A 114751-nucleotide genomic window follows, 5' to 3' on the forward strand; every position below is an offset into this window, starting at 1 on the left:
ATCCGCTCCGGCGCGCTCGACATCCTGGTCATCGACTCCGTGGCCGCCCTGGTGCCGCGCGCGGAGATCGAGGGCGAGATGGGCGACAGCCACGTCGGCCTGCAGGCCCGGCTGATGAGCCAGGCGCTGCGCAAGATCACCGGCGCGCTCAGCAACTCGGGCACGACCGCGATCTTCATCAACCAGCTGCGCGAGAAGGTCGGCGTCATGTTCGGCTCGCCGGAGACGACGACCGGTGGCAAGGCGCTGAAGTTCTACGCCTCCGTCCGGCTGGACGTCCGGCGGATCGAGACCCTCAAGGACGGCGGCGAGCCGGTCGGCAACCGCACCCGGGTCAAGGTCGTGAAGAACAAGGTCGCCCCGCCGTTCAAGCAGGCCGAGTTCGACATCCTGTACGGCAAGGGCGTCAGCCGCGAGGGCTCGCTGATCGACATGGGTGTCGAGCAGGGCATCCTGCGCAAGTCGGGTGCTTGGTACACCTACGAGGGCGACCAGCTGGGGCAGGGCAAGGAGAACGCCCGCAAGTTCCTGCTGGAGAACCCGGACGTGGCCAACGAGATCGAGAAGCGCATCAAGGAGAAGCTGGGCATCGGGCCCAAGCTCGACGCCGAGGAGACGACCGCCCCGGCGCCGGTCGACTTCTGATGTCGGGGCGGTCGGAGTGGCCCGACGACTGGGTGGTCACTCCGGCCCGGCCCCCGGACGTCCTGGCGGGCTGGGACGACACCGAACCACCCCGTGCGGGGGGAGGGGAAGGACAGACAAGGGACAAGCGGACAGAAAACGAGCAGGCAGGACGACAGGACCAGGCCCCGTGGGAAAGCCCGCAGCCCGGGCGACCGGACCACGCCTCCGGGAAAGGGGCGGGGCCCGCCGCTGAACCGGTCGAGTTCGCGCGGTGGGATGAGGAGCCCGAGCCCGAGCCCGAGCGGCACGCCACGGTCGCAGAGCGGGACGATCCTGTCGGGCGGGACGATCCTGTCGGGCGGGGCGAGCCTGCCGAGCGGGATGAGGCTGCTGGGTGGGGCGACATCGCGGGGCCCGCTGAGCCTGTGGGGTCCGCCGAGAAGGTCGGCCGGGGCGAGCCTGTGGGGGCTGGTCAGCCTGGCGGGTTCGACCCGCCGGTGGGGTCCGGCGAGGCCGCCGGGCCGGGCGAAACTGCGGGGCACGCCGATCCTGTGAGGTCCGGCGAGGCTGTGCTGCGCGGTGAGGTTGTGCGGCGCGGCGAGATCGCTGGGCGCGCTGCTGCGGGGCACGTCGAGTCGGCAGGGCGTGATGAAACTGCAGGGCTCGGTGAGGCTGGGCGGCTCGGTGAGGCTGCGGGGAGCGGTGAGGCGGACCAGCGGGACGCTTCAGCGCGTGGGCGGCGGGGGCTCGGTCGGGCGGGTGGTCGTCGGTCGGGTTCGGTGTGGGCTGGTGCGGCGGAAGCGGATGCTGTCGCGGATGCTCAGGCGTGGCTTGAGTCGGTTCGCGGGCGTGGGGGCGTGGGGGCCGGGTCTGCCGGTGCGCGTGAGGTGGGGGAGGCGCGGGAGGAGAGGTCGCGCGCGTCTCGGGCGGTCGACCGGGAAGAGGCTGGGGTGGCTCCGGCGTCCGGCGAGGACCCTTCCCGCGCGGCTCGGGCAGAAGGCGCGGGTGGGGCGCTGGGACGTCAGGGCGGGGCCGTGAGGACTCCGGCCGGGCGGGCCGAGGTGGAGTCCGGGCCGGGCGCCGCGGGTGGGCAGAGTGCTGGAGATGGGCTGGATGCGGGGGCTGGACGCGCTGCCGGGGTTAGCCGGGGCGAAGGGGAAAGCACGGCTCGGCAAGGTGCGAGGAAAGCGGGGGCTCGGCGGGGCGAGGGGGAAGCCAGGCCTGGGCGGGGTGCAGGGGAAACCGGGGGCCGTCAGCGTGACGGGGAAACCGGAGGCGGTCAGCGTGACGGGGAAACCGGAGGCCGTCAGGGTGAGGGGGAAACCGCGGGCCGTCGGGGTGAGGGGGAAACCGCGGGCGGTCGGGGTGAGGGGGGAATCGGGGGCTGGCGGGGTGAGGGGGAAGGGCGTCAGGGGCGTCGGCGGCGGGGGGAGGACGTCGACCCTGCTGCCAAGGCCAAGGACATCTGCTACCGGCTGCTGACCATGCGTCCCCACACCCGGACGGAGTTGGCGCAGGCGTTGCGGAAGCGGGAGATTCCCGATGACGTCGCCGAGAGTGTGTTGGGCAAGTTCGATGCCGCCGGGTTGATCGACGACGCCGCGTTCGCCGAGATGTGGGTGCGGTCGCGGCATGAGCATCAGGGGTTGGGGCGGCGGGCGCTCGCTGTGGAGCTCAAGCGGCGGGGGGTCGACAGTTCGGTGGTGGCCGACGCCGTGGGGGCGGTGGATGACGAGGCCGAAGAGGAGCGGGCCGCGGCGCTGGTGCGTAAGCGGTTGCGGGCCATGTCCGGTGTGGACGAGCAGGCCAAGATCCGGCGGCTCGTCGGCATGCTCGCGCGCAAGGGGTACGGGCAGGGACTGGCCTATCGGGTGGTTCGCGCCGAACTCGGGGCCGAGGGGCTCGACGAGCTCGGCGAGTGATCACGACCACACCTCATTTCCCCAGGATAACGGGGGTTTGTGAGTGATATCACAGGCCTATTAGGCACCTTCGTAGTGGTTCGGTGACGCTGCGGCGCGCACCCTGTGGTACTTGTCACACCTGGCATCGGCACGGCAGAGTCGGCGGCGAGGGGATGTCGGGCCCGGGAGCTACCCGGGCGCGGCGGCCACGAACCGACCGGCTTACGGAGGTGCGGACATGTCGAGCACGGAGTACACCGAGCTGCAGCGGACGATAGGTCAGCTGCGGCAATGCGTCGGCGCGCTACGCGCGCGGTACGGCGATGTCCCGGCCGTGCGCCGGATCGCCAACGACATCGATCGACTCGACATCGATGCGGGCGAGCTGGTGCAGCCCGCCCACACCCCGGCTCCGCGTCAGGCGGAGGACGTCGTGGTGGTGCCGGACACGCCCTACGACCCGGCGCTCTGGCAGGGCGCCGACGACGAGGGCGTCGGGGGCTACCAGCGATAGCTCCCCTCCCCCCACCACTGACACGACGAGGACGCGCATGAAGTCAGGCGTCGGCGCCCCCACCAGGGCCCGCATCCCGGATAAGACCCTGCGGACGGACCGGTGGTGGTTGCCACCGCTGCTGACCAACCTGGGCTTGGCGGCCTTCGTCGTCTACGCGACCATCCGGTCGTTCTGGGGTTCGGCGTACTGGGTGCCCGAGCACGGCTACCTGACGCCCTTCTACTCGCCGTGCCTCAGCGAGTCCTGCCTGCCGGGATCCAGCCACTTCGGCACTCCGCTCCCGGAGCTGCCCGGCTGGATCCCGCTGGGCTTCCTGGCTCTGCCGTTCCTGCTCGGCTTCCGCCTGACCTGCTACTACTACCGCAAGGCCTACTACCGGTCGGTCTGGCAGTCGCCCACCGCGTGCGCCGTGGCCGAGCCGCACGACCGGTACACCGGCGAGACGCGGTTCCCGCTGATCATCCAGAACGCCCACCGCTACTTCTTCTACGTCGCGTTCCTCATCTCGATCATCAACACCTACGACGCGATCCTGGCGCTGACCCACGGCCTCGGGCTCGGCGGGATCATCCTGCTGGTGAACGTGACGCTCCTGTGGGCGTACACGCTGTCCTGCCACTCGTGCAGGCACATCGCGGGCGGGCGGCTCAAGCACTTCTCCAAGCACCCGGTGCGCTACCGCCTGTGGACGCTGATCTCCAAGCTCAACGTCCGCCACATGCAGCTGGCCTGGACGACGCTCGCCACCCTCGTCATCACCGACCTCTACGTGATGCTCGTGGCCAGCGGCGTGATCAGCGACCTGCGCATCATCTCCTGACGCCCACCCCACCAGATAGAGGGAAAACAACAGCATGACCGAGGTCGAGCGGCACCCGTACGACGTTGTAGTGATCGGTGCCGGTGGAGCGGGACTGCGAGCGGTGATCGAGGCCCGCGAGCGCGGCCTGCGCGTCGCGGTGGTGTGCAAGTCGCTGTTCGGCAAGGCGCACACGGTGATGGCCGAGGGCGGGTGCGCCGCGTCGATGGGCAACGCGAACGCCAACGACAACTGGCAGGTGCACTTCCGCGACACCATGCGCGGCGGCAAGTTCCTCAACAACTGGCGCATGGCCGAACTGCACGCCAAGGAGGCCCCGGACCGAGTCTGGGAGCTGGAGACCTACGGCGCCCTGTTCGACCGCACCCCCGACGGCCGGATCAGCCAGCGCAACTTCGGCGGGCACACCTACCCCCGCCTCGCCCACGTCGGCGACCGCACGGGCCTTGAGCTGATCCGCACGATGCAGCAGAAGATCGTGTCGCTGCAGCAGGAGGACCACGCCGAGTTCGGCGACTACGAGCACCGGATCAAGGTCTTCGCCGAGTGCACCGTCACCGAGCTGATCAAGGACGGCGACCGGATCGCGGGCGCGTTCGGCTACTGGCGCGAGTCCGGCCGGTTCGTGCTGTTCGAGGCGCCCGCGGTGGTGCTGGCGACCGGCGGCATCGGCAAGAGCTTCAAGGTCACGTCGAACTCCTGGGAGTACACCGGCGACGGCCACGCGCTGGCCCTGCGCGCGGGCGCGACGCTGATCAACATGGAGTTCGTCCAGTTCCACCCCACCGGCATGGTCTGGCCGCCCAGCGTGAAGGGCATCCTGGTCACCGAGGGCGTGCGCGGCGACGGCGGGGTGCTCAAGAACTCCGAGGGCAAGCGCTTCATGTTCGAGTACATCCCGGACGTCTTCAAGGGACAGTACGCGGACGCGCCCGAGGAGGCCGACCGCTGGTACACCGACCAGGAGAACAACCGCCGCACCCCCGACCTGCTGCCCCGCGACGAGGTCGCGCGCGCGATCAACTCCGAGGTGAAGGCGGGCCGCGGCTCACCGCACGGCGGGGTGTTCCTCGACATCGCCAGCAGGCTGCCCGCCGAGGAGATCAAGCGCAGGCTGCCGTCGATGTACCACCAGTTCAAGGAGCTGGCCGACGTCGACATCACCGCGGAGCCGATGGAGGTCGGCCCGACCTGCCACTACGTGATGGGCGGCATCGAGGTCGACCCGGACACCGCGGCGGCGAGCGTGCCCGGCCTGTTCGCCGCGGGCGAGTGCTCCGGCGGCATGCACGGCTCCAACCGCCTCGGCGGCAACTCGCTGTCGGACCTGCTGGTCTTCGGCAGGCGCGCGGGCCTGGGCGCGGCGGACTACGTCCAGTCGCTGTCCGACCGGCCCAGCGTCGCCCAGTCCGATGTGGACGCCGCAGCGCTGTCGGCGCTGGCGCCGTTCAACCCCACCGACACCGCGGAGAACCCCTACACGCTGCACAACGAGCTGCAGCAGGCGATGAACGACCTGGTCGGCATCATCCGCAAGGCCGAGGAGATCGAGCAGGCCATCGACAAGCTCCAGGCGCTGCGCGTCCGGATCAACGAGGTCACCGTCGAGGGGCACCGCCAGTTCAACCCCGGCTGGCACCTGGCCCTCGACCTGCGCAACATGCTGCTGGTCAGCGAGTGCGTCGCCCGCGCCGCGCTGCTGCGCACCGAGAGCCGGGGCGGGCACACCCGCGACGACTTCCCGCAGATGGACTCGCAGTGGCGCAACACGCTGCTGGTCTGCTCGGCCAGCGGCGACGGCCTGGTGCCCGAGGTCAGGGTGGAGCCCAAGGAGCAGGAGCCGATGCGGCAGGACCTGCTGGAGCTGTTCGAGCTGCCGGAGCTGGAGAAGTACTACACCGACGCCGAGCTGGCGGCGCACCCGGGAAGGACGTCCTGACGTGGCCTACACCGCGAAGTTCAAGGTCTGGCGCGGGGACGCGGAGTCCGGGGGGCTGCACGACTTCGACGTCGAGGTGAACGAGGGCGAGGTCGTCCTCGACATCATCCACCGGCTGCAGGCCACCCAGGCCCCCGACCTGGCCGTCCGCTGGAACTGCAAGGCGGGCAAGTGCGGCTCGTGCTCGGCGGAGATCAACGGCAGGCCGAGGCTGCTCTGCATGACGCGCATGTCGACGTTCACCGAGGACGAGGTCGTCACCGTCACCCCGATGCGCACGTTCCCGGTCATCCGGGACCTGGTGACGGACGTGTCGTTCAACTACACCAAGGCGCGGGAGATCCCGTCGTTCACGCCGCCGAAGGACCTGCAGCCGGGCGAGTACCGGATGCAGCAGGTGGACGTCGAGCGCTCGCAGGAGTTCCGCAAGTGCATCGAGTGCTTCCTGTGCCAGAACACCTGCCACGTGGTGCGCGACCACGAGGAGAACAAGGAGGCCTTCGCGGGCCCCCGCTACCTCATGCGCATCGCCGAGCTGGAGATGCACCCCCTGGACACCGCCGACCGCGTGCGGCCCGCCCAGGACGAGCACGGGCTGGGCTTCTGCAACATCACCAAGTGCTGCACCGAGGTCTGCCCCGAGCACATCAAGATCACCGACAACGCGCTCATCCCCATGAAGGAGCGCGTCGCCGACCGCAAGTACGACCCGATCGTGTGGTTGGGCAACAAGCTGTTCCGGCGCTAGCCGCGACGAAAAGGGGCCCCGGTCACCACGACCGGGGCCCCTTCGCGTTGCGGCTCAGACCGCCTCGACCTGCTTCTCCAGCCGGTCGTCGTGCTCGACGTGCTTCTCGCTGCGGCGCTCGCGCCTGCCCAGGTAGTTGGCGAGCCAGGTGAGCAGCAGGCACATCGCGATGTAGAGCGCGGCCACCACGATGGTGAGCGGGATCAGCGGCCTGCCGAACTCGGCGATGCCGCCGAGGTAGCGGGCGTAGTCCAGCAACTCCTTGTAGGTGATGAGGAAGCCGAGCGCCGTGTCCTTGAGCAGGACGACCATCTGGCTGACGATCACCGGCAGCATCGCCCGCAGCGCCTGCGGCAGCAGGATCAGGTTCATCACCTGGGTCTTGCGCATGCCGATCGCGTAGGCCGCCTCGCTCTGGCCGCGGGGCAGCGACAGCACGCCAGCGCGGAAGATCTCGGCGAAGACCGCGCCGTTGTAGAGCATCAGGCCGAGCACCACCGAGTAGAACGGGCTGCCCAGGCTGAAGCCGTAGTGGAACACGAAGATCAGGATGACCAGCGGGACCGCGCGGAAGAACTCCACGATCGCTGCCGCCGGGACCCGCAGGATCGCGTGGTCGGAGAGCCTGCCAGCGGCGAGGATCGCGCCGAAGGCCAGGGCGAGGACCGCGCCCGCCGCGAACGCCCGCAGCGTGTTGACGAGCGCGTCGACCAGGGCGACCTGGACGTACTCGTACTGGATCCACTCCCACCGGCGGGCGTCGAACTGGCCGGAGTCGGCGAAGCGCCAGATGACGAAGCCCAGCAGCGCCGCGATGGCGATGACGCCGACGGCGGCGTAGATCCGGTGGCGGATCCGCGCCTTGGGGCCGGGGAAGTCGAACAGGGCCGTGTTGACGCTCACCGGGCCACGCTCCACCGCTTCTCGAGTGCCCGCTGCAGCAGCGTCAGCGGGATGACCAGGATGACGAAGATGAACGCGACCCAGAGCAGCCCGACCAGCACGCTCTCACCGCGCTCGGACAGGTAGTCGCGGATGGCGCCCGCCTCGACCACGGAGAAGCCCGCGGCGACCGTGGTGTTCTTCAGCAGCGCGATCATGGTGCTGATCATCGGCGGGACGACGGAGCGGGCGGCCTGGGGGAGCACGACGCTGCCCAGGGTCTGCCCGAAGGTGAGGCCGACCGCGCGGGCGGCCTCCATCTGGCCGGGGGACACCGTGTTGATGCCGGACCGGATGACCTCGCACACGAACGCCGCGGTGTAGAGCGACAGGGCGATCACCGCGCCGACGAACGGGGTGTAGTCGTCCTGGCTGATGATCTTCAGCAGCGGGAACGCGAAGACGAAGAAGAAGAACACCAGCGTCAACGGCGTGTTGCGGACGATGGTGACGTACGCCGTGCCCGCGGCGCGGAACACCGGGACCGGGCTGACCCGCAGCATCGCCAGAACGGTGCCGAGGACCAGCGACGCGGCGGCGGAGAAGACGAACAGGAGCAGCGTGTTGCGGAAGCCGCGCACGAAGATGTCGGTGTTGTCCAGCAATACGTCCATCGGACTCCCCGGTCCAGATAACGGACCGGCGCCCGCGTGGGAGGCGGGCGCCGGTCAGCGGGTGATCAGTAGCGGTCGAGCGTGGGCTTCTCGGCCGTCGCGCCGGACTTGCCGAGGGTGGCGTCGTAGATCGACTGCCAGGTGCCGTCGTCAAGGGCGGTCTGCAGGATGTCGTTGACCTTGTCGCGCAGGGCCTTGTCGTCCTTGGGCAGGCCGATGCCGTAGGGCTCCTCGGAGAAGGTCTTGCCGATCACCTTGAACTTGTCGGGCTCCTGGGCGGCGTAGCCCTTCAGGATGGCGTCGTCGGTGGTGACGGCGTCCACCTGGCCCTGGTCGAGCTGGGTGACGCACTGCGAGTAGGTCTGCAGCTCGACGATGTTGCCCGCCTCGGTCAGGCCCTGGTCGCGCACCCGCTGGATCGGGGTGGAGCCGGTCACCGAGCACACCTTCTTGCCCTTGAGGGTCTCCGGGCCGGTGATCGAGGTGTCGTCCTTGCGGACCAGCAGGTCCTGGCCTGCGACGAAGTACGGACCGGCGAAGGAGATCTGCTCCTTGCGCTTGTCGTTGATCGTGTAGGTGCCGACGTAGTAGTCCACGTCGCCGTTGATGATCGCCTGCTCGCGACCGGCCGACGGGATGGCCTTGTACTCGATCTTGGTGGCGTCGAAGCCGAGCTTGGCCGCCACCAGGCGGGCGATCTCGATGTCGAAGCCGGAGAACTCGCCGGTCGTCGGGTCCTTGTAGCCCAGACCCGGCTGGTCCTCCTTGACCCCGACCACGACCTTGCCGCGCGCCTTGATCTTGTCGAAGGTGGGCGAGCCCTCGACGGTGACGTCGGAGGCGGCCTCCTGGGTGGGGGCCTGACCGCCGCCGGTCGGGCTGCCCTCCTTGCCGCACCCGGTGAGGGCGAGGGCGCTGACGAGCAGACCCGCCGCCAGGCTACGAAGCTTCATCGATCTCCACTCCTGATTCGTTCGGGCGTGGAGCTCCACGCCGCAATGACACCTCAGTGGGTCAGGATCTTGCCAAGGAAGTCCTTCGCCCGCCCGGACTTGGGCGCGCTGAAGAACGAGTCGGGGGTGCTGTCCTCGACGACCTCGCCGTCGGCCATGAAGATCACCCGATCGGCTGCCTGCCGGGCGAAGCCCATCTCGTGGGTGACCACGAGCATGGTCATGCCCTCCTTGGCCAGGGTGGTCATGACGTCGAGCACCTCCTGGACCATCTCCGGGTCCAGGGCCGAGGTCGGCTCGTCGAACAGCATCACCTTCGGGCGCATCGCCAGCGCCCTGGCGATCGCCGCCCGCTGCTGCTGGCCGCCGGAGAGCTGGGCCGGGTACTTCTGCGCCTGGTTGGCGATGCCGACCCGCTCCAGCAGCTCGAGCGCCGTCTTGCGCGCCTCGGCCGCGGGCTGCTTGCGCACCTTGATCGGGCCGAGGGTGACGTTGTCCAGGATGGTCTTGTGGGCGAAGAGGTTGAAGCTCTGGAAGACCATGCCGACCTCGGCGCGCAGCCGGGCCAGCTCCTTGCCCTCGGCGGGCAGCGGCCTGCCGTCGACCTCGATCGTCCCGGAGTTGATCGGTTCCAGCCGGTTGATGGCGCGGCAGAGGGTGGACTTGCCGGAGCCGGAGGGGCCCAGCACGACGACCACCTGGCCCTTCGGCACCTCCAGGGTGATGTCCTTGAGGACGTGCAGTGGGCCGAAGAACTTGTCCACCGACTCCATCCGGATCATGGGCGGAGCGGCGTTCGAGCCGGTCATGCGGGATCCTCCACGAACGCGTGTCGACGGTGAGCTGGCCGGGTTTCGCCGAAACCTACTCCGGCACCGGCCCAAGTCCACCAGGCTTGAGCAACACTTAGGGTCTCAACTCTGTCACACCCGAGTACGGAGGGACACGCGTTGCGAGTGCTGCTCGTGGAGGACGACGACCGGGTGGCCGACGCGCTGATGCCCGCCCTGGTCCGCCGGGGTCTGGCGGTGCGCAGGCTGGCCTCCGGCGCCGGGGTGCTCGACACCGTCGGCGAGGTCGACGTCGTGCTGCTCGACCTGGGCCTGCCCGATGTGGACGGGGTCGTCCTGTGTCGACAGATCCGGGCGGCCAGCGACGTGGCGGTGATCGTGGTGTCGGCGCGCGGCGAGGTCGACGACCGCATCCTGGGGCTGCGCGCGGGCGCGGACGACTACCTGGTCAAGCCCTACGACGTGGACGAGCTGGTGGCGCGCGTGCACGCGGTGCGCAGGCGCAAGGCCCCGGCCGCGGTGGGCGCAACCGGCACTGCCGAACTCGACGGCGTGCACATCGACTTCGACCGCCATGAGGTCACTGTGGACGGTGCGGCCGTGGCCCTGTCGCGCAAGGAGTTCCAGGTCTTCGGCCTCATCGTCGCCGCGGACGGCGCGGTGTGCTCGCGCGAGCACATCCTGGAGGAGGTGTGGGGCCGCGCGGGCGCGGCGGAGAACCGCACGCTCGATGTCCACGTGGCGAACCTGCGCACCAAGCTGGGCCGTCCCGCGCTGATCGAGACGGTGCGGGGGGTGGGCTACCGGCTGGCGCGCAAACCCGACCGCGCGGAGTGAGGCATCCTTGACTTCTGGACGGACGGGGGTGGGATGCGTACCCGGTTGCTCGGCATGGTCTGGTTCCTCGTCGCGCTGGTCGTGTTCGGGCTGGGCGTGCCGCTCGCGCTGTCCGTGGCGGGCACCGAGCAGCGCAACATGTTCCTGGACCGGTTGACCGACATCAACCACTACGCCTCCATGGCCCAGCGCCCGCTGATCGAGAGCCAGCCCGCCGTGATGCGCGACGAGCTGCGGCGCTACCACGAGCTGTACGGCATCGACATCGTCGTGGTCGACCGCGACTCGCGGGCGCAGGTCGGCTCCGGCCGGTTCGGCCAGAACGAGATCGACCTCGACGACCCGCTGGTGCAGACCCAGCTCAACGAGGCGCTGGCCGGGCGCAGGCCGCAGTCGGGGTCGCTGCTGATGCCCTGGGACGACAGCCCGATGGTCATGGTCGCCCCGGTCCTGGTCGACGCCGACGTGCGCGGGGCCGTGGTCAGCGTGTCGCCGACCGACCGCGTCCGGACCAGGGTCCTGTGGTGGTGGCTGCTCATCGGCGCGGGCGGGGTGGCCGCGTTCGCGCTGGCCCTGCTGGTCGCGGTGCCGGTCATCCAGTGGATCCTGCGGCCGGTGCGCAGGCTGGACGAGGCAACCGGCGCGCTGGTCGGGTCCGTGGTCGGCGGGCGCGACGTCGAGCCGGTCGGCAGCGCGCACGGGCCGCCGGAGCTGCGCCAGCTCGGCCGCTCGTTCGACCAGATGGCCGCCAGCGTCGCCGACACCCTCGCCGCCCAGCGCGCGTTCGTCGCCGACGCCTCCCACCAGCTGCGCAACCCGCTGACCGCGCTCAAGCTGCGGCTGGCGAACCTCGAGGGCCACGTCGACGAGGCCGCCGAGGTGCACAGGGTGGCCGCGGCCGCCGAGGCCGACCGGCTCAAGCGCATCCTCGACGAGCTGCTGGCCATGGCCCGCGCCGAGGGGGCGGGCGGCGACCTGGTGCCCGTCGACGTCGACCAGGTCGTGGCCGAGCGGGTCGCCGACTGGGACGTGGTGGCCACCGCGCGCGGCATCGACCTCGACATCGAGGGCCTCGCGGGCGACGTCGTCGTGCTGGCCCCCGCCCGCGGCGTCGACGGGATCCTCGACGCGCTGCTGGACAACGCGCTGAAGTTCACCCCGTCCGGTGAGCGCGTGCGGGTGACGGTCGCGAGCACCGACAACCGGGTCGAGCTGGCCGTGCGCGACCACGGCCCGGGGCTGCGCCCCGACGAGCTGGACCGGGCGACCGACCGGTTCTGGCGCAGCCACGCCCACCAGAACGTGCCCGGGTCCGGCCTCGGCCTGGCGATCGTGAGCCGGATCGTGGCCAAGGCGGGCGGCGAGCTGCGGCTGGACCTGCCCGACGGCGGCGGGCTGCGGGTGACGGTGGTGCTGCCCGCGCGGCCGGTCTAGATCTTCTGCTCGCGGTAGTAGCGGACCGCGCCCGGGTGCAGCGGGACCGGGTCGGTCTCGATCGCGGAGTGGATGTCGATCGCCGTCGCCGCCTTGTTGGCCCGCACCAGCGCGGGCTGGGCCTCGAACAGGGTCTCCACCAGCGCCATGGCCAGGTCGGCAGGCATCGCGTCGGTGGTCAGCAGGTAGTTCGGCACCGAGAGGGTGTTCACCGCGGGGCCGGCGAGGTGATAGGTCGACGCCGGGATGAGCTCGGCGTTGTAGACCGGGTAGCGGTTGATCAGGTTGGGCAGGATGTCGGTCATGTCGATCAGGCGGATGCGCCTGATCGCCGACAGGTCCTCGATGAGGTCGGTCGGCAGGCCGCCGGACCAGAAGAACGCGTCGATGTCGCCCGCGTTGAACGCGTCGATGGAGGCGGCGAGACCCAGGTCGCGGGTCTTCAGCCCGCCGGTCAGCCCGGCCACCTCCAGCACGCGGCGGGCCATGACCGCGACCCCGGACTCCGGCGCCCCGATCGAGACCCGCCTGCCCGCGAGGTCGGCCACCGCCTCGATGGGGTCCTCGTCGCGGACGACCAGGTGCAGGTAGTCGTTGTAGAGGCGGGCCAGGGCCATCGGCCTGCGCGGGCCGGGACGGCGCTCGGCGGCCACGTCGGCGGCGCTGAATGCGATGTCGACCTCGCCGCCGACCAGCTTGTTCAGGTTGTCCGGCGAGCCGCGGGTCTGCAGGACCTCCGGCCGGGCCATGCCCAGCCGGGCGCGGCAGGCGTCGGCCAGCGGGGCCGACAGCGCGTGGTAGACACCGCCGTCGAAGCCCGCGGCGATGCGCAGGCGGACGCCCTCGAACCCGGTGTCGCACGCGGTCAGCAGCGCGAGCGCCACCAACACCACGCACAGCCGAACCCGGGTCATCGGCCGATCGTGCCAGACGCGGGTGGCTCTGGGGGCCCGGTCCGCCTGCGCGTACCCTCAATCACCGAGATGCGCACCTATGAAGTCCGCACCTTCGGGTGTCAGATGAACGTCCACGACTCCGAGCGGCTCTCCGGGCTGCTGGAGGACGCCGGATACGTGGCGGCCGGTCCCGGCCAGGCCGCGGACGTCGTCGTGTTCAACACCTGCGCCGTGCGCGAGAACGCCGACAACAAGCTGTACGGCAACCTCGGGCACCTGGCGCCGGTGAAGAACGCCAACCCGGGGATGCAGATCGCCGTCGGCGGCTGCCTGGCGCAGAAGGACCGCGGCGAGATCGTCCGCAGGGCCCCCTGGGTCGACGTCGTGTTCGGCACGCACAACATCGGCTCGCTGCCGGTGCTGCTGGAGCGCGCCCGGCACAACCGCCGCGCCGAGGTGGAGATCCTGGAGTCGCTGGAGACCTTCCCCTCCACGCTGCCCGCCCGCCGCGACTCGGCGTACGCGGGGTGGGTGTCCATCTCCGTGGGCTGCAACAACACCTGCACGTTCTGCATCGTCCCGTCGCTGCGCGGGCGGGAGAAGGACCGCCGCCCCGGCGACGTGCTGGCCGAGGTCAAGGCGCTGGCGGCCGAGGGCGTGCTGGAGGTGACGCTGCTCGGGCAGAACGTCAACTCCTACGGCGTGGAGTTCGGCGACCGCTACGCCTTCGGCAAGCTGCTGCGCGCGTGCGGGGACATCGACGGCCTGGAGCGGGTCCGGTTCACCTCCCCGCACCCGAAGGACTTCACCGACGACGTCATCGCCGCGATGGCCGAGACCCCGACCGTGTGCCACCAGCTGCACATGCCGCTGCAGTCGGGCTCCGACGACGTCCTGCGCCGCATGCGCCGCTCGTACCGGTCCACGCGCTACCTGTCGATCCTCGACAAGGTCCGCGAGGCCATGCCGGACGCGGCGATCACCACCGACATCATCGTGGGCTTCCCCGGCGAGACCGACGCGGACTTCGAGGCGACGCTGGACGTCGTGCGGCAGGCGCGCTTCTCCGGGGCGTTCACCTTCCAGTACTCCAAGCGGCCGGGCACGCCCGCGGCCGAACTGCCCGACCAGCTGCCCAAGCAGGTCGTCCAGGAGCGCTACGAGCGGCTGGTCGAGCTGCAGGACTCCATCTCCTGGGAGCTGAACAAGCAGGTCGTGGGCAAGACGGTGGAGCTACTGGTCGCCACCGGTGAGGGCCGCAAGGACGCCGACACCCGGCGCATGAGCGGCCGCGCCCGCGACAACCGGCTCGTGCACTTCACCCCGGCGGAGGGCGTGCGGCCCGGCGACATCGTCGAGGCGGTCGTCACCTACGCCGCTCCGCACCACCTGGTCGCCGACGGGCCGCTGGTCTCGCACCGACGCACGCGCGCGGGCGACAACCACGAGGCCGGTCTGCGGCCGAAGACCAACGGCGTCGGGCTGGGCCTGCCCGGCTTCGGCGCGCCGCCGCCCGCACCGGCCGAGACGGGGTGCGCTGTCCGATGAGCACCGACGAACCGATGGACTCCACCGACCAGGCGCTGCGCGCGGAGGTCGACGAGGTCGAGCGGCGGGCGTCGCGCCGGGTCGAGCTGGGCGGTCGGGCCGTCGTGCTGGCGGTCGGCGTGTTCGCCCTGATGATCGGCTACATCCTGCCGTGGATGGGCACGGCGGCGGGCTGGGAGGTGCTGCTGGGCGCAGGCGACGCCGCGGGCAAGGCGGGCATGGTGCCTCGGCTGTTCGCCGCGACGTCGCTGGTCTTCGGCGTGGTCGCCTCCGCGCTCGCGCTGATCACCCGGCTGTGGGCGCTGACCTGGGTGTGCGCGCTCGGCGGCTGGTTCGCCTCCGTCGACGGGATGCTGGCGATCTGGACGCGGCAGTCGTCGGCCGGGCTGGACTCGCCCGGGCCGGGCATCGGCCTGGTCATCAGCGAGATCGCCGTCGTCGTGGTCGCCACGCTGTGGTTCAAGACGGCGTGGTCGCGGCCGCTACAGGCCTGACCACCACTCCTGGCTGAGGGTGCCCTCGGCGACGAACTCGGCCGGGCCGGTGAGCGTGGCCGTGCCGTCGGCGATCGCCACCCGCACCGTTCCGCCGGGGATGTGGACGGTCACCTCGCCGTCGGAGCGTCCGGCCGCGCGCAGGGCGGCGGCCGCGGCGGCGACGGTCCCGGTGCCGCAGGAGCGGGTCTCGCCGACGCCGCGCTCGTGCACCCGCATGCGGATCTCGGCGTCGCCCGCCGGGACGATGAACTCGATGTTCACCCCGTTCGGGAAGACCGCGCTGTCGAACCCGGGCTGGGTGGTGAGGTCGAGGCCGTCGAGGTCGTCGGTGACGCACGCCAGGTGCGGGTTGCCGACGTCGACGCCGATGCCGGTCATGGTCCTGCCGTCGACCGTGGCGGTGGAGGTGCCCATGATGCGCACCGGGCCCATGTCGACGGTGACGCCGCCGTCGGGGTGGACCGTCGCCGTGCGCAGGCCCGCCCGCGTGCCGACGGGGAACTCGGGGCCGTCGACCAGGTCGTGCTCGGCCAGGTGGCGGGCGAAGACGCGCACGCCGTTGCCGCACATCTCGGCGATGGACCCGTCGGCGTTGCGGTAGTCCATGAACCACACGTCGCCGTCGATGCCCTCGGGGGCGTCCGGGACGGCCTTGGTCCGCACGACCCGCAGCACCCCGTCCGCGCCGAGGCCCCGCCTGCGGTCGCAGAGCGCGCGCACCCGGCTCTCGGTCAGGTCGAGGTCGCCGTCGGGGTCGGGCAGCAGCACGAAGTCGTTCTGGGTGCCGTGGCCCTTGCGGAACGGGATGGCCATGCCATCAGCCTACGACCGCCAGCGCGGCCTCGAGCAGGTCGGGGCGCGCGGCGTCGAGCCAGACGACGCGCTTGTCCCTGCGGAACCAGGAGCGCTGCCTGCGGACGAACCGGCGGGTGGCGCGCGCGGTCTCCTCGGCGGCCCCTGCAAAGTCCCCGGTGTCGAGCGCGGCGAGGACCTGCTGGTAGCCGAGCGCGCGGGAGGCGGTGCGGCCCTCGCGCAGGCCGTGGGCCTCCAGCGCGCGCACCTCGTCGACCAGGCCCGCGGCGAACATCCGCTCCACCCGGGTGTCGACCCGGGCGTCCAGTTCCTCGGGGTCGCGGTCGATGCCGATGAGCACGGCGCCGTAGCGGGGCGGGCCGGGGCGCGGCATGGTCGCGGAGAACGGGCGGCCGGTGAGCTCGATGACCTCCAGCGCGCGCACGATCCGCCTGCCGTTGCTGGGCAGGATCGCCCCGGCGGCGACGGGGTCGAGCCGGGCGAGGCGCTCGTGCAGGACGGCGGCGCCCACCTGGGTCAGCTCGGCCTCCAGCCGGGTCCGCAGCTCCGGGTCGGTGCCGGGGAAGTCGAGGTCGTCGAGCACGGCCTGGACGTACAGCCCGGAGCCGCCGACCAGGATCGGGGTGCGGCCGCGCTCGCGGATGTCCTCGATCGCGGCGCGGGCGTGGCGCTGGTAGGCGGCCACGGACGCGGTCTCGCGGACGTCGAGGACGTCGAGCTGGTGGTGCGGGACGCCGCGGCGCTCGGCGGGGGTGATCTTCGCGGTGCCGATGTCCATCCCGCGGTAGAGCTGCATGGCGTCGGCGTTGACCACCTCGCCGTCGAGGCGTTCGGCGAGCGCGACGCCGAGGTCGGACTTGCCGGTGGCGGTCGGGCCGACCACGGCGATCACGCGGGCTCCCAGATCGCCAGGTGGTAGGCGACGCCGAAGGGGGTGAGCGTGGTCGATCGGGTGGCCTGCCACGCGCGGCCGTCGGCGTCCACCGCGCCCGCGAGGACCTGCCAGGGCGCGCGCCCCACCGCGCCCAGTTCGGCGGCCAGGGCGGGGTCGAGCGCGCGCAGGGCGGCGGTGTCGACGGTGGCGAGGGCGTGCGCCACCCGCTCGTCGAACTCGCCCGCCCGGTCGTCGGGCTTGCCGACGGCGCGCTCGCCGTGGCGGTGGGACCCGTCGCCCAGCACCAGCAGCGCGCCCGATCCGTCCGCGAGGGCGCGGCCCAGCTCGGCGCAGGAACCCGGGTCGAGATCGGGGTCGACGAGGCGCAGGTCGACGGTCTCGGCCCCGGCCCGCTCGCGCAGCCAGCCCGCGATCAGGGCGGGCAGCGGCCAGAAGGCGTCGGGGGCGCCGTCGCCGTCGCCGAGGGTCACGCGGACGTCGACGCCGTAGCCGCGGAACGTGCCCACGCCGGTGGCCGGCGCCTGGCCCACGCCGACGACGGTCCAGCGGGGCGACGCGGCGGCCAGCTCGCGCGCCACGTCGAGGCAGGCGGCGCGGACCGCGTCGGCGTCGCGGTCGCCGCCGCCGACCAGTTCGGGCACCAGCAGCGGCGGATGCGGCAGGACCGCGACGCGCGAGATCACGGCCAGAGGGTACGTCCGCCGCACATTCTCGGCGTTCCCACCCCACACGGCGCGGAGTTTGCGGCACCATGGCTACGAGTGCGGCCCTCGGGATACCCAGGTGGCAGTTGACCTGTTTGAATGCGCGCAGGTACATCGGCCCGAAAAGGTCGTACGCACAGTGCTGGGCCCCGCGCGAGCGGGGCGCCCGCGACAGCCGCGGGCACGCAGGCGGGAGGAGCCGGCCACATGACCGACGAGCAGGACAACGCCCAGGCCGTGACGGAGCGCGGTCAGACCACCGTCGCCGACCCGGTGGCGCCCACGGAGGCCCAGGCGCCCGCCAGCCCGGCCGCCGTCGTCGCGGCGACCGCGGACCCCGCCCCCGCACCGGCCGACGACCCCACCCCCGCGTCGCAGCCCGCCCCTGCGGCCGCCGAGCAGCCCGCCGAGCCCGTGCCCGCGCCGGACGTGGTGGCCGCCGTCGCGCACCCGCCAGCGGCGCCGACCCCCGGCGACGAGGTCCCGCCCGTGGCCGCCGCGTCCGACGACCCCGGCAAGTGGGGTCGGGTCGACGACGAGGGCACCGTCTACGTCCGCACCGCCGAGGGCGAGCGCGTGGTCGGCTCGTGGCAGGCGGGCGAGCCCGCCGAGGGCCTGGCCCACTTCGCCCGCCGCTTCGACGACATCCGCACCGAGGTCGAACTGCTCGGCGCCCGGCTGGCGTCCGGGTCCGGCGACCCGAAGCAGGCGGCCACCTCCGCCCGCCACCTCAAGGACAGCCTCGCCGAGGCGCACGTCGTCGGCGACCTCGTCGGGCTCGCGGCGCGCATCGACTACCTGATCGCGCGCGCGGGCGTGGCCGTCGAGCACGCCAAGGCCGCGCGGGACGCCGCCCGAGGCCAGGCCGTGGCCCGCAAGCAGGAGCTGGTGGCCGAGGCCGAGCAGATCGCCGAGGAGTCCACGCAGTGGAAGGCCGCTGGCGACCGGCTGCGCGCGATCCTGGACGAGTGGAAGACGATCAAGGGCGTCGACCGCAAGACCGACGAGCAGCTCTGGCGCCGCTTCGCCAAGGCCCGCGACACCTTCAGCCGCCGCCGCGGCTCGCACTTCGCCGACCTGGACCGGCAGCGCTCCACGGCCAAGGCCCGCAAGCAGGAGCTGGTCGAGGAGGCCGAGGCCCTGTCGGAGTCCGACGACTGGGGCCCGACCGCGGGCCGGTTCAAGGACCTGATGCTGGAGTGGAAGGCCGCGGGCCGCGCACCGAAGGACGCCGACGACGCGCTGTGGCAGCGGTTCCGGGCCGCCCAGGACCGGTTCTTCGCCCGCCGCTCCGCGGTGTTCGACGAGCGCGACGCCGAGTTCGCCGAGAACGCCAAGCGCAAGGAGGAGCTGCTCGCCGAGGCCGAGAAGATCAACCCGCAGGGCGATCTGGAGGCGGCGCGCGCGCAACTGCACCGCATCCAGGAGCGCTGGGAGGAGATCGGCAAGGTCCCGCGCGAGCGCATCCGCGAGCTGGAGGGCAGGCTCCGCGCCGTCGAGGAGAAGGTCCGCACCGCCGCCGACGCGCAGTGGCGGCGGACCGACCCGGAGGCCGAGGCCAGGGCCGCGCAGTTCCGCGAGCGGGTCGAGCAGTTCGAGGCCCAGGCGGCCAAGGCCCGCGCCGCGGGCGACAAGCGCCGCGCCGAGCAGGCCGAGGCGCAGGCCGCCCAGTGGCGGGAGTGGCTGGCCGCCGCCGAGCAGGCCGTCGCCACCCGCTGAGCACGCCGCCGTGGGCCGCCCCGACCGGGGCGGCCCACGGCCGTGTCAGCCGACGGTCTCGGTCCGGTGCTCCTCCGGCAGGTCGCGCAGCCCGCGCAGCGGCGACAGGAGCACCCACAGCGAGGCCAGGCCGCACCCGGACGCGGCCACCCACAGCGTCGGGCGCAGGCCGATCAGCTCGCCCAGCACGCCGCCGAGGAGGCCGCCCAGGGGCAGCGAGCCCCAGACGAGGAAGCGGACGCTGGCGTTCATCCGGCCCAGCAGGTGGTCCGGGCAGATCGTCTGGCGGAAGCTGACCTGGGCGACGTTGTAGACCACCACGCACACCGAGACGACGACGGTGCCCGCCACGGCGACCACCAGCGGCCAGCCCGGGGCGGCCATGGGCAGCAGCAGGCCGAACGGGGCGCTGACGACCTGGACGACCCAGATGGCCCTGGCCTGCCCGATCGCCCGGTTGACGCGGGCGGCCACGAGCGCCCCCACGATGCCGCCGACCCCCGCCAGGCCCACCACCAGGCCGACCGCGCCCTCGGTCAGGCCGACCTGGGTGACCAGGAACAGGATCAGCACCGCGTTCTGGACCCCGCCGAACAGGTTCCACGTCGCCGTGCAGCTGACCATCGGCCGCAGGTAGCGGTTGCGGACGACGAACCGCAGGCCCTCCATCACCTCGGCCCGCAGGTCCCGCCGCGCCGGTCGGGCCGGTTCGGGCTCGACCGTGCGGATCCGGCTCAGGAACAGCGCCGAGGCGAGGTAGCCCAAACCCGTGGTCAGCAGCGCCACCGCGGTGCCGACCAGCTGGGCCAGCCCGCCGCCCAGCGCCGGGCCGGTCGTGAACGCGACGGAGTGGCTGGCCTGCAGCTTGGCGTTGCCCTCGACCAGGTGCTGCCTGCCCACCAGCGACGGCAGGTAGGACTGGTAGCCGACGTCGAAGAACACCGTGCACGTGCCCACCAGCAGCGCGACGACCACCAGCTGGGTGAACGTGAGCGCGTCCATCCACCAGGCGAGCGGCACCGTGGCCAGCAGGGCGGCCCTGGCGAGGTCCATCCGGATCATCAGCGGCCTGCGCCGCACCCGGTCCACCCACGCCCCGGCGGGCAGCCCCAGCAGCAGGAACGCGGCGTGCTCCGCGGCCGTCAGCAGGCCCATCTGGAACGCCGACGCGTTGAGCAGGCCGACGGCCAGCAGGGGGAGCACGACGAGGCCCACGTGCGTGCCGACCTGGGCGATCGTGTCACCCGCCCAGAGACGGCGGAAGTCGGCGTGGTGACGCAGGGTGCTGGCCATGGGCAGCATGATGGCGGCAGTGATTGGAATGTGTCAATCACTTTGCCCCGTCGCCGTAGAGTGGGTGGCTGTGAGCGAAGAGAACCCCGCCCGCACGCCCGCGACGCCGGTCGACGTGGCCGTGCTCGGCTCGGCCGTGCGGCTGCGGATCATCCGGATGACCCACCAGCGCCCGCTGACCAACCGGGAGATCGCCACCCAGCTCGACCGCGATCCGGCGACCACGCTCCACCACGTGCGCAAACTCGTCGACGCCGGATTCCTCGAAGCGCTGCCCGTGCGGCGCGGCAACCGGGGGGCGCGGGAAATCCCCTACCGCTCGACCGGGCGTTCCTGGCGGATCGACAACCCGGGCCGGGGCAACCGCGAGGTGGCCGAGGCGATGCTGCAGGCGTACCTGGCCGAGGTCGGCGAGGCCGACTTCGCCGAGTTGCTGCAGTCCCGCCTGGTCGTGCAGGTCGACGAGGCGGGTCGGGAGGAGCTGATGCGGCGCATCCAGGACGTGCTCGACGACTTCGCGGCACGCCCCCTGGAGCCCGGTCAGCCCCGCACGGGCATCTACGTGTCGTTCTACCCGGGGGAATAATTCAGTCCCATTAGGCGTCATCACGTGCGACTATGGAAACAACGCCGGAACAGACCGGCACCGACCGCGAAGGACGTGTTCACCTAGTGACAGAGGAATTCATTCAGCCAGACGACGGTGACTTCCGCAATGGTGGCTTTCCCCACGGTCCGGCTGACCTCTCCCTCGGTGAACTCGAACTGGAGGAGCGGTCGTCGCTGCGGCGCGTCGCCGGGCTGTCCACCGAACTCGAGGACATCACCGAGGTCGAGTACCGCCAGCTCCGCCTGGAGCGGGTCGTGCTCGTCGGGGTGTGGACCGAGGGGTCGGCGCTGGCGTCCGAGGCGTCGCTGGCCGAGCTGGCCCGCCTGGCCGAGACCGCGGGCTCGCAGGTCCTCGAGGGCCTCGTGCAGCGGCGCGACAAGCCGGACCCGGCCACCTACATCGGCTCGGGCAAGGTCCGCGAACTCGGCGACATCGTCGCCGCGACCGGCGCGGACACGGTGATCTGCGACGGTGAGCTCTCGCCGTCCCAGCTGCAGCAGCTGGAGGCCCGGCTCAAGGTCAAGGTCATCGACCGCACCGCGCTGATCCTGGACATCTTCGCCCAGCACGCCCGGTCCAAGGAGGGCAAGACCCAGGTCGAGCTCGCCCAGCTGCAGTACCTGCTGCCCAGGCTGCGCGGCTGGGGCCAGACGCTGTCCCGGCAGGCCGGTGGCCGCGCAGGCGGCGCTGGCGGCGGTGTGGGTCTGCGCGGTCCCGGTGAGACCAAGCTGGAGACCGACCGCAGGCGCATCCACGCCCGCATCGCCAAGCTCCGCCGCGAGATCAAGGGCATGGGCACGGTCCGGGCCACCAAGCGCGGGCGCCGCGTGGCCAACGAGGTGCCCAGCGTGGCCATCGCCGGCTACACCAACGCGGGCAAGTCCAGCCTGCTCAACGCGCTGACCGGCGCGGGTGTGCTGGTGGAGGACGCGCTGTTCGCCACCCTCGACGCGACCACCCGGCGCGCCGAGACCCCGGACGGGCGCACCTACACGCTGACCGACACCGTCGGCTTCGTGCGGCACCTGCCGCACCAGCTGGTGGAGGCGTTCCGCACCACGCTGGACGAGGTGGCCGACGCCGACCTCGTGCTGCACGTGGTCGACGGCTCCGACCCGATGCCGGAGTGGCAGATCAACGCGGTGCGCGAGGTGCTCGGCGAGATCGGGCAGAAGCACGACACGCCGATGCCGCCCGAGCTGGTGGTGGTCAACAAGACCGACGCCGCGGGCGACCTGGCCATCGCCCGGCTGCGGCACCTGATCCCGGACGCGGTGTTCGTCTCCGCGCACACCGGGGCGGGCGTCGACGAGCTGCGCGAGCGGCTCGCGGAGCTGCTGCCCCGGCCGAACCGTGAGCTGGACGTGCTCGTCCCGTACGAGCGCGGCGAGCTGGTGGCCCGCATCCACCGCGAGGGCGAGGTGCTCTCCACCGAGCACACCGAGGTCGGCACGCACGTGCGGGCCCGGGTCCGGCCCGACCTCGCGGGCGTGCTGGCGGCCTTCGTCGTGGACCGCTCGATCGCCTGACCCGCCTGACGACCTGTCGGCCCCGGAGAACCTCCGGGGCCGACGGCGTTTCCCCGCTACCGTGGTGTGGACACGGGGAGGTGGCGGTGCGGGTTGTGTTGACCCTGGCACTCATGGGGGCGCTGTCGGTGCTGGGCGCTCCCGGCGCGGCCGCGCAGGAGGACCAGTGCGCGCTCACGGACGATCGGCTGGCCGAGGTGTCCGGTGTGGCCGCTGACGGCGAGCACTGGTACGTCGTCAACGACGGCGGCCGCGCGTCCACCGTCTACGTCCTCGACCGCGACTGCACGGTCGTGGACGTCATCACCGGGCCGACGGACCCCTACGACGTCGAGGACCTCGCGCGGGCCGCCGACGGCACGCTGTGGCTCTCCGACACCGGCGACAACGACAAGGACCGCAAGACCGTCGCCCTGATCTCCCTGACCCCGGGCGGCAAGTCGACGGTGCACCGGTTGACCTATCCGGACGGTCCGAAGGACTCCGAGGCGCTGCTGCTCTCCCGCGACGGCGTGCCCCACCTGGTGACCAAGAACCCGTTCGGCACCGCCGACATCTACCGGCCCGCCAAGAAGCTGACCAGCCCGGGTCCGACGGCGCTGGAGCACGTCGGCTCGCTCACCCTGCGCCCGACCGACACCCAGGGCGGCCCGGTGCCCGCGTCCGTGGGCTCGGTGCTGGTGACCGGGGGAGCGGTGAGTCCGGACGGGACGGTCGTCGCGCTGCGCACCTACACGGACGCCTACCTCTACGCCGCCCCCGACGGGGACATCCTCGCCGCGCTGAAGCGCGAGCCGGTCCGCGTGCCGCTGCCGAACGAGCCGCAGGGCGAGGCCATCGCCATCGAGCCGGACGGCACGCTGGTGTCGATGTCGGAAGGCGAGGGCAGCACCGTGCGGACCGTGTCCGGGGTGACCGTCACGGCCGAGGAGGCGCCGCCCACGACCGAGGCGACGCCTGAGCCGGAACCGGGGCAGACCGCCGCGCCCGTGGTCGAGGACGACGGTCTGGCCACGATCCCCGCGATCGGCGTCACCACCGTCGCGGTCGGGGCCCTGCTGCTGTTCATGCACCGCAGGGCCACCCGCAAGCGCGCCTAGAGCCGCCGCAGCACCGCCACGACCTTGCCCAGGATCGTCGCCTCGTCGCCCGGGATGGGCTCGTAGGCGTCGTTCTGCGGCAGCAGCCAGGCGTGCCCGTCGCGGCGCTTGAAGGTCTTCACCGTCGCCTCGCCGTCGATCATGGCGGCGACGATGTCGCCGTTGTCGGCGTTGGGCTGCTGGCGCACGACGACCCAGTCGTCGTTGGCGATGGCGGCGTCGATCATCGAGTCGCCCGCGACCTTGAGCATGAACAGCGAGCCCTCGCCGACCAGCTCCTTGGGCAGCGGGAAGACGTCCTCGATGGCCTGCTCGGCCAGGATCGGGCCACCGGCGGCGATGCGGCCCAGCACCGGCACGTAGGCCGGACGCGGGCCGCTGTCGGGCTCGGCGGGCTCGTCGCCGCGCAGCTGGGCGGGCGTGGCGTCGGCGGGCAGGACGCCGATCGCGCGCGGGCGGTTCGGGTCGCGGCGCAGGTAGCCCTTCTCCTCCAGCGCGCGCAGCTGGTAGGCCACCGACGAGGTGGACGTCAGCCCGACGGCCTCGCCTATCTCGCGCACGCTGGGCGGGTAGCCGAAGCGCTGGACCCATGACCGGATGACCTCGAGCACCTGGCGCTGGCGAAGCGGGAGTTCAGCGCTTTCCGAATCCGGCTCGGGGAACTTGCGCACCGTGCCGCGCACCGCGGGCTTGCGCTTCGGGGTGTCTGCGGGGGTGCGTCCGTTCGTGCCTGCCACTGCGCTGTCCTCCAGGTTGTGCCGGGACCGCCCCGGCGATCATGTCCTGTGTCGACGGTAGTCCTATGACCTGCGGAGATCAAACACCTGTTCGAGCGACACGCCGGTCAGGTCTGGAAATCCTCGGCCCTGAGGTGGTACACATTCGCACGGACGTTCGATCGAACGGGAGTTCGAGGAGGTTGCCATGGCGGCGACGCTGACCACCGAGTCCTCGACGCGGCACCTGGTTCCCGCGCGCGGGGCGGGCCGGGGCAGGCTGCGGCCGCCGACCAGGCGGCGCCCGGTCGACGCGCCGCACGTCGTCGCGGCGGCCGACTGCGCCCCGCGCCGCTCATCGATGCCGGTCACGGTCCTGGTGGCGGCGGCGGCCGCGGTCGCGGCGCTGGTGTACGGCTTCGGCGCGTACGCCGGTTCGCTGGCCGAGGCGACGGTGCCCGCCACGACGACGACGGTCTACGTCGCGCCCGGTGAGACTCTGTCGGACATCGCCCGGCGGAGCGCGCCGGGCAGCGACGTGGCCGCCGTGGTGGACCGCATCCGCGAGCTCAACGGCCTCGCCGACGCCGCCGTCGTCCCCGGTCAGCCGCTCACCGTGCCCGCCGCGCGCGGCTAGACTGTTAGCTGAATCACAAGCCCGGTCGATCCGGGCATCCCGGGCGCGCTCCGGCCTCGGTCGCCGTCGAGCCGCCTCGGGCGATCATGCTCGTCAGGGCATACTCACGCCGCCGCGCGCGTTGTTCCCATAGCACGTTCTTCCGTTGTGCTTCGCCCGAACGAGTGACGTTGTGTGGTCACCCAGTTGCTTGATCTCCGCCGCGGGTATTTGCGCTGGTGGCGGGCCCCGTCGCGGCCGCGACACGCCGGACACGCCTCGAGTTGCCAACATCTGCCCCTCAGGCATAGGTTCAACCCCAACATCTTGGGGTTACACCGCTGTAGTTTGTCCACAGGTTGGGGTCGGTTATCCACCTCGCCCCCGGGTGTTGTCCACAGATTGATCACCAAGCGTGGTCGCCGGACTGGGCCGACCGAGTGGCGAGGAGGAGTCGGATATGCGGTGTCCGTTCTGCAGGCACCCGGACTCCCGGGTCGTCGACTCGCGCGAGGTCGACGAGGGCCAGGTCATCCGCAGGCGGCGGTCGTGCGCGGCGTGCAGCCGCCGGTTCACCACCGTCGAGGAGGCGGTGCTGGCCGTGGTGAAGCGGTCGGGCGTCACCGAGCCGTTCAGCCGGGAGAAGGTCGTGCGCGGCGTGCGCAGGGCCTGTCAGGGCAGGCCGGTGGACGAGGACCAGCTGCAGCAGCTGGCCCAGCGCGTGGAGGAGACCATCCGCGCGACCGGACCGGCCGAGGTGCCCAGCCACGAGGTGGGGCTGGCCATCCTCGGGCCGCTGCGCGAACTGGACGAGGTGGCCTACCTGCGGTTCGCCTCGGTCTACAGGAGCTTTTCCTCAGTCGAGGACTTCGAGAAGGAGATCGCCGACCTCCGCGCCGTGATGGCGCGGGAGGCGGCGCGCGGTGATGGCGAATAAGCGTCTACGGCCCCAGCGCGGGGCACACAAGCAGACCAGGCCGCATCGGACGGGGAGCCCGGACGTGGCCACAGTTCACGAGGGAGTTGTCATGACCGAGACCGTGGGGACGCCTGCGGACACAGCACGGCCGGGGCTGCGCGTGCGGCGGGTCTACACGACCGAGGGGGTGCACCCCTACGACGAGGTGACCTGGGAGCACCGCGACGTCGTCATGACCAACTGGCGCGACGGCTCGGTCAACTTCGAGCAGCGCGGTGTCGAGTTCCCCGACTTCTGGTCGGTCAACGCGACCAACATCGTCACCAGCAAGTACTTCCGCGGCGCCGTGGGCACCCCGGTCCGCGAGCACTCGCTGCGCCAGCTCATCGACCGCGTGGTGAAGTCCTACACCGAGGCGGGCGTCAAGCACGGCTACTTCGCCACCGACACCGACGCCGAGGTCTTCGAGCACGAGCTGACCTGGATGCTGCTGCACCAGGTCTTCAGCTTCAACTCCCCGGTCTGGTTCAACGTCGGCACCAGCTCCCCGCAGCAGGTCTCGGCCTGCTTCATCCTGGCCGTCGACGACACGATGGACTCGATCCTCAACTGGTACAAGGAAGAGGGTCTGATCTTCAAGGGCGGCTCGGGCGCGGGCCTGAACCTCTCCCGCATCCGCTCGTCCAAGGAGCTGCTGTCCTCCGGCGGCACCGCGTCCGGCCCGGTGTCGTTCATGCGCGGCGCCGACGCGTCCGCGGGCACCATCAAGTCCGGCGGGGCGACCCGCCGCGCGGCGAAGATGGTCGTGCTCGACGTCGACCACCCCGACGTCGAGGAGTTCATCGAGACCAAGGCGCGCGAGGAGGAGAAGATCCGCGTCCTGCGCGACGCGGGCTTCGACATGGACCTCGGCGGGTCCGACATCACCTCCGTGCAGTACCAGAACGCGAACAACTCCGTGCGCGTGTCGGACGAGTTCATGCACGCGGTGGAGTCCTCGGGCCGGTTCGGGCTGCGGTCGCGGACCACCGGCGAGGTCATCGAGCACGTCGACGCCAAGGGTCTGTTCGGCAAGCTGGCCAAGGCCGCGTGGGAGTGCGCCGACCCGGGCATCCAGTACGACGACACGATCAACGACTGGCACACCTGCCCGGAGTCCGGCCGGATCACCGCGTCGAACCCGTGCAGCGAGTACATGCACCTGGACAACTCCAGCTGCAACCTGGCGTCGCTGAACCTGATGAAGTTCCTCGCCGACGACGGCTCGTTCGACGCCGAGACCTTCGTCAAGGCCGTCGAGCTGGTCATCACCGCGATGGACATCTCCATCTGCTTCGCCGACTTCCCGACCGAGCCGATCGCCGAGACCACGCGCCGGTTCCGCCAGCTGGGCATCGGCTACGCCAACATCGGCGCGCTGCTGATGGCGACCGGCCACGCCTACGACTCCGACGGCGGCCGCGCGCTGGCCGCGGCGATCACCTCGCTGATGACGGGCGCCGCCTACCGGCGCTCCGCCGAGCTCGCCGGGGTCGTCGGCCCGTACGAGGGCTACGCCCGCAACGCCGAGGGCCACCAGCGGGTCATGCGCAAGCACGCCGCGGCCAACGACCTCGTGCGGACCTACCACAAGAACGACGCCGCGGTGCACCGCGTGGCGACGCGCGAGTGGCAGACCGCGCTGGAGGTGGGCGCGCGCAACGGCTGGCGCAACGCCCAGGCCAGCGTGCTCGCCCCGACCGGCACCATCGGCCTGATGATGGACTGCGACACCACCGGCATCGAGCCCGACCTGGCGCTGGTCAAGTTCAAGAAGCTGGTCGGCGGCGGCTCCATGCAGATCGTCAACCAGACCGTGCCGCGCGCGCTGACCTCGCTGGGCTACCAGGGCGAGCAGGTCGAGGCGATCGTGGAGTACATCGCCGAGCACGGCCACGTCGTCGACGCGCCGGGCCTGCGCCCGGAGCACTACGAGGTCTTCGACTGCGCCATGGGCGAGCGCTCCATCGCGCCGATGGGCCACGTCCGGATGATGGCCGCGGTGCAGCCGTTCATCTCCGGCGCGATCTCCAAGACGGTCAACATGCCGGAGACGGCGACCGTGGAGGAGGTCGAGGAGATCTACTTCCAGGGCTGGAAGCTGGGCCTCAAGGCGCTGGCGATCTACCGCGACAACTGCAAGGTGGGCCAGCCGCTGTCGGCGGGCAAGGGCGCCAAGGGCGCGGCCGAGCCGGAGAAGGTCGTCGAGTACCGCCCGGTGCGCAAGCGCCTGCCGAAGAAGCGCCCGTCGCAGACGGTGTCGTTCACCGTCGGCGGCGCGGAGGGCTACCTGCACGCGGGCTCCTACCCCGACGACGGCCTCGGCGAGATCTTCGTCAAGCTGGGCAAGCAGGGCTCCACCCTGGCAGGCGTGATGGACGCGTTCTCCATGTCGATCTCGGTCGGCCTGCAGTACGGCATCCCGCTGGAGTTCTACGTCTCGAAGTTCCAGAACCTGCGCTTCGAGCCAGCGGGCATGACCGACGACCCGGACGTGCGCATCGCCACCAGCGTCCTGGACTACCTGTTCCGCCGCCTGGCGCTGGACTACCTGCCCTACGACAAGCGCGCCCAGCTCGGCATCTTCACCGCCGACGAGCGCGCCGCGCAGGTGGCCAACGACTACAGCGGACAGTCCGATGTGGACCTGGAGGGCCTGCGCACCTCGGTCGACGCGACCCCGCGCGCGGCCATCGAGCCCGCAGAGGAGACCCACGAGGCGCACAGCTCGACGGAACTGCTGGAACTGCACCTGGGCAAGGCGGCCGACGCCCCCCTGTGCATGACCTGCGGCACCAAGATGCGCCCCGCGGGCTCCTGCTACGTCTGCGAGGGCTGCGGCTCGACCTCGGGCTGCAGCTAGCCGTCGCGAAGAGGGGGAGTCCGCTGGTCGGGCTCCCCCTTTCTCGTGCGCTCGTCGTCCTCGGGACCTAGTAGGATTCCCCGATCGGGCCTGGGGGTGAGGGATGAGTGATCCGGGCGGGTGGCGGCCGATCGCGCCCGTGCAGGTGGTCCAGGCGGGGCCGGAGCGGCGCAACTCGCCGTTCGCGTTGGTGGCGATCTTCGCCATGGTGCTCGTCGGGGTGCTGCTCATCGCGGTGGTCGGGCGGGCCAGCTCGGGAGGGTTCACCACCCTCGTCCACGGGTACGCGACCTCGGTCGACGCGGAGGTCGTGCCCAAGGAGGGGCAGGCGCAGGCGACGCTCGACACGCTCGCGCGCAATCCGCTGATGCGCCCCGGCTCGCCGTTGGCGCAGGTCGCGTGCGACCTCCCCGAGCTCAGGACGGACTCGGCCGGGCTGGAGGTGTACTACCGCCAGGCCATCGGCTGCCTCGACCAGGCCTGGGCCAAGCCGCTGGAGGCGGCAGGCAAGCCCGTCCGCTCGCCCGAGCTGACCGTGGCGGACAACCCCCGCGGCGAGTGCGGGTTCGCGCCCGACGAGGACGAGGCGGTCGCCTTCTACTGCGCCGGCGACGAGGTCATCTCCATGCCGCGCGCCCGGCTGCTCGACGACGCCGCCGACGACGCGGGCCTGCACCTGGCCGTCCTCGCCCACGAGTACGGCCACCACGTGCAGGCGCTCGCGGGCATCCTCGGCACCGCCGAGCGGCGGGAGCGGGCCGCGGAGGAGCAGGAGGAGCTGGAGCTGTCCCGCCGGGTCGAGCTGCAGGCCAACTGCTTCGCCGGGCTGTTCCTCGCCGCCGCCCGGGATCGCGGGGACATCGACGCCGACACCGCCGAGGCCGCCGTGGCCGGGTTCGCCTACGTCGAGGACTCCGACAGCCACGGCAGCGCCAACAACCAGCTGCTCTGGGCGAAGGCGGGCTATGCGGGCGAGTCCACCGCCGACTGCGACACCTGGTCGGCGTCGCCGTCCAGCGTCGCCTGACGCCAGCGGGTCAGCACCGCGTCCACCGTCTCCCGGATGCGCTCGCGCGCGACCGCGCGCGGCACTCCCGCCATGAGCATCGCGTCGTAGTCGGTCTCCTCGTGCCGGATGGCGGCGACGACGGCCAGCGTGACGGCGTGCTCGTCCAGCGCCTGCCCCGCCGCCGAGCGGCCGACCCGGCCGCTGCTGCGCACGCTCGCGTGCTCGGCGATCGCCTGGGCGCGGGCCGCGGCCAGTCCGGGGAACAGCTCCGCGATCCGGTCGGCGAAGGCCGCGGTGAACGCGAGGTCCTGCAGCTCGCGGCGGGCGCGGTCGCGGACGCGCCTGCGCTCGCGGGCGTCCTCGTCGGCCAGGCACTGCTCCTCGGCGGTCTCCAGCGCGGCCCGTTCGACCAGGGTGCCGCACCTGATGAAGCGTTTGCGCGGCTTGTGCCAGGTCATGACCACCGCGGCGAGCCCGCTGGCCGCGCGCGCCCGCCGGGTCAGCGCCGCGTCCCCGGACGGCAGGAACACGAGGTGGTCCATGTCCGCGCAGGCCAGGCAGACCGGCAGGTCGTCCTCGACGAAGTGGAAGTCGCCGGTCTCCCGGCAGAGCGAGCAGTGCCAGCGCTTGTCCGGCCGCAGCGCGACCGGGTCCGGCACCGCCTTCGCCTTGGCCTCGATGCGGGCGCGCCGGGCGGGGGAGAGGTCGGGGTCGGTCCAGTGCGTGCGGAACGGGCGGTCGTCGTCGCCGAAGCGCAGGGGGCGCGCGTCCAGCGTGGCGGCGACGTAGTCCACTTCGGACGAGTGGAGCCCGCGCGCCGACGCCCACTCGCGCAACAGGCCCACCGCCTCCGCGAGCCGTTCGGGCGGCACGGCGGCGACGGCGTCCAGCCGGGGCACGCGGCCCTGCCGCCACGACTCCACCGTCCGCGCCGACAGCCATCCCAGCCCGGTCAGCACGTCGATGGGCGCGACGGTTCCCTTGCGGCGCACCAGTTCCTCGGCGATGACGCGCACCCGCGTCGACAGTGCCGTCACGCTTCCTCCGCGAACGCCCGGTACGCGGGGCGCAGGTACTCCGTCAGCGGCCTGCCCCGCAGCAGCACCGGCAGCGGGTCAAGCCGGTCGAGCACGGCCCCCGGCGCGCCCGGGGCGGGCGGCGCGGGCGCGGGCGGCACCGGGCCCGCTGCCCAGAACGCGGCCGGGTCGTCCGGCAGCGGGTCGGGACCCGGTTCGGGGGCCACCGCGGGTCCGCCGCGACGGGCGCGCAGGCTGTCGAGCAGGTCCTGGCGGGACCGCCCGCGCCAGGCCAGGATCTCGAACGGGTCGGTGTCGAACGACTCGGCGAGCAGGTAGCAGGTCGCCGCGAGGTGCTTGCACGGCACCTCCCAGTCCGGGCACGAGCATTCCATGGAGAACTCGGCGAAGGAGTTCGGGAACAGCCGCAGCCCGATGCCCTCGAACACCTCCTCGATCCCGGTCGGCATCTCGCCCGCGAGCAGCTTGGCCAGGTACAGCGCCCGCCCCGCAAGCGCTTGCTCCACCTGCGCCCACTGGTCGGCGGTGAAGGCCTTGACCCCGATCTTGACCCGGTACGGCGCCGGTCGCGAGCCCTGCACGGTGGCGACGACGATGCTCGGCGACAGCGACATGCTCACGACCTGCCCCTGCCGGGCGTAGCGCTTGCCGCGCTCCAGCCTGCCGCCGAGGCCGAGCTCCTCCAGCACCTCGATGAACCGCCGCGACCACCACGTGCGCGCGATGTCGCCGCGCGTGCTGCGCGCGCGCAGGCCGTTCTCGACCTTGATCGTGCGGGTGGGCGCGTCGCGCCACCACTCGTCCTCACTCAATGACGGCCTCCGCGGACAGCGAGACGACCTCGCGCAGCTCCTCGGTCGACAGCTCCGTCAGCCAGTCCTCACCGGTGCCGACGGCGAGCCGCGCGAGCGCCTTCTTGCGCTCGATCATCGCGTCGATCTTCTCCTCCAGCGTGCCGATGCACATCAGCTTGCGCACCTGGACGTCGCGGCGCTGGCCGATGCGGAAGGCCCGGTCGGTGGCCTGGTCCTCCACTGCCGGGTTCCACCACCGGTCCAGGTGGATGACGTGGTTGGCGGCGGTCAGCGTCAGGCCGGTGCCGCCCGCCTTGAGCGACAGCAGGAAGATCGAGGGCCCGTCGCCGGACTGGAACCGCTCGACCATGGCGTCCCGCCGCGCTTTGGCGACACCGCCGTGCAGGAACAGCACCTCGGTGTCGAACCGCGCGGCCAGGTGCGGCACCAGCATCCCGCCGAACGCGGCGAACTGGGTGAACACCAGCGCCTTGTCGCCGTCGGCGATGACCTCCTCCAGCGTCTCCTCCAGCCGGGCGAGCTTGCCGGAGCGACCGGCGATGCGCGAGCCGTCGCCGAGGTACTGGGCCGGGTGGTTGCACACCTGCTTGAGCCGGGTGATCGTCGACAGCACCAGGCCCTTGCGCTGCACGCCTTCGGACTCGTCCACTTTGAGCAGCATGTCGTCGACGACGGCCTGGTAGAGCGAGGCCTGCTCGGCGGTGAGGTTGCACAGCTGCTTCATCTCGACCTTGTCGGGCAGGTCGCTGATGATCGTCGGGTCGGTCTTGACGCGGCGCAGCACGAACGGTCCGGTGACCCGCCGCAGCCGCGTGGCGGCGTCCTCGTCGTGGTAGCGCTCGATCGGCACGGCGAAGCGCGCCCGGAACCGGTGCACGGACCCGAGCAGGCCGGGGTTGGCGAAGTCCATGATGGACCACAGCTCCGCCAGCCGGTTCTCCACCGGCGTCCCGGTCAGCGCGATCCGGTGGCGGGCCGGGATCGACCGCGCGGCGCGGGACTGCCGGGAGGCGCTGTTCTTGATGTTCTGCGCCTCGTCCAGCACCACGCGGTCCCACTCGCGCTCGGCGAACCGGGCGCTGTCGCGGGCGAGCAGGTTGTAGGTGGTGATCACCAGGTCGGCGTCGACCTCGTCGAGCCTGCCCCGGCTGCTGCCGTGGTGGACGTGCACGCGCAGGTCGGGGGCGAACTTGGCGGCCTCCCGCTGCCAGTTGCCGACCAGCGACATCGGGCAGACCAGCAGCGTCGGCGGGCGCTCGGCGTCGGCGCGGGCCAGCGCCTCCAGCGCCAGCAGCTGCACCGTCTTGCCCAGGCCCATGTCGTCGGCGAGGCACGCGCCCATGCCCAGCCGGTCGAGGAAGGCCATCCAGGCCAGGCCGCGCTCCTGGTACGGCCGCAGGTCCGCGCCGAACCCGGCGGGCGCCTTCACCGGTTCGAGCCGGGCCTCCATGCGGCCGTTGAGCAGGTCGGCGAGCCAGCCGTCGCCGTCGATGCCGACCACGGGCGCGGGCAGCAGCGGGTCGTCGGGCGGCAGCGCGGCCAGCGCCATGATGTTGCCCGCGCTCGTGCTGCCCTCCGCCGAGCGCCGGATGAACTCCAGACCGGCGGCGAGCCTGCGCTGGTCGAGGTGCACCCACCGGCCGCGCACCCGCACCAGGGGCACCTTCGCGTCGGCCAGCGCCTTCAGCTCGGCCGCGGTGAGCGTGGACTCGCCGACGGCCATGTCCCAGCGGTACTGGACCAGCTCGTCGCGGCCCATCCCGCTCTTGCCGGAGACCACGCCCGGCGTGCCCGGGCTGGTGGTGGTCAGCTTGAGCCCGACCTCGGCGGCCGCGGTCTGCCACCACGACGGCAGCAGGACGCCGAACCCGGCCTGGTCCAGCTCGCCCGCGCGGGTGAGGAACGCGTGCGCGCCCGCGGTGTCGAGCGCGAGGCCGGTCGGGTGCGTGTCGTGCAGGGCGTCGTCGATCTCCGGGATGATCCGGCCCGCCCGCCCCAGCTCGGCCAGCAGCAGGTCGGCGGGCTGGGCGACCCAGCGGCGCAGCACGTTCGGCCCGCCGTTCCAGACCTGGCTGGCGGGCACCAGCACGCTGGGGTCGTCGGCGGCCTGGAGCAGGAACTCCACGGCCCAGGTCTCGTCGTCGCCGTCGGGGGAGTGCAGTCGGAAGCACGCGCGCACCGGGCCGTCGTGCGCGGCGCTCGCCCGCCACGTGGTGAGCGCGCTAGCCAGCCGTTCGGTCGGCAGGGCGGGCGTGCCCATGGTCGGGTCGCCGGACAGGCCCGAGAGCAGCGCGTGCGTGACGGCGGCCGCCTGGTCGCCGACCAGGCCGCCGGGCGCGAGGTCGAGATCGCCGATGCGCTGTCGGGCGATCGCGTCGACCAGGGTGTCCAGGACCGAGCTGAGCACGGTGCCCGCGGGCAGGCCGTCGCCGCCGACCTGCTGCGCGCGCAGCGCGGGCGGCATGGCCTCGCGCAGCCGGGCCAGTCGCGCGGAGTCCGCCCCGGTGGGCGCGGGCCGCCACCGGGCATGGCCGGACGACGTCACCGCGGGCAGCACCCGGCCCCGGCCGACCAGGTCCTCGGCGAACTCCCGCAGCGCGGCCAGGTAGCGCGCGCTCGCGCCGAGGCGGACGTCGTCGGGCTCGGGCACGGCGGCCGTGGTGGCCAGCCCGCCGACCAGCCACGGCCGCAGCCGCACGGCGCCGCGCTGCGCGGCCGCCGTCGCCAGCGGGTCGCGCACCAGCTCCGGCGAGGGCAGCGGGGCCGACGGGTGCGACGGCAGCAGCGCCCGCACCGTCAGCTCCGTCCCCTCGACGCCCAGGCGCTCGGCGAGTTCGGCGCCCGGGACCGCGAACGGGTGCTCGACGGCGCCCCGCGCGGCCTTGCCCGGTCGGCGATCGGGCCGCGCGGAGTCCTCGGCCCAGAGCACGACCTGGCCGTCGGCCGTGCCGAGGCAGTGCAACGCCAACACGCCGGTGACTGTACCCAGCGGCTACGACAACGAACGCAGCAGGAACTCCCAAGCCAGGGCGGACATGAAGGCGCGCTGCGCGTTGTCGGCCGCGGCGCCGTGGCCGCCCTCGATGTTCTCGTAGTACATCGGCGCGTGCCCCTGCTCGCGCATGCGCGCGGCCATCTTGCGGGCGTGCCCGGGGTGCACCCGGTCGTCGCGGGTCGAGGTGACGAACAGCACCGGCGGGTACTCGCGTCCACTTTGGACCAAGTGGTACGGCGAGTACTCCCGCAGGTACGACCAGTCGGCCGGGTCGTCGGGGTCGCCCCACTCGGCCATCCAGGACGCGCCCGCGAGCAGCACGTGGTAGCGGCTCATGTCGAGCAGCGGCACCTGGCACACGACCGCGCCGAACAGCTCCGGGTAGCGGGTCAGCATGACGCCCGCGAGCAGACCGCCGTTGCTGCCGCCCTGCATCGCCAGCCTGCCCGGCGGCGTCACGCCGCGGGCGACCAGGTCGCGGGCCACCGACGCGAAGTCCTCGTAGGCGCGCATCCGGTTCTCCCGCAGTGCGGCGCGGTGCCAGTCGGGCCCGTACTCGCCGCCGCCGCGGATGTTGGCCACCACGTAGGTCCCGCCGCGCGCGAGCCACGCGCGGCCCATGGCCGCGTTGTAGCCGGGGGTCAGCGAGACCTCGAAGCCGCCGTAGCCGTAGAGCAGGGTCGGGCCGGGGGTGCCGTCGGACACCACGAAGTAGGGGACCTTCGTGCCGTCGTCGGAGGTGGCGAAGTGCTGCTCGACGGTGAGGCCGTCGGTGTCGAACAGCGCGGGGGCCTGCTTGACGACCTCGGCGGTCCCGCCGACCGTGCCGTGGATCAGCGTGGTCGGCTGCAGGTAGCCGCTGGAGTCGAGGAAGTACTCGTCGTCGGCGTCCGGGTCGGTGTCGATGATGTGCGCCGAGCCGACCTCGGGCGCGCCGGGCAGCTCCGCGCGCGTCCACTCGCCCGGCGTCAGCACCTCGAGCCGGGTCTTGACGTCGCGCAGCTCGGTGAGGATCAGGTGGTTCCTCGTCCACGACCAGCCCTGCAGCGACGTGTGCGCGTCCGGCTCGAAGACGACCGCGATCTCGCGCCCGCCCGCCAGGAAGGCGTCGAAGTCGGTGGCCAGCAGCGAGCCCGCGGGGTAGGTGGTGTCGCCGACCGTCCACGCCGTGCGCGGGTGGATCAGCAGCCACTCCCGGTGCACCGACGTCGACGCGTCGTCCGGCACCTCGATGCGCACGAGGTCGCCGTTGGGCTTGAGCAGGAACTCCTCGCTGGTGAAGAAGTCCGGGGAGCGGCCGACGAAGTCGCGCACGAAACCGGGGGTGTGGTCGCGGTAGGCGAAGGCGCTGACGTCCTCCGGCTTGCCCTCGAACACCACCTCGGCCTCCTCGACCGGGGTCCCGCGCCGCCAGCGCTTCATGACCCGGGCGTAGCCGGAGGTGGTCAGCGAGCCCTCGCCGAAGTCGGTGCCGACGTAGACGTGGTCGGCGTCGATCCAGCCGATGCGGGTCTTGGCCTCGGGGAGGACGAAGCCGTCGGTGACGAACTCGCGGGTGCGCAGGTCGAACTCGCGGACGACGGTGGCGTCCGCGCCGCCGCGGGAGAGCTCCACCAGGGCCAGGTGGTAGTCCGGGCGCAGCACGCTCGCGCCCTTCCACACCCAGTTCTCGCCCTCGGCCGCGCCGAGCGCGTCCACGTCGAGCAGCACCTCCCATTCCGGGGAGTCGGTGCGGAAGGACTCCGGGGTCGTGCGCCGCCAGACGCCGCGCGGGTTCTCCGCGTCCTGCCAGAAGTTGTAGAGGTACTCGCCGCGCCTGCGCGGGTACGGGATGCGGTCGTCGGCGTCGAGCACCTCCCGGATCTCCCGCTCGATCGCGGCGAACCGCGCGCCGTCGGTGAGCGCGGCCGTGGTCTCGGCGTTGCGCTCCCGGACCCAGGCGAGGGCGTCGGTGTCGGTCACACCCTCCAGCCAGAGGTAGGGGTCGTCCGTGTTCGTCATGCCCGCCAGTCTGCCATCGGCGCGCTGACCAGCGCGGCGGTAGCGTGACCGGCGTGCACATCGGTTTCGCCGCGCCCGTGTCGGGCTCCTGGGCCACCCCGGACAACATCGACCGCGTCGCCGTGCGGTCGGAGGAACTGGGCTACCACTCGCTGTGGACGTTCCAGCGCCTGCTCTCCCCGCCCGACGGGAACTGGGGACCGATGTACCGCAGCGTGCTCGACCCGGTGTCCGTGCTCGCCTACCTCGCCGCGCGGACCTCGCGCGTGCGCCTCGGCGTCGCGGTGGTGAACCTGCCGTTCTTCGCCCCGCCGCTGCTGGCCAAGCAGCTCGGGACCCTCGACGTGCTCAGCGGCGGCCGCCTCGACGCCGGCCTGGGCATCGGGTGGGCCGAGGAGGAGTACATCGCCGTCGGCGCCGACCGGCGGGCCCGGGGCAGGCGCGCCGAGGAGTACCTGCCCCTGCTGCGCCGCTTCTGGACCGACCCGGTCGTCGAGCACTCCGGCGAGTTCTACACGGTGCCGCCGACCAGCATGGACCCGCGCCCGGTGCAGCCCGGCGGCCCGCCGGTCCTGCTCGGCGGCACGGCCGAGGCCGCGCTGCGCCGCGCGGGCCGGATGGCCGACGGCTGGGTGAGCAGCAGCCGCGCCGACCTCGCCGAGATCGGCGCGTCGATCGAGGTCGTGCGCGCGGCCGCCGCCGACGCGGGCCGCGACCCGGCCGCCCTGCGCATGGTGTGCCGGGGCGTCGTCGTGGTGGGGGAGCGGCGCAAGCCGCTGACCGGCTCGCTCGAGCAGATCCGCGCCGACCTGGGCGACCTCGCCGCGCAGGGGGTCACCGAGGTGTTCGTCGACCTCAACTTCGACCCGTCGATCGGCTCCCCGGACGCCGACCCCGCCGAGTCGATGCGCCGCGCCGAGGACGTCATGGCGGCGCTGGCCCCCTGATCCACTCGATCGGCCTAGAAACCCGGTCGCGCCCGCGACGACTCCCCTGGGGAATCCCCAGGGAGGTCGTGGATGCGCCGCGCAGTGGTGTTGTTGGTGTTCGGGATCGCGGCGTCCGCCGTCGTCGGGCCGTCGGCCTCCGCCGCGCCCCCGCCCGCCCGGTTCGCGGGCGCGGTGGACCACCCCACGGGCAGCAACCCGTTCCGCGTGGCCCTCGGCGACCTCGACGGCGACGGCGACCTGGACACCGTCACTGCCGACGCCAGCGCGGGCACGGTGTCCGTGCTGGTCACCACCGGGTCCGGGGCCGCGCCCGCGGTGTCGTACCCGGCGGGGCGGAGCCTGTCGGACGTCGCCGTCGCCGACGTGACCGGGGACGGCAGGCCGGACGTGCTGGCCACCGACAACGTCGCTGGCGTGGTCGCCGTCCTGCGCGGCAACGGCGACGGGACGCTCGGCGCCCCGCGCGGGTTCGCCAGCGGCCCGATCCCGCAGGGCATGGCGGTGGGCGACGTCACCGGGGACGGCCGCGCCGACGTGGTCACCGCCAACGTCGGCGCCCCGACCGTCTCGGTCATGGCGGGCCGCGGCGACGGCACCTTCGCCGCGCCCGTCCACCACGCCGTCGCGGGCACGTCGTTCGGGGTGGTGATCGCCCGGCTGGACGGCGACCAGGTCCCGGACCTGGCCGTGGCCAACGTCGGCGTGAACAGCGTGTCGGTGCTGCGCGGGGTCGGCGGTGGCGGGTTCGCCCCGCACACCGCCGTGGCGGCGGGCGCGCAGCCGTTCGCCGTGGCGGCCGCCGACCTCGACGCCGACGGGCGGACGGACCTGGTGACGGCGGACGCCGCCGGGGCCACCGCCTCGGTGCTGCGCGGTCGCGGCGACGGCACCTTCGCCGCGCGCGTGGCCTACCCGGTGGGCCAGTCGCCGCGCGGGGTCGCCGTCGCCGACCTCAACGGCGACGGTCGGCCCGACCTGGCCGTCGCCAACGCGGTGTCCGGCTCGGTCTCGGTGCTCCTGGGCGTCGGCGACGGCACCCTCGCCGCCCGGTCGGACCTGCCCGCGGGGCCGGGCGCCCAGGGCGTCCGGGCTGCGGACCTCACCGGGGACGGGGTGGCCGACATCGTGGCCGCCAACTCCTTCGGCAACCATGTCTCGATCCTGCGCAACACCACCGAGATCCGCGCCGACCTGCGGGTCGGCCTGACCGCGAGCGGCGTCACGTTCACCCTGTCGGCCACCGCCGATGGCGCGTTCACCGCGGCCCGGTTGCGGCTGACCTACCCGTCGTTCCTGCGCTCCCCGGTGGCCCCGGACTGCGTCGTCGACACCAGGGCCAGGACCGTGACCTGCGACATCGGCGCGCTGACCAGCGGCGCGACGGCCACCCGCACCGTCCGGCTCTCGGCCGCCTTCCTGGCGTCCGGCACCGGCGACGTGGTCCTGACCAGGGTCAGTTCGACGCCGGGGGACGTCAACCCGGCCAACGACACCGCCGCGGTCACCTGCCGGGCGGTGCTCGGCGGGGTGAGCTGCTAGTCCCGCCAGCCCCGCAGGTCGACGCCCTTGGCGACGTCCACCCGCACCGCGAGATCGAGGTCCGCGCTGGCGCCGGGGGCCAGGTCCAGACGCCAGGTCACGCGGCCGAGCTCGTCGCGCTCGGCCGGTTCCGGGCGCAGCGTCACGTCGCGGACGACCACCGACTCGTGGCGCGAGACCGGGACCTGGTCGACCACCGCGACGCGGGCCTGGCGCGGGCTGTGGTTGGTCACCGTCGTGCGGTACGCGGCCTCCAGCCTGCGGGTCCCACCGAGCACGGCCTTGCCCGTGGAGCGGCGCACCAGCTCGCGCTCGACCCGGACCCGGTCGTCCACGCCCAGGGCCAGCTCCAGCTCCTCGCCCGGCGCCCAGGCGTCGAGCCGGGTGGCGCCGACGTACTCGGCGTCGTGGAACAGCGCGGCCCGACCCGGGCGCAGCGTGTGCTCGCTGGTGTTGACCGCCGTCGCCCGCAGGTAGACCTCCGGCCCCTGGACCGGCGCGGTCACGTGGTCGACCCGGGCGTCCAGCTCGAGCGCGGCCACGGTGGCCCGGTGGGCCGAGCCGTCGGCGGGCACGGCGACCGGACGGCGCGGGCGGTAGGTGTTCGCCGTGACGCCGTGTTCCACGGCGGCGGTCTCGGCCGCGACCGCGGCGGGGGCGGGCATCGCCATCGCCGCGCCGTACCCGCCCCGCATCTTCGGGCCCGCCGCGGCGGGCATCGGCACGACGGGGCTGAGCACGTCGAGGAACCAGGGGGACAGCTCGGGCACGGAGACCCCCGCGGTCGGGCGGGCGGTGGACAGCGCCAGCTCGCACTCCGGCCAGTCTTCCCCGGTGTGCTGCGTGACCAGGGCGAACCAGGCCAGCGTCAGCCGGTCGCCGGTGAGCCGCACGTCGTAGCGGGACTCCCAGTTCGCGCCGTCGACGACGTAGGACACCTCCAGGTCGACGTCGCCGTCGCCGGACAGGTCGACCGCGACCGCCATCAGGTCCGGGTCGGACGAGCGCTGGGCCAGCAGCCGCTGCACCTCGTCCCGCTCCTCCAGCACCCGCTCGCGGGCCGTGGCCAGCTCGCGGCGCTCGCCGAGCACCCTGGCCAGCTCGCCCGCCAGCCCCTCGCCCGCGGCGGCCACCCTGGCCGCGTCCGCCTCGCCGCGGGCCACGGCCTGCGCCAGGGCCGTCGCCGACCGGCGCGCGACGCCCGCCAGCAGGTCGGCGCGGGTGCCGAGCACGGTGTCGGTGTCGGCGATCTCGGCCAGCGCGGCGTCCAGCGCGTCGGCCCGCTCCCGCAGGTCCGGCGCGGTGGTGGGGCGCGCGTGCGGCTCGGGCGCGACGTCCACGCCCAGCACGGTCGCCGCGCCCGTGCCCGCGACCCGCACCGAGTCGGGGTGCAGCAGCGTGGGCAGGCCGGTGACCAGCACGCGGGCGTCCCCGCCCGGCAGGCTCACCCGGCCGCGCCTGGTCACCCTGGCCTGTCCGGGGTAGACGGTCACGGCCACGATGGGGGCGTCGAGTCGGATCACGCGCACGAGGCTACCCCGTTCCGGGTGGTCCTCAGTGGACCATCCGGTCGGACCCTTGACAGTGACCGTCGCCGAACGTGAGGGTGCAGATCGTTCCTGTCGTACCCTGCCGACTTGGAGACCGATATGAGACGCGCGCGATCCGCCGTCATCGCCGCACTGGTCTGCCTGCCCCTGGTGCCCGCCACCGCGCACGCGGACCCGCCCGCCCCCGTCTTCGTCGACGGGCAGGCACAGCCCGTGTTCAGCCCGACCGACGTCGTCCGCGAGTCGCTGTGGGTGACCGCGCCCGTGGACAGCGACCGCGACGGGCACGACGACAAGGTCTACGTCGAGGTCGTCCGCCCGCGCGCGACCGAGGCCGGTATGAAGGTGCCGGTCGTCTACCAGGCCAGTCCCTACTACTCCGGCGGCAACGACGTCCCCAACCACAACGTCGACGTCGAGCTGTACGTGCCGGGCAAGCCGCGTCCGCACGCCGGTCGCGGCGAGATCGTCTCGGCCGTCGGGCCGAGCCCGGCGATCACGTGGCGCTACGAGCAGTACTTCACCGCGCGCGGGTTCGCCGTGGTGTACGCCGAGTCGCTGGGCACCGGCAAGTCCACCGGGTGTCCCACGACGGGTGGCCGCAACGAGACCATCGGCGCGCGCTCCGTCGTGGACTGGCTCAACGGCCGCGCGGAAGGGGCGGACGCGAGCGGCGCCGCCGTCTCCGCCGAATGGAGCACGGGCAAGGTCGGCATGATGGGCGTGTCGTACAACGGCACCCTGCCCAACGCCGTCGCCTCCACGGGCGTGGAGGGGCTGGAGACGATCGTGCCCATCGCGGCCATCTCCAACTGGTACGACTACTACCGCTCCGACGGCGCCGTCGTCGCCGCGGGCGGCTTCCAGGGCGAGGACGCGGACGTGCTCGCCGAGTACGTCTACACGCGGGAGGACCGCGACGTCTGCCGTCCGGTCATCGAGGAGCTGCTGGCCGAGCAGGACCGCGTGACCGGCGACTACAGCCACTTCTGGGACGAGCGCAACTACCTCAACGACGTGCACAAGGTCGAGGCGTCCGTCCTGGCCGTGCACGGGCTTAACGACTGGAACGTGAAGACGCGCCAGGTCGTGCAGTGGTACGAGCTGCTCAAGCGCCACGGCGTCGAGCACCGCATCTGGCTGCACCAGTTCGGCCACTCCGACCCGTACAACGTCAACCGCGACGCGTGGCTGGTACTGCTGAACCGGTGGATGTCGCACTACCTGTACGACGTCGACAACGGCGTGGAGAGGGAGAACAAGTCCACGATCCAGCGCGAGGACCGCACGTGGGCCGAGGAGGCCGAGTGGCCCGCGCCGGGGACGCGTCCGGTGACCGTGCACCCAATCGCGGGCGGCGACACCACCGGCGGGCTGGCGGTGCGCAAGGGCAAGGGTCGCGAGACGGTGGTCGACGACGCGACCAAGCGCGCCGAGGACCTCGCCGCCGCGGCGACGTCCCCGCACCGGCTGTCCTACGCGACCGGGGCGCTGGCCACCGACCTGCGGATCAGCGGGACCGTCCGGGCGGACCTGCGGCTGTCGTTCAGCCGCCCGGCGGCGAACGTGACCGCGCTGCTGGTCGACCGGGCGCCCGACGGCTCGGTCAAGGTCGTCACGCGCGGCTGGGCCGACCCGCAGAACCGGCACTCGGAATGGCGGACGTCGCCGGTCAAGCCCGGCCACGCTTACAACATCCGGGTGAACTTCATGCCCGACGACTACGTCTTCCGCGCCGGACACAGCCTCGGCGTCGTTGTCCTGTCCAGCGACCACGACTACACGCTGCGGCCCAGGCCAGGCGCGGAATTCACCGTCGACCTCGGGCGCAGCGCCGTCACGCTGCCGGTCGTCGGCGGCCGCTCGGCGCTGCACGACGCCCTCGGTTAACCCACTGTTGGAAATCTGCCCACCGTCGGATTGCTTGGAAGGTCTTCCACAAACCGGGTCCTCCGTGGTCGGATCGGCTGTCTTCGCGAGTTATCGGAGGTGGCTGATGAGCAGACTGTTATCCATCGCGGGCGCCGTCGTCCTGACGGCGGCGTTCCTCCTCACCGGGGCGAACGTCGCCGCGGCGGCGCCCGCGTTCCAGTTGCCCTTCCCCTGCGGGCAGGTGTGGTCCGGGCAGACCCGGACCAACCACAGCCCCGCCAACGCCATCGATTTCAACCGCACCAACGACGACGGCGACCCGGTCGTGGCCAGCGCGGGCGGGCGGGTGAGCCGGGTGGAGAACACCGGGGCCACCAGCTACGGCCGCTGGATCGAGATCGACCACGGCAACGGCTGGCGCAGCAGGTATGCCCACCTGTCCAGCCAGCGCGTCTCGGTCGGCCAGTCGGTCACCCGCGGTCAGACGATCGGCAACGTCGGCTCGACCGGCGGGTCGAGCGGCCCCCACCTGCACTTCGAGCAGCGGCTCAACGGCGTGGCGCAGAAGATCGTCTTCAACGGCGTGCAGGCGTACTACTGGGGGACGAAGAACTACACGAGCCAGAACTGTTCCGGCGGCGGCAACCCGTACACGCCCGAAGAGGTCTGCGGCAGCGGCTACTCGGTGATCGATTCGGCCGCGCTGGGGACGGCGGGGCGCGTGTACCTGTTGTACAAGTCGGGCTACAACTGCGTGGCCACGATCAAGCACGTGTCGGTCGGATCGCCCTCGCCGGTGTCGGCCTTCCTCGAGGTGCAGGGCGGGACGCGGACGACGGATTCCGGCTCGTTCTCCTACTACGCGGGGCCGGTGGTCAAGTCGGCCGCCAGCAAGTGCGTGAAGTGGGGCGGCTCGGTGGGGTCGGCGTCCTACGCCAGTCCGTTCGAGCACTGCGGCTGAACAGGATACGGATCGGCCCGGTGCGCCGGGCCGATCCATCCACAGGGGACGGTTATCCACAGGCGGCCGGGTTCCCCTGACGCGCTTGGGGTTCGGGCGGCCACAGTGGAAGCATGACGACAGCACTCGACCCGACCCTTCCCCTCGACGACGGCGGCGAGTTGGTGGCCGCGATCCCGCACCTGCTGGGCTTCCACCCCACCGACTCCCTCGTCCTGATCACCATGGTCGACGCCGGTATCGGCGCGATACTGCGCATCGACCTGCCACCGCAGCGCTATCGCGCTCAAGTCGCCGACCACCTGGCGGCCCTGTCCGCGTCCCACGGCGCGGAACGCGCGGTGGCCGTGGTGGTGGGCGGCTCCGGCAGCCCACCGGACCTGCTGCCCCACCGCCCCCTGGTCAGCGAACTCCGCCGCGCCTTCCGCAAGGTGGAGATCCCGGTCGACCACATCGTCTGGGTCCCGGAGATCGAACGCGGCCTGCAGTGGTGCTGCTACAACCACCGCAGCTGCGCGGGCACGGTCCCCGACCCCGACACCTCCGCCCTGGGCGTCGGCATGCTCGTCCGCGGCGCGGTGAAGTACGCCAGCCGGGAGGCCCTGGCGGCCACCCTCACCCCGGATCCCCCGGAAGTCCTGGAACGCCGCGAACTCCTGATCGACGCACGATCAGGCTCCCTCCCGGACAAGTCCGTAGTGGACAAAGCCCTGGACGTCTTCGAGATCGAGCCGGACGAGGACCCCATCGCCCACTACGACGACATCGTCCTCGACATGTACCACGTCCACGCCCCACCGGCGACCGACCTTCCCCAACTGGACGAGGACACACTGGTAGACCTCGCAACGGCCCTGTACGACACCGAAACCCGCGGCCACTGCCAACTGATCGCCGTAACCCCCCGCGCCGCAGCAGGCGAACGCCTGTGGACCTACCTGACCCGCGCCCTCCCCGCCCCCGACCGAGCCGAACCCGCATGCCTCCTCGCGGTCTCGGCCTACCTCCGCGGCAACGGCTCCCTAGCCCGAGTCGCCTTGGACGTGGCCCTGCAAGCCTGCCCCGGCCACACCCTCGCAGGCCTCCTCACAGCGGCTTTGGACGGAGCCATGACCCCACTGGAACTACGCAACATCCTCTTGAAGGCAGGTGATACCTAGGAAACGCGCGACCACCCAGGCGAGGCGCAAGGCCAAACGCCAGCCGCCGCCAAGGCCAACCGCAACCGGCCGCCCACCCAGGCCCATTCACCAGGGCCCGCCCACCCGGGGCCCGAGCAACCCGGCTCGCCGAACCCGGCTCGCCGAACCCGGGCAACCCAACCTTGGACAGCCCACACCCGGTTTGCCGAACCCGGGTCCGCTGGACTTGGACGTGGGGATCACGTCGTCTTTGGTCGAGGTCAGCCACACCCGGTCTGCCGGACCCGGTTTGCCGGACTCGGTTTGCCGGACTCGGTTTGCCGGACCTGGTCTGCCGGACCTGGTTTGCCGGACTCGGTCTGCCGGACTCGGTCTGCCGGACCTGGTCTGCCGGACCCGGTTTGCCGGACTCGGTCTGCCGGGCCTGGTCTGCTCGACGGTCTGCCGGACTCAGGCTGTCGAAACCCGAGCTGCCGGACCCGGCCCGGCCAAACCCGGGCAGTCCAACCTTGCCGCCCGACCAGGGCAGCGGGGCCTGGGTCGGCCCAGCCTCGACCATGCCAGCCTCGGTCCACTTAGGCACGATCCGGTTCGGCCTTGCGGGTTGAATTTGTTGGTTCGTCCGCGCGGGCTAGGACCTGTCGGTTGTTCCCGGAGCGACCGGTCGGCTCGTCGCACCCCGTTGCAGCCAGTGCGGAGTGTGGTGGTCGCTGGCTTCACCGTCGGTGGCACCTCGGGCGTCGGTCGCTGTGGCCGTTGCTCGGCTGTGCGGATCGGCGGGTTTCCTTCGCCTGCGCCACCATCAGGGCATCACCCCGGCAGGCCCGCTCGGCCACGCGAGTGGCTAGGCCAGGTGGGCCTGGGTGAACTCCCACGCGTCGGTGATGATTTGGGGGAGGGCGGTGCGTTCGGGTTTCCAGCCTAGGTGGGTGGTTGCGGCGGCTGAGGAGGCCACCAGCACTGCTGGGTCGCCGGGCCTGCGGGGGGCAAACTCGGTCGGGATCGGGTGGCCGGTGATCTCGCGGCAGGTCTGGACGACCTCGCGGTTGGAGAAGCCGGTGCCGCTGCCGAGGTTGAAGATGCGGTGGCTGCCCGTCTCGGCGTGCTCCAGGGCGAGTTGGTGGGCGTCGGCGAGGTCCACCACGTGGATGTAGTCGCGCACGCAGGTGCCGTCGGCGGTGGGGTAGTCGTCGCCGTAGATCGACAACTTCTCCCGCTTGCCGGAGGCGACCTGCAGCACGATCGGGATGAGGTGGGTCTCGGTGGTGTGGCGCTCGCCGTAGCGGCCGTACGCGCCCGCGACGTTGAAGTAGCGCAGGCTGACCGCGGCCAGGCCGTGGGCGGCGGCGTAGGAGGTGATCGCGTGGTCGATCGCCAGCTTCGTGGCGCCGTAGGTGTTCGTGGGGCGGGTCGGGGCGGTCTCGGGGATCGGGACCGCGTCCGGCTCGCCGTAGGTGGCGGCCGTGGAGGAGAAGACGAGCCGTGGGGTGCCCGCCGCCCGCATGGCGTCCAGCAACTTCAGGGAGGTGACCACGTTGCCCGACCAGTACTTGGCCGGGTCCTGCATCGACTCGCCGACGAGGGATTTGGCGGCGAAGTGCAGCACGCCGTCGAAGCCCTCGGCGAGCAGTGACGGGGCCGCGTCGCCGATGTCGGCGCGCACGAACCGGGCGCCGTCGGGGACCGCGTCCTCGTGGCCGGTCGACAGGTCGTCGACCACCACGACCTCGTGGCCCGCCTCGACCAGGCGCGCGGCGCAGACGCTGCCGACGTATCCGGCGCCGCCGGTCACGAGCAACTTCACGGTGGGTCTCGCCTTCCTAGTAGTCGCGGCCCGCGCCAGCGGCGGGGGCCGCGGTGAACAAGCGGGGCTCGGTCAGCGACCGCCTCGCGTACGCCGTCCGCACGGCCGCGCGCACGTCCGCGACCCGGTCCGCGTGGACGAGCGCGATGGCCGAGCCGCCGAAGCCGCCGCCGGTCATCCTCGCACCGAGGGCGCCCGCCTCAAGCGCCGCGTCCACCGCGACGTCCAGCTCCAGGCAGGACACGCGGTAGTCGTCGCGGAGGCTGGTGTGCGACGCGGTCAGGTGCGGGCCGATCCGCCCGAGCCCGCCCGCGCGCAGCAGGGCGACGGTGTCCAGCACGCGCTGGTTCTCGGTGATCACGTGCCGTGCCTGGGGGACCAGGTCGTCGGGCAGGCGGTCGAGGTCGGCCAGGGTCGCGTCGCGCAGGGCGGGGACGCCCAGCGCGGCGGCGGCGCGTTCGCAGGCGGCGCGGCGCTCGCCGTAGGCGGAGTCGGCCAGGGAGTGCTTGGCCCGGGTGTCGACCACGAGCACCGCCAGACCGGCCGCGGCGGCGTCGAAGGGCACCTGCTCGCCCGCGCCGGAGCGCACGTCGAGGAACAGCGCGTGCCCGGCGACGCAGCGCAGCGACGCGGTCTGGTCGAGCAGGCCGGTCGGCGCGCCGACGAAGTCGTTCTCCGAGCGCTGCACCCAGCGGGCGACCTCGTCCAGGGTGGGGCCGTCGTGGGCGCCGGGGGCGCGGTCGGCCATGCCGAGCAGCGCCAGCGCGACCGCGCACTGCAGGGCGTGCGAGGAGGACAGGCCCGCACCGGTCGGCACGTCGCCCGCGATCACCAGGTCCGCGCCGCCGAGGACGCCCTCGCCGCGCAGCGACCAGGCGACGCCGCTGGGGAACGCGGCCCACCCGCTCACCCGGCCCGGTTCGAGGTCGGCCACGGCGACCGGCTCGGCGGCGCGGGGCACGCCGTCATCGCCGACCGTGGTGACGGCGAGCACGCCGTCGGCGCGCGGGGCGGCCGCGACGGCGCAGCGGAACGGCAGCGCGAACGGCAGGACGTAGCCGTCGTTGTAGTCGGTGTGCTCGCCGATGAGGTTCACCCGCCCGGGCGCGGACCACACCCCGTGCGGGTCGCGGCCGTGGCGGTGGCGGAACGCGGTGGCAGCGCGGTCTGCCTGGGTGGCGCTGACGCCATCCAGGTCGGCGGCGCGACTCACCTCGGCAGCGCCAGCACGGCGTGCAGGACGGCGGGGGAGAAGCTGCCGCCCACACCCACGTCGCCGGTGACCTCGATGCTGGTCGTGTCGCCCCGGGTCGCGCCGACGCTGACCGTGTGGCCCGGGATGATGCCCGCGCGCTTGAGGTCGGACATCAGCTCGGAGTCGGGCTGGATGTGCTCGGCGATGCGGCGCACCTCGACCCGGCCGCCGCCGCGGCGGGCGACCTCGTCGATGCGCATGAGGCCCGCCTCCACCGGCGGGGCGGGGTCGCCCTCGCCCAGCTCGTCGAGGCCGGGGATCGGGTTGCCGTACGGGGACGTGGTGGGGTGGCCGAGCAGCTTGACCAGCTTGCGCTCGACGGCCTCGCTCATCACGTGCTCCCAGCGGCACGCCTCGGCGTGGACCTGCTCCCACTCCAGGCCGATCACGTCGACCAGCAGGCGCTCGGCGAGGCGGTGCTTGCGCATGACCGCGATGGCGAGGGACCGGCCGTGGTCGGTGAGCTCCAGGTGCCGGTCACCGGCGACGATGACCAGGCCGTCACGCTCCATGCGGCCCACCGTCTGGCTGACCGTCGGGCCGCTCTGGCCCAGGCGTTCGGCGATGCGGGCACGCAGGGGGACGACGCCCTCCTCTTCCAGCTCGTAGATGGTCCGGAGGTACATCTCGGTGGTGTCGATGAGCTCGTTCACGGCCGCGTTCCCCTTCGTCCCCTTACATCTTAATCGTTGACAGAACCGACCCGGCCCCGGCTCGGGCAGGATGGTGCGCGTGAGCGCACCCCTGGTGACCCCGGCCGAACTCGTGTCCCTGCTGGACGGTCCACTGGCACCCGTCCTGCTCGATGTGCGCTGGCGGCTGGGCGGGCCGCCCGGTCGCCCGGAGTACCTGGCTGGCCACCTGCCCGGGGCGGCCTACCTCGATCTGGACACCGAACTGGCCGCCCCGCCCGGGCCCGGCGGCCGCCACCCGCTGCCCGAGCCCGCGGTGCTCGAACGCGCGCTGCGGGCCGCGGGCGTGCGCGCTGACCACCCGGTCGTCGTCTACGACACCGACAATGCCATGGCGGCGGCCCGCGCGTGGTGGCTGCTGCGCTGGGCGGGCCACGACCGGGTCGCCGTCCTCGACGGCGGCTACGCGGCGTGGACCGCCGCCGGACTCCCCGGCAGCGTGGGCGAGGAGAGCCCGGAGCCCGGCGACCTGACCGTCCGCCCCGGCGGCATGCCCGTGCTCGACGCCGACGAGGCCGCCGCGCTGGCCCGCGACGGCGTCCTGCTGGACGCCCGCGCCCCCGAGCGCTACCGGGGCGACGTCGAGCCGATCGATCCGCGCGCGGGCCACATCCCGGGCGCGCTCAACGCGCCCTTCACCGCGAACACCGACGCGGACGGCCGCTGGCGCCCGCCCGCCGAACTGGCCGAGCGGTACACCGCGCTGGGAGTGACAGCGGGCACGCCCGTCGGGGCGTACTGCGGCTCCGGGGTCTCGGCCGCGTCGGTCGTCCTGGCCCTGGAGGCGGCGGGAATCACCAGCCCGACGGCGCCTGCCGCGCTCTACGCGGGCTCCTGGTCGCACTGGTGCGTCGACCCCGACCGCCCGGTCGCCACCGGGTCCGAGCCGTAGCGACGGACACGGACTAGAGCCGCGAAGGCTCCAGCGCGGCGAGCAGTCGCGCGCGGGCGGCCGCCTCGTCGGCGTCGCGCGCCGGGTGCCACGGGCAGGCGATGTCGACGGCGACCACGCGGCCGGTGTCCAGCACCCGCCGCACCGCGCGCACGACCCGGTCGCCGGACGGCCCGCCGGGGGCCGGGAACTTCATGCCGGTCAGCTCGTCGGCGTCGACCACGTCGAGGTCCACGTGCAGCACGAGCGGGCCGTCCGGGAGCACGTCCTGGGCGACGTCGTCGACCTCGACGCGGGTGACGCCGCCCGTGCGCAGGAAGTCCGCCTCGGCGGGGTCGAGGTCGCGGGCGTCGACCAGGAGCGCGCGCTCCTCGGCCAGCGGCAGCAGGCCCAGCGGCGCGGTGACCGCTTCGGCGCCCATGGCCAGGCGCAGGGCCATGCCGCCGAGGTAGCCCGAGGTCGAGCTGCTCATCGTGTGCAGGTCGCCGTGCGCGTCGAACCAGACGACCGCGGGGTCCAGCCCGGCGCGCTGCGTGCCCGCGAGGGTGCCGAGCGCGACCAGGCAGTCGCCGGAGACGACGGTCGGGACGCCGCCGGAGCCGATGCGCCCGGCCACCGTGTCCGCCACCGCGGAGTGCAGCGCGACCAGCCGGGGCCAGAGTTCGCCGTCGGGCAGGTCCGGCGCGACCGTCTCGCCGGTGACGGGGAGGCTGTCGGCGGGCAGGCGTTCGTCGTGGTGGAACGGCACGATGATCGGGGTCACGAGGCCAGCGTAGGAGCCGATCGCCGGTCAGGGCCTATGGTTTTCCCATGGGTGACCGCGCCGCCGTTGTCTGGGACTCCGCTCTGCTCGGCTACGACCTGGGCGGCGATCACCCGTTCAACCCCATCCGCCTGGAACTCACCATGCGGCTGGCGCGCTCCCTCGGCCTGCTGGACGACGTCATCACGCTGGCGCCCGAGCCCGCCGACGACCCGGACCTGGCCCGCGCGCACGACATGTCCTACGTCGACGCCGTCCGCCAGGCCCCCACCGTCGGGTGGGACGTCGGGCACGGGCTCGGCACCCCCGACAACCCGGTGTTCGACCGGATGCACGCCGCGTCCGCGCTCGTCGTCGGCGGGACGCTGCTCGCCGCGCGGGTGATCGCCGAGGGGACCGCCGACCGCGCCGTCAGCATCGCGGGCGGCCTCCACCACGCCATGCGCGACCACGCGGCCGGGTTCTGCGTCTACAACGACTGCTCCGTCGCCATCTCCTGGTTGCTGGACAACGGCTTCGAGCGCATCGCCTACATCGATGTCGACGTGCACCACGGCGACGGCGTGCAGGCCGCCTTCTACGACGACCCGCGCGTGCTCACCGTGTCCCTGCACCAGCACCCGGCGACGCTGTGGCCGGGCACCGGCTCGGTGACCGAGCTGGGCGCGGGCGCCGCGCAGGGGACGTCGGTCAACATCCCGCTGCCGCCGGGCACCCGGGACCCGGCCTGGCAGCGGGCCTTCCACGCCGTCGTGCCGTCCCTGCTCGGCGCGTTCCGGCCGCAGGTGCTGGTCACCCAGTGCGGAGTGGACACCCACGCCGAGGACCCGCTGGCGGACCTGTCGCTGTCCGTCGACGGCCACCGCGCCACCTACCTGGCGCTGCGCGACCTCGCCGAGCGGTACGCGGGCGGCAAGTGGCTGGCCACCGGCGGCGGGGGCTACCAGCTGCTGCGCGTCGTCCCCCGGTCGTGGACCCATCTGGTCGCCGCCGTCCTCGACCGCGACGTCGACCCCAGCACGCGCGTGCCCACGGAGTGGCTGACCACAGTGCGCAAGGTCGCCCCGCGCGCTGACCTCCCGCTCACCATGTCCGACGGCGCCGACGCGACCTTCGACGCGTGGAGCGGGGGCATGAGCGACCCGGTGGACGCGGTGATCCGCGACGTCCGGCACGCGATCTTCCCCCTGCACGGCCTCGACCCGGACGACCCGCGCGACTGAGGAGGTGCCCGTGGACCCGTTCGACTACCCGCGCCGCTGGGAAGCCGATGTGGTGCTGTCCGACGGCGGCACCGTGCACCTGCGCCCCATCGTGCCCACCGACGCCGACGCGCTGCGCGCCTTCCACGGGCGGCTCTCCGAGCGCACCCGCTACTTCCGCTACTTCGGCCCGTACCCGCGCATCCCCGACAAGGACCTGCGCCGCTTCAGCACGGTCGACCACCACGACCGGGTCGCGTTCATCGCCCTGCTCGGCGACGACATCATCGCCGTCGGCCGCTACGAGCGGCTCAACGGCCAGGACTCCGCCGAGGTCGCCTTCGTCGTCGAGGACGCCCACCAGGGCCGGGGGCTCGGCTCGATCCTGCTGGAGCACCTCGCCGCCGCGGCGCGCGAGCGCGGGCTGGCCAAGTTCGAGGCCGAGGTGCTGGCCGAGAACGCCCAGATGGTGCGGGTGTTCCGGGACGCGGGCTACCAGGTCAGCCGGGAGTTCGACGAGGGCGTGCTGCACCTGGAGTTCGCCATCGACCCGACCGAGGCCGCCGTCGCCGTGGCCAGGGCGCGCGAGCAGGCCGCGGAGGCGCGCAGCGTCCACAACCTGCTGCACCCGAGGTCGGTCGCGGTGATCGGCGCGTCGACCGACCCGACCAAGATCGGGTACGCGGTGTTCTCCAACCTGCTGGCCGCCGACTTCGCCGGTCCGGTGTTCCCGGTCAACGCCGAGCACCCGTCCGTGCGCGGTGTGCGGGCCTATCCGTCGGTGCTCGACATCCCCGACCCGGTTGACCTCGCCGTCGTCGCCATCCCGGCGTCGGGGGTGGACGAGGTGCTGGACGCCTGCCTGGCCAAGGGCGTGACGAACCTCGTCGTGGTGACGTCGGGTTTCGGCGAGACCGGCCCGGACGGACGCGGCGCCGAGCGCAGGATGGTGGGGGCGGCCCGCGCGCACGGCATGCGCGTGGTCGGCCCGAACGCCCTCGGCGTGGTCAACCTCGACCCGACCGTCCGTCTCAACGCGACACTCGCGCCCACGCTGCCCGGCCCCGGCCGCACCGGCTTCTTCTGCCAGTCCGGCGCGCTGGGCACCGCGATCCTCGCCGACGCCGCCGCGCGCGGGCTGGGGCTGTCGACCTTCGTCAGCGCGGGCAACCGGGCCGACGTGTCCGGCAACGACCTGCTGCAGTACTGGGAGACCGACGCCAACACCGACGTCGTGCTGCTGTACCTGGAGTCCTTCGGCAACCCGCGCAAGTTCGCCCGGCTGGCCCGGCGGCTCGGGCGGCGCAAGCCGATCGTGGCGGTCAAGTCCGGCCGCAACACCGTGCTGCCCGCGCTGGCCGCGACCGGCGTCGCGGTGGACGAGGCGAGCGTGCAGGCGCTGTTCGAGCAGGCGGGCGTCATCCGGGTCGAGTCGATCGCGCAGCTGTTCGACACCGCCCTGCTGCTGGCCCACCAGCCGCTTCCCGCAGGCGAGCGGGTGGCGGTCGTCGGCAACTCCTCGGCCATCGGCGTGCTGGCCGCCGACGCCGCGCTCGCCCAGGGGCTGACCCTGGCCGACGACCCGGTCGACGTCGGCGCGCAGGCCGGGCCGGACGTCTTCGCCGACGCCGTCGCCCGCACGCTGCGCCGCCCGGACGTCGACGCGCTGGTCGTGGTCTTCGTGCCGCCGCTGACGATCCCCGGCACTGCCTACGCCCGCGCGCTGCGCGAGGCCGCGGCCGAGGTCGAGGAGACCAAGCCGATCGTGTCGACGTTCCTGGCCGCCGAGGGCATCCCGGCGTCGCTGGCCGTGCCCGGCCCGGACGGCGCGCCCGGCAAGGGCTCCATCCCGAGCTATCCCAGCCCGGAGCGGGCCGTGCTGGCGCTGGCCCGGGCGACGAACTACGCGCGCTGGCGCTCGACGCCGCGCGGCCACCTCGTGCGGCCCGAGGGCCTCGACCAGCCCGCGGCGGCGTCCATCGTCACCGCGGCCCTGTCGGCGTCGGACGGCGCGGAGGTGGAGCTGGCCGACGCCCAGGTGATCGCCCTGCTGGCGGCGTACGGCATCCCGGTCATGCCGTTCCGGGTCGTCGCCGACGCCTCCTCGGCCGTCGCCGCGGCGGCCGCGCTGGGGCTTCCGGTGGTGATGAAGACGGCGAGCAGGCAGTTCCGCAGGCGCAGCGACCTCGTCGGCGTCCGGCTCGACCTGACCACAGAGGACGGCATCCGCAACGCGTACGCCGAACTCCGGCAGGTGTCCGGTGTGGACGAGGTGTACGTGCAGCGCATGGCCCCCAAGGGGATCTCCTGCACCATCGGGCTGCAGGACGACCCGTCGTTCGGCACGCTGGTGTCCTTCGGCCTCGCCGGTCTCATCAGCGACCTGCTCGGCGACCGCGCCTACCGCGCCCTCCCGCTCACCGACACCGACGCCGAGGCCATCGTCCGCGCGCCCAAGGCAGCCCCGCTGCTGGCGGGCTACGGCGGCGGGGAGCCCGCCGACCTGGCCGCCCTGTCCGACCTCGTGCTGCGGGTGGCCGCGCTGGCCGAGGACGTCCCCGAGGTCCGCGAGCTCGCCCTCGAGCCGGTGCTGGCCTCCTCGGCAGGCGCGTTCGTGACCGGGGGCCGGGTCACCGTCGGCCCGCCGCCGTCCCGGCACGACACCGGTCCCCGCAGGTTGCGCGCCCCCGGCGAGTAGGCCCTGGCCTGCTGACTTCGCTAGTTGTAGTCTGAGGTGCCCGACCGCGACCCCCGGGAGTCCTCAGTGGACGTGGAGATCATCGGCAGGGTGCTCAGCACCCTGCCCGTCGGCGACGACCACCCCTACCGCAGCGGGCCGTGGCGGCCGCAGACGGTCGAGCGCGCGGCCGTCGACCTGCCGGTCGTCGGCGAGATCCCGGCCGACCTCGACGGCGTCTACCTGCGCAACACCGAGAACCCCGTGCACCCGGCCATCAGCGACTACCACCCGTTCGACGGGGACGCGATGGTCCATCTGGTCGGCTTCCGGGACGGCAAGGCGTTCTACCGCAACCGCTTCGTGCGCACCGACGGGTTCCGCGCCGAGCAGGAGGCCGGGCGCTCGCTGTGGGCGGGCGTCGCCGAGAGGCCGGAGGTGGCCTTGCGCCCGGACGGGTGGGGCGCGCGCGGGCGGATGAAGGACGCGTCCAGCACCGACATCGTCGTGCACGCCGGGGTGGCGCTGACCAGCTTCTACCAGTGCGGCGAGCTCTACCGGCTCGACCCGCTCACCCTCGACGACCTCGGCAAGTCCACTTGGCACGGTGACTTCCCGGCCCGCGGCGTGTCCGCGCACCCCAAGGTCATCCCCGACACCGGCGAGATGTTGTTCTTCAGCTACGGCAAGGACGAGCCCTACCTGCACTACGGCGTCATCGACGCCGACGACCGGCTCGTGCACCACACCCCGGTCGAGCTGCCCGGCCCGCGCCTGCCGCACGACATGGCCTACACCGAGAACTACGCCATCCTCAACGACTGCCCGCTGTTCTGGGACCCGCAGGCCCTGGCCGCGGGCCGCCACGTCGCCCGCTTCCACCCGGACCTGCCCCTGCGCCTGGGCGTCGTCCCGCGCCGGGGCACGCGGGTGCGCTGGTTCGAGGCCGCGCCGACCTACGTCCTGCACTGGGTCAACGCCTACGAGGAGGGCGACGAGATCGTCCTGGACGGGTTCTTCCAGGGCGACCCGGAGGCCCGGGGCGGCACTTTCCCCGGCGACCGGCGCTATGCCCGCGTGTTCCGCATGTTGTCGCTGGATGGGATGCAGACCCGGCTGCACCGGTGGCGGCTGAACCTCGCCACCGGCACAGTGAGGGAAGAACGGCTCAGCGAGTCGATCACCGAGTTCGGTATGATCAACCCCGGCTGCGCGGGTCGGTCGTACCGCTACGCCTACGCCTCGACCGGCGCGCCCGGCTGGTTCCTGTTCGACGGCCTGGTCCGCCACGACGTGCGCACCGGCGCCGAGGACCGGTACCGCTACGGCCCTGGGGTGTTCGGCAGCGAGACGGCCGTCGCGCCTCGGGTCGGGGCCAGCGACGAGGACGACGGATACCTGATCACGATGACCACGGACATGACGGCCGACCGCTCGGAATGCCTGGTGTTCGACGCCGCGCGCGTCGGCGACGGCCCGATCGCCAGGGTGGCGCTGCCCGAGCGCGTCAGCAGCGGCACGCACAGCACGTGGGCGGCGGGGGCGACGCTGCCCGGGTGGCGCGCCACGGACGACCCGCTAGGGGCGTCATGATCCATCCGCCGGATGAGCCGACCCGGCTGGGCGCCGGTGGCGACAACGCCATCGCGTGGGCCATCGGCGTCACCGCGGACGAATGGACGCTGCTGATCCTGCGCTACGCCCTCACCGACGGCCTCACCCGGTTCCACCAGTGGCAGGAGCTGCTGCCGATCTCGACCGCCGTGCTCACCGCGCGGCTGCGCCGCATCTGCGAGGTCGGGATCTTCGACATGGTCCCCTACGCCGACAAGCCGCTGCGCCACGAGTACCGGCTCACCCCGCGCGGGATGTCGCTGTGGCCGATGATGGCCACGATCTGCGCCTGGGAGGGCGGCTGGGCGCACGGGCAGGCCGAGCCCGTCCCGGTCATGGTCCACCACCGCTGCGGGCGCGCCTTCGACCCGCTGATGGCCTGCTCGACCTGCGGGGAGACCGTCGAGCCGCGCGAGGTCACCGGCGAGTTCGGCCCCAGCGGGTCGTGGCCGAGGTCCGCGCCCAACACCACCCTGCGGCGGCGCTCCAGCGGCTCGTCGACCCTGGGCCCCGGGTTCTTCCCGCACACCCGCGTGCTCGTCGGCAACCGCTGGTCCGCGGCGATGATGGGCGCTGCCTACCTCGGCGCGCACCGGTTCTCCGAGTTCCAGCGGCGCCTGGGCGCGCCCGCCACCGTCATCGCCGACCGCCTGCGCCGGTTCCAGGCCATCGGCGTGCTGCGGACGGTCGACGGCGAGAACCGGCCCGACCGCTCGGAGTACCGGCTCACCGACAAGGGGCGCGCGTTCTTCCCGGTCGTGATGACGGCGATCGAGTGGGGCCAGCGCTGGTTCATCGCCCCGGAGGGGCCCGCGGTGATCTTCCGCCACCGCGGCTCGGAGCACCCGTTCTCGGTGCTGCTGCGCTGCTCGGAGTGCGGGGGAGTGCTCGCTGGCCGGGAGATCTCGGTCGTCCCGCGCGCCGCCGTGCAACCCCGGCACGGTGCCATTCCGTCCTGAGTCCATGACCCGACGTATCGGCATCCTCGTCGGGACCGCCCTGCTCGCGTTGGCGACGGCCTGCGCAGAACCGCAGTCCGCGCCGGAGCAGGCGCCGGTCCCACCCGCCCAGTCAGCGCCCGCGGACGACCCGGCCGACCAGTCCGGCCGCATCCCGCCTGCGGGCTCGACACCGGTCCCGGACGCGCAGCTGGAGACCGCGGCGCTGCCCGAGGGGTACCCGGTCGAGGTGTGGACCGCCGACGGCGGCGCCACGCTCGGCCTCGGCGCCCAGGAGGGCGGCTGCGGCAAGGCCAGCGCGGAGGTGACGGAGCAGACCGCGGAGAAGGTGGCGGTCACCATCGTCGAGACCACGCCCGCGAAGGCCGAGGTCTGCACGATGGACATCCGGTATGTGACGGTGACCGCCGAGCTCAAGGAGCCGCTGGGCGAGCGCGAGGTCGTCATCACCACCGAGCAGCGCAAGTCCTAGTCCCCCGTTGACCCGTGCCCCTGGTCGGACTGCCCCGCCGACCAGGGGCACCGCCTTGTCCGGGGTCCGAAAACTGAGGATTCGTCCCGACCTGCAACGCGCCGCGGTCCGACTACCGTCCTCTGGTTATGAAGCGTTCCCTTATCCCCGCTGTCCTGCTGGTCCTGCTGACCGCGACCGCGTGCGGCGAGCGGCAGGCGGGCGGCACCCCGGAGATCCCGGTGGGCGAGGGCTCGCCGTCGCTCACGATGCCGACCAAGCCCACGCCCACGGTCGCCCCGCCCAGCGGCTCCGCCGACCCGACGCGCCCGGCGCTCACCAGCGGCCCGTCCGGCGTCGTGGCGCCTCCCGGCTACACCGTCCTCCCGCCTGACCAGGTGGAGAACAAGACGACGCCCTCCGACCTCCACGAGGACGACCGCGTCTGGGTGTCCGAGGACGGCCGCACGCTGCAGCTGTTCGCGGTCGCGCCGACCCCGTGCACGCCCATGGAGGCGAAGGTCGTCTCGACCGACGGCGCCAAGGTGACGCTGGCCCTCGGTCCGATGGCCCAGCCGCAGGGCGGGCCCGAGGGTCAGGCGTGCGCCCAGGTGGTCACGCCGGTGCCCGTCGCGGTGTCCCTCGCGGACGCGCTGGGGGACCGCGTGGTTGTCCTGACGACCGGTTCGTGAAACGTGACCCTGGTCACCGCACTGGTGACCGGGTCGCCCCGTGAAGTGTCCGTCCCGCCGATCTCCCCGCCCCCGTCGACTCCGGCCGAGCCGAAGTCAGCGGGGGCGGACTTATGCCAGGTCAGTGCGGTGAAACGCCTTCGCGTCTCCTGGCGGACGATCTCCCGCCGATGCTTAACGCACGCTGAGTAACCGATCTTCACCCGGTCGCGCGCTGTGACCTGCGCAAATTGAGCCAGGTCACAGATTGTTTGCCTTATCGATTGCGCATGGTTAGCGTCTCGACGTTCGTCACGGTTCGGTCACGAGCGTGTGGCATGTCGGTTCCCCCGCCGCGTGTCGCCTGGGATCCCCCGCCCGGAGCCCGTCCGGACCTCCCCGAGACGGAAGGCACTCCCCAATGCCCATCGAGGGCCATAGCCAGAACGCCCCCGTGCAGCGCACGGAGGGCAAACACCGCAAGAAGTCCACGTTCCCCAAGGGCCACTTGGCGGCCACGGCCGTCGCGGCGGGCCTCGCCGTCGCAGTCGGGACCCCGCTGCTGTCCGCTCCGGCGGCCTCGCAGCCCGACTCGACAGTCAGCGAAGTCCTCCGCATGGCCTTCACGACCGAGCCCGCCGCGGCAGAGGTCCGCTCGTACCCCCAGCGCGTCCAGACGGCCGCCGCCGAGCTGGCCCAGGTGAAGCGGGCCGAGGCGGCCCGCGAGCGCCAGCGCAAGGCGCTGGCGGCCGAGAAGGAGCGCATCGCCGAGGCCAAGCGCAAGAAGGCCGAGGAGGCCAAGGCGCGCGAGGCCGCGGAGCGCAAGAAGGTCGCCGAGCGCAAGAAGGCGGCCGAGCGGAAGAAGGCAGCGACCACGGCCAAGGCGCGCGCGTGGGTCAAGCCCACCGTCGGCCGGTTCACCTCCGGCTTCGGCGCCCGCTGGGGCACCACCCACTACGGCGTCGACATCGCCAACAGCATCGGCACGCCGATCCGGTCCGCCGCGGCGGGCAGGGTCATCGACGCGGGCCCGGCCAGCGGCTTCGGCCTGTGGGTGCGCGTCCAGCACAACGACGGCACCGTGACCGTGTACGGCCACGTGAACGAGATCCTGGTCAGCAACGGCGCGAAGGTCGCCGCGGGCCAGCAGATCGCCACCATGGGCAACCGCGGCCAGTCGACCGGTCCGCACCTGCACTTCGAGGTGTGGGCGGACGGCAGCCGCAAGATCAACCCGGTTCCGTGGATGGCCGCCCGCGGGGCGCCGCTCACGTAAGCACCGACGGACAAGGGCCCGCTCACCCGGTGAGCGGGCCCTTTCCCGTCAGCGCTTGAAGGAGATCTGCAGGGTCGGCTGGGCGGTCCCGGCGAAGAAGTCGTTGCCCTTGTCGTCGACCACGACGAACGCGGGGAAGTCCTCGACCTCGATCCGCCAGACGGCCTCCATGCCCAGCTCCGCGTACTCCAGGACGTCGACCTTCTTGATGCAGTCCTGCGCCAGCCGGGCCGCGGGGCCGCCGATGGAGCCCAGGTAGAACCCGCCGTGCCGCTGGCAGGAGTCGGTGACCTGCTTCGAGCGGTTGCCCTTGGCGAGCATCACCATCGAGCCGCCCGCGGCCTGGAACTGCTCGACGTAGGAGTCCATGCGGCCCGCGGTGGTGGGCCCGAACGAGCCGGAGGCGTAGCCGTCGGGGGTCTTGGCCGGGCCCGCGTAGTAGACCGGGTGGTCGCGCAGGTACTGCGGCATCGGCTCGCCCGCGTCCAGCCGCTCCTTGATCTTGGCGTGCGCGATGTCGCGCGCCACCACCAGCGGCCCGGACAGCGACAGCCGCGTCTTGACCGGCAGCCGCGACAGCGTCGCCCGGATCTCGTCCATGGGGCGGGTGAGGTCGATGCGCACGACCTCGTCGGACAGGTCCTCGCCCTGGACGTCGGGCAGGAAGCGGGCCGGGTCGCGCTCGAGCTGCTCGAGGAAGACGCCGTCCGGGGTGATCCTGGCCTTGGCCTGCCGGTCGGCCGAGCAGCTCACCGCGATCCCGACCGGGCAGGACGCGCCGTGCCGGGGCAGGCGGATGACGCGCACGTCGTGGCAGAAGTACTTGCCGCCGAACTGCGCGCCGATGCCGAACTCGCGGGTCATCGCCAGCACCTGCTGCTCCAGGTCGAGGTCCCGGAAGCCGTGGCCGAGCGCGGAGCCCTCGGTCGGCAGGGTGTCGAGGTAGCGGGCGGAGGCCAGCTTGGCCACCTTCAGGTTCTGCTCGGCGGATAGGCCGCCGACCACGATCGCCAGGTGGTAGGGCGGGCACGCGGCAGTGCCGAGGCCGCGCAGCTTCTCGTCGAGGAAGGCGGCGAGGCGCTTCGGGTTCAGGACGGCCTTCGTCTCCTGGTAGAGGAAGGTCTTGTTGGCGGACCCACCGCCCTTGGCCATGAAGAGGAACTCGTAGACGGGGTCGGTGCCCGGCTTGGTGTGGATGTCGATCTGCGCTGGCAGGTTCGTCCCGGTGTTCTTCTCGTCCCAGAAGGTGACGGGCGCCATCTGCGAGTAGCGGAGGTTGAGCTCCTGGTAGGCCTCGAACACGCCCTGCGCGATCGCCTGCTCGTCGCCGCCCCCGGTGAGGACGCTCTCGGTCCGCTTGCCCATGACGATCGCGGTCCCGGTGTCCTGGCACATGGGCAGCACGCCGCCTGCGGCGATGCAGGCGTTGCGGAGCAGGTCCATCGCTACGAACCGGTCGTTCCCGCTGGCCTCGGGGTCGTCGACGATGGCGCGCAGCTGGGCGAGGTGGGAGGTGCGGAGCAGGTGCTGGATGTCCTTGATCGCCTCTTTGGCGAGGGCGGTGAGCGCTGCGGGCTCGATCTCGAGGAATCGCCGACCCGCCGCCTCGACCACCCTGACCCCGTCCGGGCTGACCAACCGGTACTCGGTGGCGGTGTCCGGGCCGAGGGGGAGGACGTCGGTGTAGTCGAAACTCGTCGTGGTGGTCACGGTGCAGCGGCTCCCTTGCGCGCGTCCGGGGAATGCCCCTGAACGTACCGCCTACGGCAGGCGGGGAAGACGCCGTCTCCCTGTGATTCCCGACCCCGGACGGTTCCCGTCCGCTGCCGTGGAACGGCCGGGCGAATCGGACCCCGGAAAGTCGGAAGGCCGGGGCGGCCCCCGGCCGCCCCGACCTCCCGCCGCAGCGAGGCCGAGCCCGCAGGCCCTCCTCGCGAAGTCGATTGGTAGACAGTGCCGGTGATGGCGGTCACATGTCAACGCGTCTATATGAGTGACGTAGCTGAGCGGGGGGAGGTTGCCTCGGGGGACGGAATTTCTTCCCTGGCGGCGGTCTGACGTTGGTGCTGAGGGGTGGGGCCAGCCTCGCGCCCTGTCGGGGTGCTCCGGACTGGCTCGGATTGGTCACCTCGGGGTCGGGGCGTGTCGCTTCGCCCCTGCACTCTCTGCTTACCCGGAGTCATTTTATAGTTGCCCTGCGTGAGTTGGGTGCACAGAGGTCGGGGCCGGTCGTGCTCGACCGGCCCCGAGTGTCATGTGACGCGCTTCGCGAGTTGATTTGTGGGTCCGATGGGGTGGACCCGCATTCGCGGGGCCCCTAAGCGAAGCGTCGCGGGCGCGGAGAAGCGGCGGAGCGGGCAAGCCGTCCGCGCCCGAGCGAGGGTAGCGACGCTTCGCTCCCCACGAATGCGGGTCCACCCCATCGGACAGGGGCGTCGCGCGTGTTGCGGTTCGTGGGTGGTTGCGCTGCTTCAAACCCGGATTGGGTGCGGTGTTGTCTAGCCCAATCTTGGGTGTGGTTGCTCTGCGCTCGGCACTCGGCGGGTCGGTGTTGTCTGGCTAGCTGGCGTAGGCGCGGAGTTTTTCGGCTCGCTCGCCCTGGCGCAGCTTGCTCATGACCTCGCGCTCGATCTGGCGGACTCGTTCGCGGGAGAGGCCGAAGCGCTTGCCGATTTGGTCGAGGGTGCGGGGTTGGCCGTCGTCGAGGCCGTAGCGGAGGCGGATGACGGACTGCTCGCGGTCGTCGAGGGTGCCCAGGACGCGGCGCATGTCCTCCTGGAGGAGGCCGGAGATCACGACGGTCTCGGCGTCGGTGGCCTCGCCGTCCTCGATGAAGTCGCCGAGGGGGGCGTCCTCCTCGGTGCCGACGGGCATGTCCAGGCTCACCGGGTCGCGGGCGTGGTCGAGGAGGTCGGCGACCTTCTCCGGGGCGATGCCCGCCTCACGCGCCAGTTCCTCCGTCGTCGCGTCGCGGCCGAGCTGCTGGTGCAGGTCGCGCTTGATGCGCGCCAGCTTGTTCACCTGCTCGACGAGGTGGACGGGGAGGCGGATGGTGCGGCCCTGGTCGGCCATGCCCCTGGTGATGGCCTGGCGGATCCACCACGTGGCGTACGTGGAGAACTTGAACCCCTTGGTGTAGTCGAACTTCTCCACCGCGCGGATCAGGCCGAGGTTGCCCTCCTGGATCAGGTCCAGCAGCGGCATGCCGCGGCCGGTGTAGCGCTTGGCCAGCGACACCACCAGCCGCAGGTTGGCCTCCAGCAGGTGGTTCTTCGCCCGGTGGCCGTCGCGGACCAGGGCGCGCAGCTCGCCGCGGCGGTCGTCCGCGAGCTCCGGGGCGGTGTCGAGCATGTGCTGCGCGAAGACCCCCGCCTCGATGCGCTTGGCCAGCTCGACCTCCTCCTCGGCACTGAGCAGCGCGGTCCGGCCGATCCCGTTCAGGTAGACGCGGACCAGGTCGGCTGCCGGGCCCTGCGCGTCCAGGTCCGCCGCCTCGTAGGCCACTTCCGGCTCGCGCTGGTGCGGGATCGTCATGGTGCTCCTCCCCCTGTCGCGGTGGTTCTGTCTCTCCCAACGTGCGCGGGTGGCATTTCGTTCCCGCCCACACTGTGATGACGGTCCCCGTGACCTGGGGGTTGTTCAGCTTTAACTGAGGTTTCGCTGAGAAATCCGCGACCGTCCACCCGGGACAGGGGAAACCGGTCAAACCTCCACGATGACCGTGAAGGGACCGTCGTTGACGCTCTCCACGGACATCATCGCGCCGAACCGGCCGGTCTCCACCCGCGCGCCCCGGGAGCGCAGCTCGGCGACGACCGCGTCCACCAACGGCTCGGCCTGCTCGGGCCGGGCGGCCTCCGTCCAGGACGGCCTGCGGCCCTTCCGGGTCGCGCCGTAGAGGGTGAACTGGCTGACGACCAACAGCGGCGCGCCGATGCTGGCGCACGACTCCTCGTCCCGCAGGACGCGCAGCTCGTGCAGTTTGCGGGCCATGGTCTCGACCTTGTCCGGCCCATCATCGACATGCACGCCCAGCAATACGAGCAGCCCCGGCTCATCGATGCGGCCCACGACCGACCCGTCGACGACAACAGATGCCCGGGTCACCCGGGCGGCAACGGCCCTCACCGGGGCATGATCACACGCGGGCGACCAGGTGGAAGTAACGGGCGGTCAGCACGTACGGCTGACGCGTGGACAGCGCCAGCTCCAGCTCCTCCACCTCGGCGGTCAGCTCCTCCGCGGGGAGGTACCCGGCGACGCAGCTCACGCCGTAGTGGGCGATGACGTCGGCGCCCACGGCCGCCAGGTCCGCCCGGACGTCGTCGGCGGTGCACGCGTCCGCGTCGACCTCGGCCAGCGCGCGGGCGATGTCGTGGCGCTTGAGCGCGGCGTAGAGGGGCGCGGCCGCCGGGTTGGGGGCGAGCACGGAGAGCAACCCGCCCTCACGCACCGGAGCGGCCAGCGCCCGCAGCAGGGCCATGCGGTCGTCGGCGAAGTGCACGAGGTTGTGGCAGAGGGCGACGTCGAAGTCGTGCTCACCGAACAGCTCGGGGGCGTCCTCGGCGGCGGCCTGGACGATGTGCACGCGGTCGGACACGCCCTGTTCCTCGGCGCGGGCCTTCGCCGAGCACAGCATCGCGCCCGCCGGGTCGAGCACGGTGACCTCGTGGCCCGCCAGCGCCAGCCGGACCGCCTCGCTGCCGCCGCCACCGGCCACGTCGAGGACCCGCTGCGGGCCGGACACGTGCCGCAGCAGGTTGGCCTCGGTCACCCGGTGGCGCAACCGGCCAGCCGGGGTGTCCGGGCGCGGGGGCAGCGCCCGCGGTCGGGTCTCGACCATGTCGAGCGTCATTCCTCGTTTCTACCGGTGCCCCTGGATTTCCCCATACATCTCTACCCGGATGGCCCAACTGCCATGCCGAGGTGGCACCATTGACGCGGAGGTGGTGTCGTGAAGACTCCGGACAGGGACGACACCGCGGTACTGATCACCGAGGCCGAGCCCTCGTACGAGGACCAGTTCGCCGCGCGCAAGCGCAAATACATGGTCATGATGTCGCTGCGCGTGCCCTGCCTGATCCTGGCGGGCGTGTTCCACGAGACGTGGTGGTTGGCGCTGGGCTTCGTCGCCCTGTCCATCCCGCTGCCGTGGGTCGCGGTGCTCATCGCCAACGACCGGCCGCCGCGCAAGGCCGAGACGGTCAACCGCTACCGGCGCGAGGCCAAGGCGCTGGAGAGCGGGCCCCGGCAGGTCATCGACGGCTGAGCCGGGCGACCGGCTGCGCGCCGACCCGGCTCACCGCCGCCGCGCCCGCAGCGACACCGGCGGCCAGGGCCGCCCTCGGGCCGGCCCCGCCCAACCATGCCGTGAGCACCCCGGCGTCGAACGCGTCGCCAGCCCCGGTCGAGTCGACGCAGTCCGCGGCGACGGCGGGCACGCGCACGCTCCCGGACGCGTCCAGCCAGCTCGCCCCGCCGCTGCCCGCCGTGGCGGCGACCGCGCGGACGGACTTCAGCACGTCCGCGCCCAGCACCGCCATCTCGTCGGCGTTGGGCAGCAGCAGGTCGACCCCGCGCACCCACTCCAGGAACGTCGCCGCGTCCTCGATCAAGGCCGCGGCCTGCGGGTCCACGGACGTGGTCAGGCCCGCGGCCCGAGCGGCGGCCAAGGCGTGCAGTCCGGCCTCCCGCGAGGACTCGTCGAGCAGCACATAGCCGGACAGGTGCAGGTGGGCCGCCCCGGACAGCACATCGGGGGACAAATCGGACGGCCGCAGCCGGGCGTTGGCGCCCCGGTCGGGCAGCATGCTGCGCTGCCCGTCGCCGTCGACCAGGACGACGACGCAGCCGGTGCTCGCGTCCGGGTCCTCGGTGAACGCGCACCGCACGCCCAACGCGGTCAGGTCGGCCCGGACCTGCCCGGCCGCCGCGTCCGCGCCGACCCGCGACACCAGGGTCACCTCGGCGCCCAGGTGGGCCAGCCACGCCGCGGTGTTCGCGCCCGCGCCGCCCGCGGTGAGCGCGATCGACGCGCGGGTGTCGTGGCCGTGGCGCACCTCGCCGTCCGGCCGGGCCACGATGTCCAGAGCGGTGTCGCCCACCACCACGACGCGCATCCGTCTCCCTCGATCGAAATGGGCTGCGCGGCGCGCCGCCATGCGGTAGAAAGCTACCCGGCCCGCGAGTCGGGCCCGTTCCCGCTGTGGTCATCCCCTTCCAGGCATGCCGAGGAGGCGTTTCGCTGTGCCGCGCGCGTCGTGGGCCCTGATCACCGCGGGCTTCCGCCGATACGCCACCTACCGGCAGGCGACCTTCGCGGGCACGTTCACCAACATCGTGTTCGGCTTCCTGCGCTGCTACATCATGCTCTCCGTCGCCGCGAGCGCTGGCGGGCTGCTGCGCGGCTACGACAGCGCCCAACTCGTCACCTATGTCTGGCTCGGCCAGGGGATGCTCGCCGTGGTCAACATGTGGGTCCCGCTCGACATCGCCGAACGCGTGCGCACCGGGGACGTGGTGACCGACCTTTTCCGCCCGATCAATCCACTGTGGACGTACTTGTGGACCGACATCGGGCGCGCCGGGTTCGCGATGCTGACCCGGTTCACCGTCCCGATCGCGGCGGGCCTGGTGTTCTTCGAGATGCACCTGCCCCGGAATCCGCTCACCTATGCCCTGGTCGTGCTCTCCATCGTCGCCGCGGCGGTGGTCGGGTTCGGGGGCCGGTACCTGATCGGCCTGACCGCCTTCTGGCTGCTCGACACCCGGGGCGCGGTCGCGGCGTGGGGCATGCTGTCCACGGTGGGCAGCGGCCTGTACTTCCCGCTGACCGTCCTGCCCGAGTGGCTGCGCGTCGTGCTCTGGGTCGGCACGCCGTTCCCGTCGCTGCTGCAGGCCACCGCCGACATCGCCGTCGGCCGCGGCGACCCCCTGCTCATCCTGGCGGGCCAGGTCTTCTGGGCCGTGGTCCTGCTGGCGCTGTGCGGGGCCGTGCAGCGGCGCGCGACGCGGAAGCTGGTGGTGCAGGGTGGCTGACCTCGGCGTCTACCTCCACATCGTGCGGGCGCAGATCCGCAGCCAGACGCAGTACCGGATGTCCTTCGCGATCGACCTGACCGCGAGCACGCTGATCAGCGCGCTCGACATCGCCACGGTGTTCGTCCTGTTCTCGGTGAGCGGCGGGCTCGGCGGCTTCGGCGGCCCGGCCGTGCTGCTCATCGCCGGGCTCTCCGCGCTCGCGTTCGCCATCGCCGACGCCGTGTTCGGCAACGCCGAGCGGCTGCGCGAGCTGGTCCGCTCCGGCGGGTTCGACGCGCTCCTGCTGCGCCCGCTGTCCGCGCTGGCCCAGCTCCTGGCGGTCAACTTCGCGCCCCGCCGCGTCGGGCGGGTCGTGCAGGGCATGGTCGTCTACGGCCTCGGCCTCGCCGTGGCCGACATCGACTGGAACCCCGCCCGGGTCCTGCTCGCCGTGGTCACGCCGCTGACCGGGGCGGTCATGTTCGGCTGCCTGTTCATCATCGGCGCGACGGTCGCGTTCTGGTGGGTGGAGTCCGGCGAGGTCGCCAACGCCTTCACCTACGGCGGCCGCGACTTCACCTCCTACCCGCTCACGATGTACGGCGGCGGCTTCTTCGGCCGCTTCTTCGCCTTCGGCATCGGGTTCGCCTTCGTGGCGTACCTGCCCGCACTGGCCCTGCTGGACCGGCCCGACCCGATGGGCGTGCCCGACTGGCTGCGCTGGTGCTCCCCGCTCACCGCCATGATCGCCGTCCTCGCCGCCACCGCGCTGTGGCGGGTCGGCATCCGCCACTACCGGAGCACCGGATCGTGATCATCGAAGCAACGGGCCTGCGCAAGGACTTCACCGTGCGCCGCAAGGTCGGCCGATTCCGCCGCGAGAAGCACGTCGTGTCCGCTGTGGACGGAGTCGACCTGGCGATCGGGCGCGGCGAGATCCTCGGCTACATCGGACCCAACGGCGCGGGCAAGTCGACAACGCTCAAGATGCTGACCGGCGTGCTCACCCCGAGCGCGGGCCGGGCGCGGGTGTGCGGGCTGGAGCCGGTCGCCCAGCGGGTCACCCTGGCCCGGCGCATCGGCGTGGTGTTCGGGCAGCGCTCGCAGCTGTGGTGGGACCTGCCGCTGGCCGAGTCGTTCAGCCTGCTGCGCCACATCTACAAGGTCCCCGCCGCCGACCACGCCGCCCGCCTCAAGCGGTGCACGGCGCTGCTGGGGCTCGACGAGTTCGCCCAGACCCCGGTCCGCCAGCTCTCCCTCGGCCAGCGCATGCGCGGCGAGCTGACCGCCGCCCTGCTGCACGGTCCCGAGGTGCTGTTCCTCGACGAGCCCACGATCGGCCTGGACGTGCTCAGCAAGCAGGCCGTGCGCGAGTTCCTCGCCGAGGTCCACGCGGCAGGCGAGGCCACCATCGTGCTCACCACGCACGACCTCGCCGACATCGAGAAGCTGTGCAGGCGGCTGGTGGTGATCGACCACGGCCGCGTCGTGCACGACGGCTCCCTGGACGAGCTGCACGCCCGCTACGGCTCCCGCCGCGAGATCGTCGCCGACCTCGACGCTGCCTGGCCCGGCCTGACGCTGCCGGGCGCGCAGGTCACCGCCGTGGAGAACGACGGGCGCCGGGTCCGGCTCGCCCTCGACGGCGCGACGGCGGGCGAGGTCGTCGCCGCGCTCGCCCAGGCCGTGCCGCTGCGGGACCTGTCGGTGCAGGAGCCGGAGATCGAGGACGTGATCGCCCGCCTCTACCGCCGGGACTGAGCGACCGCGACCTCGGCGGCGACCCGCGTGTTGGCGGCGACCAGCTCGATGTTGGCCGTCAGGCTCACGCCGCCGCTGGCGGTGTGGAAGTGCTCCAGCAGCACGGGGGTGACGTCCTTGCCGCGCACACCGCGCTCGCGCAGCAGCGCCATGCCGTCGGTCAGCAGGCGGTGGTGCAGGTCGGTGTCCATCTCGAACTCGGCGGGCACCGGGTTGACCAGCAGGACCCCGCTCGACCCGGTCTCGCCGTGCGCGGCGATGACCGCGGCGGCCTCCTCGGGCGTGTCGACCCGCCACGGCACGCCGAAGGCGGACTCGCGCCGGTAGAAGGCGGGGAAGTGGTCGGTGCGGTAGCCCAGGACGGGCACCGAGCGGGTCTCCAGCACCTCGACGGTCGCGGCGATGTCCAGGACGGACTTCACCCCGGAGCAGACGACCGTGACCGGCGTGGCGGCGAGGACGTCGAGGTCGGCGGAGATGTCCCAGGCCTGCTCGCCGGGCATCGCCAGGTGCACGCCGCCGAGCCCGCCGGTGGCGAACATGCCGATCCCGGCCCGGTGCGCCAGCGCCGCCGTGCTGGCCACGGTGGTCGCGCCGTCCCGCCGCATGGCGAACGCGGGGCCGAGGTCGCGCAGGGACAGCTTCAGCATGTCCGACTCGCACACCCGGGCCAGCTCGTCCGCCGACAGCCCGACCCGGGCCGTGCCGTCCAGCACGGCGATGGTCGCCGGGACCGCGCCCGCCGCCCGGACGGTCTCCTCGAGGCGGACCCCCACCTCGTGGTTGCGGCCAGCGGGCAGGCCGTGGGCCAGCAGCGTGCTCTCCAGGGCGACCACGGGCGTGCCGTCGGCCACCGCGGCGGCGACCTCGGCGGAAAGTTCGATGCTCACGACGGGTCATCATGGGTGATGGCCGGGGGTCGGTGCATCCCGGGTTGAGGCATCATTGAGGGGTGAGCGCACCCACCCAGACCCTCCCCGAGGTCGACACCCGTCCGGAGGGCACCGACAGCACGGGCGATGACACGCCGAAGATGTTCCACTACGTCCGCAAGGACAAGGTCGTGGAAAGCGCGGTCATGGGGACCATGGTCGTGGCGCTGTGCGGTGAGGTCTTCCCGGTCACCAAGTCCCCGAAGCCCGGCTCGCCGGTCTGCCCGGAGTGCAAGAAGATCTACGAGCGGATGAAGCCGTAGGAACCCGCCTGCTGACGCCCGGGCCGCCACGGCCCGGGTCGGTGGCCCGCGGCTGAGCCCCGGTCCGGCTCGACCACTGCGGCACCGATGCGGTGCGGCGGGACTGGAACCGGCGGGTGATTGTGTGCGGTTCGGACCAGCCCGACGACCCGCGTCCTTCCCCTCCCGGTCGGGGGCGGTCCCGGGAGCGTGACCGGCTCAGTCCGAGTCGTGGTGCCTGTGGCTTGGGGCGGGGCCGCTCCAGTCTTGTCCAGGTGGTTGCCTGCGCGGTGCGCCCTGCCTGTAGGGCGGGTTCGGCGGGACGGGGCCGCGGTCCCAGCCCGTCGGCTGGGGCGGCTGGGCACTCGCGTGGGGTGGCTGGGGCGTGCGGTTCGGGGCCGGAGTGGGCGAGCGGTCCGCAGTGGCGGGCGGCGTGCCGTTGGGGGGCGTGGCGTCCGCACGCGTGGCGTTGGGGGGCGTGGCGGTCGGAGGTGGGGTGTTCGAGGGTGTGGCAGTCGGAGGTGCGGCGTTGGGGGGCGTGGCAGTCGGGGGTGCGGTGTTGAGGGGTGTGGCACTCGGGAGTGCGGTGTTCGGGGGTGTGGCGGTCGCAGGTGCGGCGTTCGGGGGTGGGCTGTCGGGTTGCCAGGCCTTGCCCTTCTCCTCCTCGCGCCTGCGCTCGTTGGCCCGTTCCATCTCCAGGCGGCGCCACTTGCGGCGTTGGCGCTTGGTCATCTTCGCGGGCCACATGTCCTGGATCGCGGCGTTGAAGTACGCGCCGAGGGTGATGGCCAGGCCGATGAAGAAGGCGAACAGCAGGAACGCGATCGGGGTCGCCAGCGCGCCGTAGGTGTAGCCGGTGGTGGTGATCCAGCCGATGTAGAGGCGCAGGCCGATGCTCGACGCCAGGAACACCACCATCGCCAGCGCCGCCCCCGGCAGGCCGCGGTGCCACGGCAGCTTCCGGGGCAGCGCCAGCTTGTACAGCGTCGCCAGCGCCAGCACGAGGATCACGCCGATCGCGGGGTAGTAGGCGATGTCCAGCCAGGTGGCGATCGTCGGTTGCCAGGACGCCGGGAACAGGTTGGGCAGGATGTCCGGGCCCAGCGCCAGCACCGGCAGGCCGATGATCAGCAGCACCAGGCTGGCCATGTAGAGCAACAGCGCGAACACGCGCTGCCACACATCGCCACGGACCCCGTTCTGGCCGTGCGCGACCGTGATCGCGTCGACGAACGACGACATCGCCGACGAGCCCGCCCACAGCGATATGAGGAATCCCACGGAGACGATCTCGCCGCGCCCGACGGTCAGGATGTCCGAGACCGTAGGCTGGATGATCTGGGTCACGACGCTCTCGCTGAACGCCGTCCGCGAGATCTCGATGATGTCGGCCTCGACGGCGCGCGTGACGTCCTGGCCGAGCCAGTCGGCGACGAAGCCGAGCATGCCCAGCAGCCCGAGCAGCAGCGGCGGGAGCGAGAGGACCTGCCAGAACGCCGCCTCAGCCGCCTCGGAGAACAGGTTGCCGTGCCATGCCTTGGACAGCGTGTGCCGCAGGAGGCCGCGACGCCGCGCGACCTGCATCGGGATGGCTGCCTGAGTGGTCATCTCGGTGACAAGCATGTCCCATCCGCGGCCGTTCGGCCCGACTACCGGGCAAACTCCGGTCCGCGTGTCCGCCCCGGCCCGGGTAGTCTCTCGGGTGCCCTCGTCGGACTCCGCTGAGGGCGTTGTCGTGTCCGGGGGGTCTGGGCACAACCGGAGAGGAGCGGCGTGACCCGGGCAGAAGCGGAACCGGACACCACGGCGGCCCCGGCCGCCCGTCCGCTGCGCGACTGGCAGCGGCGCGCGCTGACCAAGTACCTCACCCGCAGGCCGAAGGACTTCCTCGCCGTGGCGACGCCCGGCGCGGGCAAGACGGTGTTCGGCCTGCGCATCGCCGCCGAGCTGCTGGCCGACCGGACGGTCGAGCGGGTCGTGATCGTGGCCCCGACCGAGCACCTCAAGCACCAGTGGGCCGAGTCCGCCGCGCTGGCGGGCATCGCGATCGACTCGAACTTCACCAACTCCATGGGCGCGACCTCCCGCGACTTCCGCGGCGTCGCCGTCACCTACGCCCAGGTCGCGGCGCACCCGTCGCTGCACAGGGTGCGCACCGAGCAGTTCAAGACCCTGGTGATCCTCGACGAGATCCACCACGGCGGCGACGCCAAGAGCTGGGGCGAGGCCGTCCGCGAGGCGTTCACCCCCGCCGTGCGGCGCCTGGCCCTGACCGGCACGCCGTTCCGCAGCGACGACTCGCCGATCCCGTTCGTCGAGTACGAGCCCGACGGCGCGGGGTTCATGCGCAGCCGCGCCGACCACACCTACGGCTACGCCGACGCGCTGCGCGACGGCGTCGTCCGGCCGGTGATCTTCCTGGCCTACTCCGGCGAGGCGTCCTGGCGCACGAGCGCGGGCGAGGAGTTCACCGCGCGGCTCGGCGAGCCGATGACGGCGGAGCAGACCGCCCGCGCGTGGCGCACGGCGCTGGACCCGGCGGGGGAGTGGATCCCGTCGGTGCTCGGCGCCGCCGACGTCCGGCTGTCCCAGGTCCGGCAGAACGTGCCGGACGCAGGCGGGCTGGTGATCGCGTCCGACCAGGAGTCCGCCAGGGCGTACGCCAAGATCCTCGCCTCGATCACCGGGGAGGACCCGACGCTGGTCCTCTCCGACGACCCGAAGGCCTCCGGCCGCATCGCGGAGTTCTCCGCGTCGACGTCGCGCTGGCTGGTCGCGGTCCGGATGGTCTCCGAGGGCGTCGACGTCCCGCGCCTGTCGGTCGGCGTGTACGCGACCTCGGCGTCGACGCCGCTGTTCTTCGCCCAGGCCATCGGCCGCTACGTGCGGGCGCGGCGGCCGGGGGAGACCGCGAGCGTGTTCCTGCCGTCGGTGCCGGTGCTGCTGGACCTCGCCAGCCAGCTGGAGGCCGAGCGCGACCACGTCCTCGGCAAGCCCCACCGCGAGAACGACGGCTGGGAGGACAACCTCCTCGCCGACGCCAACCGCACCAAGGACGAGCCGGGCGAGGAGGAGAAGGCGTTCACCGCCCTCGGCGCCTCCGCCGAGCTCGACCAGGTGATCTACGACGGCTCGTCGTTCGGCACGGCAGCGTTCTCCGGCTCCGACGAGGAGCAGGAGTACCTGGGCCTGCCCGGGCTGCTGGAGCCCGACCAGGTGCGCGCGCTGCTGCGCAAGCGGCAGGAGGACCAGGTGGCCGCCCGGTCCCAGGCCGCGGCGTCGGCCCCGGCCGCGCCGCCCCCGCCGCCGCGCCCGCAGAACGTCGCCGAACGCCTTGCCGCCCTGCGCAAGGAGCTGAACGCGTTGGTCGGCATGGCCCACCACCGCACCGGCAAGTCCCACGGCGCCCTGCACAACGAACTCCGCCGCATCTGCGGCGGCCCGCCCACCGCGATGGCGACGGTGGAGCAGCTGGAGGAGCGCATCGCGACCCTGCGGTCCTGGTGATGTGACCGCCCGCTCGCGGTACCCCGGCCTCGACCCGCGCATAAGACGGTGCCCAGGAAGATCCCGGCCTGGTGGTCAACTCTGCGTAGCCAGGCCGTCGCCGATGCGCTACAGATGATCCTGGAATGTCGAGAGCGTTGCCAAACCGTGTCCGACGGAAGGCGTCTGAATCGAGTCAGTGTGGTTTGCCGCACGCACCTCGGCGGCATATGTTGTGCCGCACAACATTTCACCCGACGGTCGCCCGGGCCCGGCGGCACACGCGGGATCAGTGTGGAAGGGACAGCGATGCGCAGCAAGACTCTGGCGCTGGTGGCGGCGGGACTCGGGGTGTCCCTCGCCATGACGGCCTGCGGGGCCAACCAGGCGAACACGACCGATCCGGGGCAGTCCACGACGCAGGCGCCGGGCGGCGGGGAGGGTGTCAAGGTCGGCGTCATCCTGCCGGAGACCGCGTCCTCCGCGCGCTGGGAGGGCTTCGACAAGCCGATGATCGAGGCCGCCATGGCGGCCGAGGGCCTCGACGCGGACGTGCAGAACGCGCAGGGCGACGTGCAGAAGTTCACCACGCTCGCCGACAGCATGATCAGCCAGGGCGTGAAGGTCCTGGTCATCGCCTCGATCAACAGCGAGGTGGGCGCCTCCGTCGCGGCGAAGGCGAAGGCGCGGGGCATCCCGACCATCGACTACGACCGGCTCAACCTCGGCGGCTCGTCGGACTACTACGTCTCCTTCGACAACGTGAAGGTCGGCGAGCTGCAGGGCAAGGGCCTCTCCGAGGCGCTCAAGGACAAGAAGGGCGCCGAGGTCATCATGATCGAGGGCGCCCCGACCGACAACAACGCGACCCTGTTCACCCAGGGGCAGAAGAACATCCTGCAGCCGCTGTACGACTCCGGCGCCCTCAAGCTCGTCCGCGAGCAGGCCATCGACGGCTGGGACAACCAGAAGGGCGGCGTCACCTTCGAGCAGATCCTGACCGCCAACGGCGGCAAGGTCGACGGCGTCGTCGCCGCCAACGACGGGCTCGCGGGCGCGGTCATCAACGTCCTGCGCAAGAACGGCCTCAACGGCAAGGTCCCGGTCACCGGCCAGGACGCCACCCCGGACGGCCTGATGGCCATCCTGCGCGGCGACCAGCACATGACCGTCTTCAAGCCGATCAAGCTGGAGGCCGAGCACACCGCCAAGCTCGCCGCCGCGCTGGCCAAGGGCGACACCGCCGCCGCCGACGCGATCGCCAAGCAGACCAGCGACGACCCGGTGGGCAAGCGCCCGGTCAAGTCCGTGCTGCTCGACCCGATCCTGATCACCAAGGAGAACGTCAAGCAGGTCGTCGACGAGGGCTACGTCCCCGCCGCCGACATCTGCGGCGGCGACCTCAAGCAGGTCTGCACCGAGCTGGGCATCAGCTAGTCCGACGGCCGTCCCCCGGCGCGGAGCCGGGGGACGGCCCCCAGGGAGATCCGGGCAATGAGCGAACCCATCCTTGAGATCACCGGGCTCAACAAGAGCTTCGGGCCCGTCCACGTGCTGCACGACGTGGACTTCACCGTCCGCGCGGGCGAGGTCACCGCGCTCGTCGGCGACAACGGCGCTGGCAAGTCCACTTTGGTCAAGTGCATCGCGGGCATCCACCCGATCGACGGCGGCGAGGTCCGGTTCAACGGCCAGGTCGCGCACATCCACGGCCCCCGCGACGCCGCGGAGCTGGGCATCGAGGTCGTCTACCAGGACCTCGCGCTGGCCGACAACCTCGACATCGTGCAGAACATGTTCCTCGGCCGCGAGCGCGGCGGGGCGTGGCTGCTCGACGAGGCCGACATGGAGCGCGCGGCGCGCGAGACGCTCGCCTCGCTGTCGGTGCGCACCGTCAAGTCCGTCCGCACGCCCGTCTCCGCGCTGTCCGGCGGACAGCGCCAGACGGTCGCCATCGCCAAGGCCGTCCTCTGGGACAGCAAGGTCGTGCTGCTCGACGAGCCCACCGCCGCGCTCGGCGTCGCGCAGACCCGGCAGGTGCTCGACCTCGTGCGCAGGCTGGCCGAGCAGGGCCTCGGAGTGGTCCTGATCAGCCACAACATGGCCGACGTCTTCGAGGTCGCCGACCGCATCGCCACCCTCTACCTCGGCCGCATGGTCGCCGAGGTGCCGACCAGGGACGTCACCCACGCCCAGGTCGTCGAGCTGATCACCGCGGGCCGGTCCGGGGAGCTGGGCCTGGCCCGCCCCGAGACCGCGACCGTCTGAGCCGGAGCCACCCATGACAGACACCCCCGTCGCCGCGAAGAAGGAGAGCGCCATCTCCGACTTCGGCATCGACACCACCAAGCAGTCCACCGCCGAGGCCGTGCGCGACTACGCCGCCCGGCTGCGCGGCGGCGACCTCGGCTCCCTGCCCGCCGTGCTCGGCCTGGTCGCCCTGGTGCTCGTGTTCGCGCTGCTGTCGGACTACTTCCTCACCCTTGACAACGTCGCCAACCTGCTCGCCCAGGGCGCAGGCAAGATGATCATCGCCATGGGGCTGGTGTTCGTCCTGCTGCTCGGCGAGATCGACCTCTCGGCGGGCACCGCGTCCGGCGTGTGCGCCGCGGTGATGGCCATGCACTACGTCCGCTCGGGCAACCTGCTCGGCGGCATGGGCAACACGGTCTTCTACGTCTTCGTCGGCGGCCTGATCGTGGCCATCGCGCTCGCCGTGCTCATGCGGATCTGGGCGGGCGCCGGGTTCGCCGCCGTCGCGGTCGTCATCGCCGCGATCGGCGCGCCGCCGAACCCGTGGATCGAGATGCTGCTGGCCCTGTCGGTCGGCGCGGCCATCGGCGTGATCACCGGGTTCCTGGTGTCCAAGATCGGCATGCCGTCGTTCGTGGTGACGCTGGCGCTGTTCATCACGTGGCAGGGCGTGATCCTGCAGTTCATCGGCGAGGGCGGCGTGTTCGGCATCGGCACGCAGCCGACGCTGTTCGCCGTGGCCAACGGCAACCTCCCGGTGTGGGGGAGCTGGCTGCTGTTCGTCGTCGCCGCGGGCGGGTACGCCGCCGTCGTGCTCGGCGAGCACTTCGTGCGGTCCAACCGCGGCCTGGTCACCCCGCCGACGCCGGTCGTGGCCGCCAAGGTCGGCGCGGTCGCGGTGATCGGCGCGCTGTCGACCTGGGCGCTGTGCCTCAACCGCTCGCCCAACGACGCCGTGGTCATCGAGGGCGTGCCGTACGTCGTCCCGATCATCCTCGCGCTGCTGGTCATCGGCACCTATGTGCTCAACCGCACGCGCTACGGCCGCCACATCTACGCCGTGGGCGGCAACGCCGAGGCCGCCCGGCGCGCGGGCATCAATGTGAGCAAGATCCGGGCCAGCGTCTTCGTGGTCGCGTCGTCGGCGGCGGCGATCGGTGCGATCGTGTACTCGTCCAAGGTCGGCTCGGTCGACCCGCAGGCAGGCGGGCTCAACACGCTGCTGTTCGCCGTCGGCGCCGCGGTCATCGGCGGCACGTCGCTGTTCGGCGGGCGCGGCAAGGTGTTCCACGCCGTGGTCGGCGGTCTGGTCCTGGCGACCGTGGAGAACGGACTCGGCCTGTTGGAGCAACCGGCCGCGGTGGTCAACATCGTGACCGGCCTCGTACTGTTGCTCGCGGCGACCGTGGACGCGCTTTCCCGCAGGCGGGCGGCGGTGGCGAGCAGGTAGCAGGAGGAGACGGACGTGACCAGCACACCGACGGCGGGCGCGCGACCCGACGAGGTGCGCAGGCACAACCGCACGGCGCTGCTGCGCCGCCTGCACATCGAGGGGCCGACCACCCGGGCCGCGCTGGCCACCGAGCTCGGCCTCAACCGCAGCACGATCAAGGCCCTGGTCGACGGGCTCGCCGAGACCGGCGTCGTGGAGGAGCGGGTCCCCAGGGCCCGCTCCGGCGCGGGCAGGCCGTCGCTGCTGGTGCTGCCGCAGCCGCTGGCCGCGGTGGTGCTGGCCGTGGACATCCGGGTCGAGCAGGTCGCCATGGCCCTGGTCGGGCTCGGCGGGGAGATGCTCGGCCGCAACAGCTGGAACCTGCGCGGCAAGGCCCGCGAGCCCGACGAGGTGATCACCCACATCATCGAGTCGATGCGGGTGCTGGCCGACGAGCTGGGCGTGCGCACGATCGCCGCGGGCGTTTCCGTGCCCGGCGTCGTGCGCCGCTCCGACGGGTTCGTGCACGAGGCGCCGAACCTGCAGTGGACCGGGGTGCCGCTGGGCGACCGCCTCGGCGCCGCGCTGGGCATCCCGATCCGGGTGGGCAACGACGCCGAGATCGCCGCGCTGGCCGAGCACCTGCGCGGGGTGGCGCGGGGCTCGCTGGACGCGGTGTACGTCTCGGCGGACATCGGCGTCGGCGGCGGCGTGATCTCCGACGGCGCGACGCTCAGCGGCACCGCGGGCTACGTCGGCGAGCTGGGTCACATGGTGGTCAACCCGACCGGGCGGCACTGCTACTGCGGCAGCCGCGGCTGCTGGGAGACCGAGGTCGGCGAGGTCGCGCTCTGCCGGGCGCTGGACCTGCCGGAGGGCTCGCCGCGCGGCGCCGTGGTGGCCGAGCTGCGGGCGCTGTCGGCCGCGCCCGCCGAGGCCGAGCGCAAGCTGGCCGAGTTCAGCGAGTGGCTGGTGCTGGGGCTGGTCAACGTCGTCAACGCGTTCAGCCCCGAACTGGTCGTGCTGGGCGATCTCTTCACGTCGCTGCCGGTGCCGCTGGTCAAGCGGGTCGGCGACGAGGTCGGGCGGCGCAGCCTGGTGAGCAGGGCGATCGGCGGGACGCGCATCCTCGCCTCCACCATGGGCGCCGACTGCAAGCTGATCGGCGCTGCCGAGCTGGCCTTCGAGGCGGTGCTGGGCGCCGTGTGATCAGCGGAGGGTCAGCGGCTCCGTGGAGACTGGCTTCGTCGCTGGGTCGGGGTTGCCGGGGGCTCGGCCCCCGGGAGATGAAGAGGCCGACCCAGGCTCGCGCTTTCCGCGAGCATGGGCCGGCCGGTGGACGTAAGGAGAGGTTCAGCCCTCGAGCTGTGCCGACATCTCGCGCAGGCGGTCCTCGTGAGCGCGCGCGTGGTGGTTGCAGAACAGCAGCTCGCCCCCGGAGGGGAGAACGGCGCGGACCTTCGCGGCGGCGCCACACCGGTCGCAGCGGTCGGCAGCGGTCAGCTCGGGGCGGGTGAGCGTCGTGGTCGTCATCGGAGTTCTCCCTCCGTCCCGGCGCCGGGTGGCTCCGGCGCCCATCGGTGCGGACACGGTTGCCGCCGTGCTCGCACTTCCTACTCTTACAGACGCACGGGCGGATGGCAGTGTTCCCAATGCCTGGACATGACCACGTCACGGTTCCTTAACGCACTCTCAAACACGCGTGAATGCCCAGGTCCAGGCAAAACTACGGACCGCTACCAAGATCCCGGCACGCTGGCGTCGGCTCGTGTTCACCACGGGCGAACGGTGGCGGAGCACACAGGAGCCGCGCGATTCACCCGGATGTCTGCTTGCTCATTCCCGGGTCGTCGACCCCACGCGCTTGAGCGCCGTCACCAAGGGTGCCGCCACGGTCACCGCGCCGAACCCCCAGACCGCCGCGGTGACCAGATCCCAGACGCTGCCCCACACCGTGCCGACGTACAGCGCGGACAGACCGCCCCACAAGGCCACCAGCCCGACGACCACCGCCACCGCGGCGTCCCGGAGGGCCAGCCGGTCCGCCTTGCCCGCCAGGGCGACGACGAACCGCCGCACCCGGTCGACCACGCCGCTGCCGACGCCCAGGGCGGGCGCGTCCGTCGCGATCCCCACCTCGGGTCGCACGCCCTCGGCGTCCGGCCGCAGCCGGTCGGCCAGCGTGACGGCGGTGGCCAGCTGGTCGCGCAGGCCGGTGACCTCGGCCGGGCGGGTCAGCCGGGCCAGCCCGGCGCGCAGCACCCGGAACTGCAGGTGCGCGGCCTCCACGTGCCACTGGGCCGTGCCGGGAGCGGCGTTGTCGATGGCCGCCCACAGGCTGTCCAGCTCCTCGGCGACCCGCACGAGCGCGTCCGCGTGCTCGGCGTCGGTGATGTGCTCGGCGAGCTCGGCGGGGTCGAGATCGGCCGGGGGAGCGGCGAGGCGGTCGAGCCGCGCGCGCATGCCGGGCGCCCGGCGGTCCAGGACGTCGCGGTTCGCGGCCAGGGTGGCCAGACCGTCCCGATAGGCCTGGTGCCGCTCGACGATCGACGTCAGCCGGGCGATCTCGGTGTCGACGGCCGCCAGCCGCGCCGTGGCGAAGCCGTCCGGCCAGGGGAGCCAGAACAGCAGGTACCGGCGCACCTTCCCGCCGGGTCGGATGTTCCGCAGCCGGGTGTCGATGTCCACCTTGGCCGAACCGACGACGGTGTTCGCGATGCCCTCTTCTGGCGGGATGATCCGCTCGACCTCCCTGCGCCGCTGACTGATCGGGCGCCGGTCGGCGATCCAGGTCTGCGCGCCGAGGGCCACGAGCGTCCCGCCGAGCAGCAGCGCGACGGCGAGCAGGACCGGCGCCGACCGCTTCACGGTGACCTCGACCGCCGACTCGCCCAGGTCGAGGGTGCCGGTGTACTCCCCGGAGCCCAGCGACGGCCCGGCGGCCTCGATGTCGGACATGGCGAGGCTGTACGCGCCGTCGACGCACGTGGCGGTCAGCCTGGCGGTGTTGTCGCCGGAGACGAGCGTGGCGGTCGCGGTCTCGTCGGCGCAGGTGGCGGGGATCCGGCCGGGCAGCGTGTCGCCCTCCAGGCCCGTCCAGCGCGTCCAGTCGGTCGACCAGGCCGTCACGGCCGTCTCCTCGCCGCCGACGGTGATGGCGCGGCGCGCGATCGCGGTGTCGGTCCGCACCACCAGCCACCCGGTGGCCCCGTCGGCCAGCGTGTCGCGCGCGGTGAGGGAGACCCGGATCGACCCGGCGGCCGGGATCGCCGTCGGCGCGCCGACGTCGATCTTGACCGCGGTCTGCTTGTCGGACATCGCGCCCGCCTCGACGGTCACCGCGACGTCCCGGAGGCTGTTGTTCACGACCTCCACCGCGACGGGCTCCGTCGAGACGAGGACGGGCTCGTCGCCGCCCACGATGGCGATCTCCACCTCCTGCGCGGCCGCGGGCGCGGCGAGCAGGAACAGGACCGCGGCGATCACGACCACGCGCGCCATGGCGACCTCCAAGCCAGTCGCCTGGATCATCGCGCGGCGCTCCGACGGCGCTACGGCCCGTGGCGAACACGAAGGGCCGCCCACAACCGTGGGCGGCCCTTCGTCGTGGTCCTAGTCCTATTCGAGGTAGTCGCGCAGGACCTGCGAGCGCGACGGGTGGCGCAGCTTGGACATCGTCTTCGACTCGATCTGGCGGATGCGCTCCCGCGTCACGCCGTAGACCTGGCCGATCTCGTCCAGGGTGCGCGGCTGGCCGTCGGTGAGGCCGAAGCGCAGGCGGACGACGCCCGCCTCGCGCTCGGACAGCGTCGCCAGCACCGACTGGAGCTGGTCCTGCAGCAGCGTGAACGACACCGCGTCCACCGCGACGACGGCCTCGGAGTCCTCGATGAAGTCGCCGAGCTGGCTGTCGCCCTCGTCGCCGATGGTCTGGTCGAGGGAAATGGGCTCCCGGGCGTACTGCTGGATCTCCAGCACCTTCTCCGGGGTGATGTCCATTTCCTTGGCCAGCTCCTCCGGGGTGGGCTCGCGCCCGAGGTCCTGGAGCAGCTCGCGCTGGATGCGGCCGAGCTTGTTGATGACCTCGACCATGTGCACCGGGATGCGGATGGTGCGGGCCTGGTCGGCCATCGCGCGGGTGATCGCCTGGCGGATCCACCACGTGGCGTACGTGGAGAACTTGTAGCCCTTGGTGTAGTCGAACTTCTCCACCGCGCGGATCAGGCCGAGGTTGCCCTCCTGGATCAGGTCCAGGAACGCCATGCCGCGGCCGGTGTAGCGCTTGGCCAGCGACACCACGAGCCGCAGGTTGGCCTCGAGCAGGTGGTTCTTGGCGCGCTCGCCGTCGCGGATGATCCACCGCAGGTCGCGGCGCATCTGCGGCTGGAGCTTCTCGTTCTCGTCCTCGGCCTTGCGCACGCGCTCGGCGGCGTAGAGCCCGGCCTCGATGCGCTTGGCCAGCTCCACCTCCTCCTCCGCGTTCAGCAGCGCGACCTTGCCGATCTGCTTGAGGTAGGCGCGGACGGAGTCGGCCGAGGCGGTGAGCTCGGCGTCCTTGCGGGCCTGCCGCAGCGCCTCGGACTCCTCCTCGTCCCAGACGAAGTCGCCGTCCTTCTCGGGCTTGTCGTCTTCCTTGACCTCGACGGCGTCGACGGTCTCGTCGACCGGGTCGACCTCGACCTCCTCGAGGTCGGACAGGTCGGGGTTGTCCAGGTCCTCGGGCTCTTCGCCGTCGGGCCCGTCGACGGCCTTCTTGGGGCCTGCCTTCGCGCCCGCTTTGGGCGCGGCGGCCTTCTTGGGCGCCCGGGGCTTGGCGGCCTTCTTCGCCGTCGTCTTGGTCCCAGCGGCGTCCTGCAGCTCCTCGTCCGAAGCCGGTGCGCCCTTGGTCGTCTTGGCGGTGCTCGCCGACGCCGTGGAGCGTCGGGTTGCGGTTCGTGCGGCTGCCACGTACGCCCTTTCAGAACGGTCCATCACGGCAGTTCCCACGCGGATACGCCTGATCAAGCGTGGTCACTGCCGGAGTTCGGGGAGAGCCCTGCGGGAGGGCCGTGTTCCATTGTAGCGACCGGTCCGCGTCCCCGGACTCAACCGTGGTGGTTGCGTCGGGCGGACACCGCGCTTTTCGTGCGTGATCGTGCTCAGTCGCGGCCCGGTCCCCCCGGGTTCGGCAGGCCGGGCGCTGCGTCCGCCAGCGGCCCGGCCGCGCCCGTCACCCCTCCCGTTCGGCTGCCGCCGTCGCGGCGCCCACGATCCCGGCCGTGTTGCGCAGTTCGGCGGCGACGACCTTGGTGCGCACGTCGAGCATCGGCACCCACTTGTCGGCCTTCTTGCTGACCCCGCCGCCGACGATGATCAGGTCCGGCCAGATCAGGTCCTCGAGGGCGTTGATGTAGCGGGACACCCGAGGGGCCCACTGCTCCCAGGTGAGCTCCTCCTCGTCCTTCACCGAGGCGGCCGCCCTGGTCTCGGCGTCGTGGCCGTCGACCTCCAGGTGGCCGAACTCGGTGTTCGGGACCAACCTGCCGTCGAGGAACAGCGCGGTGCCGATCCCGGTGCCGAAGGTCAGCAGCACGACGACGCCGCTCTGGTCGCCGGGCCAGCCGTAGCGGATCTCGGCCATGCCCGCCGCGTCGGCGTCGTTGAGCACGACCACCTCGTTCGGCCTGCGGTCGAGGCGCTTGGCGAACAGCGCGGCCGCGTCGGTGCCGATCCAGGACTTGTCGATGTTGGCCGCGGTGTGGGCGACCCCGCGCTTGACCACCGCGGGCAGCGTCACGCCGACCGGGCCCTCCCAGCCGAACCCGGCGACGATCTCGGCCACCACGTCGGCGACCGCGTCCGGGGTCGACGGCTGCGGGGTGTCGATCCGGTGCCGGTCCCCCACGAGCCTGCCAGCCGCGAGGTCGACGACGCCGCCCTTGATGCCGGACCCGCCGACATCCACTCCGAAGCCGCGGGCTGCCTCTGCCATCGGCGCTGGTCCTTTCTAATCGATTCAGAACCACGTTGCCGCAGAGATTAGCTGGTGAGACGCGGCTGTGGTCCGATAGCCGGGTGGGTATCACGGAACAGGAACTGGCCGACATCGCGTTGACAGTCGCCAAGGAGGCCGCCGAGCTGGCCCGGACGGTGCGCGCGGACGCCGTGCGCGAGGTGACCACCAAATCCACGGCGACCGACGTCGTGACCGCGGGCGACACCGCGGCCGAGGCGCTCGTCCGGTCCCGGCTGGCCGAGCTGCGCCCGGAGGACGCCGTGTTCGGCGAGGAGGCGGGCGGCACGGCGGGCGCGGGCGTCACCTGGGTCGTCGACCCCATCGACGGCACCGTCAACTACCTCTACGGCCACCCGTGGCACTGCGTGTCCGTCGCCGCCCAGGTCGACGGCGAGTCCGTCGCCGGGGCCGTGGTGGAGCCGGTGAGCGGCCGGTGCTGGACCGCTGCGCGCGGGCGCGGGGCGTGGCTGGACGGCGTCCCGCTGCGCGTCTCCGAGCCCGCGTCACTGGACCTGACGCTGCTGGCCACCGGGTTCACCTACGACCGGGAGCGGCGCGTCCGGCACGCCGCCGTGGTCGCCGAGCTGCTGGGCGTGGTCCGCGACATCCGCAGGGGCGGCTCGGCCGCGCTCGACCTGTGCGCGGTCGCGGCGGGCTGGGTGGACGCCTACGTCGAGCGCGGGCTGTCGCCTTGGGACTGGGCCGCGGGCGCGCTCATCGCCCGGGAGGCGGGCGCGGTCGTGCTGCTGCCGGGGCAGCACGAGCTGGGCGACGACGCGATCTTCGTCGCGTCCCCGGCCATCGCGGCGCCGCTGCGCGCGGCGTGCGCGCGAGCCGGGATGGGCTAGCAGCGCACGTCGCGCGCGGCCGCCATGAGCTGCCCGTCGATGTCCGGCCCGGCGGACTCGCCCTGCAGTCCGCCCTGGCCGCTGCTCTGCGACGTCCACTGGGCCAGCTGGTCCAGCACCTCGCGGCCCTCCGGCCGCGGGGTCACGTGGCCGAAGCGCTGGCCGACGGCGAGGTCGACGGTGGCGTCCTGGCGGTTGTCGCGGACCAGCTCCGCGCATGGGACGAGGATGCTGAGCGTGCGGGCCGCCGAGACGCCCTTCTGTCCGAAGCGGATCTGGCCGTAGCAGGCCAGCGTCCCCTCCGGGTACAGCATGTCGTTCTTCGGCTCGGCCAGCTTCGAGAAGCCCAGCTCGCTCAGCGCCTCGGACACCGCCGTCGCCTGCCGGTTCTGGCCGCTGGCGTTGAGCACGCGCACCAGGGCCGTGCGCGCGGGCGCGGGCGTGGTGTCGTCCAGAGCGGTGTGCGGAAGCACCTCGCCCATCGGCTCGGCGAGCCCGGCCAGCGCCTCGGCGGGCAGCGGGGACGCCGGACAGGTCCGCGCGTCGGCGCGCTCGGCGCCAGCGTCCTCCAGCACCTGCATCCACACCAGACCGGCCGCCATCGCCAGCACGGCGAGGAAGACCAGGGCGGGCACCGGGCGCCGTTTGCGGTAGCGAGGAGCCGCCTGCACTCTTCTCACCCCGTCCATGCGCACCACCCCCGGATCGGCACCGCGATCAGAGCTGATCGCTGCTGCTCAGCCTATTGGTTTCCAAGATCGTCGGGCCAACCGGCCGCCCCGGTGCAACGCTCCTGTGACAATCGGCCGCTATCACGGCCCTGTCATTGCCGGGAGCGATTGTCCGATGGCGTACAGTGACCCTCCGATCGTGATCGCACCACGCGGGCGAGGCGGCGGCAACACCCTCCCACCCGGGCGGGTGGTGTCCGGGTGCCACTGGACTGCCACCGCCAAACCCGCTGTTGCTAATCCGATGCGTGTGCCCGAGGGGGATGGGCTACCCTCTGCGCGCTCTGTCGTCTCCACCGGCACGCCGAATCGATCCCGAAAGATCGGTCCGACCGGGGACGGGCGGGCGAGACGCCCGTCACGCGATGGGCGGGCACAAACCGGGGCGCTGGAACGTTCTCCAGCGGCACGACTTACATCCTGAAGGACCGCAGGGGTGAAGGAAGATGGCGACCGACTACGACGCACCACGCCGTAGCGAGGCAGATGACCTCGCCGAGGACTCCCTCGAGGAGCTCAAGGCGCGGCGGAACGAGACGCAATCCGGCGTCGTCGACGTGGACGAGTCGGACACCGCGGAGAGCTATGAGCTGCCCGGGGCCGACCTGTCGGCACTGTCGGGCGAGGACCTGACGGTCCGCGTCGTCCCGAAGCAGGCCGACGAGTTCACCTGTTCCAAGTGTTTCCTCGTTCACCACCGCAGCAGGCTGGCGGAGGAGAACAACGGGCTCTACGTCTGCCGCGACTGCGTGTGAGTCCGTGCGCGCCGGGGGCGCGCGGGCGGCCGCTACCTCCCGAGCGCGGCGACCACGCGCTCGGGGTGGCGGGTGCTGAACAACCAGTACGGGGTCGGGTCGGCCGGATCGTCGACCCGGACCCGGACAAGGGGGCCGACCCAGCCCTTGTGCACCAGGTAGGCGGCCGGGTCCAGATTCGGACCCAGGGCCGCCCGCTTGCTGTGCGCGGGGAACACCTCGACCTCCCCGACGAACTCCAGCGGCAGGCGCGCCTCGCCCACCCGCAGCTCGCCGTCCTCGACGGCGACGCGGGAGCGGCCCGCGCTCCACACGGCCAGCACGGCCAGGGGGATCAGCACGGCGTAGGGCAGCCAAGCGCGCAGACCGGGGTAGCCCATGTGCACCTCGGCGGCCAGCAGCGCGGCCGCCGTCAGCGGCAGCGGCCACCAGTACCAGGTCACGTACAGCCGCTCGGCGTGTCCGGTGCGCTGGGTGACGGTGCGCGATCGGTCGTCCACGGCTCCAGGGTAGTCTCGCCGCTCGTGCCCAGCGTCGAGGTCCTGCTCACCCGGCTCGATCCGGGTGTCCCGCTGCCCGGCTACGCCCGGCCCGGGGACGCCGGTGCGGACCTGGTGACCACGTCGGACGTGGTCATCGGCCCGGGGGAGCGGGTGCTGGTCGGCACCGGGATCGCGATCGCCCTGCCCGACGGGTACGCCGGGTTCGTGCACCCGCGCTCGGGACTGGCCGCCCGGACGGGCCTCAGCGTGGTCAACACCCCCGGCACGATCGACTCGGGCTACCGGGGCGAGATCAAGGTGTGCCTGGTCAACCACGACCCGCGCGCGCCGATCTCGCTCCGACGGGGTGACCGGATAGCGCAACTGGTTGTGCAGCGCGTGGAGCACGCGGTATTCCGGGAGGTGCCCGCGCTGACCGAGACCGAGCGCGGCGCGGGTGGCTACGGTTCGACCGGCGGGCACGCGGTGCTCGGCGGTCGGCACGGGACGGAGGAGTAAGTGGCACTGTTCGGGCGCAAGCGCCGCAGGGACGTCGAGGAGCCCGCGCCGGTGGTCGAGGAGGTCGAGGAGACCCCGGTCGAGCACGCCGACCTGACCGACGGCCCCTACGACGTCGACGACGCCCCCGAGGACGACATGCCGCGCCTCGACCTGGGCGCCGTCCGCTTCCCGGTGCCCGACGGCGCGCAGCTGCAGGTGGAGATGGACCCCGCGGGCCCGGTGCGCGCCGTGCACGTGCTGACCCAGATCGGCCAGCTCACCATCACCGCCTACGCCGCCCCCCGCTCCGGCGGGCTGTGGCGCGAGGTGTGCGGCGAACTTGCCGACCAACTGCGCGCCGACGGCGCCAAGGTGCACAGCACCGTGGGCGACTGGGGCCAGGAGCTGGCCGCCACCATGGGCGAGGCCGCCCTGCGCTTCGTCGGCATCGACGGCCCGCGCTGGATGCTCCGCGGCGTCGTGGCCGGCCCGCCCCAGCTGGCCGACCACAGCGCGAAGGCGCTGCGCGAACTGCTGCGCAGGACGATCGTGGTCCGCGGCGCCCAGCCGATGCCGGTGCGCACGCCGCTGCCGCTGGAGCTGCCGCAGGCGATCGCCGAGCACATCGCGCAGGCGCAGGAGCAGCAGGCCTGAGTTGTCCACAGGCCCGGGGCCGCCCTTTCGGGGCGGCCCCGGGCCTGATTAGCCTCGAAGGCGGAGGCGGGAGTCCGGTCCCGCCCCGGGAGCTGGGGGTTCGAGGTGCCTACCGCCAACGAGTGGTTGCTGTTCTTGGGCGCGTCCGCGCTCTTCGCCGTGCTGCCCGGGCCGGGCGTGCTGTATGTGCTGGCCCGCAGCCTCAGCGGCGGGCGAGCGGTCGGGATGCGCTCCGTGCTGGGGAACGGGCTCGGCGCGCTGATGCACGTCGCCGCGGCGGCGGTCGGGCTGTCGGCGCTGCTGGCGGCGTCGGCGCCCGCGTTCACCGTGGTGAAGTACCTCGGCGCGGTGTACCTCGTCTATCTGGGCATCCGGGCGTTGCGCGGGTCCGATGAGGTGGTCGCCGACGTGGAGGCGCACAACCGCTCGGTCGTCGTGCAGGGGTTCCTCAGCGAGGTGCTGAACCCGAAGACGGCGCTGTTCTTCCTGGCGTTCCTGCCGCACTTCGTCCACCCGGAGACGGCGCCCGCGCCCCTGGTCTTCCTGTTACTCGGCGCCATCGCGGTGGCCATGGCCGTCACGGTGGACGTGCTCGTCGCGCTGGGTGCGGGCGCGATCAGCGCGAAGCTGGCCGCCATGCCCCGCTGGCGCCTCTGGCAACGCCTGGCCACCGGCCTGACGATGATCGGCCTCGGCGGCGCCCTGGCCACCGCCGAGCGCTAGCCAGCGAAACGCCCACCGCCAGGGCGCCCACCGCCAGGGCGCCTATCGACGGCGGCCCATCGACGGGCCGCTCGCGACAGGGCGCTCATAGACGGGCCTCCCACCGACAGGGCGCTCAGCGACGGGCTCACAGCGACGGGGCGTTCACCGGCACGCCGCCTGTGGACGGGGGCGGGCACCGGTAGGCCGCGCCGCCACCGGGGCACCCGCGTCGGCGGTGGAGGGTTAGCCGGCCAGCGAGCGGAGGAGGGCCAGGACGGTGGCGCGGCCCAGGGCCTCGACGTCGGCGCCCATGACCTCCAGGCGGACCGCGGTCAGGACGGCTCGGGGGAGGGCGTCGGCCCAGGACTGGGCGACGGACTCCGGGTGGATGGGGTCGCCGACGAAGCAGGTGACGCCTGCGGGGATGTCGAGGGTCTTGAGTTCGGCGAGCGTGGGGGCCGGGTAGGCGGCGGCGGCCTCCAGGGAGGCGGCCAGGCCGTCGCCGTAGCGGGGCCAGGCGCGGGACAGTTCGGTCGCCAGCCATTCGGGGGTCCCCTCGATGGCTGACGCCAGTGCCGCTGCGGTGCCTCGGGCGCGGATGTCCGCGGCGCTGTGGCGGGCGGCGACGGCCGCCGGGGCGCCGTCGGGCTCGCCCTCCCACGCGGGCAGGGCGAGCAGCAGGCCCGCGCAGCGCGTGGGGTTGCGCACCGCCCACGCGGCCGCCAGGTGCGCGCCGAAGGAGATGCCGCCCGCGATCACCGGGGCGGTCCGTGCCGCGGCGTCCAGGCAGGTCAGGTAGGCTTCCGCGAGTCCGGGCCCCGGGACGGGCGCGGGCGGCAGCAGACGGGCACCCAGCGCGGACACCGGCACCTCGAAGACGGACCGGACGAAGATCTCGTCGGAACCGGTCCCCGGCAGCAGCACGGCGGTCGGCGGCTGGGTCACACTCACGCCCTTTTCCTTGTGGCACTCGTACCCCACATGGTTAGGCTGATTGTGCACGGGTCGTGCAGTCGGGGCCGACCCCACCAGAGAGCGGATCAGCCATGGGCAACAAGGGGGACGGGGCGTGGCACCGCCTCGTCAAACGGCTCACCACCGACGTGGCCGAGCTGGACGCGGACGACCTCTCGACGCAGTCGGCCGCGCAGGGGGCCCGGCGAGCCTGTGACTGCGCCTCCGGCGACGAGGTCACGCTCTGCGGCAGGCTCCGCAGCGTGGAGCTCTCCCCGCGCGACGCGGTCGCCACCCTGGAGGCCGAGCTGTTCGACGGCACCGACGGCGTCACCCTGGTCTGGCTGGGCAGGCGGCGCATCCCCGGCATCGAACCCGGCAGGACCGTGAAGGCTCGGGGTAGGATCGCAGTCCGCGACGGTCGCAAGGTTCTCTACAACCCGTACTACGAACTGCTGGCCACTACCTGATCCGCGAAGGGCCCATGACTACTCCCGCCCCCGAGGAAGACAAGGATCAGACCGAGGAGCGGCAGGAGACGCTGCTCGAGCAGATGGGCGGCATCAGCGGCCTGATCTACTCCAGCGTCCCGGTCATCGTCTTCGTGCTGGCCAACGCCTTCTTCGGGCTCAACCCGGCGATCTGGTCCGCGCTCGGCGCCGCCGCGGTGATCACCGTGGTCAGGGTGGTCCGCAAGGAGCGGCTGCAGCCCGCCATCTCCGGGTTCTTCGGCGTCGGCATCGCGGTGTTCATCGCCCACCAGACCGGCGACGCCAAGGGCTTCTTCCTCTTCGGCATCTGGACCGCCCTCATCTACGGCGGCGTGTTCCTGCTGTCGGTCCTCATCCGCAGGCCGCTGGTCGGCGTCATCTGGTCCGCGCTGAACGGCCTCGGGCAGAGCTGGCGCACCGACCCCGTCTCGCGCCGCGCCTACGACCTGGCCACGCTGACCTTCGTCGCGGTGTTCGCCGCCCGGTTCGTCGTGCAGAAGTGGCTCTACGACGAGGACCTCACCGGCTGGCTGGCCTTCGCCAAGCTCGCCATGGGCTACCCGCTGTTCGCGGTCGCGCTCGCCGTCACCGTGTGGGCCGTGCGCAAGGCCACCGCGCGGCAGAAGGAGCGCGAGGCCGTCGAGGAGACCGACGCCGACGTCGAGGCCCGGCTGCGCGCCAAGTACGCCGACCCGGCCTAGAAATTTTCCGCCCGTATTCCCTCGCGGTCACTTCACGCCCGTAGACTTACGGTTACGTAACCGTAGGAACCGTCTTGGGGGAGACGTCCTGACCCGAGAGGTGACCATTGACCGCAGCACTCAAACCGCCACCGCCGCCGCCCGCGCCCAAACCGCTGCTCGGCAGGCGCCGCGGCACCACTGAGCAGGTCAGCGTGTACCTGTTCCTGCTCATCCCGCTGGTGGCGGTGGCAGCCGCCGTCCCGTTCGCATGGGGATGGGGGCTGGGCTGGTCCGACATCGCGATCGGCGCGGTCTTCTTCGTGATCACCGGCCTGGGTGTCACGGTGGGCTACCACCGGCTGTTCACCCACGGCTCGTTCCGCCCCAACCGCGGCCTCAAGATCGCGCTGGCCGTGGCGGGCGGCATGTCCGCGCAGGGCTCCGTCGTGGACTGGGTCGCCGACCACCGGCGCCACCACGCGTTCTCCGACAAGGAGGGCGACCCGCACTCGCCGTGGCTGTTCGGCACCGGACCCATCGCCGTCATGCGCGGCTTCTGGCACGCGCACATGGGCTGGATGTTCGACCGCGACCGCACCAACGCCGAGCGCTTCGCCCCCGACCTGCTCGCCGACGAGGACCTGCAGCGCGTCGACCGGCTGTTCCCGGTGCTCACCGTGGTCAGCCTGCTGGCCCCGGCCATGATCGGCGGCCTGGTGACCTGGTCGTGGCAGGGCGCGCTCACCGCCTTCTTCTGGGCGGGCATCATCCGGATCGCGCTGCTGCACCACGTCACGTGGTCGGTGAACTCGATCTGCCACATGCTGGGCGAACGCCCGTTCCGCTCGCGCGACCGCGCCGCCAACGTCTGGCCGCTCGCGCTGATCAGCTTCGGCGAGTCGTGGCACAACACCCACCACGCCGACCCGACCAGCGCCCGCCACGGCGTGCTGCCCGGCCAGCTCGACATCTCCGCCCGGCTCATCTGGATCTTCGAGAAGCTGGGCTGGGCGACCAACGTGCGCTGGCCCACCCCGGAGCGCATCGCCAGGCTGCGGGTCGAGCAGCGCTGACCCACCCGGTCAGATCTGCGCGAATGCCGCCCTGATCTGCGGCTCGACGGCGGCGGAGGCGACGAACAGCAGCTCGTCGCCCGCCTCCAGCGAGTCGTCGGCCTGCGGGACGATGACCCGTCCGCCGCGCAGGATCGTCACCAGGGCGGCGTCGCGCGGCAGCTTCACGTCGCGGACCGGGCGACCCGCCCAGGGGGTGTCGTCCGGCAGCGTCATCTCGACGAGGTTGGCCTGGCCCTGGCGCAGGGTCAGCAGCTGCACCAGCCCGCCGACGCTCACCGCCTCCTCGACCATCGCCGCCAGCACGCGTGGGGTGGACACGGCGACGTCGACACCCCACGCCGCGGTGAACAGCCACTCGTTGGCCGGGTTGTTCACCCTGGCCACGACGCGCTTGACCGCGAACTCGGTCTTGGCCAGCAGCGACACGACCAGGTTGACCTTGTCGTCGCCGGTCGCGGCGATGACGACGTCGCACAGCTGCAGGCCCGCCTCCTCGAGCGAGGCCAGCTCGCAGGCGTCCGCGAGCACCCACTCGGCCTGGTCGACGGTGTGCGGCTCGAACTGGGCCGAGTCCCGCTCGATGAGCATGACCTGGTGCTCGCCCGCCACCAGCTCCTGGGCGATGGAGCGGCCGACAGCACCGGCCCCGGCGATCGCGACCCGCATCAGCTGCCCTCCTCCGGCGGCGCGGCGGCCGCGGCCGTCACGTCGCTGACCGTGCCCGAGAGCGCGGCCACGTACACCTGGTCGTCCGCCTGGATGACGGTCTTCGCCGTCGGCAGGATCCCGCTGCCGAAGCGCATGATGAACGCGACGCGCGCGCCGGTCGCGCCCTGGAAGTCGCGGACGCTGCGGCCCACCCAGTCCTCGTGCACCGGCACGTTCAGCAGCGCGACCTTGCCCGTGGGGTCCCGCCACGCCGAGGCGACGCCGTCGGGCAGCAGGGTGCGCAGCAGGCGGTCGGTCGTCCACGGCACGGTGGCCACGGTCGGGATCCCGAGCCGCTCGTAGACCTCGGCGCGCTTGGGGTCGTAGATGCGGGCCACGACGTGCTCGACGCCGAAGGTCTCCCGCGCGACCCGGGCGGAGATGATGTTGGAGTTGTCGCCGCTGGACACGGCCGCGAACGCCCCCGCCCGCTCCACGCCCGCCTCGATGAGCACCCCGCGGTCGTAGCCGACGCCGACGACCTGCTGGCCGTGGAAGTCCGGGCCCAGCCTGCGGAACGCCTGGTGGTCGCGGTCGATGACGGCGACGGTGTGGTCCAGGCGCTCCAGGGCGGCGGCCATCGAGGCCCCCACCCGGCCGCAGCCCATGATCACCACGTGCACGGTGTCTCTCCTAGCGTCTGTCACGTCCCCATCCGGCGACACCGCAGAACCTACCGGTGCCGACGTGGGCGCGGGCCACCGACGGCATACCCTCTGCACCCGTGTCCAAGTTCTCCACGGCGGCGAAACGGCTGCTCGTCGGACGGCCATTCCGCAGCGACCGGCTGGCCCACACGCTGCTGCCCAAGCGCATCGCCCTGCCGGTGTTCGCCTCCGACGCGATGTCCTCGGTGGCGTACGCGCCCGAGGAGATCTTCCTGATGCTCTCGGTCGCGGGCCTGTCGGCGTACACGTTCGCGCCCTGGGTGGGGATCGTGGTCGCGGTCGTGATGCTCGCGGTGGTGGCCAGCTACCGCCAGAACGTGCACGCCTACCCGTCCGGCGGGGGTGACTACGAGGTCACCACGGTCAACCTGGGCAGGCAGGCCGGGCTGACGGTGGCCAGCGCGCTGTTGGTGGACTACGTGCTCACCGTGGCCGTGTCGATCGCGTCGGCGGCGGCCACGATCGGCTCGGCCGTGCCGTTCGTGGCCACGCACAAGGTCGAGTTCGCCGTCGCCGCGATCGTGCTGCTGACCGCGGTCAACCTGCGCGGCATCCGCGAGTCGGGGACGGCGTTCGCCATCCCGACCTACGCGTTCATGGTCGGCATCCTGGGCATGATCGGCTTCGGGCTGTACCGGGCGCTGGTCGTCGGCGAGGAGATGCCCGCCGAGAGCGCCGGGTTCGGCATCCGGGCCGACCACGGCGAGCTGACCGGCCTGCTCCTGGCCTTCCTCGTGCTGCGCGCCTTCTCCTCCGGCTGCGCGGCGCTGACGGGCGTCGAGGCGATCAGCAACGGCGTGCCCGCCTTCCGCAAGCCGAAGTCGCGCAACGCCGCGAGCACGCTGCTGGCCATGGGGCTGATCGCCGTCACCATGCTGATGGGGCTGATCGTCCTGGCGCAGTTCACCGGGGTGAAGGTCGCCGAGCACCCGGAGACCCAGCTCATCGGCGCGCCCGAGGGCTACGAGCAGAAGACGATGGTCGCCCAGATCGCCGACGCGGTGTTCAGCGACTTCCGGCCCGGGTTCTTCTTCGTGACCGTGGTGACCGCGCTCATCCTCGTGCTCGCGGCCAACACCGCGTTCAACGGCTTCCCGGTGCTGGGCTCGATCCTGGCCCAGGACCGCTACCTGCCCCGCCAGCTGCACACCCGGGGCGACCGGCTGGCCTTCTCCAACGGCATCGTCGGCCTGGCCGGGTTCGCGATCATCCTGGTCGTGGCGTTCGACGCCGAGGTCACCAAGCTCATCCAGCTCTACATCGTGGGCGTGTTCGTCTCGTTCACTATGAGCCAGACCGGCATGATCCGGCACTGGAACCGGCTGCTGTCCACCGAGGACGACCCCGCCAAGCGGCGGCGGATGCGGCGCTCGCAGGCGATCAACGCGTTCGGGCTGTTCATGACCGCGTCCGTGCTGATCGTCGTGCTGATCACCAAGTTCATGGCGGGCGCGTGGATCGCGATCGTGGCGATGACGGCGCTGTACGCGCTGATGACCGCCATCCGCCGCCACTACGACCGGGTCAGCGACGAGCTGGACAAGGCGGAGGCCCAGCGGCCGTCGGTGCTGCCGTCGCGGGTGCACGCGATCGTGCTGGTGTCCAAACTGCACCTGCCGACCAAGCGCGCCCTGGCCTACGCGCGGGCGACGCGGCCGGACGTGCTGGAGGCCGTCACGGTCAACGTGGACGACCTGGACACGCGCAGGCTGGTGGCCGAATGGGACAAGGAGGACTTCACCGTCCCGCTCAAGGTGATCGAGTCGCCGTACCGGGAGATCACCAAGCCGGTGCTGGACTACGTGCGCCGCGTGCGCACGGACAACCCGCGTGATGTGGTGACGGTGTTCATCCCGGAGTATGTGGTCGGGCACTGGTGGGAGCAGTTCCTGCACAACCAGAGCGCGCTGCGGCTCAAGGGCAGGCTGCTGTTCCAGCCCGGGGTGATGGTGACGAGCGTGCCGTGGCAGCTGGCGTCGTCGAGCAAGGTGCCCGAATGGGACAGCGTGACCCCCGGCGCCGTCCGGCGCGGGCTCACCGGTGATGAGGAGCGCAAGTGACCGACTGGACCGGCAGGCGCGTCGAGGCCGAGGTGGGCGCGGTCGCCCACGGCGGGCACTGCGTCGCGCGGGTGGATGGCCGGGTGGTGTTCGTCCGGCACGCGCTGCCGGGCGAGCGGGTCGTCGTGGCGATCACCGAGGACAAGGGCGGGTCGTTCTGCCGGGGCGACGCCGTCGAGGTGCTGTCGGCGGCGCCGGGCCGGGTCACGCCGCCGTGCGGGTACGCCGTGCCGGGCGGGTGCGGGGGCTGCGACTGGCAGCACGCGGACGGCCCGACGCAGCGCGCGTTGAAGGCCGCTGTCGTGGCGGAGCAGCTGTCGCGGCTGGCCAAGGTCGAGTGGCCGGTCGAGGTGGAGGAGCTGCCGGGCGGGCTGGGCGACTGGCGGACCCGGGCGCGGATGGCGGTGGACCGCCAGGGGCGGGCGGGATTCCGCGCGCACCGCAGCCACCGGGTCATCCCGGTGTCGTACTGCGTGATCGCCGCGCCGGGGACGGTCGACGAGGTCGTGACCCGCACGTGGACGCCGGGCGCCGAGGTGGCGGTCTCGGTGGACTCCACGGGCCGCACGCACATCGCGTCCGGCTCGCGCGTGCTGGGCTCGTCCGAGGCGGTGGAACGCGCGGCGAGGCGGGACTGGCGCATCGACGCGCACGGGTTCTGGCAGGTGCACCCGGACGCCGCCGACATCCTGGCCGAGGTCGTCGGCCAGTGGGCCGCCACGCCGTCCGGCGGCTGCGCGTGGGACCTGTACGCGGGCGCGGGCCTGTTCGCCGCGGTGCTGGCGGAGCAGGCCGGGCCGGACGGCTCGGTGGTGGCGGTCGAGTCCGACCGCTCGGCGGCCGAGCGCGGCGCGGAGAACCTGGCTGACCTGCCCGCGGTGCGGGTGTTCGCGGGCAAGGTGGAGGACGTGCTGGCGGCCGAGGCGCTGCCCGACCCGGACGTGGTCGTCCTCGACCCGCCGCGCAAGGGCGCGGGCTCGGCGGTCGTGGACGCGATCGCGGCGCGCGGCCCCGCCCGCGTGGTGTACGTCGCGTGCGATCCGGCCGCCTTGGCCAGGGACGTGGCGCTGTTCGCGGGCCACGGCTACGAGCTGCGCGCACTGCGCGCCTTCGACGCGTTCCCCATGACGCACCACGTGGAGTGCGTGGCGCTGTTCAGCCGCTAGCGCGCGGGCGGGGTCCAGCCAGGCGGGGACGGCTGGCCCGGCGTGCCCCACGGCGGCGTGGGCGGGCCCTGCGGCGGCGCGGGCGGGACCTGCGGGCCGCCTGGGGGCGGCACGGGGCCGCGCGGCGGCATCGGGCCGGGCTGGCCGGGACCGGGCGGCCAGGGGCCGGGCTGGCCTGGGTGGGGCTGGCCGGGCTGGTGCGGACCGGGCGGCTGGCTGTGGCCGGGATGCTGGGGGCCGGGGTGGTGCGGACCGGGCTGTCCCGGGTGTCCGGGGCCGGGGTGCGGCTGTCCGGGCGGCGGAGGTCCCTGGTTGGGCTGCGGGGGACCGGGGTGGGGCATCGGTGCGCCGGGGGGCGGGGGACCGGGCCGGGGCGGCACGGGGCCCTGGGGCGGCACCGGTCCGGGCGGCGTCACGCGCTCGCGGAGCCAGTCCGGGATGTGGGAATCCTCACGGGGGAAGAAGCGCAGCTCGTCGATGAAGCCGATCGGCGGTGGGACCCTGCGCCACGTCGGCTCGACGTCGGGCTCGAACTCCACCGTGTAGTCGCCGGGCGGCTCGATCTCGTAGACCGCGGAGATCCAGGTGCCGCGTCCGGGGCGGTACATGCCGCCGCGCAGCGTGCGCAAGCCCTCGACCATCTCCGTCGGCGGGCGCACGGACACCGGCTCGCCGTCCGCGCCGGTCACGATCAGGTCGACCTCGACGTGGCGGCCGACGGAGCGGTACTCCGCGCGCACCTTCTGCCAGCGCGGACCGGCGACGGCGACCATCGCGCGGCCGACCTGCTTGGTCAGACGGTTCAGCTCGGCCTCGTCCATCGCCATCTTCGGCTCGGACACCTGCTCGTCCCCCACCGGCAAACCCTTCCCCCTCACGTGCGGGCAAACCATACCCAACGGGAGCAATCGGCGTCCGGTGATCGCGTGTGACGGCCCGGCACGCCAAGACGGCGCACTCGTAGACTGACCGGACGACCGCTCGAACGCGCGAAAGACGAGGTGACGACTCGGTGACGCTGCTGGACACCGTGCACGGACCGGCCGACCTGCGGCGGTTCACCCACGAGGAGCTGGACCGGCTGGCCGTCGAGATCCGCTCGTTCCTGGTCGACAAGGTCACCCGGGTGGGTGGTCATCTCGGACCGAACCTGGGCGTGGTGGAGCTGACGATCGCGCTGCACCGGGTGTTCGACTCCCCGCGCGACCCGATCATCTATGACGTCGGCCACCAGGGCTACGTGCACAAGATCCTCACCGGCCGCCGCACGGCCTTCGACGACCTGCGCCAGCAGGGCGGCGTGTCCGGCTACCCGTGCCGCGCCGAGAGCGAGCACGACCTCGTCGAGAACAGCCACGCCTCCACCGCGCTGTCCTACGCCGACGGCATGGCCAAGGCGTTCGAGCTGCGCGGCGAGCAGCGCACCGTGGTGGCCGTGGTCGGCGACGGCGCGCTCACCGGCGGCATGTGCTGGGAGGCGCTGAACAACATCGCCGCGGGCCGCGAGCGCAGCGTCGTCATCGTCGTCAACGACAACGGCCGCTCCTACTCGCCGACCATCGGCGGCCTGGCCGACCACCTGACCACGCTGCGCCTGCGTCCCGGCTACGAGCGCGCGCTGGAGGGCGGCAAGCGGGTGCTGCAGGGCACGCCCGTCGTCGGCAAGCCGATCTACGCCGCGCTGCACGCGGCCAAGCGCGGGATCAAGGACGCGCTGAGCCCGCAGGTGCTGTTCGAGGACCTGGGACTGAAGTACCTCGGCCCGGTCGACGGGCACGACATCGAGGCGATGGAGTCCGCGCTGCGCCGCGCCCGCGACTTCGGCGGCCCGGTGCTGGTGCACGCCGTGACCCGCAAGGGCAACGGCTACCCGCTCGCCGAGAACGACGAGTACGACCAGATGCACCAAACCGACCCCATCGACCCCGACACCGGCGCCCCGCGCAAGACCAGGGGCACCACGTGGACGCACGTGTTCGCCGACGAGCTGGCCGAGGTCGGCGCCGAGCGGCCCGAGGTCGTGGCGATCACCGCGGCGATGCTGCGCTCCACCGGGCTGGCGCCGTTCGCCGAGCGCTTCCCCGAGCGCTGCTTCGACGTGGGCATCGCCGAGCAGCACGCGGTCACCTCCGCGGCCGGGCTGGCGATGGCCGGGCTGCACCCGGTCGTGGCGATCTACTCGACGTTCCTCAACCGCGCCTTCGACCAGATGCTGATGGACGTGGCCCTGCACCGGCTCCCGGTCACCGTCGTGCTGGACCGCGCGGGCATCACCGGCCCGGACGGCGCGAGCCACCACGGCATGTGGGACCTGTCGATGCTGGGCATGATCCCGGGCATCCGCATCGCCGCCCCGCGCGACGCCGCCACGCTGCGCGCGGAGCTGCGCGAGGCCGTGGCGATCGAGGACGGGCCGTCGGTGCTGCGCTTCCCGAAGGCCGCCGTCGCCGACGACATCCCCGCCGTGGCGCGGCGCGGGTCGGTGGACATCCTGCGCGAGCCGGGCGAGAGCAAGGACGTGCTGCTGGTGACCGTCGGCTCGTTCGCCGGGCTGGGCATGGCCGCCGCCGACCGGCTGGCCGCCGAGGGCATCGGCGTGACGGTCGTCGACCCGCGCTGGGTGACCCCGGCTCCGGTCGAGCTGGCCGGGCTGGCCGCCGAGCACAAGCTGGTCGTCACCGTCGAGGACTGCGGCCGCCACGGCGGCTTCGGCTGGTCGCTCGCCGCGCTGCTGCGCGACTCCGATGTGGACGTCCCGCTGCGCGACCTCGGCATCCCGAACGCCTTCCACGAGCAGGGCACCCGCGACGAGGTGCTGTCCCGGATCGGCCTGACCGCCCAGGACGTGGCGCGCCGGGTGACCGGGTGGGCGTCGGACCTGATCGTGCGCGGCTCGGCGGACCAGGCTGCGCACGAACGCCTCCACTAGCCGACGAGCGCCGCAATTAGACGACCATGAGTCGCCGCTCGGCAGCGCGCACCCGCGCGTAGTCGGCGGCGAGCGCGTCCGGGTCGTCGCCCGCGAGCAGCACGCGGCCGATGCTGGTGAACACGTCGACCGTGCGGTCGACGCGCTCGCCGGAGCGTGCCGTGAGGTGCATGCCCACGCACGTGCGCAGGTCGGCCAGCGCCTCCAGCGGCCCGGCGTCGGCCACCACGCCCGTGCGGGGGCTGGAGAGGAACGCCGCGGTCACGTGCCGGTCCATGCGGTAGTCGCGGGGCCCGGCCGCGCCGTCCACGACGTGGCGGACGCAGTGGTCGATCTGGTCGGCGCCGGTGGCCAGCCTGGTCATCTCCGGCAGCGGGTTGCCCGCGGTGCGGGCGTTGACCTCGATCAGGCGCGGTCCCCGCGCGGTGCGCATGACCTCGACGTGCGCGCTGCCGTTGCGCAGCCCGACGACGTCGAGGACGGCGCGCACGTAGTCGGCCAGCTCGGCGGTCTCCGGCGCGTCGTGGGGCAGGCACCGCACGGACTCGTAGATGCCGAGCCGGTCGCCCACGGCGTGCTTGGTGTAGACGCTGACCATGACCACCGCGTGCGCGCCGTCGGCGGAGTAGGTGTCCACGGCGTACTCGACGCCGCGGGCGAACTCCTGGGCGAGGACGACGTCGTCGCGGCGGCCCATCCGGTTGCGCCCGCCGAGGATGCTGGCGAACGTCGGCCGCGGGTCGGCGTGCGGGGCGACCAGGTGGACGCTGTCCGCGCCCGCGCTGTGCACGGGTTTGAGGACGATCGGCTCGCCGTCGAGGCCGTTGGCCGTGCGCCAGCGGGCGAGCTCGTCGGCGTCGGACGTGGCGAGCTGCGCCAGCGCGGGCAGGCCCGCGTCGATGACGGCCAGCCCGGTCTGCCACTTGTCGTGGCGGGCGGCGGCCAGCGCGGCGACGTTGCCGGTCTCCGGCAGCAGCGCGCTGGTCAGCTCGTCGGCGATGCGCACGCCGGTCTCGCTGCCCGGCAGGATGCGGATGGGGTGCAGCGCGGCCAGCCGCTCGCGCACCCGCTCCAGCGGCGCGGTGGCGTCGATGATGTGGTCGAACTGCCCGGGGTCCCAAGTGGACCGCGCGGTGTCCGGCAGGGTGAACGCGGTGCGCAGCGCGATCGCCCGCACGCCCCGGGCGCGGAACGCCGGGGCGATCCGGTGCGCGGAGGAGTACGGGTCGGCGATGGCGATCATCGGGGTGCTCATCGGGTCCCCCTGACGTGCCGCAGCGCGACGGCGACGACCGCCATCAGCACCGCGGTGGCGATCGCGGTGTGCACCAGGAACGCGCCCAGCGCCCCGGCGTCGAGGTAGCCGCCGAGCGCGAGGACGACCAGGGCGCACACCGCCCGGTCGATGATCGATTCCGCGGACAGCATCGTCGCCCGGTGCCGGGAGTCGGTGATCGCGTCGTTCACCAGCGTGCGCTGGATCGGGTAGGACAGCCCGGAGACCAGCGAGAACACGCCCAGGATGGCGACGGTCCCGACCATTTCGGCAGGCACGGCCAGCGCGAGGCACGCGGCCATGGCGACGGTCAGCAGGAACACCGCGGTCCGGTCGGACAGCCGCCCGCGCAGCCATCCCGTGCGCGCCGCGCCCAGCGACTCCAGCAGTGTCATCCCGGCGAAGATCGCGCCGTAGACACCGAGCGGCACCGCCTTCTCGGCGAGGATCGGCTGGGCCAGGTTGACCTGGAACACCCGCACCAGCGTGAAGACCGCCACACCCTGCACCATGATCAGCAGCAGGACGCGGCCGCGGCGCAGCGCGGCGAAGGCCTGCGGCAGCGCCGACCACACCGGCCGCGCGGCCCTCGGCCCGCCGAGCGCCCCGTCGACCGGGTCGGGCAGCGCGGGCAGCCGCAGGGCGAGCCAGCACGCGCCCGCCGCGCTGGCCGCGCTCAGCCAGTACGGCAGGGTGTGCTCGACCTGCATGAGCAGCCCGACGAACGGCCAGCACACGACCCGGCCGACCAGGCTCGCCGACCGCGCCTTGCCCTCGGCGTCGCGGTAGCGCTCCCTGGCGCCGCTGCGGTCCAGGTACTCGTACAGGTAGGCGCTGCACGCGCCGGAGACCAGCGACCGGGCCAGCGCGATGAGCAGGAAGTGCGCCAGGAACCCCGCGTAGGTCGGCCACGCGACGGGCACCAGGTTCGCCACGAGCAGCACGGCCGCGCCCGCGCCGAGGAACCGGCGGTAGTCGAAGCGGTCGGCCAGCATGCCGGTGGGGATCTCCAGCAGGCAGAACGCCACGTAGTAGATGCTCTGGATGCCGAAGATCTCGCTGTCGGCGAGACCGGCGTCGCGCTGGTAGGCGTAGAAGACCGGCAGCCACCAGAGCAGTCCGAAGCAGAAGTTGAACCCGGCGTTGACCCGGATCACGCGCGCGACGGCGTCGCCGCGCAGGCGGGTGGACCGCATGCGCTCAGCCCCCGAACGGTCTGATCTGGACCAGGTGCACGCGCCCGTCGGCGGCCACCCACTCCACGTCCACCGGCTGGTCGCCGTCGGCGAAGTGCGCCTGCAGCAGCCTGCCCGCGAGCGCGAGCCGGGCCAGCAGCGGCTTCACCGCGTCGTCCACATCGGACTGGAAAGCGCCGAGGGACAGTGTCCGCCCGCCGCCCTCCATCGTGTTGTAGACGTGCTCGATCGGCAGGGCCGCGCCGGAGACGACGTCCTCGACCGAGCGCGGGGAGATGTTGAGGAACACGCCGCGGATGTCGGCTGGTTGGACCGGGTTGGCGGTCACCATGACGCCGCCGAGGTCGCCGTGCACCTGCCGCTGCACGATCACGGCCATGTGCGCGTCGGCGATGCCCGCCTCGCGGCGCAGCCGGGTCGCGCGCGGGGAGCGCAGCGACGCCCGCACCCTGGCGATGGCGGCGGGCACGTCCTCGGCGGCGACGCCGGTCAGCGACTCGTAGATGCCCGCCGCGGAGAAGCCGGGCAGGTCCTCGGCGTCGGACGAGCTGCGCACCGCGTACGGGCCGGGGCCGACGTGGCGGGCGAGCGCCGCGGCGACGCGGGCGCCCAGATCGTCGGTGTCCGCGGTCCCGAACGGCAGCGCGATGCCCGGCGGGACGGACAGCGTCTCGCGCAGCAGGCGGTTCGCGGCGTCGGCGAGCGCGTCCGGCCGCGGCTCGTCGAGGAGCCGGGCGAGGTGGGCCAGCAGGTTCGGGCGCGGGGGGCGAGGCCGCTCGTAGTAGCCGAGCAGCCGGTCGGAACCGTCCCGCAGCACGCGCGCGACCTCGCCGAGGTGCGCGGCCTTGGTGCCGTAGCGGACGGCGTCGGCGATGCCGATCCGGTCGAGCGGGGCGATCTCGTCGTGCGCGGTGTCGGCCACCGGCACCACCACCGCCCGACGTGGCGGGCCCGCGTCGACGGGCAGCGGCTCGCCTCGGCTCAGCCGGACCGACGGCTGGGCGGGATCGACCTCGTAGACGACCCAGGCGCCGTCGAGCCCGTCGCGCGCGATGGTGTCGAGGACGCCGAGCTGGACGGCGTTGGGGATGTCCCAGCCGCGGGCGAGGATGTTCGTGTGCGACAGCGGCGTGGTGTGCGCGGAGTTGAGAATTCCGGACACCCTCGGGATGTCCTCGGGAACGCGGTCCATGACGACGATGTCGAACCAGCGCAGCGGTTCCGCAGCGCGGTATTCCGCCTCGCTCCCGAATGCGCGCAAACGGCCGTGTGCGCGTCCGGGGCGAAGCGGGACAAAAGGTGAGGACGCATACAATTCAGTGGCGTGCACCCGGGGCAGCTCGTCCGGCGGAATTAGCGCGACGAATCGCTCCTGCAGGTGGTTCGCGGGCTTGAAGAACACCGGCGGGCCGACGATGCTGCGCCGTACCCGCTCGTACAGGTCGCGCGCCATGTCGGCCGACATCGTGTCGACCTCGGTCGTCTCCAGCGCGTAGAAGGGGGAGCCGCCGCGCTCGTACCGGCCAAGGGTGGCCAGGTAGAAGCGGCGATCCGGCGCGCGCATGACGCTGTGGTTGAACGCGTCCAAGATCCGTTCGATCTCGCCGGGGGGAAGATCGAGAATGTGCTTGGCGATGTACTGGACGTGCAGCAGATGGGCCGCCTCGTCGAGGAAATGAATGCTGTTCGTGACTTTGTCGATCACGAGCTTCACATACGGGATGCCCGACAACATGCCGGACAACCGATCGAACGTGGAGACGTCAAGTAGCTGATCAACTACGGATGGTAATGATAATTCAGCGTGCTGGGTCGACACGGCACGACACCTTTCCCCTCGGTCAAGTTGACCTTACCACCGGGTGAACGGCGGGTTTCGGGGATTGGAATTGCCGAAATCAACTGTATAGCCGTGCCCGTATTGTCGGAAACGGGACGACGGTCACGATGCGGACATCAGAGTTCGCGCGTGCGGCCGTACGCGAGCCGGGTCACCTGCTCGTCGTACTCGGCGCGCTCGGCCCGGCTGAGGGTGCGGGGCGCGCCGATGGCCGCCGCGCGCCAGTAGAGCGTGCAGCCCCACTCCAGCAGCAGCGCGCGTTCGGTCGCCGTCGCCAGGTCCGCGCCGTGGGTCAGGGCGCCGTGGTTGGCCATGAGCGCCGCCGTCCTGCCGTCCAGCGCGTCGAGCACCGCGTCGGCGAGTTCCGGGGTGCCGAAGGTGCGGTAGGGCGCGACGCGGACTGTGCCGCCCAGCTCCATCAGCTGGTAGTGCACGCACGGCAGCTCGTCGAGGACCAGGGAGAGCGCGGTGGCCATGGGGGCGTGCGTGTGCACGACCGCGCCCGCCCGGTACCGCCGGTAGACGCCCAGGTGCAGGTCCAGCTCCGAGGTCGGGGCCAGGGCGCCGTCGACCACCGTCCCGTCGAGGTCGACGACGGTGATCTGCTCGGCCCGCGCCTCGGCCAGCCGGATCCCGGTCGGGGTGATCGCGACGAGGTCGCCGTCGCGGGCGCTGACGTTGCCCGCCGTCCCCAGCACCATGCCCTCGGCGGCCAGCCGCCGGGACTGCCGGGCCACCTCGTCGCGCGCCGCACGCAGCTTCATGTCCCCGATCATGCCCAAACCGGACGGTCCCGCGGCAGGTGTGGCACCTTTGTGGGGTGCGAATTCTGATCGTGGAGGACGAGGAGCCCCTGGCCGAGGCCATCGCCCGCGGCCTGCGGCGCGAGGGCATGGCCGTGGACGTCGCGCTCGACGGGAACGAGGGCCACGAGAAGGCGAGCATCACCCGCTACGACGTCGTCGTCCTCGACCGCGACCTGCCCGGCATGCACGGCGACGAGCTGTGCCGGGAGATCGTCGCCTCCGGCGCGCTCACCCGGGTCCTCATGCTGACCGCCAGCGACGCCGTCGCCGACCGGGTCGAGGGCCTGTCCCTGGGCGCCGACGACTACCTGGCCAAGCCGTTCGCCTTCCCCGAGCTGGTCGCGCGCGTGCGCGCCCTGGCCCGCCGCGCCACCCCGGTGACCCCGCCGGTGCTGGTCGCGGGCGACCTGGAGCTCGACCCGGCCCGCCGCACGGTGACCAGGGCGGGGCAGCCGGTGGAGCTGACCCGCAAGGAGTTCGGCGTGCTGGAGGTCCTGCTCTCCGCGCGCGGGTCCGTGGTGAGCAGCGAGGAACTGCTGGAACGGGTGTGGGACGAGAACGCCGACCCGTTCACCACCACCGTGCGCGTCACGGTGATGACCCTGCGCAAGAAGCTGGGCGATCCGGGCCTGATCGACACCGTCGTCGGGTCCGGGTACCGCGTGCGCGCGGCGAAGTAGGTGGGGCTGCGGACGCGGATCACGCTGCTGGCCACGCTGCTGGTCGCGGTGGTCAGCGCGCTGCTGCTGTGGCTGGGCTGGGTGCTCGCCGGTGGCGTGGTCGCCTCGGTGCCGTCGCTGCCGCCGGGGGAGACGGTGCTGGTCGGCGGCGTCCCGGTGACGGCAGACAAGCTGGCCGACGCGCTGGCCGACGACGCCCGCGACCGGCTGCTGCTGGCCGGGTCCGTGGCGTTCGTGTGCGTGGTGACGGCGACGGCGCTGCTGTCGTGGGTCGTCACCGGCCGGGTGCTGCGCCCGCTGCGCGAGGTGACGGCGACCGCGCACCGGCTGTCGGTGGAGTCGCTCGGCCAGCGCATCAACCACCGCGGCCCCCGCGACGAGGTCGCCGAGCTGGCCGCCACCTTCGACGCGATGCTCGACCGGTTGCAGGCGGCCTTCGCCGCGCAGCGCCAGTTCGTCGCCAACGCCAGCCACGAGCTGCGCACGCCGCTCGCGGTGATCCGCACCGAGCTGGACGTGACCCTGGCCGACCCGGACGCCTCCGTCCACGAGCTGCGGCGGATGGGCGACGTGGCCAGGACCGCGACGCTGAAGGCGGGCAGGCTGGTGGAGGCGCTGCTGGTGCTGGCCCGCACGGACGGCCTGGGCGTCGGGGCCACCGGTCCGGTCGACCTGGCTGCCGTGGTCGCCAGCGCGTGGCGCGCCATCCGCGCCGAGGCCGACGCGCGGGCGGTCAGCGCGACCTTCCACACCGCCCCCGCCCCGGTCATCGGCGACGCGCCGCTGCTGGAGCGGGTGGCGGGGAACCTGCTGGAGAACGCCGTGCGGCACAACCACGACGGCGGCTGGATCGAGGTCAGGACCAGCCACGATCCACAGTGGAGCGTGCTGCGGGTCGCCTCGTCCGGCGCGGTGGTCGCCCCCGAGCGGGTGGGGGAGCTGTTCGAGCCGTTCCGCCGGGGCGGGGTCGACCGGACCGCGCAGACGGGCACGGGCCTGGGGCTGTCGATCGTGCGGGCGGTCGTGCGCGCCCACGGCGGGCGGGTCACCGCGGAGGCGGTGCCGGGTGGTGGACTGGTGGTGACCGTCCGCCTCCCCGTCATGCGGGCGGGGTGAGGCGGGCCTTGAGGGCCTGCGCGTCGACGGGGGCGCGGACCTTGGCGTCGTTGTCGAAGTAGGCGTAGACGTCGCCGTGCCGCAGCCAGCGGCGGATCTTGGCGGCCCAGCGGTCGAGGGCGGCGTCGGTGTACCCGCTGGTGTAGAGCTCCTCGTCGCCGTGCAGTCTGATGTAGACGAAGTCGGTGGTGATCTCCTCGATGTTGGGCCAGTCCCCGGCGGCGTCGGCGACCACGATGGCCGTCCCGTACGCGCGCATCAGGTCGGTGAACTCCGGGGAGGTGAAGCCGGGGTTGCGGGGCTCGACGGCGTGCCGCAGCGGCCGGTCCTCGTCGGTGGTGGTGTGGGCGCGCCCGTCGACGCGGTGGTCGTGCTTGGCGGCCAGGCGGGCGGCCTCGGCCGTGCTGCGGGGGAGCGCCTTGAGGAAGTCCTCGATGACGTCGCGCTCGTACGGGAAGGTGGCGGGCAGCTGCCAGAGGAGCGGGCCGAGCTTGGGGCCGAGCGCGAGCAGGCCGGAGGCGAAGAAGTTTGCCATGGCCGCCTCGGCGTCCCGGAGCCGCTTCATGTGGGTGATGAAGCGCGACCCCTTGACCGCGAACACGAAGTCGTCGGGCGTCTGGTCCCGCCAGGACTCGTAGCTGCTGGGGCGCTGCAGGGAGTAGAAGGAGCCGTTGATCTCGACGGAGTCCAGCAGGCCTGCCAGGTAGGCCAGCTCCCGCTTCTGCGTCACGCCCTTCGGGTAGAACACACCGCGCCAGGGCGGGTACACCCACCCCGACGTCCCGATCCGGACGGTGCCTGCCACCGGCCCATGATGACACCGCTGGGGGAGCCGGGCCGAATACGCCGCTGCCCCCGGCTCAGGCGAACCGGGGGCAGCGGAGCGGGTCAGGCCGGGACGGAGGCGACGCCCGGGGCCAGGAACGGCTTGCCGTTGACCTTCTCCGCGATGCCCTCGCGGTCGAGGAACGGCGTCGCGCCGCCCATCCAGAACGGCCAGCCGGCGCCGAGGATCATGCACAGGTCGATGTCCTGGGCCTCGGCGACCACGCCCTCGTCGAGCATGATGCGGATCTCCTCGGCGACGCCCTCCAGCGCGCGCTGGCGCACCTCGTCGGAGGACAGCGGGGTGTCGCCGAACTGCCAGAGCGCGGCCACCTCGGGGTCGACGGTCTGGTTGCCCGCCGCGTCCCACGTCCACACCGCGGTCTTGCCCGCCTCCACGAACCGCTTCATGTTGTCGCTCACCGGGAAGCGGTCGGGGAAGGCGCGGTGCATCGTCTCGGCGACGTGCAGGGCGACGGCGGGGCCGACGAGCTGCAGCAGCACCAGCGGGCTCATCGGCAGGCCGAGGTCCTCGGTGGCCTTGTCGGCGACCTCGAACGGCGTGCCCTCGTCCACCGCGCGGATGATCTCACCCATGAAGCGGGTCAGCAGGCGGTTGACCACGAACGCCGGGGCGTCCTTGACCAGCACGCAGGACTTCTTCAGCGACTTGCCCACCGAGAACGCCGTCGCCAGGGTGGCGTCGTCGGTGCGCTCGGCGCGGACGATCTCCAGCAGCGGCATGACCGCGACCGGGTTGAAGAAGTGGAAGCCGACGACCCGCTCGGGGTGCTTCAGGCCGGACGCCATCTCGGTGATCGACAGCGACGAGGTGTTCGTCGCCAGCACGCAGGTCTCGCTGACGTGCGCCTCGACCTCGGCGAACACCTGCTGCTTGACCTTCATCTCCTCGAACACGGCCTCGATGACGAAGTCCGCGTCGGCGAAGGCCGCCTTGTCCAGCGAGCCGCTGACCAGGGCCTTGAGCCGGTTCGCGCCGTCGGCCGACAGCCGCCCCTTGGCGGCGAGCTTGTCGATCTCGGCGTGCACGTAGGACACGCCCTTGTCGACCCGCGCCTGGTCGATGTCGGTGAGCACCACCGGCACCTTGAGCTGACGGGCGAACAGCAGCGCCATCTGCGAGGCCATCAGGCCCGCGCCGACGATGCCGACCTTGGTCACCGGCCGGGCCAGGCCCTTGTCCGGCGCGCCCGCGGGCCGCTTGGCGCGCTTCTGCACCAGGTTGAACGAGTAGAGCCCCGCGCGCAGCTCGTCGGTCATGAGCACGTCGGCGAGCGCCTCGGTCTCGGCGGCGTAACCGCGGTCGAGGTCGTTCTCCCGCGCCAGCTCCAGCAGCTCCAGCGCCCGCAGGGCGCCGGGCGATGCGCCCTTGGTCTTGTCCTGGACGATCTGCCTCGCCCGGGCGACGGCAGCGTCCCAGCCCGCGCCGCGGTCGATCTCCCTGCGCTCCACCGTGACGGCGCCCGCCAGCACGTCGGCTGCCCAGCGCAGCGACTCCTCGATGAAGTCCGCCGAGCCCAACAGCGCGTCGACCATGCCGAGGTCGAACGCCTGCTTCGGCTTGAGCATCCGGTTCTGCGACAGCGCGTTCTCGAAGATCACGGTCACCGCGGCGTCCGGGCCGATGAGGTTCGGCAGCAGCTGCGTGCCGCCCCAGCCCGGGAACAGGCCGAGGAACACCTCGGGCAGCGCGATCGCGGCCGTGTTGTCGCTGAGCGTGCGGTAGTGGCAGGACAGCGCCAGCTCGACGCCGCCGCCCATCACCGCGCCGTTGACGAAGGCGAAGGTCGGCACCGGCGAGTCGGTGAACCGCTTGAACACCGTGTGCCCGGCCTCGGCGATCCTGTGCGCGAGCTCGCGCTGGGCGACCTGCTCCACCCCGGACAGGTCGGCGCCCACGGCGAAGATGAACGGCTTGCCGGTGACCGCGATCGCCGAGGGCTCGGCGGCGAACGCGACGTCGAGCGCCTCGTTGAGGCTCACCAGGCTCTGCGGCCCGAAGGTCGACGGGCGGGTGTGGTCGTGGCCGTTGTCCAGCGTGATCAGCGCGACCGGCTTCGCCACGCCCGGGACCCGCACGAGCCGGGTGACCGCGCGGGTGACGACCTCGTCGGGGAAGGCCGCGGCGGCCTCGTCCTTGGTGAACATCACTTCTCCCCGTTCCAGTGCGGGTTCTCCCAGATGACCGTTCCGCCCATGCCGATGCCGATGCACATGGTGGTCAGGCCGTAGCGCACGTCGGGGCGCTCGGCGAACTGGCGCGACAGCTGCGTCATCAGCCGCACGCCGGAGGACGCCAGCGGGTGCCCGCAGGCGATCGCGCCGCCCCACTGGTTGACCCTCGGGTCGTCGTCGGCGATGCCGAAGTGGTCGAGGAACGCCAGCACCTGCACGGCGAACGCCTCGTTGATCTCGAACAGGCCGATGTCCGAGATGGACAGACCGGTGCGGGCGAGCACCTTCTCCGTGGCCGGGACCGGCCCGACGCCCATCACCTCGGGCTCGACGCCCGCGAAGGCGTAGCCGACCAGCCGCATGCCGACCGGCAGGCCCAGCTCGCGGGCGGTCGCCTCGTCGGCGAGGATGCAGCCGGTCGCGCCGTCGTTGAGGCCTGCGGCGTTGCCCGCGGTGACGCGCCCGTGCGGGCGGAACGGGGTCTTGAGCGCGGCCAGCGTCTCCACGGTGGTGCCGGGGCGCGGCGGCTCGTCCTCGGTGGCCAGGCCCCAGCCCAGCTCGGCGGAGCGGGTGGCGACGGGGACCAGCTCGGGGCCGATCTTGCCCGTCTTGACCGCCTCGGCGTAGCGCTCCTGGCTGCGGGCGGCGTACTCGTCGCAGCGCTGCTTGGTCAGGTGCGGGTAGCGGTCGTGCACGTTCTCCGCGGTCTGGCCCATGACCAGCGCGGTCGGGTCGACCAGCTTGTCGGCCACGATGCGCGGGTTCGGGTCGACGCCCTCGCCCATCGGGTGGCGGCCCATGTGCTCGACGCCGCCTGCGATCACGATGTCGTAGGCGCCGAAGGCGATGCCGCTGGCGGTGGTGGTCACCGCGGTCATCGCGCCCGCGCACATGCGGTCGATGGCGAAGCCGGGCACGGACTTGGGCAGCCCGGACAGCAGCGCCGCGGTGCGGCCGATGGTCAGGCCCTGGTCGCCGATCTGCGTGGTCGCCGCGATGGCGACCTCGTCGACGCGCTCCGGCGGGAGCTCGGGATAGCGGCGCAGCAGTTCGCGGATGACCTTCACGACGAGGTCGTCAGCGCGGGTCTCCGCGTAGATGCCCTTCGGTCCTGCCTTGCCGAACGGTGTGCGGACACCGTCGACGAAGACCACGTTCCGAACGGCCCGCTCGGGTGCGGCGGGTGCGGCCACGGGTGCTCCTTCGAGTTGGACTACCGACCGGTAACGATGCTAGCCGATGTTACCGACGAGTAGCAGCGGGCGGGCGTGCCACGGTCGGGTGGTGCGCGTCAGCCGTCGAGGCCGACCCGCTCGGCCAGGTCGGCAACGGCGGCGTCGAAGAACTCGTCCGCGGGCTCGATCGCGCCCCTGAACTGGCCGAACAGCTCGAAGCTGACCATCCCGGACACCTGCGTCCATGCTCGGACCACCCGCGCCATCGCTCCCGGCGCGATCGGGCTGTCCAGGGCCGCCGCGGTGTCCGTCATCTGCTTGGCGAGGATGGGGCTCAGCGGCGAGTCGGGCGCGTCCTCGGCGATGGTGGTGAGCACCTTCGCCACCCGCGTCGCGGGGCCGACCGTGTCGCGCGGGGCCTGGTAGCCGGGGATGGGGGAGCCGTAGATCAGCATGTACTCAGCCGGGTTGGCCAGCGCCCACGCGCGGACGGCCCGGCAGACCCGCGCCCAGCGCTGCGTGCGCGGCGCCCCCGGGTCGTCCGCCTGCTCGGCGGCCTCGCCCAGCGCGTCGTACGCGTCGATGATCAGCGCGGTCAGCAGCTCGTCGCGGCTGGGGAAGTAGCGGTAGATGGCCGACGAGACGAACCCCATGGACCGGGCCACGCCGCGCAGGGAGAGGTTGTGGACCCCGTCCTCGCGCAACTGCCTGCGGGCCTCGTCCTTGATCTGCCGGATCGCGGCGATCCTCGCCTGGTGCCGCGTCGTGCGGTGCTCAGCCATGGGGGGAGTCTACGAGAGCAGTGCTCTTGACGAGAGCAGTGCTCTCGGTTTTACTGGGACGCACAGGGAGAGCAGTGCTCTCGGAAATGTCGAGGAGACGCCATGCGGTACCAGAAGCCCGGCTCGTTCACCCAGCGCGTGTTCAACCCGATCGTGGCTTTCCTGGTGCGGCGCGGGGTGAACGTGGCGGGGTCGCGGGTGCTGGTCGTGCGCGGGCGCAAGAGCGGGCAACTCCGGTCGACCCCGGTCAACCTGCTGGTCATGGACGGCGAGCGCTACCTGGTGGCCCCGCGCGGCCACACCGAGTGGGTGCGGAACCTCCGGGTCGCAGGCGAGGGTGAGCTGCGGCTCGGGAAGAAGGCCGAGCCGTTCACCGCGACCGAACTGCCCGACCCGGCCAAGGTCGACGTCCTCCGCGCCTACCTCAAGCGCTGGGCCTGGGAAGTGGGCGTCTTCTTCGACAAGGTCGACGCCGACTCCCCGACCGCCGAACTGCTGCGCGTCGCCCCGGACCACCCGGTGTTCCGCCTGAGCTGAGCCTGCGCGTTGTGGGGGTGCCCGCTGTCGTCGCTGACCGCGCGCTTGGACGGCGATGGCGTCGTGGATGTGTGGGCGGGCGTCTCGAGTGTGTTGAGGACAGTGCGTGCGGTGTGATCGCCCGGGGCTTGTCCCCGGAGTGACTGCTGCGGTGTGGGACGCGCCGGATCACCCGTGGGTCGGGGGGTGATCCGGCGCGTGGGGTTTACGCGGTGGCGAGGTCGAACACGTGGACCGCGCCGTTGCCGGGCAGGGTCACCAGTTCGACGGTCTTCGCCGGGTCCAGGGGGATCGAGTTGGCGAAGACGCGGTACTCGTAGGCCGCGTCGCCGTAGCCGGTTGGGCGGTTGCGGCCGGCCGTCGCCGCCACCAGGGTCGCGCCGTGGGCGCCTGCGTCCTGGAAGGACCAGTTCGGGAAGCCGAGGGTGGCCGACGCGGCGGTGCCGTCGGAGTACCAGACCGTCACCGTGCCGGTCGCGGCGAAGCTGGAGCCAGAGCCGAGGAACACCAGGCGGGAGCCCTGCCCGGTGAACTCGATCGTGCGGCCGCCGCCCGCGGCGTTGTCCGGGGTCCCGACCGGCACGGACGGCCAGCGCAGCGTCGCGCCCAGCGCCGTGACCGCGGCGCCCGGGGTCAGGCCCTTCTCGGCGAGCCGGGCCGAGGAGAACGAGTTGCCCTCGCCGTCGAAGTTCCCGGGCGTGGGGTTGGACTCCGCGGTGACGCCCACGTTGTTGTACGCGGCCGCCAACCCGGCCAGCGGGGCGCCGGACCGCTCAAGGCGGGTTCCGGTGGCGGTCCCCGCCCCGTCGCCGCCCCGATAGGACGCGGTCGCGGTGAACTTGCGGACAGTGAACGACGCGGGCTTCTCCGGGACGTGGATCAGGAACTCCACCGTGGCCGACGCGCCGGGGGCGAGCGCCTCCTTCACCGACCGCGACGCCGGGTACGACGTCCAGCCGATCGGCCCGGCGAACGAGACCGACAGCCGCGACAGCCGCGCCGAGCCGCCGTTGGTCACCGTCACCTCCACAGTGGACACAGCGGGCCCGTCGAGGTCGACGGCGCCGATCGTCACCGCGACGGCGGCCGACGCCGACGCCGGGACCGGTGCGGCGAGCAGACCGAGGACCGCGAGCAGGAGCAGGAGTCTGGAGCGCATCGCTGTCCTCCTCAGACGGTCGCGGGCATGGCCGACGGACGGGAGTCGAGGCCCACGCGGGGCGTCATCCACTGCCCTCGGGTGAAGTCCGGCACCCGCACCGGCTTGCCGTCGCGCTCCAGCGACCGCACGCTCAGCGGCACCGGCGAGCACCAGACGGCCGAGTCGTAGACGTCGATGTCGGGGACCAGACCCGCGCGCATCTGCTGCACGACGCGCCACTGCAGCACGTAGTCCATGCCGCCGTGCCCGCCGTTGTTCTCGTCGCCGACCTCTTTCCACAGCCAGTGGTCGAAGCGGTCGCGGTACGGGCGGAAGTCCTGCCAGGCGTGCCCGCCGTGGTCGGGCTCCAGGTAGACGCGGGCCGGGTAGTCCTCCACGATCCCGCGACTGCCCGCCAGGCTGTTGATCCGGCTGTACGGCCGGGGCGAGCTGACGTCGTGCTCGGCCCGGATCACCCGCCCGCGCTCGGTGTCGATCAGGCAGGTGACCAGGTCGCCGTTGATGTAGGTCTCGTTCCACGACGGATGCCCCTGGGGCACGTGCCGCGCGCGGTAGTCGGCCAGGCCGCGCGGGGCGGTGGCGGTCGCGCGCAGGTAGGTGAACCGGTCGCCGCGGTTGACGTCCATGCACGCCGCGATCGGGGCGAGGCCGTGCATCGGGTAGAAGCTGGCGATGCTGCGCGTGTGCCACTTCCTGCGCCAGGCGTCGGTGTAGTACGTGTCGGAGAACAGCAGCGCGCGCAGGTCGTGCAGGTAGCCGCCGTGGCCGTTGGTGATCTCGCCGAAGACGCCCTCGTGCGCCATCTTCAGCATGGCCAGCTCGTTGCGGCCGTAGCTGCAGTTCTCCATCAGGAACAGGTGTTTGCGGGTCAGCTCGCTGGTGTCGACCAGGTCCCACAGCTCGGCCAGCTCGGTCGCGATGGGCAGCTCGACGCCGACGTGCTTGCCGCCCAGCAGCGCGCCCTTGCCCTGCGCGTAGTGGAACTCCCACGGCGTGGCGATGTAGACGAAGTCGACGTCGTCGGCGGCGAACAGCGACCGGTCGGTCGCGTGGACCGCGGGCCGCGGTTTGCCCAGCGAGACCAGCCGGTCCGCGGCCCGGTTCGCCCGGTCGGCGCGGACGTCGTGGACGGCGGTGACCACGCACCCGGGCACGGCCGCCCAGCCGTCGAGCATGCCCATACCCCGGTTGCCCAGCCCGACCAGCCCGACGCGCACCGTGCGGTGCTCCTCGAACGGGACGCCGATCATGGTGCGCTGATCGCGGCGCCTGCGGGGATCGGCAGTCGCGTCGTCGGCCGAGGCCGACGCTGGCAGGGCGGCGAGCGCACCCGCGGCCAGGGCGCCGCCGAACAGCGAGCGCCGGGAGACGTTGAGCAGGTCGGTCATCGAGCACCACTCCCAGGTGGGTCGCAGGGGATGCCCGAAACTGTGTCTTGACGCTCATTCCATGTCAAGACATGCTTGCTGCGAACGCACTTCAATCATCTTCGGTCAGACCATAGATCGTTGAGATGATCAGATCATCTGAGTGGCGAGAGCGCTCAGATGCCGCGCGCATCAGATGATCTGATCATCGAGATGACCTGACCATCCAGATGATGTGACCATCTGGGGGCTGGCGATCGCCCAGATGATCCGACCATCTCGGCGAGGCGGTCACTCAAATGATCAGGCCATCCGGATGACAGATGATCAGACCATCCGGATGGCGCGACCATTCAGATGGCTACATCATCCGAATGACCTCATCATCCAGATGTTCTGATCATCCGGATGGTCGCATCATCTGAACGCCGGAGGCCGGGTCGGGCAGTGCCCGACCCGGCCCGGGGTTTGGGGCGTCCGGCGCGGCCCGGTTTGGGGCGTCCGGCCCGGCCCGGGGTTTGGGGCGTCCGGCGCGGCCCGGTTTGGGGCGTCAGGCGCGGCCAGGGGTTTGGGGCGTCCGGCGCGGCCCGGTTTGGGGCGTCAGGCGCGGCCAGGGGTTTGGGGCGTCAGGCGCGGGCCTGCAGGGCCTTCGTCAGGTCCGGGCCCGCGAGCGCGATCTGCCACTCGCGCGCGCCGCCCGCGCGGAGGGTGGCGGCGACGGTGTCGGCGTCGGCGGGCTCCGGGGGCTGCCAGCAGGTGCGGCGCACCAGGTCCGGCTGCAGCAGGTTCTCCACCGGCAGCCGGTTCGCCTCGGCGAGCGCCGTCAGGGCCGTGCGGGCCGCGGAGAGGCGGGCGGCGGCGTCGGGGTCCTTGTCGGCCCAGCGGTTCGGCGGCGGGGGGCCGTCGTTCGGGGGCGACGGGTCGGGCAGTTCGCTCTTGGGCAGCCGGGCGGCGGTGCGCAGGGCGCGCATCCACGTGCCGGACATGCGCCGCTGGGCGCGTCCCCGGAACACGGGCAGCTTCAGCAGGGCCGCCTCGTCCTCGGGGCCCGCCACGGCGGCGGCGACGATCGCGCTGTCCGGGAGCACCCGGCCGGGAGCCAGGTCCCGCTGCCGCGCCACCGAGTCCCGCGTCTCCCACAGCGCCCGCACGGCCGCCAGGCCACGCGCGGTCCGCACGCCGTGGATGCCCGACGTGCGCCGCCACGGCTCCTTGCGGGGCGGGGCCGGGGGAGCGGTGCGCAGGGCCTCGAACTCCTCCAGCGCCCAGTCCAGCTTCCCCTGCGCGCGCAACTCCTTCTCCAGCGCGTCGCGCAACGGCACGAGCAGTTCGACGTCCAGCGCCGCGTAGTTCAGCCAGTCGAGGGGCAGCGGGCGGCGGGACCAGTCGGCGGCGCCGTGGCCCTTCTCCAGCTGGTAGCCGAGCAGCCGCTCCACCAGCGTGCCCAGGGCGACGCGCTCGAAGCCCGCGAGGCGGCCCGCGAGCTCGGTGTCGAACAGCCGCGACGGCCGCAGGTCGAGCCCGGCCAGGCACGGCAGGTCCTGGGACGCGGCGTGCAGCACCCACTCCTCGTCGGCCAGCGCCGAGATCAGCGGGTCGATGCGGTCGTCGAGCGCGACCGGGTCGATGAGGAACGTGCCCGCGCCCTCGCGGCGGACCTGCACCAGGTACGCCCGTTGGGAGTAGCGGTAGCCGGACGCTCTCTCGGTGTCGATGGCGATGGGGCCTGCGCCCGCGGCGAGCGCGGCGGCGGCGTCCAGCAGTGCGGCGTCGTCCGTGACCACGTCCGGCGTTCCGTCCGCGGGCTCGGTGAGCAGCACCGGGGAGACATCGGGTCCTTGGCCGGGTGTGGTCACGGCGCAAGACCCTACGGCACGCACGCCGACCAGGCGTGCGGATCAGCAGCAGTCGTGTGGCTGGGCCATGCCCAGCCCAGCCACACGACTGCTGATGTCTAGCGGATCACCCCGGCCCGCATGGCCAGCGCGACCATCTGGGCGCGGTCGCCGGTGCCCAACTTGCGGCCGATCCGCGACAGATGCGACTCCACCGTCAGAGCCGACAGGTTCAGCGCTTCGCCGATCTCCTTGTTGGACTGCCCGTCCGCGACCAGCTGGAGCACCTCGACCTCGCGCGCCGACAGCTCGCGCGGGGTGTTGTCGGTGCCCGGCACCCGGGTTCCCGTCGCCAGGACCGGCGCGACGCTCGGGTCGGCGTAGACGCCGCCTTCGAGCACGCGACGGACCCCGTC

General features: G+C 72.5%; 102 protein-coding genes and 1 pseudogene (2 of these 103 running past the window's edge). 55 read left to right on the forward strand and 48 right to left on the reverse strand.

All coding sequences use genetic code 11. The features are described 5' to 3' along the window. From recA to Actkin_RS08150, 6 genes are all read left to right on the forward strand, one after another. On the forward strand, nt 1-645 hold the 3' portion of the coding sequence (gene recA / locus Actkin_RS08125; protein ID WP_258906559.1) for a recombinase RecA. The gene continues 399 nt to the left of window position 1, outside the view; 645 of the gene's 1044 nt are visible here — the last part of the coding sequence; its start codon lies off the left edge, out of view; its stop codon occupies nt 643-645. 1445 nt (nt 646-2090) lie between these two features. Further along, nucleotides 2091-2549: a regulatory protein RecX gene (locus tag Actkin_RS08130; RefSeq protein ID WP_396122979.1), complete on the forward strand. Its 459-nt coding sequence runs from the start codon at nt 2091-2093 to the stop codon at nt 2547-2549. 220 nt (nt 2550-2769) lie between these two features. Then, nucleotides 2770-3045, forward strand: coding sequence for an Rv0250c family protein (locus Actkin_RS08135; protein ID WP_189211909.1), 276 nt, complete (start codon nt 2770-2772; stop codon nt 3043-3045). A gap of 37 nt (nt 3046-3082) precedes the next feature. Continuing rightward, nucleotides 3083-3868, forward strand: a complete 786-nt coding sequence (locus Actkin_RS08140) for a succinate dehydrogenase subunit SdhC (protein ID WP_189211908.1) — start codon at nt 3083-3085, stop codon at nt 3866-3868. Between the two features lie 34 nt (nt 3869-3902). After that, on the forward strand, nt 3903-5807 hold the full coding sequence (locus tag Actkin_RS08145) for a fumarate reductase/succinate dehydrogenase flavoprotein subunit (RefSeq protein WP_258906562.1): 1905 nt from the start codon (nt 3903-3905) through the stop codon (nt 5805-5807). A 1-nt stretch (nt 5808) separates the two neighbouring features. Continuing rightward, nucleotides 5809-6555, forward strand: coding sequence for a succinate dehydrogenase/fumarate reductase iron-sulfur subunit (locus Actkin_RS08150; protein ID WP_189211906.1), 747 nt, complete (start codon nt 5809-5811; stop codon nt 6553-6555). A 54-nt stretch (nt 6556-6609) separates the two neighbouring features. Here the strand turns inward: Actkin_RS08150 and Actkin_RS08155 are convergent, their stop codons facing one another. The 4 genes from Actkin_RS08155 to Actkin_RS08170 all read right to left on the reverse strand — a co-directional run bounded on the left by Actkin_RS08155 (nt 6610) and on the right by Actkin_RS08170 (nt 9846). Then, nucleotides 6610-7458 (reverse strand): amino acid ABC transporter permease, encoded by an 849-nt coding sequence (locus tag Actkin_RS08155; protein ID WP_229787068.1) that lies wholly within the window; start codon nt 7456-7458, stop codon nt 6610-6612. Continuing rightward, nucleotides 7455-8111 (reverse strand): amino acid ABC transporter permease, encoded by a 657-nt coding sequence (locus Actkin_RS08160; RefSeq protein WP_258906564.1) that lies wholly within the window; start codon nt 8109-8111, stop codon nt 7455-7457. Before Actkin_RS08160 ends, Actkin_RS08155 begins: the two co-directional genes overlap by 4 nt. Before the next feature lie 65 nt (nt 8112-8176). Next, nucleotides 8177-9064: a glutamate ABC transporter substrate-binding protein gene (locus tag Actkin_RS08165; protein ID WP_189211904.1), complete on the reverse strand. Its 888-nt coding sequence runs from the start codon at nt 9062-9064 to the stop codon at nt 8177-8179. 53 nt (nt 9065-9117) lie between these two features. Then, on the reverse strand, nt 9118-9846 hold the full coding sequence (locus tag Actkin_RS08170) for an amino acid ABC transporter ATP-binding protein (protein WP_189212452.1): 729 nt from the start codon (nt 9844-9846) through the stop codon (nt 9118-9120). Nucleotides 9847-10014: 168 nt separating this feature from the next. On the opposite strand from Actkin_RS08170, the gene Actkin_RS08175 reads away from it, so the two are divergent. Next, nucleotides 10015-10692 carry a response regulator transcription factor gene (locus Actkin_RS08175; RefSeq protein WP_189211903.1) on the forward strand — a complete coding sequence of 226 codons (678 nt, stop codon included), beginning with the start codon at nt 10015-10017 and terminating at the stop codon, nt 10690-10692. A 33-nt stretch (nt 10693-10725) separates the two neighbouring features. After that, nucleotides 10726-12126, forward strand: a complete 1401-nt coding sequence (locus tag Actkin_RS08180) for a sensor histidine kinase (protein ID WP_189211902.1) — start codon at nt 10726-10728, stop codon at nt 12124-12126. On the opposite strand, the gene Actkin_RS08185 is transcribed toward Actkin_RS08180, so the two are convergent. Beyond that, nucleotides 12123-13040 (reverse strand): TAXI family TRAP transporter solute-binding subunit, encoded by a 918-nt coding sequence (locus Actkin_RS08185; RefSeq protein ID WP_189211901.1) that lies wholly within the window; start codon nt 13038-13040, stop codon nt 12123-12125. The genes Actkin_RS08180 and Actkin_RS08185 overlap by 4 nt on opposite strands. A 69-nt stretch (nt 13041-13109) precedes the next feature. Here Actkin_RS08185 and miaB point away from each other — a divergent pair, with 69 nt between their 5' ends. Further along, nucleotides 13110-14570, forward strand: a complete 1461-nt coding sequence (gene miaB, locus Actkin_RS08190; RefSeq protein WP_258906565.1) for a tRNA (N6-isopentenyl adenosine(37)-C2)-methylthiotransferase MiaB — start codon at nt 13110-13112, stop codon at nt 14568-14570. After that, complete coding sequence (locus Actkin_RS08195) at nt 14567-15064, forward strand: Rv2732c family membrane protein (protein WP_229787067.1); 498 nt, start codon at nt 14567-14569, stop codon at nt 15062-15064. Before miaB ends, Actkin_RS08195 begins: the two co-directional genes overlap by 4 nt. Here the strand turns inward: Actkin_RS08195 and dapF are convergent. Genes dapF through Actkin_RS08210 form a run of 3 tightly spaced genes read right to left on the reverse strand, consistent with a single transcriptional unit; the run spans nt 15053 to nt 17458 of the window. Further along, nucleotides 15053-15880, reverse strand: a complete 828-nt coding sequence (gene dapF, locus Actkin_RS08200; protein WP_258906566.1) for a diaminopimelate epimerase — start codon at nt 15878-15880, stop codon at nt 15053-15055. The genes Actkin_RS08195 and dapF overlap by 12 nt on opposite strands. A gap of 4 nt (nt 15881-15884) precedes the next feature. Then, nucleotides 15885-16772 carry a tRNA (adenosine(37)-N6)-dimethylallyltransferase MiaA gene (gene miaA, locus Actkin_RS08205; RefSeq protein WP_258906567.1) on the reverse strand — a complete coding sequence of 296 codons (888 nt, stop codon included), beginning with the start codon at nt 16770-16772 and terminating at the stop codon, nt 15885-15887. Continuing rightward, the gene (locus Actkin_RS08210; RefSeq protein WP_258906568.1) at nt 16769-17458 is read right to left on the reverse strand and encodes a class III extradiol ring-cleavage dioxygenase family protein; all 690 of its coding nucleotides are present in this window, start codon (nt 17456-17458) and stop codon (nt 16769-16771) included. The genes miaA and Actkin_RS08210 overlap by 4 nt, the downstream gene beginning before the upstream one ends. A 228-nt stretch (nt 17459-17686) precedes the next feature. Between Actkin_RS08210 and Actkin_RS08215 the strand changes: the two genes are divergently transcribed. Beyond that, nucleotides 17687-19198, forward strand: coding sequence for a DUF349 domain-containing protein (locus Actkin_RS08215; protein WP_258906569.1), 1512 nt, complete (start codon nt 17687-17689; stop codon nt 19196-19198). Between the two features lie 45 nt (nt 19199-19243). Here the strand turns inward: Actkin_RS08215 and Actkin_RS08220 are convergent, their stop codons facing one another. Further along, on the reverse strand, nt 19244-20491 hold the full coding sequence (locus tag Actkin_RS08220; protein WP_258906570.1) for an MFS transporter: 1248 nt from the start codon (nt 20489-20491) through the stop codon (nt 19244-19246). A gap of 70 nt (nt 20492-20561) precedes the next feature. Between Actkin_RS08220 and Actkin_RS08225 the strand changes: the two genes are divergently transcribed. From Actkin_RS08225 to Actkin_RS08235, 3 genes are all read left to right on the forward strand, one after another. Then, entirely contained in the window at nt 20562-21077 is a 516-nt protein-coding gene (locus tag Actkin_RS08225; protein WP_258906571.1) for an ArsR/SmtB family transcription factor, read from the forward strand. Between the two features lie 101 nt (nt 21078-21178). Continuing rightward, nucleotides 21179-22630, forward strand: coding sequence for a GTPase HflX (hflX, locus tag Actkin_RS08230; RefSeq protein WP_373292465.1), 1452 nt, complete (start codon nt 21179-21181; stop codon nt 22628-22630). 86 nt (nt 22631-22716) lie between these two features. Continuing rightward, nucleotides 22717-23730 (forward strand): hypothetical protein, encoded by a 1014-nt coding sequence (locus Actkin_RS08235; protein WP_258906572.1) that lies wholly within the window; start codon nt 22717-22719, stop codon nt 23728-23730. Here Actkin_RS08235 and lexA read toward each other — a convergent pair. Then, on the reverse strand, nt 23727-24413 hold the full coding sequence (gene lexA, locus Actkin_RS08240) for a transcriptional repressor LexA (protein ID WP_229787498.1): 687 nt from the start codon (nt 24411-24413) through the stop codon (nt 23727-23729). The genes Actkin_RS08235 and lexA overlap by 4 nt on opposite strands. A 241-nt stretch (nt 24414-24654) precedes the next feature. On the opposite strand from lexA, the gene Actkin_RS08245 reads away from it, so the two are divergent. The 4 genes from Actkin_RS08245 (at nt 24655) to Actkin_RS08260 (ending at nt 29910) form a co-directional block, all read left to right on the forward strand. Then, nucleotides 24655-25083: a LysM peptidoglycan-binding domain-containing protein gene (locus Actkin_RS08245; protein ID WP_258906573.1), complete on the forward strand. Its 429-nt coding sequence runs from the start codon at nt 24655-24657 to the stop codon at nt 25081-25083. A 439-nt stretch (nt 25084-25522) separates the two neighbouring features. Next, nucleotides 25523-25999 carry a transcriptional regulator NrdR gene (nrdR, locus tag Actkin_RS08250; RefSeq protein WP_189213264.1) on the forward strand — a complete coding sequence of 159 codons (477 nt, stop codon included), beginning with the start codon at nt 25523-25525 and terminating at the stop codon, nt 25997-25999. Between the two features lie 91 nt (nt 26000-26090). After that, nucleotides 26091-28883 (forward strand): vitamin B12-dependent ribonucleotide reductase, encoded by a 2793-nt coding sequence (locus Actkin_RS08255; RefSeq protein ID WP_189213263.1) that lies wholly within the window; start codon nt 26091-26093, stop codon nt 28881-28883. Nucleotides 28884-28986: 103 nt separating this feature from the next. Further along, nucleotides 28987-29910 (forward strand): neutral zinc metallopeptidase, encoded by a 924-nt coding sequence (locus Actkin_RS08260; RefSeq protein ID WP_258906574.1) that lies wholly within the window; start codon nt 28987-28989, stop codon nt 29908-29910. On the opposite strand, the gene Actkin_RS08265 is transcribed toward Actkin_RS08260, so the two are convergent. The 4 genes from Actkin_RS08265 to Actkin_RS08280 are packed head-to-tail and all read right to left on the reverse strand — an operon-like array spanning nt 29847 to nt 36740. After that, nucleotides 29847-30929, reverse strand: coding sequence for a DUF2293 domain-containing protein (locus Actkin_RS08265; protein ID WP_258906575.1), 1083 nt, complete (start codon nt 30927-30929; stop codon nt 29847-29849). The two genes, Actkin_RS08260 and Actkin_RS08265, sit on opposite strands and share 64 nt — an antisense overlap. Continuing rightward, complete coding sequence (locus Actkin_RS08270) at nt 30926-31741, reverse strand: SWIM zinc finger family protein (RefSeq protein WP_258906576.1); 816 nt, start codon at nt 31739-31741, stop codon at nt 30926-30928. The genes Actkin_RS08265 and Actkin_RS08270 overlap by 4 nt, the downstream gene beginning before the upstream one ends. After that, complete coding sequence (locus Actkin_RS08275) at nt 31734-34715, reverse strand: DEAD/DEAH box helicase (RefSeq protein ID WP_258906577.1); 2982 nt, start codon at nt 34713-34715, stop codon at nt 31734-31736. The genes Actkin_RS08270 and Actkin_RS08275 overlap by 8 nt, the downstream gene beginning before the upstream one ends. Before the next feature lie 21 nt (nt 34716-34736). Next, nucleotides 34737-36740, reverse strand: coding sequence for a prolyl oligopeptidase family serine peptidase (locus Actkin_RS08280; RefSeq protein ID WP_189213258.1), 2004 nt, complete (start codon nt 36738-36740; stop codon nt 34737-34739). A gap of 53 nt (nt 36741-36793) precedes the next feature. Between Actkin_RS08280 and Actkin_RS08285 the strand changes: the two genes are divergently transcribed. Both Actkin_RS08285 and Actkin_RS08290 read left to right on the forward strand, forming a co-directional pair. Next, the gene (locus tag Actkin_RS08285; RefSeq protein WP_189213257.1) at nt 36794-37687 is read left to right on the forward strand and encodes an LLM class flavin-dependent oxidoreductase; all 894 of its coding nucleotides are present in this window, start codon (nt 36794-36796) and stop codon (nt 37685-37687) included. 72 nt (nt 37688-37759) lie between these two features. Next, entirely contained in the window at nt 37760-39229 is a 1470-nt protein-coding gene (locus tag Actkin_RS08290) for an FG-GAP-like repeat-containing protein (protein ID WP_258906578.1), read from the forward strand. On the opposite strand, the gene Actkin_RS08295 is transcribed toward Actkin_RS08290, so the two are convergent. After that, nucleotides 39226-40752, reverse strand: a complete 1527-nt coding sequence (locus tag Actkin_RS08295) for a mucoidy inhibitor MuiA family protein (RefSeq protein ID WP_258906579.1) — start codon at nt 40750-40752, stop codon at nt 39226-39228. The two genes, Actkin_RS08290 and Actkin_RS08295, sit on opposite strands and share 4 nt — an antisense overlap. 126 nt (nt 40753-40878) lie before the next feature. Here Actkin_RS08295 and Actkin_RS08300 point away from each other — a divergent pair, with 126 nt between their 5' ends. From Actkin_RS08300 to Actkin_RS08310, 3 genes are all read left to right on the forward strand, one after another. Continuing rightward, nucleotides 40879-42669, forward strand: coding sequence for a Xaa-Pro dipeptidyl-peptidase (locus Actkin_RS08300; protein ID WP_258906580.1), 1791 nt, complete (start codon nt 40879-40881; stop codon nt 42667-42669). A 106-nt stretch (nt 42670-42775) separates the two neighbouring features. Continuing rightward, nucleotides 42776-43612, forward strand: coding sequence for a M23 family metallopeptidase (locus Actkin_RS08305; protein ID WP_189213254.1), 837 nt, complete (start codon nt 42776-42778; stop codon nt 43610-43612). A 113-nt stretch (nt 43613-43725) separates the two neighbouring features. Continuing rightward, entirely contained in the window at nt 43726-44772 is a 1047-nt protein-coding gene (locus Actkin_RS08310; protein ID WP_258906581.1) for a DUF4192 domain-containing protein, read from the forward strand. A gap of 826 nt (nt 44773-45598) precedes the next feature. Here Actkin_RS08310 and galE read toward each other — a convergent pair. Genes galE through Actkin_RS08325 form a run of 3 tightly spaced genes read right to left on the reverse strand, consistent with a single transcriptional unit; the run spans nt 45599 to nt 48466 of the window. Next, entirely contained in the window at nt 45599-46558 is a 960-nt protein-coding gene (gene galE / locus Actkin_RS08315; RefSeq protein WP_258906582.1) for a UDP-glucose 4-epimerase GalE, read from the reverse strand. A 16-nt stretch (nt 46559-46574) separates the two neighbouring features. Then, nucleotides 46575-47771: a galactokinase gene (galK, locus tag Actkin_RS08320; RefSeq protein WP_258906583.1), complete on the reverse strand. Its 1197-nt coding sequence runs from the start codon at nt 47769-47771 to the stop codon at nt 46575-46577. Continuing rightward, nucleotides 47768-48466 carry an iron-dependent transcriptional repressor DtxR gene (locus tag Actkin_RS08325; protein WP_189213251.1) on the reverse strand — a complete coding sequence of 233 codons (699 nt, stop codon included), beginning with the start codon at nt 48464-48466 and terminating at the stop codon, nt 47768-47770. Before Actkin_RS08325 ends, galK begins: the two co-directional genes overlap by 4 nt. A 79-nt stretch (nt 48467-48545) precedes the next feature. Here Actkin_RS08325 and Actkin_RS08330 point away from each other — a divergent pair, with 79 nt between their 5' ends. Further along, nucleotides 48546-49397: a sulfurtransferase gene (locus Actkin_RS08330; protein WP_258906584.1), complete on the forward strand. Its 852-nt coding sequence runs from the start codon at nt 48546-48548 to the stop codon at nt 49395-49397. 13 nt (nt 49398-49410) lie between these two features. Here the strand turns inward: Actkin_RS08330 and Actkin_RS08335 are convergent, their stop codons facing one another. Continuing rightward, on the reverse strand, nt 49411-50160 hold the full coding sequence (locus tag Actkin_RS08335) for an arginase family protein (protein WP_229787463.1): 750 nt from the start codon (nt 50158-50160) through the stop codon (nt 49411-49413). A 47-nt stretch (nt 50161-50207) separates the two neighbouring features. Between Actkin_RS08335 and Actkin_RS08340 the strand changes: the two genes are divergently transcribed. The 7 genes from Actkin_RS08340 (at nt 50208) to Actkin_RS08370 (ending at nt 59010) form a co-directional block, all read left to right on the forward strand. Continuing rightward, nucleotides 50208-51383: an acetoin utilization protein AcuC gene (locus tag Actkin_RS08340; RefSeq protein ID WP_258906585.1), complete on the forward strand. Its 1176-nt coding sequence runs from the start codon at nt 50208-50210 to the stop codon at nt 51381-51383. A 10-nt stretch (nt 51384-51393) separates the two neighbouring features. Further along, entirely contained in the window at nt 51394-54060 is a 2667-nt protein-coding gene (locus Actkin_RS08345; protein WP_258906586.1) for a bifunctional acetate--CoA ligase family protein/GNAT family N-acetyltransferase, read from the forward strand. Nucleotides 54061-54096: 36 nt separating this feature from the next. Continuing rightward, the gene (locus tag Actkin_RS08350) at nt 54097-55632 is read left to right on the forward strand and encodes a carotenoid oxygenase family protein (protein ID WP_258906587.1); all 1536 of its coding nucleotides are present in this window, start codon (nt 54097-54099) and stop codon (nt 55630-55632) included. Then, nucleotides 55629-56612, forward strand: coding sequence for a winged helix-turn-helix transcriptional regulator (locus Actkin_RS08355; protein ID WP_258906588.1), 984 nt, complete (start codon nt 55629-55631; stop codon nt 56610-56612). Before Actkin_RS08350 ends, Actkin_RS08355 begins: the two co-directional genes overlap by 4 nt. A 4-nt stretch (nt 56613-56616) precedes the next feature. After that, a complete protein-coding gene (locus Actkin_RS08360; RefSeq protein ID WP_189213246.1) occupies nt 56617-57084 on the forward strand; it encodes a hypothetical protein in 468 nt (155 codons plus the stop codon). 128 nt (nt 57085-57212) lie between these two features. Continuing rightward, entirely contained in the window at nt 57213-57755 is a 543-nt protein-coding gene (locus Actkin_RS08365; RefSeq protein WP_189213245.1) for a hypothetical protein, read from the forward strand. Nucleotides 57756-58188: 433 nt separating this feature from the next. Continuing rightward, nucleotides 58189-59010, forward strand: coding sequence for a M23 family metallopeptidase (locus tag Actkin_RS08370; protein WP_229787459.1), 822 nt, complete (start codon nt 58189-58191; stop codon nt 59008-59010). 48 nt (nt 59011-59058) lie between these two features. Here Actkin_RS08370 and Actkin_RS08375 read toward each other — a convergent pair whose 3' ends face one another. From Actkin_RS08375 to Actkin_RS08390, 4 genes are all read right to left on the reverse strand, one after another. Next, entirely contained in the window at nt 59059-60720 is a 1662-nt protein-coding gene (locus Actkin_RS08375; RefSeq protein ID WP_189213243.1) for a fumarate hydratase, read from the reverse strand. Between the two features lie 849 nt (nt 60721-61569). Continuing rightward, on the reverse strand, nt 61570-62544 hold the full coding sequence (locus Actkin_RS08380; RefSeq protein WP_189213242.1) for a sigma-70 family RNA polymerase sigma factor: 975 nt from the start codon (nt 62542-62544) through the stop codon (nt 61570-61572). Nucleotides 62545-62712: 168 nt separating this feature from the next. Beyond that, nucleotides 62713-63138, reverse strand: a complete 426-nt coding sequence (dtd, locus tag Actkin_RS08385) for a D-aminoacyl-tRNA deacylase (protein WP_258906591.1) — start codon at nt 63136-63138, stop codon at nt 62713-62715. A 10-nt stretch (nt 63139-63148) separates the two neighbouring features. Further along, the gene (locus tag Actkin_RS08390; RefSeq protein ID WP_189213240.1) at nt 63149-63865 is read right to left on the reverse strand and encodes a methyltransferase domain-containing protein; all 717 of its coding nucleotides are present in this window, start codon (nt 63863-63865) and stop codon (nt 63149-63151) included. A 99-nt stretch (nt 63866-63964) separates the two neighbouring features. Here Actkin_RS08390 and Actkin_RS08395 point away from each other — a divergent pair, with 99 nt between their 5' ends. Next, the gene (locus tag Actkin_RS08395) at nt 63965-64279 is read left to right on the forward strand and encodes a DUF3099 domain-containing protein (protein ID WP_189213239.1); all 315 of its coding nucleotides are present in this window, start codon (nt 63965-63967) and stop codon (nt 64277-64279) included. On the opposite strand, the gene Actkin_RS08400 is transcribed toward Actkin_RS08395, so the two are convergent. After that, a complete protein-coding gene (locus Actkin_RS08400) occupies nt 64266-65129 on the reverse strand; it encodes a carbohydrate kinase family protein (protein WP_258906592.1) in 864 nt (287 codons plus the stop codon). The two genes, Actkin_RS08395 and Actkin_RS08400, sit on opposite strands and share 14 nt — an antisense overlap. Nucleotides 65130-65235: 106 nt before the next feature. Here Actkin_RS08400 and Actkin_RS08405 point away from each other — a divergent pair, with 106 nt between their 5' ends. The 3 genes from Actkin_RS08405 to Actkin_RS08415 are packed head-to-tail and all read left to right on the forward strand — an operon-like array spanning nt 65236 to nt 67791. After that, entirely contained in the window at nt 65236-66048 is an 813-nt protein-coding gene (locus Actkin_RS08405) for an ABC transporter permease (RefSeq protein ID WP_189213237.1), read from the forward strand. After that, a complete protein-coding gene (locus Actkin_RS08410) occupies nt 66041-66844 on the forward strand; it encodes an ABC transporter permease (RefSeq protein WP_258906593.1) in 804 nt (267 codons plus the stop codon). The genes Actkin_RS08405 and Actkin_RS08410 overlap by 8 nt, the downstream gene beginning before the upstream one ends. Further along, nucleotides 66841-67791: an ABC transporter ATP-binding protein gene (locus Actkin_RS08415; protein ID WP_229787454.1), complete on the forward strand. Its 951-nt coding sequence runs from the start codon at nt 66841-66843 to the stop codon at nt 67789-67791. Before Actkin_RS08410 ends, Actkin_RS08415 begins: the two co-directional genes overlap by 4 nt. Here the strand turns inward: Actkin_RS08415 and Actkin_RS08420 are convergent. Then, entirely contained in the window at nt 67776-68681 is a 906-nt protein-coding gene (locus tag Actkin_RS08420) for a pseudouridine-5'-phosphate glycosidase (RefSeq protein WP_258906594.1), read from the reverse strand. The genes Actkin_RS08415 and Actkin_RS08420 overlap by 16 nt on opposite strands. 62 nt (nt 68682-68743) lie before the next feature. On the opposite strand from Actkin_RS08420, the gene Actkin_RS08425 reads away from it, so the two are divergent. After that, nucleotides 68744-68986, forward strand: a complete 243-nt coding sequence (locus tag Actkin_RS08425; RefSeq protein WP_189213235.1) for a DUF3039 domain-containing protein — start codon at nt 68744-68746, stop codon at nt 68984-68986. A 447-nt stretch (nt 68987-69433) separates the two neighbouring features. Here the strand turns inward: Actkin_RS08425 and Actkin_RS08430 are convergent. Next, nucleotides 69434-70573, reverse strand: a pseudogene (locus tag Actkin_RS08430) (YihY/virulence factor BrkB family protein); the annotation flags it as partial. Between the two features lie 165 nt (nt 70574-70738). Here Actkin_RS08430 and Actkin_RS08435 point away from each other — a divergent pair. The 5 genes from Actkin_RS08435 to Actkin_RS08455 all read left to right on the forward strand — a co-directional run bounded on the left by Actkin_RS08435 (nt 70739) and on the right by Actkin_RS08455 (nt 77345). Next, the gene (locus Actkin_RS08435; RefSeq protein WP_189213234.1) at nt 70739-72472 is read left to right on the forward strand and encodes a DEAD/DEAH box helicase; all 1734 of its coding nucleotides are present in this window, start codon (nt 70739-70741) and stop codon (nt 72470-72472) included. A gap of 288 nt (nt 72473-72760) precedes the next feature. Continuing rightward, entirely contained in the window at nt 72761-73888 is a 1128-nt protein-coding gene (locus tag Actkin_RS08440) for a sugar ABC transporter substrate-binding protein (protein ID WP_189213233.1), read from the forward strand. Nucleotides 73889-73945: 57 nt separating this feature from the next. After that, nucleotides 73946-74719 (forward strand): ATP-binding cassette domain-containing protein, encoded by a 774-nt coding sequence (locus Actkin_RS08445; RefSeq protein ID WP_189213232.1) that lies wholly within the window; start codon nt 73946-73948, stop codon nt 74717-74719. A 13-nt stretch (nt 74720-74732) separates the two neighbouring features. Further along, nucleotides 74733-76154 carry a sugar ABC transporter permease gene (locus tag Actkin_RS08450; RefSeq protein WP_189213231.1) on the forward strand — a complete coding sequence of 474 codons (1422 nt, stop codon included), beginning with the start codon at nt 74733-74735 and terminating at the stop codon, nt 76152-76154. 15 nt (nt 76155-76169) lie between these two features. Further along, on the forward strand, nt 76170-77345 hold the full coding sequence (locus tag Actkin_RS08455) for an ROK family transcriptional regulator (RefSeq protein WP_258906596.1): 1176 nt from the start codon (nt 76170-76172) through the stop codon (nt 77343-77345). Nucleotides 77346-77489: 144 nt separating this feature from the next. Here Actkin_RS08455 and Actkin_RS08460 read toward each other — a convergent pair whose 3' ends face one another. From Actkin_RS08460 to ppgK, 4 genes are all read right to left on the reverse strand, one after another. Further along, a complete protein-coding gene (locus Actkin_RS08460) occupies nt 77490-77669 on the reverse strand; it encodes a DUF7455 domain-containing protein (protein ID WP_189213230.1) in 180 nt (59 codons plus the stop codon). Nucleotides 77670-77972: 303 nt separating this feature from the next. Further along, nucleotides 77973-79637: a hypothetical protein gene (locus Actkin_RS08465; RefSeq protein WP_258906597.1), complete on the reverse strand. Its 1665-nt coding sequence runs from the start codon at nt 79635-79637 to the stop codon at nt 77973-77975. Between the two features lie 117 nt (nt 79638-79754). Beyond that, nucleotides 79755-81083, reverse strand: coding sequence for an RNA polymerase sigma factor (locus tag Actkin_RS08470; protein WP_229787449.1), 1329 nt, complete (start codon nt 81081-81083; stop codon nt 79755-79757). Nucleotides 81084-81345: 262 nt separating this feature from the next. Then, nucleotides 81346-82107 (reverse strand): polyphosphate--glucose phosphotransferase, encoded by a 762-nt coding sequence (gene ppgK / locus Actkin_RS08475; protein ID WP_189213227.1) that lies wholly within the window; start codon nt 82105-82107, stop codon nt 81346-81348. A gap of 83 nt (nt 82108-82190) precedes the next feature. On the opposite strand from ppgK, the gene Actkin_RS08480 reads away from it, so the two are divergent. Then, the gene (locus Actkin_RS08480) at nt 82191-82979 is read left to right on the forward strand and encodes an inositol monophosphatase family protein (protein ID WP_229787447.1); all 789 of its coding nucleotides are present in this window, start codon (nt 82191-82193) and stop codon (nt 82977-82979) included. Here the strand turns inward: Actkin_RS08480 and cei are convergent. Further along, nucleotides 82976-83650 carry an envelope integrity protein Cei gene (gene cei, locus Actkin_RS08485; RefSeq protein WP_229787445.1) on the reverse strand — a complete coding sequence of 225 codons (675 nt, stop codon included), beginning with the start codon at nt 83648-83650 and terminating at the stop codon, nt 82976-82978. The two genes, Actkin_RS08480 and cei, sit on opposite strands and share 4 nt — an antisense overlap. Before the next feature lie 506 nt (nt 83651-84156). Between cei and Actkin_RS08490 the strand changes: the two genes are divergently transcribed. Beyond that, entirely contained in the window at nt 84157-84465 is a 309-nt protein-coding gene (locus Actkin_RS08490; protein WP_189213225.1) for a DUF4193 domain-containing protein, read from the forward strand. Between the two features lie 32 nt (nt 84466-84497). Here the strand turns inward: Actkin_RS08490 and Actkin_RS08495 are convergent, their stop codons facing one another. After that, nucleotides 84498-84965, reverse strand: coding sequence for a DUF3093 domain-containing protein (locus tag Actkin_RS08495; RefSeq protein WP_258906598.1), 468 nt, complete (start codon nt 84963-84965; stop codon nt 84498-84500). 24 nt (nt 84966-84989) lie between these two features. On the opposite strand from Actkin_RS08495, the gene dut reads away from it, so the two are divergent. The 3 genes from dut (at nt 84990) to Actkin_RS08510 (ending at nt 86825) form a co-directional block, all read left to right on the forward strand. Then, complete coding sequence (dut, locus tag Actkin_RS08500) at nt 84990-85466, forward strand: dUTP diphosphatase (RefSeq protein ID WP_189213223.1); 477 nt, start codon at nt 84990-84992, stop codon at nt 85464-85466. Further along, the gene (locus Actkin_RS08505) at nt 85467-86102 is read left to right on the forward strand and encodes a DUF3710 domain-containing protein (RefSeq protein WP_189213222.1); all 636 of its coding nucleotides are present in this window, start codon (nt 85467-85469) and stop codon (nt 86100-86102) included. Between the two features lie 105 nt (nt 86103-86207). Next, nucleotides 86208-86825 carry a LysE family translocator gene (locus Actkin_RS08510; RefSeq protein WP_258906599.1) on the forward strand — a complete coding sequence of 206 codons (618 nt, stop codon included), beginning with the start codon at nt 86208-86210 and terminating at the stop codon, nt 86823-86825. 225 nt (nt 86826-87050) lie between these two features. Here Actkin_RS08510 and Actkin_RS08515 read toward each other — a convergent pair whose 3' ends face one another. Continuing rightward, a complete protein-coding gene (locus Actkin_RS08515; RefSeq protein ID WP_258906600.1) occupies nt 87051-87758 on the reverse strand; it encodes an alpha/beta fold hydrolase in 708 nt (235 codons plus the stop codon). A gap of 95 nt (nt 87759-87853) precedes the next feature. Between Actkin_RS08515 and Actkin_RS08520 the strand changes: the two genes are divergently transcribed. The 3 genes from Actkin_RS08520 (at nt 87854) to Actkin_RS08530 (ending at nt 90008) form a co-directional block, all read left to right on the forward strand. Beyond that, nucleotides 87854-88231: an OB-fold nucleic acid binding domain-containing protein gene (locus tag Actkin_RS08520; RefSeq protein WP_189213220.1), complete on the forward strand. Its 378-nt coding sequence runs from the start codon at nt 87854-87856 to the stop codon at nt 88229-88231. A 14-nt stretch (nt 88232-88245) separates the two neighbouring features. Then, nucleotides 88246-88953 carry a DUF3159 domain-containing protein gene (locus tag Actkin_RS08525; protein ID WP_258906601.1) on the forward strand — a complete coding sequence of 236 codons (708 nt, stop codon included), beginning with the start codon at nt 88246-88248 and terminating at the stop codon, nt 88951-88953. A 107-nt stretch (nt 88954-89060) separates the two neighbouring features. Next, nucleotides 89061-90008 carry an acyl-CoA desaturase gene (locus Actkin_RS08530; protein WP_189213218.1) on the forward strand — a complete coding sequence of 316 codons (948 nt, stop codon included), beginning with the start codon at nt 89061-89063 and terminating at the stop codon, nt 90006-90008. Between the two features lie 9 nt (nt 90009-90017). Here the strand turns inward: Actkin_RS08530 and Actkin_RS08535 are convergent, their stop codons facing one another. Then, nucleotides 90018-90677, reverse strand: coding sequence for a potassium channel family protein (locus Actkin_RS08535; RefSeq protein ID WP_189213217.1), 660 nt, complete (start codon nt 90675-90677; stop codon nt 90018-90020). Continuing rightward, the gene (locus Actkin_RS08540; RefSeq protein ID WP_189213216.1) at nt 90677-91342 is read right to left on the reverse strand and encodes a potassium channel family protein; all 666 of its coding nucleotides are present in this window, start codon (nt 91340-91342) and stop codon (nt 90677-90679) included. Before Actkin_RS08540 ends, Actkin_RS08535 begins: the two co-directional genes overlap by 1 nt. A 101-nt stretch (nt 91343-91443) precedes the next feature. Here Actkin_RS08540 and Actkin_RS08545 point away from each other — a divergent pair, with 101 nt between their 5' ends. Next, nucleotides 91444-93447 carry an APC family permease gene (locus Actkin_RS08545; protein WP_189213215.1) on the forward strand — a complete coding sequence of 668 codons (2004 nt, stop codon included), beginning with the start codon at nt 91444-91446 and terminating at the stop codon, nt 93445-93447. Beyond that, the gene (locus tag Actkin_RS08550; protein WP_258906602.1) at nt 93444-94613 is read left to right on the forward strand and encodes a class I SAM-dependent RNA methyltransferase; all 1170 of its coding nucleotides are present in this window, start codon (nt 93444-93446) and stop codon (nt 94611-94613) included. The genes Actkin_RS08545 and Actkin_RS08550 overlap by 4 nt, the downstream gene beginning before the upstream one ends. On the opposite strand, the gene Actkin_RS08555 is transcribed toward Actkin_RS08550, so the two are convergent. After that, on the reverse strand, nt 94610-95470 hold the full coding sequence (locus Actkin_RS08555) for a hypothetical protein (RefSeq protein WP_258906603.1): 861 nt from the start codon (nt 95468-95470) through the stop codon (nt 94610-94612). The genes Actkin_RS08550 and Actkin_RS08555 overlap by 4 nt on opposite strands. Nucleotides 95471-95625: 155 nt before the next feature. On the opposite strand from Actkin_RS08555, the gene dxs reads away from it, so the two are divergent. Further along, nucleotides 95626-97542 carry a 1-deoxy-D-xylulose-5-phosphate synthase gene (dxs, locus tag Actkin_RS08560; RefSeq protein ID WP_258906605.1) on the forward strand — a complete coding sequence of 639 codons (1917 nt, stop codon included), beginning with the start codon at nt 95626-95628 and terminating at the stop codon, nt 97540-97542. 16 nt (nt 97543-97558) lie between these two features. Here the strand turns inward: dxs and Actkin_RS08565 are convergent, their stop codons facing one another. From Actkin_RS08565 to Actkin_RS08580, 4 genes are all read right to left on the reverse strand, one after another. Beyond that, nucleotides 97559-98797 (reverse strand): ATP-grasp domain-containing protein, encoded by a 1239-nt coding sequence (locus tag Actkin_RS08565; protein ID WP_258906607.1) that lies wholly within the window; start codon nt 98795-98797, stop codon nt 97559-97561. After that, the gene (locus Actkin_RS08570; RefSeq protein ID WP_258906608.1) at nt 98794-100014 is read right to left on the reverse strand and encodes an MFS transporter; all 1221 of its coding nucleotides are present in this window, start codon (nt 100012-100014) and stop codon (nt 98794-98796) included. Before Actkin_RS08570 ends, Actkin_RS08565 begins: the two co-directional genes overlap by 4 nt. 4 nt (nt 100015-100018) lie before the next feature. Continuing rightward, on the reverse strand, nt 100019-101719 hold the full coding sequence (locus Actkin_RS08575) for a PEP/pyruvate-binding domain-containing protein (RefSeq protein ID WP_258906609.1): 1701 nt from the start codon (nt 101717-101719) through the stop codon (nt 100019-100021). Between the two features lie 251 nt (nt 101720-101970). Then, a complete protein-coding gene (locus tag Actkin_RS08580) occupies nt 101971-102618 on the reverse strand; it encodes a class II aldolase/adducin family protein (protein WP_189213209.1) in 648 nt (215 codons plus the stop codon). Nucleotides 102619-102674: 56 nt separating this feature from the next. Between Actkin_RS08580 and Actkin_RS08585 the strand changes: the two genes are divergently transcribed. Continuing rightward, nucleotides 102675-103340 carry a response regulator transcription factor gene (locus tag Actkin_RS08585; RefSeq protein ID WP_189213208.1) on the forward strand — a complete coding sequence of 222 codons (666 nt, stop codon included), beginning with the start codon at nt 102675-102677 and terminating at the stop codon, nt 103338-103340. Next, nucleotides 103341-104456, forward strand: coding sequence for a sensor histidine kinase (locus tag Actkin_RS08590; protein ID WP_258906611.1), 1116 nt, complete (start codon nt 103341-103343; stop codon nt 104454-104456). Here the strand turns inward: Actkin_RS08590 and Actkin_RS08595 are convergent. The 4 genes from Actkin_RS08595 to Actkin_RS08610 form a co-directional block, all read right to left on the reverse strand. Then, entirely contained in the window at nt 104440-105261 is an 822-nt protein-coding gene (locus tag Actkin_RS08595; protein ID WP_258906612.1) for a DUF72 domain-containing protein, read from the reverse strand. The genes Actkin_RS08590 and Actkin_RS08595 overlap by 17 nt on opposite strands. A gap of 83 nt (nt 105262-105344) precedes the next feature. Next, a complete protein-coding gene (locus tag Actkin_RS08600; RefSeq protein WP_396122947.1) occupies nt 105345-107450 on the reverse strand; it encodes a 3-hydroxyacyl-CoA dehydrogenase NAD-binding domain-containing protein in 2106 nt (701 codons plus the stop codon). Further along, entirely contained in the window at nt 107450-108670 is a 1221-nt protein-coding gene (locus Actkin_RS08605) for a thiolase family protein (protein WP_189213205.1), read from the reverse strand. The genes Actkin_RS08600 and Actkin_RS08605 overlap by 1 nt, the downstream gene beginning before the upstream one ends. Before the next feature lie 98 nt (nt 108671-108768). Then, a complete protein-coding gene (locus Actkin_RS08610; protein ID WP_258906614.1) occupies nt 108769-109434 on the reverse strand; it encodes a TetR/AcrR family transcriptional regulator in 666 nt (221 codons plus the stop codon). A gap of 102 nt (nt 109435-109536) precedes the next feature. Between Actkin_RS08610 and Actkin_RS08615 the strand changes: the two genes are divergently transcribed. Continuing rightward, a complete protein-coding gene (locus tag Actkin_RS08615) occupies nt 109537-109971 on the forward strand; it encodes a nitroreductase family deazaflavin-dependent oxidoreductase (protein WP_189213203.1) in 435 nt (144 codons plus the stop codon). A 205-nt stretch (nt 109972-110176) separates the two neighbouring features. Here the strand turns inward: Actkin_RS08615 and Actkin_RS08620 are convergent, their stop codons facing one another. The 4 genes from Actkin_RS08620 to Actkin_RS08635 form a co-directional block, all read right to left on the reverse strand. Continuing rightward, nucleotides 110177-111130: an NEW3 domain-containing protein gene (locus tag Actkin_RS08620; RefSeq protein WP_189213202.1), complete on the reverse strand. Its 954-nt coding sequence runs from the start codon at nt 111128-111130 to the stop codon at nt 110177-110179. A gap of 11 nt (nt 111131-111141) precedes the next feature. Beyond that, nucleotides 111142-112521, reverse strand: a complete 1380-nt coding sequence (locus Actkin_RS08625; RefSeq protein ID WP_189213201.1) for a Gfo/Idh/MocA family protein — start codon at nt 112519-112521, stop codon at nt 111142-111144. Nucleotides 112522-113126: 605 nt separating this feature from the next. Next, nucleotides 113127-114356, reverse strand: coding sequence for an HRDC domain-containing protein (locus Actkin_RS08630; protein WP_258906615.1), 1230 nt, complete (start codon nt 114354-114356; stop codon nt 113127-113129). 98 nt (nt 114357-114454) lie between these two features. Then, nucleotides 114455-114751 carry the end of a response regulator transcription factor gene (locus Actkin_RS08635; RefSeq protein WP_258906616.1) on the reverse strand. 420 nt of this gene lie beyond the right edge of the window, so 297 of the gene's 717 nt are visible here — the last part of the coding sequence; the start codon falls outside the window, past its right edge; its stop codon occupies nt 114455-114457.

The sequence above is a fragment of the Actinokineospora sp. UTMC 2448 genome (genome assembly GCF_024760565.1).
In the GTDB taxonomy this organism is placed as follows: domain Bacteria; phylum Actinomycetota; class Actinomycetes; order Mycobacteriales; family Pseudonocardiaceae; genus Actinokineospora; species Actinokineospora fastidiosa.

What these genes read in the sequence shown, in the direction of transcription:
- miaB (WP_258906565.1), top strand. Translation starts at nt 13,110, where the DNA reads ATGCGCACCTATGAAGTCCGCACCTTCGGGTGTCAGATGAACGTCCAC.
- Actkin_RS08300 (WP_258906580.1), top strand. Translation starts at nt 40,879, where the DNA reads ATGAGACGCGCGCGATCCGCCGTCATCGCCGCACTGGTCTGCCTGCCC.
- Actkin_RS08180 (WP_189211902.1), top strand. Translation starts at nt 10,726, where the DNA reads ATGCGTACCCGGTTGCTCGGCATGGTCTGGTTCCTCGTCGCGCTGGTC.
- Actkin_RS08570 (WP_258906608.1), bottom strand. Translation starts at nt 100,014, where the DNA reads ATGCGGTCCACCCGCCTGCGCGGCGACGCCGTCGCGCGCGTGATCCGG.
- Actkin_RS08520 (WP_189213220.1), top strand. Translation starts at nt 87,854, where the DNA reads ATGGGCAACAAGGGGGACGGGGCGTGGCACCGCCTCGTCAAACGGCTC.
- Actkin_RS08245 (WP_258906573.1), top strand. Translation starts at nt 24,655, where the DNA reads ATGGCGGCGACGCTGACCACCGAGTCCTCGACGCGGCACCTGGTTCCC.
- Actkin_RS08215 (WP_258906569.1), top strand. Translation starts at nt 17,687, where the DNA reads ATGACCGACGAGCAGGACAACGCCCAGGCCGTGACGGAGCGCGGTCAG.
- Actkin_RS08160 (WP_258906564.1), bottom strand. Translation starts at nt 8,111, where the DNA reads ATGGACGTATTGCTGGACAACACCGACATCTTCGTGCGCGGCTTCCGC.
- Actkin_RS08380 (WP_189213242.1), bottom strand. Translation starts at nt 62,544, where the DNA reads ATGACGATCCCGCACCAGCGCGAGCCGGAAGTGGCCTACGAGGCGGCG.
- Actkin_RS08310 (WP_258906581.1), top strand. Translation starts at nt 43,726, where the DNA reads ATGACGACAGCACTCGACCCGACCCTTCCCCTCGACGACGGCGGCGAG.
- Actkin_RS08260 (WP_258906574.1), top strand. Translation starts at nt 28,987, where the DNA reads ATGAGTGATCCGGGCGGGTGGCGGCCGATCGCGCCCGTGCAGGTGGTC.
- Actkin_RS08440 (WP_189213233.1), top strand. Translation starts at nt 72,761, where the DNA reads ATGCGCAGCAAGACTCTGGCGCTGGTGGCGGCGGGACTCGGGGTGTCC.
- Actkin_RS08355 (WP_258906588.1), top strand. Translation starts at nt 55,629, where the DNA reads ATGATCCATCCGCCGGATGAGCCGACCCGGCTGGGCGCCGGTGGCGAC.
- Actkin_RS08445 (WP_189213232.1), top strand. Translation starts at nt 73,946, where the DNA reads ATGAGCGAACCCATCCTTGAGATCACCGGGCTCAACAAGAGCTTCGGG.
- Actkin_RS08620 (WP_189213202.1), bottom strand. Translation starts at nt 111,130, where the DNA reads ATGCGCTCCAGACTCCTGCTCCTGCTCGCGGTCCTCGGTCTGCTCGCC.
- Actkin_RS08450 (WP_189213231.1), top strand. Translation starts at nt 74,733, where the DNA reads ATGACAGACACCCCCGTCGCCGCGAAGAAGGAGAGCGCCATCTCCGAC.
- Actkin_RS08405 (WP_189213237.1), top strand. Translation starts at nt 65,236, where the DNA reads ATGCCGAGGAGGCGTTTCGCTGTGCCGCGCGCGTCGTGGGCCCTGATC.
- Actkin_RS08360 (WP_189213246.1), top strand. Translation starts at nt 56,617, where the DNA reads ATGACCCGACGTATCGGCATCCTCGTCGGGACCGCCCTGCTCGCGTTG.
- Actkin_RS08170 (WP_189212452.1), bottom strand. Translation starts at nt 9,846, where the DNA reads ATGATCCGGATGGAGTCGGTGGACAAGTTCTTCGGCCCACTGCACGTC.
- Actkin_RS08625 (WP_189213201.1), bottom strand. Translation starts at nt 112,521, where the DNA reads ATGACCGACCTGCTCAACGTCTCCCGGCGCTCGCTGTTCGGCGGCGCC.
- Actkin_RS08185 (WP_189211901.1), bottom strand. Translation starts at nt 13,040, where the DNA reads ATGACCCGGGTTCGGCTGTGCGTGGTGTTGGTGGCGCTCGCGCTGCTG.
- dapF (WP_258906566.1), bottom strand. Translation starts at nt 15,880, where the DNA reads ATGGCCATCCCGTTCCGCAAGGGCCACGGCACCCAGAACGACTTCGTG.
- Actkin_RS08535 (WP_189213217.1), bottom strand. Translation starts at nt 90,677, where the DNA reads ATGCGGGTCGCGATCGCCGGGGCCGGTGCTGTCGGCCGCTCCATCGCC.
- Actkin_RS08135 (WP_189211909.1), top strand. Translation starts at nt 2,770, where the DNA reads ATGTCGAGCACGGAGTACACCGAGCTGCAGCGGACGATAGGTCAGCTG.
- Actkin_RS08165 (WP_189211904.1), bottom strand. Translation starts at nt 9,064, where the DNA reads ATGAAGCTTCGTAGCCTGGCGGCGGGTCTGCTCGTCAGCGCCCTCGCC.
- Actkin_RS08615 (WP_189213203.1), top strand. Translation starts at nt 109,537, where the DNA reads ATGCGGTACCAGAAGCCCGGCTCGTTCACCCAGCGCGTGTTCAACCCG.
- Actkin_RS08490 (WP_189213225.1), top strand. Translation starts at nt 84,157, where the DNA reads ATGGCGACCGACTACGACGCACCACGCCGTAGCGAGGCAGATGACCTC.
- Actkin_RS08280 (WP_189213258.1), bottom strand. Translation starts at nt 36,740, where the DNA reads ATGACGAACACGGACGACCCCTACCTCTGGCTGGAGGGTGTGACCGAC.
- Actkin_RS08220 (WP_258906570.1), bottom strand. Translation starts at nt 20,491, where the DNA reads ATGGCCAGCACCCTGCGTCACCACGCCGACTTCCGCCGTCTCTGGGCG.
- Actkin_RS08340 (WP_258906585.1), top strand. Translation starts at nt 50,208, where the DNA reads ATGGGTGACCGCGCCGCCGTTGTCTGGGACTCCGCTCTGCTCGGCTAC.
- Actkin_RS08290 (WP_258906578.1), top strand. Translation starts at nt 37,760, where the DNA reads ATGCGCCGCGCAGTGGTGTTGTTGGTGTTCGGGATCGCGGCGTCCGCC.
- Actkin_RS08460 (WP_189213230.1), bottom strand. Translation starts at nt 77,669, where the DNA reads ATGACGACCACGACGCTCACCCGCCCCGAGCTGACCGCTGCCGACCGC.
- Actkin_RS08465 (WP_258906597.1), bottom strand. Translation starts at nt 79,637, where the DNA reads ATGGCGCGCGTGGTCGTGATCGCCGCGGTCCTGTTCCTGCTCGCCGCG.
- Actkin_RS08400 (WP_258906592.1), bottom strand. Translation starts at nt 65,129, where the DNA reads ATGCGCGTCGTGGTGGTGGGCGACACCGCTCTGGACATCGTGGCCCGG.
- nrdR (WP_189213264.1), top strand. Translation starts at nt 25,523, where the DNA reads ATGCGGTGTCCGTTCTGCAGGCACCCGGACTCCCGGGTCGTCGACTCG.
- Actkin_RS08390 (WP_189213240.1), bottom strand. Translation starts at nt 63,865, where the DNA reads ATGACGCTCGACATGGTCGAGACCCGACCGCGGGCGCTGCCCCCGCGC.
- Actkin_RS08255 (WP_189213263.1), top strand. Translation starts at nt 26,091, where the DNA reads ATGACCGAGACCGTGGGGACGCCTGCGGACACAGCACGGCCGGGGCTG.
- Actkin_RS08140 (WP_189211908.1), top strand. Translation starts at nt 3,083, where the DNA reads ATGAAGTCAGGCGTCGGCGCCCCCACCAGGGCCCGCATCCCGGATAAG.
- Actkin_RS08600 (WP_396122947.1), bottom strand. Translation starts at nt 107,450, where the DNA reads ATGTTCACCAAGGACGAGGCCGCCGCGGCCTTCCCCGACGAGGTCGTC.
- Actkin_RS08305 (WP_189213254.1), top strand. Translation starts at nt 42,776, where the DNA reads ATGAGCAGACTGTTATCCATCGCGGGCGCCGTCGTCCTGACGGCGGCG.
- Actkin_RS08195 (WP_229787067.1), top strand. Translation starts at nt 14,567, where the DNA reads ATGAGCACCGACGAACCGATGGACTCCACCGACCAGGCGCTGCGCGCG.
- Actkin_RS08580 (WP_189213209.1), bottom strand. Translation starts at nt 102,618, where the DNA reads ATGAAGCTGCGTGCGGCGCGCGACGAGGTGGCCCGGCAGTCCCGGCGG.
- Actkin_RS08145 (WP_258906562.1), top strand. Translation starts at nt 3,903, where the DNA reads ATGACCGAGGTCGAGCGGCACCCGTACGACGTTGTAGTGATCGGTGCC.
- ppgK (WP_189213227.1), bottom strand. Translation starts at nt 82,107, where the DNA reads ATGGCAGAGGCAGCCCGCGGCTTCGGAGTGGATGTCGGCGGGTCCGGC.
- Actkin_RS08565 (WP_258906607.1), bottom strand. Translation starts at nt 98,797, where the DNA reads ATGAGCACCCCGATGATCGCCATCGCCGACCCGTACTCCTCCGCGCAC.
- Actkin_RS08365 (WP_189213245.1), top strand. Translation starts at nt 57,213, where the DNA reads ATGAAGCGTTCCCTTATCCCCGCTGTCCTGCTGGTCCTGCTGACCGCG.
- Actkin_RS08610 (WP_258906614.1), bottom strand. Translation starts at nt 109,434, where the DNA reads ATGGCTGAGCACCGCACGACGCGGCACCAGGCGAGGATCGCCGCGATC.
- Actkin_RS08525 (WP_258906601.1), top strand. Translation starts at nt 88,246, where the DNA reads ATGACTACTCCCGCCCCCGAGGAAGACAAGGATCAGACCGAGGAGCGG.